This window comes from Streptococcus parasalivarius (genome assembly GCF_054785155.1).
Genome location: NZ_BAABOB010000002.1, coordinates 1 through 115,343 on the forward strand (window position 1 = coordinate 1; position 115,343 = coordinate 115,343).

105 protein-coding genes, 1 pseudogene and 1 other annotated feature are annotated in these 115,343 nt (G+C 38.9%); of the genes and pseudogenes, 85 read left to right on the forward strand and 21 right to left on the reverse strand.

All coding sequences use genetic code 11. The annotated features are described in order from the left end of the window. Positions 1–202: 202 nt before the first annotated feature. The gene (locus ACYVQ1_RS02245; RefSeq protein ID WP_461249678.1) at positions 203–1,015 is read right to left on the reverse strand and encodes an AraC family ligand binding domain-containing protein; all 813 of its coding nucleotides are present in this window, start codon (positions 1,013–1,015) and stop codon (positions 203–205) included. Positions 1,016–1,121: 106 nt separating this feature from the next. Between ACYVQ1_RS02245 and ACYVQ1_RS02250 the strand changes: the two genes are divergently transcribed. From ACYVQ1_RS02250 to ACYVQ1_RS02265, 4 genes are all read left to right on the forward strand, one after another. After that, a complete protein-coding gene (locus tag ACYVQ1_RS02250) occupies positions 1,122–2,534 on the forward strand; it encodes a PTS transporter subunit EIIC (RefSeq protein ID WP_461249679.1) in 1,413 nt (470 codons plus the stop codon). Positions 2,535–2,540: 6 nt separating this feature from the next. Beyond that, positions 2,541–4,004: a glycoside hydrolase family 32 protein gene (locus tag ACYVQ1_RS02255; RefSeq protein ID WP_461249680.1), complete on the forward strand. Its 1,464-nt coding sequence runs from the start codon at positions 2,541–2,543 to the stop codon at positions 4,002–4,004. An 8-nt stretch (positions 4,005–4,012) separates the two neighbouring features. Continuing rightward, positions 4,013–6,223 carry an alpha-galactosidase gene (locus tag ACYVQ1_RS02260; protein ID WP_461249681.1) on the forward strand — a complete coding sequence of 737 codons (2,211 nt, stop codon included), beginning with the start codon at positions 4,013–4,015 and terminating at the stop codon, positions 6,221–6,223. 234 nt (positions 6,224–6,457) lie between these two features. After that, complete coding sequence (locus tag ACYVQ1_RS02265) at positions 6,458–6,643, forward strand: DUF3272 family protein (protein WP_461249682.1); 186 nt, start codon at positions 6,458–6,460, stop codon at positions 6,641–6,643. On the opposite strand, the gene birA is transcribed toward ACYVQ1_RS02265, so the two are convergent. Further along, positions 6,630–7,568: a bifunctional biotin--[acetyl-CoA-carboxylase] ligase/biotin operon repressor BirA gene (birA, locus tag ACYVQ1_RS02270; RefSeq protein ID WP_461249683.1), complete on the reverse strand. Its 939-nt coding sequence runs from the start codon at positions 7,566–7,568 to the stop codon at positions 6,630–6,632. The two genes, ACYVQ1_RS02265 and birA, sit on opposite strands and share 14 nt — an antisense overlap. Positions 7,569–7,847: 279 nt before the next feature. Between birA and metK the strand changes: the two genes are divergently transcribed. From metK to ACYVQ1_RS02345, 15 genes are all read left to right on the forward strand, one after another. Then, positions 7,848–9,041 (forward strand): methionine adenosyltransferase, encoded by a 1,194-nt coding sequence (gene metK, locus ACYVQ1_RS02275; protein WP_045772072.1) that lies wholly within the window; start codon positions 7,848–7,850, stop codon positions 9,039–9,041. Between the two features lie 666 nt (positions 9,042–9,707). Then, positions 9,708–11,480: a hypothetical protein gene (locus ACYVQ1_RS02280; RefSeq protein ID WP_461249684.1), complete on the forward strand. Its 1,773-nt coding sequence runs from the start codon at positions 9,708–9,710 to the stop codon at positions 11,478–11,480. Further along, positions 11,477–12,391: a hypothetical protein gene (locus ACYVQ1_RS02285; RefSeq protein WP_461249685.1), complete on the forward strand. Its 915-nt coding sequence runs from the start codon at positions 11,477–11,479 to the stop codon at positions 12,389–12,391. The genes ACYVQ1_RS02280 and ACYVQ1_RS02285 overlap by 4 nt, the downstream gene beginning before the upstream one ends. Further along, complete coding sequence (locus tag ACYVQ1_RS02290; protein ID WP_461249686.1) at positions 12,388–14,214, forward strand: DUF2194 domain-containing protein; 1,827 nt, start codon at positions 12,388–12,390, stop codon at positions 14,212–14,214. The genes ACYVQ1_RS02285 and ACYVQ1_RS02290 overlap by 4 nt, the downstream gene beginning before the upstream one ends. Before the next feature lie 22 nt (positions 14,215–14,236). After that, the gene (pelF, locus tag ACYVQ1_RS02295; RefSeq protein ID WP_461249687.1) at positions 14,237–15,643 is read left to right on the forward strand and encodes a GT4 family glycosyltransferase PelF; all 1,407 of its coding nucleotides are present in this window, start codon (positions 14,237–14,239) and stop codon (positions 15,641–15,643) included. Then, positions 15,643–17,094: an exopolysaccharide Pel transporter PelG gene (gene pelG / locus ACYVQ1_RS02300; RefSeq protein WP_461249688.1), complete on the forward strand. Its 1,452-nt coding sequence runs from the start codon at positions 15,643–15,645 to the stop codon at positions 17,092–17,094. The genes pelF and pelG overlap by 1 nt, the downstream gene beginning before the upstream one ends. Then, complete coding sequence (locus ACYVQ1_RS02305; RefSeq protein WP_461249689.1) at positions 17,091–18,854, forward strand: CotH kinase family protein; 1,764 nt, start codon at positions 17,091–17,093, stop codon at positions 18,852–18,854. The genes pelG and ACYVQ1_RS02305 overlap by 4 nt, the downstream gene beginning before the upstream one ends. Further along, positions 18,844–19,572 (forward strand): polyphosphate polymerase domain-containing protein, encoded by a 729-nt coding sequence (locus ACYVQ1_RS02310; RefSeq protein WP_461249690.1) that lies wholly within the window; start codon positions 18,844–18,846, stop codon positions 19,570–19,572. Before ACYVQ1_RS02305 ends, ACYVQ1_RS02310 begins: the two co-directional genes overlap by 11 nt. 48 nt (positions 19,573–19,620) lie before the next feature. After that, complete coding sequence (locus tag ACYVQ1_RS02315) at positions 19,621–20,292, forward strand: DUF4956 domain-containing protein (RefSeq protein ID WP_461249691.1); 672 nt, start codon at positions 19,621–19,623, stop codon at positions 20,290–20,292. Continuing rightward, complete coding sequence (locus ACYVQ1_RS02320) at positions 20,285–21,706, forward strand: DUF4832 domain-containing protein (protein ID WP_461249692.1); 1,422 nt, start codon at positions 20,285–20,287, stop codon at positions 21,704–21,706. The genes ACYVQ1_RS02315 and ACYVQ1_RS02320 overlap by 8 nt, the downstream gene beginning before the upstream one ends. 14 nt (positions 21,707–21,720) lie before the next feature. Further along, positions 21,721–22,734: a UDP-glucose 4-epimerase GalE gene (gene galE / locus ACYVQ1_RS02325; RefSeq protein WP_021144269.1), complete on the forward strand. Its 1,014-nt coding sequence runs from the start codon at positions 21,721–21,723 to the stop codon at positions 22,732–22,734. A 191-nt stretch (positions 22,735–22,925) separates the two neighbouring features. Then, the gene (locus tag ACYVQ1_RS02330) at positions 22,926–23,162 is read left to right on the forward strand and encodes a DUF1146 family protein (protein ID WP_002890830.1); all 237 of its coding nucleotides are present in this window, start codon (positions 22,926–22,928) and stop codon (positions 23,160–23,162) included. A gap of 67 nt (positions 23,163–23,229) precedes the next feature. Then, the gene (murA, locus tag ACYVQ1_RS02335; protein ID WP_461249693.1) at positions 23,230–24,501 is read left to right on the forward strand and encodes a UDP-N-acetylglucosamine 1-carboxyvinyltransferase; all 1,272 of its coding nucleotides are present in this window, start codon (positions 23,230–23,232) and stop codon (positions 24,499–24,501) included. 1 nt (position 24,502) lies between these two features. Further along, positions 24,503–24,691: a DNA-directed RNA polymerase subunit beta gene (locus ACYVQ1_RS02340; RefSeq protein WP_003097027.1), complete on the forward strand. Its 189-nt coding sequence runs from the start codon at positions 24,503–24,505 to the stop codon at positions 24,689–24,691. Positions 24,692–24,752: 61 nt separating this feature from the next. Then, positions 24,753–25,634 carry a DNA/RNA non-specific endonuclease gene (locus tag ACYVQ1_RS02345; protein ID WP_461249694.1) on the forward strand — a complete coding sequence of 294 codons (882 nt, stop codon included), beginning with the start codon at positions 24,753–24,755 and terminating at the stop codon, positions 25,632–25,634. A gap of 77 nt (positions 25,635–25,711) precedes the next feature. Here the strand turns inward: ACYVQ1_RS02345 and ACYVQ1_RS02350 are convergent, their stop codons facing one another. The 8 genes from ACYVQ1_RS02350 to ACYVQ1_RS02385 form a co-directional block, all read right to left on the reverse strand. Next, the gene (locus tag ACYVQ1_RS02350) at positions 25,712–26,362 is read right to left on the reverse strand and encodes an amino acid ABC transporter permease (protein ID WP_037601175.1); all 651 of its coding nucleotides are present in this window, start codon (positions 26,360–26,362) and stop codon (positions 25,712–25,714) included. An 11-nt stretch (positions 26,363–26,373) separates the two neighbouring features. Continuing rightward, on the reverse strand, positions 26,374–27,072 hold the full coding sequence (locus tag ACYVQ1_RS02355; protein ID WP_461249695.1) for an amino acid ABC transporter permease: 699 nt from the start codon (positions 27,070–27,072) through the stop codon (positions 26,374–26,376). Between the two features lie 17 nt (positions 27,073–27,089). After that, on the reverse strand, positions 27,090–27,923 hold the full coding sequence (locus tag ACYVQ1_RS02360; protein ID WP_461249696.1) for a transporter substrate-binding domain-containing protein: 834 nt from the start codon (positions 27,921–27,923) through the stop codon (positions 27,090–27,092). A gap of 11 nt (positions 27,924–27,934) precedes the next feature. After that, a complete protein-coding gene (locus ACYVQ1_RS02365; RefSeq protein WP_060775856.1) occupies positions 27,935–28,702 on the reverse strand; it encodes an amino acid ABC transporter ATP-binding protein in 768 nt (255 codons plus the stop codon). Between the two features lie 187 nt (positions 28,703–28,889). Continuing rightward, a complete protein-coding gene (locus ACYVQ1_RS02370; RefSeq protein WP_037601175.1) occupies positions 28,890–29,540 on the reverse strand; it encodes an amino acid ABC transporter permease in 651 nt (216 codons plus the stop codon). 11 nt (positions 29,541–29,551) lie between these two features. After that, positions 29,552–30,250, reverse strand: coding sequence for an amino acid ABC transporter permease (locus tag ACYVQ1_RS02375; protein WP_461249695.1), 699 nt, complete (start codon positions 30,248–30,250; stop codon positions 29,552–29,554). 17 nt (positions 30,251–30,267) lie between these two features. Further along, positions 30,268–31,101, reverse strand: a complete 834-nt coding sequence (locus tag ACYVQ1_RS02380; RefSeq protein ID WP_461249697.1) for a transporter substrate-binding domain-containing protein — start codon at positions 31,099–31,101, stop codon at positions 30,268–30,270. Between the two features lie 9 nt (positions 31,102–31,110). Continuing rightward, positions 31,111–31,878, reverse strand: coding sequence for an amino acid ABC transporter ATP-binding protein (locus ACYVQ1_RS02385; protein WP_002885036.1), 768 nt, complete (start codon positions 31,876–31,878; stop codon positions 31,111–31,113). Between the two features lie 285 nt (positions 31,879–32,163). Here ACYVQ1_RS02385 and yycF point away from each other — a divergent pair, with 285 nt between their 5' ends. Genes yycF through ACYVQ1_RS02405 form a run of 4 tightly spaced genes read left to right on the forward strand, consistent with a single transcriptional unit; the run spans position 32,164 to position 35,441 of the window. Next, positions 32,164–32,871, forward strand: a complete 708-nt coding sequence (gene yycF / locus ACYVQ1_RS02390) for a response regulator YycF (RefSeq protein WP_002884978.1) — start codon at positions 32,164–32,166, stop codon at positions 32,869–32,871. Continuing rightward, positions 32,864–34,204: a cell wall metabolism sensor histidine kinase VicK gene (gene vicK / locus ACYVQ1_RS02395; protein WP_201061617.1), complete on the forward strand. Its 1,341-nt coding sequence runs from the start codon at positions 32,864–32,866 to the stop codon at positions 34,202–34,204. Before yycF ends, vicK begins: the two co-directional genes overlap by 8 nt. 5 nt (positions 34,205–34,209) lie before the next feature. Further along, positions 34,210–35,022 (forward strand): MBL fold metallo-hydrolase, encoded by an 813-nt coding sequence (locus tag ACYVQ1_RS02400; RefSeq protein WP_461249855.1) that lies wholly within the window; start codon positions 34,210–34,212, stop codon positions 35,020–35,022. Between the two features lie 59 nt (positions 35,023–35,081). Beyond that, positions 35,082–35,441 carry a YbaN family protein gene (locus ACYVQ1_RS02405; protein ID WP_037597735.1) on the forward strand — a complete coding sequence of 120 codons (360 nt, stop codon included), beginning with the start codon at positions 35,082–35,084 and terminating at the stop codon, positions 35,439–35,441. Between the two features lie 51 nt (positions 35,442–35,492). Here ACYVQ1_RS02405 and ACYVQ1_RS02410 read toward each other — a convergent pair whose 3' ends face one another. Further along, on the reverse strand, positions 35,493–36,707 hold the full coding sequence (locus ACYVQ1_RS02410; RefSeq protein WP_461249698.1) for an aminoacyltransferase: 1,215 nt from the start codon (positions 36,705–36,707) through the stop codon (positions 35,493–35,495). Between the two features lies 1 nt (position 36,708). Beyond that, entirely contained in the window at positions 36,709–37,518 is an 810-nt protein-coding gene (gene yidA, locus ACYVQ1_RS02415) for a sugar-phosphatase (RefSeq protein WP_461249699.1), read from the reverse strand. Between the two features lie 177 nt (positions 37,519–37,695). Here yidA and ACYVQ1_RS02420 point away from each other — a divergent pair, with 177 nt between their 5' ends. From ACYVQ1_RS02420 to ACYVQ1_RS02435, 4 genes are all read left to right on the forward strand, one after another. Then, on the forward strand, positions 37,696–38,562 hold the full coding sequence (locus tag ACYVQ1_RS02420; protein ID WP_461249700.1) for a GNAT family N-acetyltransferase: 867 nt from the start codon (positions 37,696–37,698) through the stop codon (positions 38,560–38,562). An 82-nt stretch (positions 38,563–38,644) separates the two neighbouring features. Next, positions 38,645–39,031 (forward strand): YwiB family protein, encoded by a 387-nt coding sequence (locus ACYVQ1_RS02425; RefSeq protein WP_002884910.1) that lies wholly within the window; start codon positions 38,645–38,647, stop codon positions 39,029–39,031. A 264-nt stretch (positions 39,032–39,295) separates the two neighbouring features. Then, on the forward strand, positions 39,296–41,980 hold the full coding sequence (locus tag ACYVQ1_RS02430; RefSeq protein ID WP_461249701.1) for a cation-translocating P-type ATPase: 2,685 nt from the start codon (positions 39,296–39,298) through the stop codon (positions 41,978–41,980). Between the two features lie 109 nt (positions 41,981–42,089). Continuing rightward, the gene (locus tag ACYVQ1_RS02435) at positions 42,090–42,836 is read left to right on the forward strand and encodes an NADPH-dependent oxidoreductase (protein ID WP_461249702.1); all 747 of its coding nucleotides are present in this window, start codon (positions 42,090–42,092) and stop codon (positions 42,834–42,836) included. 23 nt (positions 42,837–42,859) lie between these two features. Here the strand turns inward: ACYVQ1_RS02435 and ACYVQ1_RS02440 are convergent, their stop codons facing one another. Then, positions 42,860–43,717 carry a metallophosphoesterase gene (locus tag ACYVQ1_RS02440; protein ID WP_461249703.1) on the reverse strand — a complete coding sequence of 286 codons (858 nt, stop codon included), beginning with the start codon at positions 43,715–43,717 and terminating at the stop codon, positions 42,860–42,862. A gap of 93 nt (positions 43,718–43,810) precedes the next feature. On the opposite strand from ACYVQ1_RS02440, the gene queG reads away from it, so the two are divergent. From queG to ACYVQ1_RS02495, 11 genes are all read left to right on the forward strand, one after another. Next, positions 43,811–44,929: a tRNA epoxyqueuosine(34) reductase QueG gene (queG, locus tag ACYVQ1_RS02445; RefSeq protein ID WP_049554308.1), complete on the forward strand. Its 1,119-nt coding sequence runs from the start codon at positions 43,811–43,813 to the stop codon at positions 44,927–44,929. A 52-nt stretch (positions 44,930–44,981) separates the two neighbouring features. Next, a protein-coding gene (prfB, locus tag ACYVQ1_RS02450; RefSeq protein ID WP_096833329.1) for a peptide chain release factor 2 occupies positions 44,982–46,080 on the forward strand; the annotation gives its coding sequence in 2 pieces (ribosomal slippage) (positions 44,982–45,053 and positions 45,055–46,080; 1,098 coding nt in all). Between the two features lie 86 nt (positions 46,081–46,166). Then, complete coding sequence (gene ftsE / locus ACYVQ1_RS02455; RefSeq protein ID WP_013990672.1) at positions 46,167–46,859, forward strand: cell division ATP-binding protein FtsE; 693 nt, start codon at positions 46,167–46,169, stop codon at positions 46,857–46,859. Then, on the forward strand, positions 46,852–47,781 hold the full coding sequence (gene ftsX / locus ACYVQ1_RS02460; RefSeq protein ID WP_003092823.1) for a permease-like cell division protein FtsX: 930 nt from the start codon (positions 46,852–46,854) through the stop codon (positions 47,779–47,781). The genes ftsE and ftsX overlap by 8 nt, the downstream gene beginning before the upstream one ends. 154 nt (positions 47,782–47,935) lie before the next feature. Continuing rightward, the gene (locus ACYVQ1_RS02465; RefSeq protein ID WP_037597740.1) at positions 47,936–48,418 is read left to right on the forward strand and encodes an NUDIX hydrolase; all 483 of its coding nucleotides are present in this window, start codon (positions 47,936–47,938) and stop codon (positions 48,416–48,418) included. A 9-nt stretch (positions 48,419–48,427) separates the two neighbouring features. After that, the gene (locus ACYVQ1_RS02470) at positions 48,428–49,606 is read left to right on the forward strand and encodes an AI-2E family transporter (protein WP_156246682.1); all 1,179 of its coding nucleotides are present in this window, start codon (positions 48,428–48,430) and stop codon (positions 49,604–49,606) included. Next, the gene (locus ACYVQ1_RS02475; RefSeq protein ID WP_461249704.1) at positions 49,596–50,825 is read left to right on the forward strand and encodes a tetratricopeptide repeat protein; all 1,230 of its coding nucleotides are present in this window, start codon (positions 49,596–49,598) and stop codon (positions 50,823–50,825) included. Before ACYVQ1_RS02470 ends, ACYVQ1_RS02475 begins: the two co-directional genes overlap by 11 nt. Before the next feature lie 121 nt (positions 50,826–50,946). Next, complete coding sequence (gene lepB, locus ACYVQ1_RS02480) at positions 50,947–51,504, forward strand: signal peptidase I (protein WP_037597744.1); 558 nt, start codon at positions 50,947–50,949, stop codon at positions 51,502–51,504. Positions 51,505–51,661: 157 nt separating this feature from the next. Next, on the forward strand, positions 51,662–53,788 hold the full coding sequence (locus tag ACYVQ1_RS02485; protein ID WP_461249705.1) for an N-acetylmuramoyl-L-alanine amidase: 2,127 nt from the start codon (positions 51,662–51,664) through the stop codon (positions 53,786–53,788). Positions 53,789–53,868: 80 nt separating this feature from the next. After that, positions 53,869–55,092: a peptidase T gene (pepT, locus tag ACYVQ1_RS02490; protein ID WP_347111518.1), complete on the forward strand. Its 1,224-nt coding sequence runs from the start codon at positions 53,869–53,871 to the stop codon at positions 55,090–55,092. Positions 55,093–55,148: 56 nt separating this feature from the next. Continuing rightward, positions 55,149–55,649 (forward strand): EbsA family protein, encoded by a 501-nt coding sequence (locus tag ACYVQ1_RS02495; RefSeq protein ID WP_002890860.1) that lies wholly within the window; start codon positions 55,149–55,151, stop codon positions 55,647–55,649. Here the strand turns inward: ACYVQ1_RS02495 and ACYVQ1_RS02500 are convergent. Next, the gene (locus ACYVQ1_RS02500) at positions 55,633–55,833 is read right to left on the reverse strand and encodes a ferredoxin (RefSeq protein ID WP_461249706.1); all 201 of its coding nucleotides are present in this window, start codon (positions 55,831–55,833) and stop codon (positions 55,633–55,635) included. The two genes, ACYVQ1_RS02495 and ACYVQ1_RS02500, sit on opposite strands and share 17 nt — an antisense overlap. 45 nt (positions 55,834–55,878) lie before the next feature. Here ACYVQ1_RS02500 and ACYVQ1_RS02505 point away from each other — a divergent pair, with 45 nt between their 5' ends. The 6 genes from ACYVQ1_RS02505 to ACYVQ1_RS02530 all read left to right on the forward strand — a co-directional run bounded on the left by ACYVQ1_RS02505 (position 55,879) and on the right by ACYVQ1_RS02530 (position 59,093). Continuing rightward, complete coding sequence (locus ACYVQ1_RS02505) at positions 55,879–56,529, forward strand: SAG1386/EF1546 family surface-associated protein (protein ID WP_073685942.1); 651 nt, start codon at positions 55,879–55,881, stop codon at positions 56,527–56,529. A 21-nt stretch (positions 56,530–56,550) separates the two neighbouring features. After that, entirely contained in the window at positions 56,551–57,231 is a 681-nt protein-coding gene (gene cmk, locus ACYVQ1_RS02510) for a (d)CMP kinase (RefSeq protein ID WP_060775857.1), read from the forward strand. Positions 57,232–57,254: 23 nt separating this feature from the next. Then, positions 57,255–57,377: a sequence feature (ribosomal protein L20 leader region), on the forward strand. Positions 57,378–57,390: 13 nt separating this feature from the next. Further along, on the forward strand, positions 57,391–57,921 hold the full coding sequence (infC, locus tag ACYVQ1_RS02515) for a translation initiation factor IF-3 (protein ID WP_002885108.1): 531 nt from the start codon (positions 57,391–57,393) through the stop codon (positions 57,919–57,921). A 38-nt stretch (positions 57,922–57,959) separates the two neighbouring features. Then, on the forward strand, positions 57,960–58,160 hold the full coding sequence (gene rpmI, locus ACYVQ1_RS02520; RefSeq protein WP_002885093.1) for a 50S ribosomal protein L35: 201 nt from the start codon (positions 57,960–57,962) through the stop codon (positions 58,158–58,160). Positions 58,161–58,216: 56 nt separating this feature from the next. Further along, positions 58,217–58,576 carry a 50S ribosomal protein L20 gene (gene rplT, locus ACYVQ1_RS02525; RefSeq protein ID WP_002885090.1) on the forward strand — a complete coding sequence of 120 codons (360 nt, stop codon included), beginning with the start codon at positions 58,217–58,219 and terminating at the stop codon, positions 58,574–58,576. 43 nt (positions 58,577–58,619) lie between these two features. Beyond that, the gene (locus ACYVQ1_RS02530; protein WP_461249707.1) at positions 58,620–59,093 is read left to right on the forward strand and encodes a GNAT family N-acetyltransferase; all 474 of its coding nucleotides are present in this window, start codon (positions 58,620–58,622) and stop codon (positions 59,091–59,093) included. A gap of 76 nt (positions 59,094–59,169) precedes the next feature. Here the strand turns inward: ACYVQ1_RS02530 and ACYVQ1_RS02535 are convergent, their stop codons facing one another. After that, positions 59,170–59,355, reverse strand: coding sequence for a 4-oxalocrotonate tautomerase (locus ACYVQ1_RS02535; protein ID WP_002950885.1), 186 nt, complete (start codon positions 59,353–59,355; stop codon positions 59,170–59,172). Between the two features lie 228 nt (positions 59,356–59,583). Here ACYVQ1_RS02535 and pepV point away from each other — a divergent pair, with 228 nt between their 5' ends. The 28 genes and pseudogenes from pepV (at position 59,584) to ACYVQ1_RS02675 (ending at position 94,124) form a co-directional block, all read left to right on the forward strand. Beyond that, positions 59,584–60,990: a dipeptidase PepV gene (gene pepV, locus ACYVQ1_RS02540; protein WP_461249708.1), complete on the forward strand. Its 1,407-nt coding sequence runs from the start codon at positions 59,584–59,586 to the stop codon at positions 60,988–60,990. Positions 60,991–61,029: 39 nt separating this feature from the next. Beyond that, entirely contained in the window at positions 61,030–61,614 is a 585-nt protein-coding gene (locus ACYVQ1_RS02545; RefSeq protein WP_461249709.1) for a uracil-DNA glycosylase family protein, read from the forward strand. A gap of 374 nt (positions 61,615–61,988) precedes the next feature. After that, on the forward strand, positions 61,989–65,777 hold the full coding sequence (locus tag ACYVQ1_RS02550) for a GbpC/Spa domain-containing protein (RefSeq protein WP_461249710.1): 3,789 nt from the start codon (positions 61,989–61,991) through the stop codon (positions 65,775–65,777). A gap of 459 nt (positions 65,778–66,236) precedes the next feature. Next, positions 66,237–69,347 carry an LPXTG cell wall anchor domain-containing protein gene (locus tag ACYVQ1_RS02555; RefSeq protein WP_461249711.1) on the forward strand — a complete coding sequence of 1,037 codons (3,111 nt, stop codon included), beginning with the start codon at positions 66,237–66,239 and terminating at the stop codon, positions 69,345–69,347. A gap of 159 nt (positions 69,348–69,506) precedes the next feature. Then, positions 69,507–70,187, forward strand: coding sequence for a ribose-5-phosphate isomerase RpiA (gene rpiA, locus ACYVQ1_RS02560; protein ID WP_014634433.1), 681 nt, complete (start codon positions 69,507–69,509; stop codon positions 70,185–70,187). A 121-nt stretch (positions 70,188–70,308) separates the two neighbouring features. Continuing rightward, a complete protein-coding gene (locus ACYVQ1_RS02565) occupies positions 70,309–71,520 on the forward strand; it encodes a phosphopentomutase (protein WP_195436210.1) in 1,212 nt (403 codons plus the stop codon). Position 71,521: 1 nt separating this feature from the next. Continuing rightward, positions 71,522–72,067: a DUF1697 domain-containing protein gene (locus ACYVQ1_RS02570; protein ID WP_461249712.1), complete on the forward strand. Its 546-nt coding sequence runs from the start codon at positions 71,522–71,524 to the stop codon at positions 72,065–72,067. A gap of 18 nt (positions 72,068–72,085) precedes the next feature. Next, positions 72,086–72,895 carry a purine-nucleoside phosphorylase gene (locus ACYVQ1_RS02575; RefSeq protein ID WP_461249713.1) on the forward strand — a complete coding sequence of 270 codons (810 nt, stop codon included), beginning with the start codon at positions 72,086–72,088 and terminating at the stop codon, positions 72,893–72,895. Between the two features lie 13 nt (positions 72,896–72,908). Further along, positions 72,909–73,622 (forward strand): LemA family protein, encoded by a 714-nt coding sequence (locus ACYVQ1_RS02580; RefSeq protein ID WP_461249714.1) that lies wholly within the window; start codon positions 72,909–72,911, stop codon positions 73,620–73,622. Positions 73,623–73,804: 182 nt separating this feature from the next. After that, the gene (locus ACYVQ1_RS02585) at positions 73,805–75,052 is read left to right on the forward strand and encodes a chloride channel protein (protein WP_461249715.1); all 1,248 of its coding nucleotides are present in this window, start codon (positions 73,805–73,807) and stop codon (positions 75,050–75,052) included. Beyond that, complete coding sequence (locus ACYVQ1_RS02590) at positions 75,049–75,762, forward strand: type 1 glutamine amidotransferase (RefSeq protein ID WP_461249856.1); 714 nt, start codon at positions 75,049–75,051, stop codon at positions 75,760–75,762. Before ACYVQ1_RS02585 ends, ACYVQ1_RS02590 begins: the two co-directional genes overlap by 4 nt. 398 nt (positions 75,763–76,160) lie before the next feature. Then, on the forward strand, positions 76,161–76,871 hold the full coding sequence (deoD, locus tag ACYVQ1_RS02595; protein WP_014634439.1) for a purine-nucleoside phosphorylase: 711 nt from the start codon (positions 76,161–76,163) through the stop codon (positions 76,869–76,871). 340 nt (positions 76,872–77,211) lie between these two features. Beyond that, complete coding sequence (gene cpsA / locus ACYVQ1_RS02600) at positions 77,212–78,672, forward strand: LCP family glycopolymer transferase CpsA (RefSeq protein ID WP_461249716.1); 1,461 nt, start codon at positions 77,212–77,214, stop codon at positions 78,670–78,672. Continuing rightward, positions 78,673–79,404: a capsular polysaccharide biosynthesis protein Cps4B gene (gene cps4B / locus ACYVQ1_RS02605; protein ID WP_461249717.1), complete on the forward strand. Its 732-nt coding sequence runs from the start codon at positions 78,673–78,675 to the stop codon at positions 79,402–79,404. An 8-nt stretch (positions 79,405–79,412) separates the two neighbouring features. After that, positions 79,413–80,105: a capsular polysaccharide biosynthesis protein gene (locus tag ACYVQ1_RS02610; RefSeq protein ID WP_048790943.1), complete on the forward strand. Its 693-nt coding sequence runs from the start codon at positions 79,413–79,415 to the stop codon at positions 80,103–80,105. 9 nt (positions 80,106–80,114) lie between these two features. Next, positions 80,115–80,855, forward strand: a complete 741-nt coding sequence (locus ACYVQ1_RS02615) for a tyrosine-protein kinase (protein ID WP_014634441.1) — start codon at positions 80,115–80,117, stop codon at positions 80,853–80,855. A gap of 56 nt (positions 80,856–80,911) precedes the next feature. Next, positions 80,912–82,279: a sugar transferase gene (locus ACYVQ1_RS02620; protein WP_461249718.1), complete on the forward strand. Its 1,368-nt coding sequence runs from the start codon at positions 80,912–80,914 to the stop codon at positions 82,277–82,279. Between the two features lie 32 nt (positions 82,280–82,311). Continuing rightward, complete coding sequence (gene cps2T, locus ACYVQ1_RS02625; RefSeq protein ID WP_461249719.1) at positions 82,312–83,484, forward strand: beta 1-4 rhamnosyltransferase Cps2T; 1,173 nt, start codon at positions 82,312–82,314, stop codon at positions 83,482–83,484. 2 nt (positions 83,485–83,486) lie between these two features. After that, positions 83,487–84,635 (forward strand): glycosyltransferase family 4 protein, encoded by a 1,149-nt coding sequence (locus ACYVQ1_RS02630; protein ID WP_461249720.1) that lies wholly within the window; start codon positions 83,487–83,489, stop codon positions 84,633–84,635. 11 nt (positions 84,636–84,646) lie between these two features. Further along, positions 84,647–85,255, forward strand: a pseudogene (locus ACYVQ1_RS02635) (DUF1919 domain-containing protein). 54 nt (positions 85,256–85,309) lie between these two features. Beyond that, the gene (locus tag ACYVQ1_RS02640; protein WP_461249721.1) at positions 85,310–86,284 is read left to right on the forward strand and encodes a glycosyltransferase; all 975 of its coding nucleotides are present in this window, start codon (positions 85,310–85,312) and stop codon (positions 86,282–86,284) included. A 20-nt stretch (positions 86,285–86,304) separates the two neighbouring features. Beyond that, entirely contained in the window at positions 86,305–87,297 is a 993-nt protein-coding gene (locus ACYVQ1_RS02645; protein ID WP_461249722.1) for a glycosyltransferase family 2 protein, read from the forward strand. A 28-nt stretch (positions 87,298–87,325) separates the two neighbouring features. Further along, positions 87,326–88,492, forward strand: a complete 1,167-nt coding sequence (locus ACYVQ1_RS02650; protein ID WP_347095343.1) for a polymerase — start codon at positions 87,326–87,328, stop codon at positions 88,490–88,492. A 49-nt stretch (positions 88,493–88,541) separates the two neighbouring features. Beyond that, positions 88,542–89,957 carry a flippase gene (locus tag ACYVQ1_RS02655; protein WP_461249723.1) on the forward strand — a complete coding sequence of 472 codons (1,416 nt, stop codon included), beginning with the start codon at positions 88,542–88,544 and terminating at the stop codon, positions 89,955–89,957. 2 nt (positions 89,958–89,959) lie between these two features. Further along, on the forward strand, positions 89,960–90,958 hold the full coding sequence (locus ACYVQ1_RS02660; RefSeq protein WP_461249724.1) for an acyltransferase: 999 nt from the start codon (positions 89,960–89,962) through the stop codon (positions 90,956–90,958). 13 nt (positions 90,959–90,971) lie between these two features. Beyond that, positions 90,972–92,072 (forward strand): UDP-galactopyranose mutase, encoded by a 1,101-nt coding sequence (gene glf / locus ACYVQ1_RS02665; protein WP_038675955.1) that lies wholly within the window; start codon positions 90,972–90,974, stop codon positions 92,070–92,072. Beyond that, positions 92,069–93,061, forward strand: a complete 993-nt coding sequence (locus tag ACYVQ1_RS02670) for a stealth family protein (RefSeq protein WP_461249725.1) — start codon at positions 92,069–92,071, stop codon at positions 93,059–93,061. Before glf ends, ACYVQ1_RS02670 begins: the two co-directional genes overlap by 4 nt. Before the next feature lie 10 nt (positions 93,062–93,071). Further along, positions 93,072–94,124, forward strand: coding sequence for a galactofuranosyltransferase (locus ACYVQ1_RS02675; RefSeq protein WP_461249726.1), 1,053 nt, complete (start codon positions 93,072–93,074; stop codon positions 94,122–94,124). Positions 94,125–94,160: 36 nt separating this feature from the next. Here the strand turns inward: ACYVQ1_RS02675 and ACYVQ1_RS02680 are convergent, their stop codons facing one another. After that, positions 94,161–95,180 carry a phosphodiester glycosidase family protein gene (locus ACYVQ1_RS02680; RefSeq protein WP_461249727.1) on the reverse strand — a complete coding sequence of 340 codons (1,020 nt, stop codon included), beginning with the start codon at positions 95,178–95,180 and terminating at the stop codon, positions 94,161–94,163. A 145-nt stretch (positions 95,181–95,325) separates the two neighbouring features. On the opposite strand from ACYVQ1_RS02680, the gene ACYVQ1_RS02685 reads away from it, so the two are divergent. The 10 genes from ACYVQ1_RS02685 to ACYVQ1_RS02730 all read left to right on the forward strand — a co-directional run bounded on the left by ACYVQ1_RS02685 (position 95,326) and on the right by ACYVQ1_RS02730 (position 104,331). Next, positions 95,326–96,147, forward strand: coding sequence for a Cof-type HAD-IIB family hydrolase (locus tag ACYVQ1_RS02685; RefSeq protein WP_461249728.1), 822 nt, complete (start codon positions 95,326–95,328; stop codon positions 96,145–96,147). 17 nt (positions 96,148–96,164) lie between these two features. After that, on the forward strand, positions 96,165–96,767 hold the full coding sequence (locus ACYVQ1_RS02690; RefSeq protein ID WP_461249729.1) for a histidine phosphatase family protein: 603 nt from the start codon (positions 96,165–96,167) through the stop codon (positions 96,765–96,767). After that, a complete protein-coding gene (locus tag ACYVQ1_RS02695) occupies positions 96,764–97,372 on the forward strand; it encodes a histidine phosphatase family protein (protein ID WP_461249730.1) in 609 nt (202 codons plus the stop codon). The genes ACYVQ1_RS02690 and ACYVQ1_RS02695 overlap by 4 nt, the downstream gene beginning before the upstream one ends. Then, entirely contained in the window at positions 97,369–97,965 is a 597-nt protein-coding gene (locus tag ACYVQ1_RS02700; RefSeq protein WP_461249731.1) for a histidine phosphatase family protein, read from the forward strand. Before ACYVQ1_RS02695 ends, ACYVQ1_RS02700 begins: the two co-directional genes overlap by 4 nt. 77 nt (positions 97,966–98,042) lie before the next feature. After that, positions 98,043–99,179 carry an AI-2E family transporter gene (locus ACYVQ1_RS02705; RefSeq protein ID WP_461249732.1) on the forward strand — a complete coding sequence of 379 codons (1,137 nt, stop codon included), beginning with the start codon at positions 98,043–98,045 and terminating at the stop codon, positions 99,177–99,179. A 123-nt stretch (positions 99,180–99,302) separates the two neighbouring features. After that, positions 99,303–100,739: a glycoside hydrolase family 1 protein gene (locus ACYVQ1_RS02710; RefSeq protein WP_461249733.1), complete on the forward strand. Its 1,437-nt coding sequence runs from the start codon at positions 99,303–99,305 to the stop codon at positions 100,737–100,739. 246 nt (positions 100,740–100,985) lie between these two features. After that, positions 100,986–101,264 carry a phasin family protein gene (locus tag ACYVQ1_RS02715; RefSeq protein WP_013990645.1) on the forward strand — a complete coding sequence of 93 codons (279 nt, stop codon included), beginning with the start codon at positions 100,986–100,988 and terminating at the stop codon, positions 101,262–101,264. Positions 101,265–101,281: 17 nt separating this feature from the next. Continuing rightward, positions 101,282–102,859 carry an ABC1 kinase family protein gene (locus ACYVQ1_RS02720; RefSeq protein ID WP_461249734.1) on the forward strand — a complete coding sequence of 526 codons (1,578 nt, stop codon included), beginning with the start codon at positions 101,282–101,284 and terminating at the stop codon, positions 102,857–102,859. A 3-nt stretch (positions 102,860–102,862) separates the two neighbouring features. Further along, a complete protein-coding gene (locus ACYVQ1_RS02725) occupies positions 102,863–103,483 on the forward strand; it encodes an SGNH/GDSL hydrolase family protein (RefSeq protein ID WP_002890919.1) in 621 nt (206 codons plus the stop codon). Further along, the gene (locus ACYVQ1_RS02730) at positions 103,480–104,331 is read left to right on the forward strand and encodes a patatin-like phospholipase family protein (RefSeq protein WP_461249735.1); all 852 of its coding nucleotides are present in this window, start codon (positions 103,480–103,482) and stop codon (positions 104,329–104,331) included. Before ACYVQ1_RS02725 ends, ACYVQ1_RS02730 begins: the two co-directional genes overlap by 4 nt. 26 nt (positions 104,332–104,357) lie before the next feature. On the opposite strand, the gene ACYVQ1_RS02735 is transcribed toward ACYVQ1_RS02730, so the two are convergent. The 3 genes from ACYVQ1_RS02735 to ACYVQ1_RS02745 all read right to left on the reverse strand — a co-directional run bounded on the left by ACYVQ1_RS02735 (position 104,358) and on the right by ACYVQ1_RS02745 (position 108,663). Further along, on the reverse strand, positions 104,358–105,698 hold the full coding sequence (locus tag ACYVQ1_RS02735; RefSeq protein ID WP_461249736.1) for a D-alanyl-D-alanine carboxypeptidase family protein: 1,341 nt from the start codon (positions 105,696–105,698) through the stop codon (positions 104,358–104,360). Positions 105,699–105,890: 192 nt separating this feature from the next. Then, positions 105,891–107,237 carry a D-alanyl-D-alanine carboxypeptidase gene (locus ACYVQ1_RS02740; RefSeq protein WP_461249737.1) on the reverse strand — a complete coding sequence of 449 codons (1,347 nt, stop codon included), beginning with the start codon at positions 107,235–107,237 and terminating at the stop codon, positions 105,891–105,893. A 229-nt stretch (positions 107,238–107,466) separates the two neighbouring features. Then, positions 107,467–108,663 (reverse strand): cation diffusion facilitator family transporter, encoded by a 1,197-nt coding sequence (locus tag ACYVQ1_RS02745; RefSeq protein ID WP_183139662.1) that lies wholly within the window; start codon positions 108,661–108,663, stop codon positions 107,467–107,469. 213 nt (positions 108,664–108,876) lie between these two features. Between ACYVQ1_RS02745 and ACYVQ1_RS02750 the strand changes: the two genes are divergently transcribed. From ACYVQ1_RS02750 to ACYVQ1_RS02760, 3 genes are all read left to right on the forward strand, one after another. Next, positions 108,877–109,530, forward strand: a complete 654-nt coding sequence (locus ACYVQ1_RS02750) for a uracil-DNA glycosylase (RefSeq protein WP_461249738.1) — start codon at positions 108,877–108,879, stop codon at positions 109,528–109,530. Positions 109,531–109,549: 19 nt separating this feature from the next. Next, complete coding sequence (locus tag ACYVQ1_RS02755) at positions 109,550–110,818, forward strand: dihydroorotase (RefSeq protein WP_461249739.1); 1,269 nt, start codon at positions 109,550–109,552, stop codon at positions 110,816–110,818. 97 nt (positions 110,819–110,915) lie between these two features. Beyond that, positions 110,916–112,841, forward strand: a complete 1,926-nt coding sequence (locus tag ACYVQ1_RS02760) for a DUF2207 family protein (RefSeq protein WP_461249740.1) — start codon at positions 110,916–110,918, stop codon at positions 112,839–112,841. Between the two features lie 172 nt (positions 112,842–113,013). Here the strand turns inward: ACYVQ1_RS02760 and ACYVQ1_RS02765 are convergent, their stop codons facing one another. After that, entirely contained in the window at positions 113,014–114,303 is a 1,290-nt protein-coding gene (locus ACYVQ1_RS02765; RefSeq protein ID WP_461249741.1) for a hypothetical protein, read from the reverse strand. After that, a complete protein-coding gene (locus ACYVQ1_RS02770) occupies positions 114,293–115,141 on the reverse strand; it encodes an ATP-binding protein (RefSeq protein WP_461258402.1) in 849 nt (282 codons plus the stop codon). The genes ACYVQ1_RS02765 and ACYVQ1_RS02770 overlap by 11 nt, the downstream gene beginning before the upstream one ends. Positions 115,142–115,343: the final 202 nt, after the last annotated feature.

Consider the following 115,343-nt stretch of genomic DNA (forward strand, 5'->3'; position numbering starts at 1 on the left):
GCGTTGTTTTTGCGTACACTTTTTACACTGAACCTTAGTTCAAAAATAGACAAATTCCTTAGTTTGACTATGGAATTCGATCTATTTTTTATCAAATGCCTTGACATGCTTGACAAATGGTAGAAAAGGACTCAGTCCTGTACAATACAGAACTAAATCCTTTGCTTAAATTATTTGTCTAACTTTTTGGGGTCAGTATATATTAAGTCAACTTTTTCCTAAAATCCCCAGGACTCATGCCAAATTCGTGCTTGAAAAGTTTGGAAAAATTACCGCTATCTTCAAAACCGATTGAATAGGCGATATTTTTGATGGGGAGTTTGGTACTTCTGAGGAGTTCTTTGGCTTTACGAAGGCGAATATTGGTGAGGAAGGTTTTGGGAGCTTGCCCGATTTCCTGTACAAAGAGGCGATGGAGATAGGTGCGGTCGATAGCAAGGTGATTGGCGATGTCAGTTATACGGATATTGGTTTCGTAGTTATTGGTCATAAAGCTAATAGCTTTGGCAACGATGAGGTTGTGGGTAGCTTGGGTCACCTTTTTGTTTTGGGAAGGAAAGTCTAAATTGAGTTGGTTGAGGATCTCCAAAAGACAAGCATTGAGCATGATGTCATTATTTTCAGAAATTAGAGAAATTTCAATTAGCTTGTTCATGAGACTCTTGATGGGGTCATTATCAGAAAAGACAGGATTGTTGCTAGAAATGGCGGTATCTTTGAGGTAGTGTTGGGCTAAATCTCCACGAAAGCCAAACCAGTAGTAGGCCCAGGGATCTGTTTCGTGGGCCTGATATTGGATAGTAGCTTGTGGTGAGATAAAGAAAAAGTCTCCTGCCTTTAGGTTGTAAATCTTGCCTTGACAGGTAAAGGTACCTCTGCCCTTGTAGATATAATGCAACATATAACCACTTCGAACGGCAGGGCCATAACTGTGGGAGGGTTGGGTTTCTTCATAACCAACTGTATACACACTTAGATAGGGATTGGTATTGGTATTGTTAAATAAAAAATTCATAAAATCTTCCTACAAATCGACTGATCTTGTCTACATTTTACCATTTATTTTAACTAATTGAAAGAGTAAACTATAATTAAGTAAAACAAACAAGGAGGTTGTTCAGATGGCTCAATATCAAGACATCAGTGAACAAATTGAAAAATTAGTTGGTGGGCGTGACAATATTTCTCACGTGACACATTGTGCCACTCGCTTGCGTTTGGTCCTAAAGGATAATAAAAAAGCTGACATGGAAGGCTTGGAAAATATCCGTCTAGTTAAGGGGGTTTTCGTAGCGGGTGATCAGTTGCAGATGATCTTTGGCGCTGGTCTGGTCAATAATATCTATGACGAATTTTCAAGCTATATTGGTATTAATAGTGATAGTAAGATTGATGATGAGTCTAGTCAGGATCACCAGAATCCTTTGCAGCGTTTTATGAAGGCCTTGTCAGATGTCTTTATTGAAATTATGCCATGTATCTTGGCTGCAGCGCTTCTTATGGGATTGTCATCACTCTTAACGACCAAGGACCTCTTTGGGGCCAAGTCCATCGTTGAGCATATTCCTGGCCTAGCTGGTTTCAATCGTATTGTCAGCATTGCTTCATCAGGAATTTTTGCGCTCTTACCAATGATTGTAGCTTACTCAGCGACCAAACGTTTTGGAGGGCGTGCTTCCCTTGGTTTGGCTATTGGAGCTGTTATGATTCACCCAAACTTGTCAGATGCCTATGCAGTAGCAGGTGGAACAGCTCAAGCAGAAATTGCTAATGTCTTTGGCTTCAATGTTGAGCTAGTTGGCTTCCAAGGCGGGATTATCATTGCCCTTCTAATTGGTTACATCGTTGCCTTCCTAGATAAGAAATTTAACAAAATTTTGCCTGATATGCTTAAGTTTGTCTTATCTCCTATGTTGACCATTTTGATCTCGTCATTCTTGCTCTTTACCATTATTGGTCCAGTTGGTCGTTCTATGGGATTTGGATTGACAGAAGGTTTATTGTGGATGGTTGAACACTTGGGTATCTTTGGTTATATGATTTTTGGTGGAATCCAACAAATTATCGTTATTACGGGTCTTCACCATACCTTCGGGGCTATCGAGACTCAGTTGCTGCAAGATACAGGTCGTGATTTCCTCAATCCGCTCTTATCTGTTGCCATGATGGGGCAAGGTGGTGCAGTACTGGGGTATCTCTTCCTTAATCACAAGGACAATAACAAACGATCAATGGCCGTTTCAGCTTTCACTTCAACTCTATTCGGGATTTCTGAGCCTGCTCTCTTTGGTGTGACTGTCAAATACCGTTACCCATTGATTGCTGGCTGTATCGCAGGCGCTATTGCAAGTGGTTATGTTTACCTGTCTAAGTTGACCGCAGTTGGTTTTGGTGCGACAGCTATTCCTGGTTTCACTATCGTAGATGGGGCAAATCATGGCCATCTTAACTACATTATTGCTCACTTGATTGCCATTGTTACAGGTGCTGTTTTAACAGTCGTCTTTGCAAAATTCTGGAAAGAAAAGGATTAATATCACATGAAGAAATATCATCAATACCGTGATATTCCTTCTCAATTAACAGCATCATTGGCTGATTGTGTAGCAGTGTCGCCTTATCGTCAAAGCTTCCATGTGGAAGGGGACATGGGCTATGTTAACGATCCTAATGGTGTTTGTTTCTTTGATGGGAAATATCATCTCTTTCATCAATGGAGCCCTCTCACTTATAGCGAGGATAGCTGGTTTCAAGGCTGGTATCATTTGGTGTCATATGACATGATTACTTGGGAAGACGCAGGAGTGGGCTTGCAGACAGATACTATCTATGAAACCCATGGAGCTTACTCAGGATCAGCCATCGCTGACGGCGATGTTATGCGTATCTTTTATACTGGTAATACTCGTGATGCCAATAACGAGCGAATCCCTTATCAAGTTGTGGCGCTCATGGATAAGGCAGGTCATCTCTCTAAGGTGACACCACCAGCTATTATCGGTTACCCAGAAGGTTACACGGATCATTTCCGGGATCCAAAACTATGGAAGAAAGATGGTCATTATTATGCAGTTATTGGTGCCCAACGTCAAGACAATACTGGTACAAGTCTGGTCATGCACTCGCTTAATGGCTTTGACTGGTCTATTCTAGGTGAAGTGGGGACTCCTTACCAGGATTTTGGTTATATGTGGGAGTGTCCTAACTATTTTGAAATGGACGATAAGGGGATTCTCCTCTTTTCCCCTCAAGGACTAGCACCAGAGGGCAATAATTACCACAATATCTATCAGACGGGTTATGTGGTGGGGAATCACATAGATAAGGAAAATTTGCAGCTGACCGATCAGAAAAATTTTGTGGAGCTTGATCGAGGCTTTGATTTTTATGCAGCCCAGGTCATGCAGGCTGACGGTCGTACAATTCTCTTTTCTTGGATGGGGCTACCAGAAATTAACTACCCAACAGAAGACTATGCTTATTGTGGTTGCTTGACGATGCCACGTGAGCTTTTCTTAGATGGAGACAAGTTGATTCAAAAACCTTTGCCGGAATTGGACAATTATCGTAAAGAAATATTGTCTGAAAATATTAATGCTTCAGAGGGCAAGGTATTCATGACTGGTTTTAAAACTAATCTTCAGTTTTCAGTGACCAAGGCGGAAGAAAGAGGGCAAGTGGTGATTAAACTTGCAGCCAGTCAAGATGGTCGTTTGGGAACCAAATTGATCTTAGATTACGATAGAAAAGAGATTATTTTAGACCGTAGCCAGGCAGGTGCTCCTCTAGCAGAGGAGTATGGCAATCAGCGCGTGCTTTTGGAGGATTTGGGTCAGCAACTTGATTTGGATATTTATCTGGATCGCTCATCCCTAGAGATTTTTGTAAATGGTGGGCAGGAAGTAGCTTCAAGCCGTATCTTCCCAGGAGATGAGCAGGTCTATACAGTGATTGAAGGGGCAGATGCTGAACTCGACATGACAATCTATGAGTTGACGATTTAGGAGTTGATATGATTTATTTTGATGCCGATAAGAAGATTTTTCATCTGACCAACGGTCAGGTTTCCTATATTATTGGTGTGGAGGAAAAGGGACTTTTAGCCCAACTTTATTATGGTAAGGCTGTTTCAGGTTATCACGGTGGGCGTCACTACCCCCGCTTTGAGCGCTCTTTCTCCTTTAACTTTGAGGAGGACAAGAAACGTGTCTACTCTAGAGATACCCTTTTACAGGAAATCAGTAGTTTTGGTGGTGGTGATTTTCGGGTACCAAGCCTTGATATAGCAGGGGCGGATGGCTCTCATCAAACTGATTTTCGCTATGATTCTTACGAAATTTATAAAGGCAAGCCTGACTTGAGAGGGCTTCCTGCGACCTTTGCTTCAGAGGAAAATCTTGTTGAGACTTTGGACATCTGCCTTAAAGATAAGTATCGCCAGCTAGCTCTCCACCTACGTTACAGTATTTTTGATAAGCTATCTGTTATTACCCGTAGTCATATCGTGGTCAAGGAGAGCAGGGATGAGGTGGTTATTCACAAAATTTCTAGTCTTAGTCTGGATTTTCCAGCGGACAAATGGGAATCTATCCATCTACCAGGTGCTTGGGGTAATGAACGTCAATTGCAGAGGGACCCTCTCGTTCGAGGGATACATACCTTTGACAGTAAGCGTGGAACAAGTAGCCATCAGGAAAATCCCTTTGTTGCCTTGGTTAAGAATGATACGACTGAGAATCAGGGGCAGGCCTATGGTTTTGCCTTAGTCTACTCAGGTAATCACGAAGAAACACTCGAAGTAGACCAATACCAGCAAGTCCGCTTGACTATGGGAATTAATGGTTATGACTTTGCTTGGCATTTGCCTGCAGGAGAGTCTTTTACCACTCCTGAAGTTGTAATGGTTTATTCAGACCAAGGCCTTAACAGGATGTCCCAGATTTTCCGTACAGTAGTACATAAGCATTTGACACGAGGAACATGGAAGGATAAGGAACGTCCTATTCTTATCAATAACTGGGAAGCCACATATTTTGATTTTGATACAGATAGCATCAAAGGCTTGATGGATGAGGCCAGTCAACTGGGGATGGAGCTCTTTGTCCTTGATGATGGCTGGTTTGGACAGCGAGAAGACGACCAAACTTCTTTAGGAGATTGGTTTGTCAACGAGGACAAGCTACAGGGTGGCTTGCAGGCCCTAGCTACCTATGCTAAGAGTAAGAATTTAGACTTTGGTTTGTGGTTCGAACCTGAAATGATTTCACGGTCTAGTCAACTTTTTGAAGCTCACCCTGATTGGTACCTTCATCATCCAGGGTATGAGGCTGCGACCAGTCGTTCCCAATTTGTCCTAAACCTTAGTCGTGATGACGTCACCGATTATGTGATTGAAACCTTGTCAACGATTTTAAGGACAGTGGATATTTCCTATGTCAAGTGGGATATGAACCGTTATCTCAGTGACATTTATGCGACTGGAAATATTAGCAATCATGGCGAGGTAGCTCATCGATATGTATTAAATCTTTACCGGATTTTCGAGCATTTACTAAGAGTCTTTCCTCATATCCTCTTTGAGGGCTGTTCTGGTGGCGGTGGCCGTTTTGATATGGGCATACTCCACTACATGCCGCAAATTTGGACTAGTGACAATAGCGATGCTATTGCCCGCCTAAAAATTCAATACGGTACTAGCTTGGCATATCCAGTTTCCAGCATGGGCGCCCATGTGTCTGCTGTACCTAATCATCAAAATGTGCGTATAACCAGCATGGAGACTCGCTTTAATATTGCCATGACAGGAGCCTTTGGATATGAATTAGATCCAAGACAGTTAAGTTCAAAAGAAAAAGCAATCATTAAAGACCAAGTTGCCTTCTATAAGAAGAATCGTCAGCTCCTTCAGTATGGAACCTTTACACGATTGACTAGTCCTTTTGAGACCAATGCTTGTGCTTGGCAGTTGGTATCACAAGACAAAAATCAGGCTATGGTGATTTATACAACGGTCCTTAGTCATGCGGCTCCACCTCTACAAATTTTAAAAGTTAAGGGCTTAGAAGCAAGCAGTCTCTACTATTGCCAACAAACAGAGCAATGCTATTACGGAGACGAATTAGCTGAAGTGGGATTATATATCCACCCCATTTTTAACCAAAAAGACTTTGATAGCCGACGCATTGACTTTGTTAAGGTAGAAGATTTACCGAAGGAAAAATGACCGTAAATGGACAAACTATACTTTGCACCCCAAAAGTTAGACAGAAAAACCCTAACTTTGGGGTTAGTACATTCCAGTGGACCTTTTTAGGTCTAAGTCTAGTAATTAGATAGAGAGGCAACCCAGTATTATTTGTTTGATTGCTGAAGCTGATATTTGGAAGGTTTATCCTTGTAAAAATGAAAAGAGCCTAGACTGCTTGTCCTAGGCTCTATCTATTGATATAATAATCTTATGATTCAACAAATTTTGTTTATTACGCTTGAAACTATTTTTGAAACGGTTTGTTTTAATTACAGTTTACAGCACGGCTATTACTTTTTTACAGCCTTTTTTGGTTATTTATTGTTTCGTCGTTTTTGGACAACCTATGTTGTTTCACGAATTGCGCGTGCAGCCGACAAGTCTACCAAGAAGTAAGGCTCACTTCACCAGCACTCAGCCATTTTTCCTGACCATCATCAGTAAGAAGGAGAAGTTGGCCCTTGTCGCCAATTTCTTTAGCAACACCAGTATAAGTCTTTCCAGCTTGTTCAAAGGTCACTTGTTTGTCTAAAACGAGGGACCTTTCTTTATAGACTTTAACCAAATCACTAGTTGGAATGGTTAAAAAGAGCTTCCAAATTTCTGAAATAAGCTGGTTTCGTGTGATGCTTGGTTTTTCAGAAGTAAAAAGGCTAGTAGCTTTATTGGCTAACTCTTTAGGAAAATCACTGATTGAGAAGTTAAGCCCAACCCCGATAATGACATCTGTGATGCGACCAGATTCGATAGAACTAATGGCTTCGGTAAGGATACCAGCCATTTTTTTGTTGTTGAGGTAGATGTCATTAACCCATTTGATTTCTGTATTGATGCCGGTTAGACGCTGAATAGCTTTAACAATAGCTGCTGCCACCATCATGGTATAAGGTGGTAGGTCGGCAAAATGACAGTTTGGCTTTAAGTGGATACTCATGTAGATACCACCTTGTGAACTGGCAAAGAAGTGACGATCGAACCGTCCTTTAGCCGATTTTTGACTTGATGCCAGATAAAGTGCGGGCGTCGGATTATTCTTTTCCATGCCATGTTTAGCATCAAGTTGGGTAGAGTTAGAATCTGGATTAAAGTAGACTGGAATGTTAAGTTGTTTAGAAATGTCTTGAGGAAGAAGAATATCTCCCTTTTCTAAATAGTAGCCTTTCTTGCGGACACTCGTAATATCAATTCCTTGTTCTTGAAGTGTTTGAATTGCCTTCCAAATGGCTGTCCGTGAGACACCAAGGCTTTTAGCCAAGCTCTCTCCCGTCACAAAATCAGGACTCTTCGATAAGATTTCATAAACGTGTTCATAAGTTTTCATATCCTAAGTATAATACAAAAGATGGTAAAATGCTCACTATAAATTATTGATAAGGCTTGATAATAAATAACTATATGACTAGACTGAAAAAACATGATATAATGGACAGTAGTTATTAAGTCCCGATAAGGCAACGGTCATCCTAGAGTTGGCTGTTGGTTCTTTGTAACTTTTTAACGGCGTCTAACTCTATTAGGAGTATAGCGTTTTACCTATTAGGAGACGGTCAAATCTGTTCTATCTAATACTATTTTTCATATTAAAAGGGGGACATTTTATATGTCAGAACGTAAACTTTTCACGTCTGAATCAGTATCTGAGGGACATCCAGATAAAATTGCAGACCAAATTTCAGATGCCATTCTTGATGCGATTTTAGCAGAAGATCCAGACGCCCATGTAGCAGCAGAAACAGCTGTTTACACTGGTTCTGTCCATGTTTTCGGTGAGGTTTCTACAACAGCTTATGTGGACATTAACCGTGTGGTTCGTGATACTATCGCTGAAATTGGTTATAACAATGCAGAATACGGCTTTGCAGCAGAATCTGTTGGGGTTCACCCATCATTGATCGAACAATCTCCAGATATTGCTCAGGGTGTCAATGAAGCACTTGAGGTTCGTGGAACTGGTGACCAAGATCCACTAGATCTTATTGGAGCCGGTGACCAAGGTCTTATGTTTGGTTTCGCTATTGATGAAACTCCTGAATTTATGCCACTTCCAGTTAGCCTTTCGCATAAATTGGTTAAAAAATTGGCGGATTTGCGTAAATCAGGTGAGATTTCCTACCTTCGTCCAGATGCTAAATCTCAGGTTACCGTTGAGTATGATGAAAATGACCAACCGGTACGTGTTGATACAGTCGTTATCTCAACGCAACACGATCCTGAAGCAACTAACGATCAAATTCGTCAAGACGTCATTGAAAAAGTCATTAAAGCAGTTATTCCAGCCGAATACTTGGATGACGAGACAAAATTCTTTATCAACCCAACAGGTCGTTTTGTTATTGGAGGACCTCAAGGGGACTCTGGTTTGACTGGTCGTAAGATTATTGTTGATACTTATGGTGGTTACTCAAGACACGGTGGTGGTGCCTTCTCAGGTAAGGATGCCACTAAGGTTGACCGTTCAGCTTCATATGCCGCTCGCTATATTGCTAAAAACATCGTAGCTGCAGGTCTTGCTAAGAAAGCAGAAGTGCAATTGGCTTATGCTATTGGTGTTGCTAACCCAGTTTCTGTCCGTGTTGATACATTCGGAACGGCAACAGTTGCTGAAAGCAAACTTGAAGCTGCTGTCCGTGATCTCTTTGACTTGCGCCCAGCTGGTATCATTCAAATGCTTGATCTTAAACGTCCTATCTACCGTCAAACAGCGGCTTATGGTCACATGGGACGTACAGATGTCGATCTTCCATGGGAAAAATTGGATAAGGTAGATGCCCTCAAAGCAGCTGTAGAAGCTTAAAAATATTTAATATAACTTTCAATTTAATAATATCAAAGCAACAGAATTTAATTTTTTTGAATTCTGTTTTTTGTTTTGAAAATGAATAATATGAATTTTCTGACTTCAGACATATGTAAACCTGATGGATTGAGTGATTAAAGGGTAAAAACTACTAGCAAAAAATAAATTCTTTAGGTGAAAAACTTTGAAAGGAGTTGAAAAATAAGAATAAATTGCTATAATAAGAGAGACGATGTAAATATGAAACTAGAGTCATTTTAGATTGATAGAGTAAGAAAAAATACCTTTAAATAAGGTCTAACAGGTGTTAGATAATCTAAGGTAATCTGGTTAGTTTGTGATTTCTTGGGGAAGCTAATCAACATAACAAGATATTTAATCAGTCAATTTAATCTATTTTTAATAATATTAATTTTACTTAATGTTTATTTAGAATAATCTTGTTTTTTCTTATATTTTTTGAAATCTTTAAGAATCTTCAAAAGAGATTCTGATGAGAGTTAGGTTATCACTCATTGGGGAGGAAGACATAGCTTTCAAAGAGCTTTCTTAAGAAAGGCATTACATTGTGGTCTTAAGAGTATTGGGAAATACTTGAGACTAATGATTAGAATGGGTAGAGAGTGTAGTTAAGGGGACACTCTTAAAAGTGGGGAGAAGTTTATGAATATTTTGATACTTGGTAATACTGCTGGATTAACAGACGATTTCATTTTGAAAACGTTTCCTAATCAAGCGGTTTTTATTTTTGGTCATACAGGTGTAAAGAACTCTCGTAAGAATAAAATCACCGTTTATACCAAGTATTATGAGAACAACCAATTAGAAGACGTTTTTGATTTTCATGATTATGATCAAATCATCTATCTTTCGGAATATCTCAATTACGGACATGAAAGTTCAGGGGAGATTGAAAATCTCATCAGATTGTTAGAGTGTTTTAAAGATAGAAAAAACAAACGATTACTTTATATCACAGGTCCTATCCTTGAGGATGGGAAAAGAAGTTTACAGACGACAACAAAGGATACCTTATTATCCTGGACTAGAGAATTTGGGGTCAACCTTAAAGTTCTACACAGTCCCTTTCTTTATTCAGTTATTAATAAAGAAGATTATCTTTATAAACTGTTTGTACGTTTAGATGATCATGAGCAGGTGGAGTTGAAGGAGTCGTCACAAAGTCAGGCGACTTTTATTAGTCTATCTGACTTGGGAGATTTGCTTCACAAATTATGTGAGCGATGGAATGACACCTATGAAAGTATTATTATTCCAGATCCTTTCCAACTGACTTTTGGTGAGCTCTTGCAAGCTTTGGATAAATATTTCCATAACAAGCAGGTTCATTTCTTAGAGGAAAGAAGAATTAGGAAATATGATAACGATCCTGAAAAGCACCATGATTTGCGTGATCGATTCGCTTGGTTTATGCGTTATGCCTTGGTGCGTGACTTGCCAGATATTTACGAAGACTATCAAAAACAGCGAAAAGGGTCTCTGCGTGTTTCTAAGTTTCGCAATATCGTAGATAATATCGTTAAGCAAAAGAGGAACAAGAAGTTAGCCGGTGTTGTTGCTACTTTCTTAGTTTTTGAAGCTTTTAGATATATGACTCAGGGTCAGTTACAATTTCAACTAATTGACTTGCGCTTGCTCTTTGTTGTCTTGATTAGTACGGTTTTAGGTATGGGTTATGGCTTGTTCTCAGCAGTATTAGCGATTATCGGTTTAACAGTCAGTCAAATTTTGTCGGGAACTAGTTGGCAACTTCTTCTCTATAATACTGACCGTTGGGTTGCCTTTATTGCTTATATCTTCATCGCTGTAGTATGTGGTTTTGTCGAAATGAAGAAAAAAGATGACAAGCTCCAACTGGATAAACAGTTGGAAACCGTTAAGGAAGATTATCTTATTCTTAATCAATCCTATGACACATTGCTCCATGAGAATAAAGATCTTAAAAATACTTTATTGGCAAGTCAAGACGGTCTTGGTAAAGCCTATTTTTACTTTGTTAGTTTGGATCATGATAGTGCTGAGCAAGTGCTTAGAAAGACGCTTGATTTAGTTTCTGATATTTTGAAATCTCCTGTATCACTTTATGGAGGTGGGTCCATCCATTATGAGCTTCTTTTAGGAGATAACGATAAGAAGCAAGTGACATTGACAGATTTTAAAGAAATCAGCGATGCTTTTAGACAAGGACGTGTGTGGGCAAATAAATCCTTGCTTGAAAATCGCCCAGCTTATGCCATGGAAATTAAGACCATTGCTGGAGCGACCTTTATTATCTGGGTGGAGACTGTTCCATTTGAAGTCATGTCTACCAAGGTTCTAAACGAGCTTGAGGTCCTTGCAAAAATGAGTCATTCATTTATTGAAAAGGCAGAATTTATTGAAGAAGCTAGACATGAAGGGAGGGTTGCACAATGATTCCAGTCCTTTTTACTAGTAGCTTGACTGTTTGTTACCTCCTATCTATAGCGTTTGTTTATAGAATTGTTAGAAGTGCTAAAACAGATTTGTCTATTTTTTACTTGATCTTTCCTATTGCTTTGCCTTTCTTTGGTGCGGGTTTAATCCACATGATTTCCAAGCCAAATCCTGGTAGACACCGTCGCGGCCAAGAAGCTTCTGAGAGTAAGGTTAAAGACTTAACGATTGATTTTGGAAATATCGATATTTTTCAACGTCCTAAGAAATTGGCTGAAGAAGACATCGTACCTCTCGAAGAATCTCTTTATTTGAATAAAGCTAAGGAGGCTCGTCAACAATTGATGGGATTGGCTAATGACGACCCATCTCATTTTATGGATTTGCTCTATTTGGCTCGTTTAAATGAGGACAGTGAAATTGTCCATTATGCAACTACCTTTATTTCTGAAATTTCAAGTCAATATGATGAGAAGTTGAGCATCTTGGAGAAACGTTTCGAAGAGGGAACACCTGACTTAGATCTTTTAAGTGAGTATTGTGACTTTATGGAAGACTACCTTTCTAAGGGGCTTCTTAGTAAACAGATGGAAGGATTACTTCGCAAAGAGTATGAGGAGCGCCTCTTACAGAAGCTTAGTCATGGAACGACTGCTAAAGACTTAGTTAGAGTTATCCATAATGAATTGACACTTGGATTTTATGACTTGGCACAGAAACATCTGACACAGCTTTCTATCAAATCCAATGCTGATGATGTTTATTATTTGTATTTAGAATATTATTATCAAACGGGTCAATTTGCTGAATTTAAGAAGATGATTCGTGAAATGCAAGGGAAACAAGTTGTGTTATCTAAGGACAAGCAAGACCTCTTGAACTTCTGGCAAGGAAAAGAGGTGATGGCATGAAATTAGGTAAACAAAAGGGTATTCGTAAAGAAACTTTGTTGGGAGTTGGCATTATTTTATGTCTGGCCTTGGGACTTTTTGTCCAAAAACTAGGAGAATGGTATTCCACTAATGATAAGGAAGCCTATCTGACTGGTAAGGTGCCATCGACGGCATCAGTGGTTAAACATTTAGACAAGGACACACTGGTTCTTTATGATAGTGAAAACGATACGAGCCAAAGAGCTTGGAAACAGTTTGATCAAATTCTAAAAGATATGCGTATGGGAGCCAAGTTGGTCGATGTCGCTAAGCATGAGTCCTATTCGCTTTCAGATTATAAAAAAGTAGTCGTTCTTGTAACGGACCTTTCTCGCATGGAAGACCAGGTTCAGCCACTTATGGATTGGACTGAAAAAGGTGGACAAACACTTTTTGCTGTGACCATGGGCAAAGAGAGTAATCTTGATTCTATTGACCATAACCTGGGTGTAAGTTATTCAAACTATGAGATGGATGAAGTTAAGGAAATCTATGTGAATCCTGATTTCATGATTGGGGGGGGACGTAATTACACCATTGAAGAACCCTTTGAGTCAGCTCGAAAAGTCTCTCTTGAAGAAGATGCTAAAGTTTATGCGAAAACCACTGATGAATCACATACACCTTTGATTTGGGAAAAGGCTTATGGAAAAGGGAAGTTTGTCGTTGATAACCTTGGAATCTATGAGCGTAATGTCCGTGGTATTTATGCCGCTTCTTATAGCCTTTTGACTGAAGCGACAGTTTATCCGGTAATCAATGGCTCTACCTATTATATAGATGATTTCCCATCACCTGTTCCAGCTGGAGATGGTCGTTTCGTTAAACGTGATTACGACATGTCTGTGTCTGAATTTTATACCAATGTTTGGTGGCCAGACCTTCTTAAATTGCACGAAAAGTATGGTATCGTTCATACAGGTGTGGTCATTGAAAACTATGAGGCCCAGACAGATGGTAAAATTGTTCAACAAAATGATTTAGATCGTTTCAAATATTTTGGAAATTCGCTTTTGGCTAATGGTGGTGAGCTTGGTTATCATGGTTATAATCACCAACCTTTGAGTCCTTCATCTGTTAATTATGGTGAAAAGTATGCGAGCTACAAGACTTGGAAGGATAAGACTGCTATGAAGGCTAGTCTGTCTGAGTTGATTCGTTTTGTCAACCAACTCTTTCCTAAAGCGCAAAAATCAGTCTACGTTCCACCATCAAATATTCTTTCGAAAGAAGGACGAGAGGTAATCGTTAATGATTTCCCAGAAATCAAGGCTATCTCGAGTAACTATTTCCCAGGGGATTTCACTTATTCGCAAGAGTTTGAAGTGTCGCCTGATGGAATGATTGAAGAGCCACGTACTGTTTCTGGTGCGGTTTGGGATGATTTCTCACAGATGACGGTCTTTTCTGAAATAAATATGCACTATGTTAATAACCACTTCCTTCACCCTGATGATGTTCTTGATGTCGATCGTGGTGCAGAATTGGGTTGGGCAAAGATGTATAAGGCTTTGGACAAGGAAGTTAGTTGGGTCCACAATATGTCACCTTCGCTTAGAAATCTTACAGGTTCAGAATTAGCAGGTGCTGTTCAGCGTTACGGTATTTTGAAAGTTTCTCAAAAATATACCAAAGACGCCCTAAAAATTGATCTTGAGAATTTTCATGATCATGCTTACCTTATGGTTCGTTTAAATCAAAACGAGGTTAAGAAGGTAAAAAATGGTAAGGTTACGCATTTAACGGGTGACCTTTACCTATTGGAGGCTACGAATAAGTCAGTCACCATTACATTAAAATAAGGCAAAATAGGGGAAAATGCCGATGAAGATATGTTTAATTCTTGAAGGGTCCTATCCGTATGTTCACGGTGGTGTCTCTACTTGGATGCATCAATATATTACAGAAATGAAAGAGCATGAATTTGTTCTTTGGGTTGTGGGGGCAACGCATGAACAAAAGGGGGAGTTTGTTTATGAACTTCCTGAAAATGTCGTAGAAGTACACGAAGTCTTTTTGGACTATGTTGTGCCAGATAAAGAAGAAGGCATAGAGCCATATCAGTTTACAGATGAGGAAAAACAAGCGCTTAAGGATATGGTTTTTTGCCAACAACCTGATTGGAAAGTCTTGTTTAAACTGTTACAAGATGGTAAGGTCGTTCCTAACAATCTCTTGAGTAGTGAGGCCTTTTTTCAGGTCTTAAAGGATCTTTGTAGTGAGCGCTACACACAGCTATCTTTTTCAGATGTTTTTCACACTATCCGTTCTATGCTGTTTCCACTTTTAAATATTTTATCCTGTCCACCTCCTGAAGCAGATGTTTACCACTCAATCTCTACAGGTTATGGTGGTATTCTTGCAACTTTGGGAAGTTTGACCTATGACAAGCCTTTGTTCTTGACGGAACATGGGATTTATACGCGTGAACGTGAGGAAGAGTTGCTTCGTGCCAAGTGGGTTTTACCTACTATGCGAAATCAGTGGGTACGTTTCTTCTATATGTTGTCAGATGCGATTTATCAGAATGCTGATAAAATTACGAGTCTTTTTACTAAGGCCAAGGAAATTCAGATTGATATGGGGTGTGATCCTGCAAAATGTCTTGTTATTTCAAATGGTATCGACTACGATGCTTTTTCTCAGATTCCTTTGAAAGAACCTGACGGTTGGATTGATATTGGAGCTGTTGTTCGTTTGGCACCAATCAAAGATATTAAAACCATGTTGTATTCATTCTACGAATTGGCCCAGCAAGTTCCTAATGTTCGTCTGCATATCATGGGTGGTGTGGATGATCAAGATTATGCGGATGAATGTTATAGTTTGGCTGACAAGATGAATTTAGGAGATCAGCTCTTATTCACTGGTCGTGTTAATATTCGAGAATATATGAAGAAAATTGATTTTACACTTTTGACCAGCCTATCTGAAGGTCTGCCACTTTCTGTTTTAGAATCAATGGCGGCTAGTCGTCCTTGTGTAACGACAGATGTCGGGTGTTGTCGAGAGTTGCTAGAAGGTCGCGAGGACGATGATCTAGGCATTGCTGGATTTTGTGCGCCACCTACATGTACTGGACCTCTTGCAGAAGCCATGAAGAAGATGTCTCTTGATTCCGATAGACGTCTTAAAATGGGGGAGATTGCACGTAAGCGTGTTGAAGATATTTATCAATATCCGCAAATGATTGGTCAGTACCGACGCTTATATGAGGAGGTGGCTCTTTAATGGCAGGTATTGGATTTGAATTACGTAAAATTTATAACGAGGATAGTCTCTTCTCAAAACAAAAGGCCTACGCTTATGCCGGTATTGTTTATACAGGTCCTATGCTTTTGGGAATATTACTGACTGTTGGTGTTGTTGTTTTAACAATGGTAGCAGGTATCAGTGAAAATGAGCGAGATTATATTCTTTCGAACTTAACCTACGCTATTATCTTTTCACTTGTGATTACTAGTCTCTTTTCACTGGTGGTAACCCGTTTTGTTGCGGATATGCTCTATGAGAAGAAGTTTGAGGCCATTATTCCTTCCTTCTATGCATCAAGTTCCTTAATGCTTATTGTTGGGTCACCATTGTATGCCCTATACTTAGCCTTAGCTAGTCACAGTTTGGCAGAGGTAGCTATGGGAGTTTTACTCTTTGGAGAGCTCTGTCTGGTTTGGAACGTGATTACCTATTTGACAGCCATTAAGTCTTATAGAGAGATTATTAAAGGATTCTTTTTGGCAATTGGAGTAACTCTTGTTGCAGGTTTTCTTAGTATTTTTCTACATCAAAAAAATGGTATCTTCTTTAGTGTTTGTTTGGGTTATGCGGGTATGATGTTTTGGATGGTTCGCCTTATCCATGATTATTTTCCATCTAATCTCAAAATGTCCTTTGAGTTTTTGAAATGGTTTGATTATTTTTCTGACCTGGCAAAGACTGGGATATACATGCTAGTGGCTCTTTTTGCCCATATCATCATTAACTGGTTTGGGCCAATTAGTAAGAGCTTTGATGGATTTTTCCGTACGGCACCTGTTTACGACGTACCAGCCATGTTAGCCTACTTAACGACCTTGGTGTCAACGCTTAATTTTGTTATGTCTGTAGAGGTTTCCTTCTATCCACATTTCCGACGTTACTTTAGTCTCTACAATGAAGAGGGAAGCCTTTCGGATATCCAGGAAGCTGAAACCCATATGCTTGATGTCATGAGTAATGAGCTCAAGTATGTCTTTTGGAAACAACTGCTAGCGACTATTTTCATTATGTTCTTCGGAAGTGTGGCTCTTACTTACTTGCCGATTGGATTTAACAATCAAATGCAAGGTTACTTTTTGACACTTTGTCTAGCATATGGTTTATATGCCGTTGGTAATGTGAATATCTTACTTTTGATGTATTTTGCAGATTACAAGGGAGCTAAGAAGCTAGCTAAGCACTTTGCCATTCTGACAGTAGTTTTTAGTTTCATTTCTCAGTTTTTAGATCCTGCTTTCTTAGGCTATCCCTTCTTGATTTCTGCCTTAGTTCTTTTCATTGAAAGTGGCCAGGAAATTGATAAATACACTAGTGATCTTCAGTATCATTTCTTAGGAAGCCAAGCGATGGTATCTAAGAAAGACGTGGGCTATTTTGAAAAATGGACTGAGCGTTTAGAAAACATACAAAAGAGGTGGGGGAAATGAATAAAAAAAGTTTAGGAGCAGTTCTGTTGCTCTGTACAGTCTTTGGTATTACAGCATGCGGGACCAAGGAGCAAACAAAAAACGGTGTGACAACTAAAAAAGTAGATAAACAAGCGGCCACTGATATCTCTAATGTACACTTAAGAGACGAAAAAAGTCTCTATGATAAAGATCATACCAAGGTAACAACCATGTACCTGACTGTACGTCGAGGAGATGCTACAGAAAATCAAAATCACTCATGGTCTGAGGTCAACCAATATTCTGTTGAAGATTATCAAAAGATGGGTGTTAAACGATACCAAGTAGCAGGGCTCCTTCAAGTAGGTAACGAGGACGGTCCTGTCTCTGGTGAGTTGGGTTATGACCAAGACGTTCCAAATGCCAGTGTTCAGATTCGTGGGGAAAGTTCAAGTAAGAACGCCCAAAAGAACTATAAAATCAAGATTAAAAAGAACAAGGGCGAGTGGAACGGCCAACGTACCATTAACCTTAACAAACACCAGACTGAAGCCCTTCGCTTTAGAAATAAGTTGTCCTATGATTTAATGGAAGAAATTCCTCAACTCATGGGTGCTAGAACGAGTTTTGTTCACCTCTACGTTAAGGATGAAACCTCTGACAATCCATCAGGTAAATTTGAGGATTATGGTCTCTACACGCAAGTCGAACAGATTAACAAAAACTATCTGAAAGATCATGGTCTGGATGAAAATGCCAACCTTTATAAACCAAACTTCTTCGAATTCTTCCGCTATGAAGATACGATTGTTAAAGAAGAAGATCCTAAATTCGACAAGGATAAATTCGAGAAACTTTTGGAAATCAAAGGTAGCCATGATCACACCAAACTTATTGATTTTCTCACCAAGCTCAACGATCCATCGGTGAAGGTTGAAACCATCATGGACAAGTATGTAGATCCTGAGAATATCCAATATTGGATGGCCTTCCAGATGTTACTTGGTAACGATGATACACAGAGTCGTAACATGTATCTCTATAGCCCACAAAACTCAACCAAATGGTACATCATTCCTTGGGATAACGATAGTATCTTGATGAAGAATGAACGTCGTTTGGTAAGTAAGGACAGCGACCAAGCCAATAGCTGGGAAGTCGGTGTTAGCAACTATTGGGGGAACCAACTTTTCCAACGCTTGCTCAAATCAAAAGAGTTCCGCAAGGGACTAGATGAGAAGATGGATGAGCTACGTAAGACGATTACTGGTGATAAGATTACTTCTATGAGTAATGAATACGCAGCAGTCATTAGACCTTACTTAGCTAAGATGCCTGACCAAATGCATGCTAAGACAACTCCTGACAATTACGACAAGATTTTGGCAGATTTGCCAAATGAGTTGGAGAACAACTACAAGATTTATAAAACAAGTCTTGAAAAACCACAACCATTCTTTATCAATAAGCCGGAAGTGGCCAATAACAAATTGAAATTAAGTTGGGGTGCCTCTTACGATTTCAATAACAGCAAGTTGACTTACACTGTAGAATTAGCTAAAGACTATGAATTTAAAGACAAGGTCTTTGAAAAATCTGGCCTCAAGTCTCTAAGTGCTGAAACAGATACCTTACCTAAGGGTCAATACTTCGTGCGCGTGACTGCCACTAACGAAGCTGGTCAATCACAACGTGCCTTTGACTACTATATCAATAGTGACAACTCTAAACAATTTGGTATCATGAGCTTCTTTGTCCTCGAAGATGGAAAAATTGGGGTAGATGGTTATGAAGACTAAAGAGAAGCCCTTTCGCCATGAGTTGAAATACGTCATTGGTGAACCAGAAAAGGCTTTGCTGACTGAGCGTTTTAAACATTTAATTCAGTTGGATAAGCATGCAAAAAATGGTGGCTATACCATTCGTAGTCTGTACTTTGACGACTACTGGAATAGCGCCTATGCTGAAAAAGATGCGGGTATCCTAGTTCGAAAAAAATATAGGATTCGAATCTATAATTTCGGAACCAATAGTATCAAACTAGAACGTAAGAAAAAGGTAGATACCTATATTTTGAAAGAGGATGCGCCTTTAACCGTTGAGGAAGTCTATAAAATCATTGACGGGGACTATGACTTTCTCTTGAAGAGTCCTTATCCTTTATGTCAGGAATTTTACTATGAGTGCGTTAGTAATATGATGCGTCCGCGGACCATCGTTGACTATGAGCGAGAGCCGTGGGTCTATGATTTTGGGACAGTTCGCTTAACCTTTGACCAAAATGTCAGAGTAGCGGTTGGAAGTTTTGATATTTTTGATCCGGACTTACCAACAATTCCAGTTATTGATCCAGAAAAAATGGTTTTTGAAGTCAAGTATACAGAGTATCTGCCAAAGATTGTTCAAAGTGTCTTGCCCGGGAAAGCAGACATGATGGCTGTCTCTAAATACGTGTTGGCTTATGAAAAATCTCAGTATCTAAATGGTTTTGAATACTGGGAAGATGGGAATATATAAATAGGAAGAGGCTAAGTTTGGAAGAACTTAGTATAAAAAGGGGAGTTTATGAGTGTTCAAGACTTTATAAAAAAATCTATTCTGCAGTCTGATAACTATGCGACGCAATCACCGTTTCGTATTGTTATCGTCTTGCTACTTGCCTTGTTGATTGGAGCCTTTATCTATAAGGTTTACCAGCATTTCTTTACAGGCGTTATTTATTCACGCAGTTTTGCCATGACCTTGGTCGGTATGACCTTGCTTACGTCAATGGTAACACTGGCAATCAGTTCAAATATCGTTATCTCACTTGGTATGGTCGGTGCCCTTTCTATTGTCCGTTACCGTACCGCTGTTAAGGATCCTATGGATTTGCTCTACCTTTTCTGGGCAATTACCTCTGGGATTACCGTAGGGGCAGGCATGTATGTCCTAGCCGTTGTAACGTCTATCGTTATCCTACTGATGCTTATTGTCTTTAGCCGCTTGCAAGAGACCGGTAAAGTGTATATTGCGGTGGTTCACTATGAGGGTGACCATACTGGTGACAAAGTCGTTCAAGAACTTGGTCGTATCAAGCATTTTATCAAGTCTGAAACCATGCGAAAAGATAGTGTTGAGATAGCAATTGAAGTCTTTGTGAAAAATAACGACCTTACCTTCGTTGAAAATATCAAATCTATCGATGGTGTCAAAGACCTTACGCTAATCCAATACAACGGCGAGTACCATGGCTAGAAGACGTGAGCAGAAGAGTTGGAGTAGTCGAAAGAAGAAACTTTGGCTTGTCATCTGTCTAATCATCGTTACGAGTGGTCTTTATGTATTATTTGTGTATTTGAATACCAGAAATACAGGTACCAAATTTGAATATGCCCTCTCAGACAAGAGTTTTGGCAATCCGCTCATGGGCTATGTCCCTTCAGCGGAAGAAAAAACGGTGTCAGAGGATGTTCATCTTGTCTATGTTGATATTACATGGAAAGAATTGGAACCTAAAAAAGGCCACTATGACTGGGAAACGATTGAAGAAAGTAACCAGTTCAAACGATGGAAGAAAGAAGGCAAGCAGGTCGTCCTACGTTTCTTGTTAGATTACCCTGGCAAATCAAGTCATAAGGATATCCCTGATTGGTTGGGAAATGAAATTTCTGACCTTGGGGATGTTTATGACACATCCTACGGTAAGGGATTTTCACCCAATTACCAAAATAAACTGCTTAGAAAATACTATAAAGATGCTGTAACTGCGATGGGACAGCGTTGGGGCAATGATGAGTTTATTGCTTATATCGAGCTTGGTGGCCTGGGGCACTGGGGTGAGTGGCATGTTCACTCAAATGCTGGTATTCGTCAGCTTCCACGAAAAGAGGTTCGTAAGGACTACATTGCACCGTTTCAACCAGCTTTTCCTAAAGCAAAGCTTCTTATGAGAAGACCCTTTGATACAGGCTTGGAAGGTGAATTTGGAATCTACAATGATGTTTTCGGAGATAAATCAGCAACTAAAACTTGGCTAAATTGGATTCAAAATGGTGGATCATACGATCAAACACAAGAGAAAGCTGCCTTGAAAGCCATGCCTAATGCTTGGGAAAAGGCGCCAATCGGTGGTGAATTGACAAGTTCACAGTCTATGTCTAACCTACTTGGAAATAATCTAGCAGAGCTTCAAGAAGAGGCTAAAGTAGCGCATTTGACATTCTTAGGGCCAAAGGTTGCTGAAGATATTGGTGATGGGCAAGCTGCTTATAAGGAACTCTTGAAAAACATGGGCTACCGCCTCTGGGTATCAGGTTTGACAATCTCCAAAGGAGAAAGCAAGGTTGATATTACCCTTAATTTGGAAAATTCTGGGGTTGCCCCTTTATATGGGGATTGGCCTGTGGTATTATACTTGTGTAATGCTAATGGCAAGGTTCTTCAAGCCCAACAACTTGATTGTCGTTTGTCAGAATTGCTTCCAGATCAAACAACTGAACTTATGGCAAGCTTCGCCTATTCCAAAGATCAGAATTATCAGGTGAAGCTAGGAATTCTATCTCCAATGACACAAGAGCCTTCGGTTCATTTTGCCATGAAAGGTTTTGAAGGAGAAGTCATGCCCAAATTAGCAACGATTCAAAAGGATCAAAAAGGCACTGACAAGTAAGAAAGGAAAAATAAATGTCTATTTTAATTACAGGAGGAGCTGGCTATATCGGTAGCCACACAACCGTTGAACTCCTTAATGCAGGTTTCGATGTAGTCTTAGTTGACGACTTTTCAAATAGTTCGCCAGCAGTTCTTGAACGTTTGGAAAAGATTACTGGTAAAAAATTTCCATTTTATCAAGGTTCCATTTTAGATACTGATTTTTTGGATAAGGTTTTTACAAATGAAGATATTGAGTTAGTTATTCACTTTGCGGCCTTCAAGGCAGTGGGGGAATCTGTCCAAAAACCTTTAAAATATTATAAAAACAATATCAGTGGTACCATTACTCTTCTTGAAAAAATGAAAGAATATGATGTTAAAAACATCGTCTTCAGTTCAAGTGCAACAGTTTACGGTACCAATAATCCTTCTCCAATGACGGAAGATATGCCAACATCAGCTATCAACCCATACGGTTATACTAAGTTGATGATGGAACAAATTCTTACAGACGTAGCTGCTTCAGATCCGTCATGGTCAGTCACAAATCTTCGTTATTTCAATCCTATCGGTGCTCATGAAAGTGGTTTGATTGGGGAATTGCCAAACGGTATTCCAAACAACCTTATGCCATATATTACACAAGTAGCTATCGGTAAACTTCCTGAGCTTAACGTCTTTGGGGATGACTATCCAACTCCAGATGGTACAGGTGTACGTGACTACATTCACGTCCTTGACTTGGCCTCAGGTCACTTGGCTGCTGTCAAATATAATTTGAGTCATAAAGGTGCTGAGATTTTCAACTTGGGTACTGGACATGGTTATAGCGTATTGGATCTCGTTAAGACTTTCGAAGCTGAAAACAAGGTTGCTATTCCATACCGTATTCAAGGACGTCGTGCTGGTGATATTGCTACTTGCTATGCCTCTCCTGAAAAGGCCAAAGAAGTTCTTGGCTGGGAAGCTAAGAAGACCTTGAAAGAAATGGTTAGAGATTCTTGGCGTTGGCAAACGACTAACCCTAACGGTTATGAAGACTAAGTTGCATAACTCAAATTATAAGTCCCTAGAGAGTGTAAGATAAGCACTAGATTATTTTAAAGTATCCCTAATCTAGTAGCTTTAAAAATAAAGAGAAGAGGAGTGGAAGCAGTCACTAAATGATTACAGATTTATAACTGTCTCACCCTCTTTTTATGTTTTAGCTTAGCTTTCTATGGTATAATGAAATTATGACTATTATTAATCAATTCGTCACTTTGGCGAGTCACCTTGTATTTATAGGATTGAGCTACCATATGCTGATTAGCCTCTTTGATTGGGCAAAAATCATCAAAAATCCGATTGAAAATACTGGTAAATTGAAACTCTTTTTGCTCTTTATTAGTATTGCCTTAGGCTATCTTATCAGTTCCTTTATTCTGTCGGTTTTAGCTTTTGGACAGAATATGGCTAGCTCGATTTCTTAAATTAGTGATTTTAAAAGACTTTTGATATAATACAAAAAGATGAAAATGACCCTTGAAAGGAATCCCTATGGATAAAATTATTGTGCAGGGTGGCAACACTCGATTAAGTGGTGAGGTTGTCATTGAAGGTGCTAAAAACGCTGTCCTTCCCTTGTTGGCAGCGACTATCTTGGCTTCGGAAGGTCAAACAACCTTAACTAATGTTCCAATCTTGTCAGATGTTTACACGATGAATAATGTTGTTCGTGGTTTAGATATTGCTGTAGACTTTGACGAGGAAAACAATACCGTTGTCGTTGATGCTAGTGGAGAAATTCTTGATCAGGCGCCATATGAGTATGTGAGCAAGATGCGTGCGTCTATCGTAGTACTTGGACCAATTCTTGCCCGCAATGGCCACGCGAAGGTTTCAATGCCTGGAGGTTGTACGATTGGTAGCCGTCCGATTGACCTCCACCTCAAAGGTTTAGAAGCAATGGGTGCTAAAATTACCCAAGTTGGTGGTGACATCACTGCGTCAGCAGAAAAACTAAAAGGTGCAACTATTTATATGGACTTTCCATCTGTCGGTGCCACTCAAAACCTTATGATGGCAGCCACTTTGGCTGATGGAGTTACAACCATTGAAAATGCTGCGCGTGAACCAGAAATTGTAGACTTGGCCCTTCTTCTTAACGAGATGGGAGCAGACGTCAAAGGTGCTGGAACTGAAACACTCGTGATTAAAGGTGTTAAAGCTCTCCATGGTACTAAACATGCAGTTGTTCAGGACCGTATTGAAGCAGGTACCTTTATGGTAGCAGCGGCTATGACTTCTGGAGATGTCCTCATCAAAGATGCTATCTTGGAACATAACCGTCCTTTGATTTCAAAATTATTGGAAATGGGTGTTGATGTTAAGGAAGAAGAAGGCGGCATTCGTGTTAAATCTGATGTTTCTCAATTGAAACCAGTAACTGTTAAAACCCTACCTCACCCAGGTTTCCCAACTGACATGCAGGCTCAATTTACAGCACTTATGGCAGTGGTAAACGGTGAATCAACCATGATTGAGACAGTCTTTGAGAATCGCTTCCAACACTTGGAAGAAATGCGTCGTATGGGACTTCATTCAGAAATCCTTCGTGACACGGCTATGATTCACGGTGGTTTGCCACTTCAAGGTGCTCAAGTCATGTCTACTGACCTTCGAGCTTCGGCAGCACTTATTCTTACAGGAATGGTAGCTGAAGGAACAACGATTGTTGGTAAATTGACACACTTGGATCGTGGTTACTATCAATTCCATGAGAAACTAGCTAAACTAGGAGCAAATATTTCACGTGTAAGTGAGGCTTAGTATGGAAACTGGTAAAGGCTATGTTTTTCGTCAATTATTACTTGTTTTGAGTGTGTGTGTGATTGGCCTTGCTTTTCTAGCTATCGGTTTGATGATTGGCTATGCTGTTTTAGGAGAGGGCAAGGATCCGATAAGCATCTTAAAACCAGAAACTTGGCAGGCAATTGTTGCTAAATTTACAGGAAAATAAAAGGGAGTGGGAAGTAATCCCGCTCCTTTAGTCATGACATTCATATAAAAGAAAGAGAACAATGGCAAAAAGAAAGACATCTTTAACAAATAAACAGAAACGTCAGCTAGTCTCGTTACTAATAGCGGTCTTGATAGCGGTTCTAGGTTACATTGGGACGAGCAGTAAGCTCTCACCTAACAATCCAATCAAGCAGGTAGCCAGTCTAGTCTCGGGAAAATCCAATAACTCCGTCAAATCAAACGGCTCAACAAGTGGGAAGTCTACGCCACAAGAGCAGCTTGCTGAGACGGTGATGACCAGCTCCGTCAAGAGTCAACTAGGAAACACCATAGAATGGAATGGGGCAGGGGCTTATATTGTTAATGGAAATAAGACCAATCTTAATGCTAAGGTATCTAGCCAACCCTACGCTAATAACCAAGTTAAAACGGTTCAAGGACAAACGGTTCCTACAGTTGCGAATGCCTTGTTAAGTAAAGCGACCAGACAGTACAAAAATCGTCAAGAAACAGGGAATGGCTCAACTTCTTGGACACCAGCTGGATGGCATCAAGTTCACAATCTTTCAGGAGAGTATAGCCATGCCGTAGACCGAGGCCATTTGTTAGGTTATGCACTTGTAGGTGGTCTCAAAGGATTTGATGCTTCGACTTCAAACCCAGAAAATATTGCCGTTCAAACTGCTTGGGCTAACCAAGCTAATAGCGAAACTTCCACAGGCCAAAACTATTATGAAAGCCTGGTACGTAAAGCTCAGGATAAAAATAAACGTGTCCGTTACCGCGTTACCCTCATTTATGAAGGGGATAACCTGATTCCATCAGGATCACATCTTGAAGCCAAGTCAGCAGATGGCTCGCTTGAGTTCAATGTCTTCGTGCCAAATGTCCAACAGGGAATTACCCTAGATTATTATTCAGGGAAAGTAACGGTGAATTAATGAAACAAACGACTCCGGTTGGAGTCGTTTTTAGTATCTAGAAAAACAAAAACCCACCCGTAGGTGAGTTTTTTGTTTTATTCACTAGCTTGCTCCCATTGTTTAGAGAGGTAGCGAGAGTAGCTAGAAATAGCAAAGTTAACCACGAAATAAGCTAAAGCCACAATACCGTATAAGGTAAAGATTTGACTAGGCTCGTAGTAACCACCCATCAAAATTTGACTCTTACCAAACAATTCTTGTAAGGCGATAACAGAGTAAAGGAAAGAAGTATCCTTGATAACTGTTACGAATTGAGAAATGATAGATGGCAACATCTTACGAATAGCTTGTGGGAAGATGATGTAAATAAAGATTTGTCTGTTGTTAAACCCTTGAGACAAGCCGGCTTCCGTTTGGCCATGGTCGATAGAGTTCAGTCCCCCACGAATGATTTCCGCCAAGGCCGCTGAAGTGAAGACCGTGAAAGAGGTAATCCCTGCCGCCGTAGACTTAAGCTGGAAGACCAAGAAGATAATGAAAATCCAAAGCAAGTTAGGAACGTTACGAACGAACTCAACGTAGATAGAAGCCATCCAACGAAGAATAGGATTCTTTCCGTTACGCATAACCGCCAGAATAGTTCCGAACAAGGTAGACAGCACAATGATGAAGAAAGACAAGTAAAGGGTCGTCCACATCCCTTGTGCCAAGAATTTAAGGTTAGTAGCTGATAAAACTTCTGACATAGTGGACCTCCTTAGTAAGCTTTCTTATTCTCTTCTTCTTTACGACGTGCCCAAGTAGCTAGAGGGAAACACATGATAAAGTAGAGGAAGGCAGCTCCGGCAAAGGCCGGCACATAGTTAGTGGTATCATAAGCCCAAGCCTTAGCAGTGAACATGATATCAGCCCCAGAAATAATGGCAATTGTAGAAGTATTCTTAATCAAGTTAACCACTTGGTTGGTCAATGGCGGCAAGATAGTACGGACTGCTTGAGGCAAGATGATGATACGCATGGTATCAGCGTAGGTGAATCCTTGAGACAAAGCCGCTTCAGTTTGACCTTTAGGAACCGCCTCAATACCTGTACGAATAATTTCAGAGATATAGGCTCCTGTGTAGACCCCCACACAAAGGATGGCTGTCAATGAAATTGGAATCATGACATGGCCATCAGTCAAGATTGAAATCCCATAGAAGACGACCACAAATTGCACGAGCAAAGGGGTATTTTGGAAAATTTCGACATAAACACGTGAGAAACCACGAAGTACCTTGTTGTGAGTCGAACTCATAGCACCAAAGATGAGCCCAAGAAGAAGGGCAACAATCAAGGCACCAATCGAAATGCCAAGGGTATAGAAGAAACCTTTGGCAAATTGTCCAAAGTTAGCGAAGAAAGCAGCCCAACGTTCAAGAGCGAAAGGACTAGCCGTTTCAGTTAAAAGATACATAAATTCAGGACTCCTTTCTATTTATCTTCAGCCTTAGCCGGTTTCAAGTGATACTTATCGTAGAGCTTTTGAAGGCTACCATCTTTTTGCCATTTAGCCAACAAATCGTTGGTATAATCAATCAACTCTTGGTTAGACTTGCTTGAAGCGATACCGTATTCTTGTGTTTTGAAACCTTCTTTTAAGGTTTTAGTTTTCTTACTTTCATATCCAGAGAGAATAGATTTATCAACTGAGAAAGCATCTACACGGTGAGCGTAAAGAGAAACAGCCAATTCTGGGAAAGATCCGAGTTGGACATAATTGAACTTAAGGTTATTAGCTGAAGCGTACTCTTGCAAAGCAGCCTTAGTTGACGCCCCTTGAGAAACACCGATAGTCTTACCATTCAAATCTGAGATTTTGTTAATACCTGAATTCTTAAGAACCAAGAAACCGATTTGGTCATAGTAGTAAGGAGTTGAGATGGCGTAAGAAGCCTTACGTTCATCATTGATGGTATAAGTAGCGATAAGCAAGTCGATAGTTCCGTTATCCATAAGTGGTTCACGGGTTTGCGTCGTTACTGGGATGTAATTCACTTTAACTTTTAACTCATCAGCAATCTTCTTAGCAAGATCAACTTCCATACCTTCGTAGGTATTAGTCTTAGCAGAATAGTAACCAAAGTTAGGAACGTCTTGCTTCACACCGACATTGAGTGTCCCTCGCTTAACAATCTTTTGGACGGCTTTACTATCAAGAAGCTTACTAGTGTCTTCCGCCTTAGTCTTGTGACTCGTGATAAGAAAAATAGTGAGAACTGCCAAGCTTGCAACAGTTAGGTAACGTAAGATTTTTTTGAAAATCATAGGCAACCTCCTTAGGCATCCACTTGGACATTATCAGAGTTGTGATCGATAATCTTAGAAAGGAATTGAACCGCACGAGGTTCAGTTGGATTGTCAAAGAAACCATCCACATCCGTAGTGTCTACAAGAACTTGACCTTCAGCCATGAAAATGATACGGTCAGCCACACTGCGGGCGAAGCCCATTTCGTGGGTTACGACAACCATGTTCATGCCACCTTTGGCAAGCTTTTGCATAACTGCAAGCACGTCACCGATAGTCTCTGGGTCAAGAGCTGAAGTTGGTTCGTCAAAGAGCAAGAGCTCAGGATTCATGGCAAGACCACGGGCGATAGCGATACGTTGTTTTTGTCCACCAGAAAGCATGCCAGGGTATGAATCTTTCTTGTCCCACATGTTAACGTAGCGAAGGAATTTTTCAGCAGTCTTTTCAGCGTCTGCCTTACTGATTCCAAGAACCTTGATAGGTGCCAAGGTAACATTTTCAAGAACGGTTTTGTGCGGGTAGAGGTTAAAGTGTTGGAATACCATCCCTGCTTCCTTACGCAATTCTACCAACTCTTTGGCAGAAGCTTCCGTCACATTATGTCCGTTAACGATAAGCGTACCGTTATCAATGGATTCCAAGGCGTTGATTGTACGGATGAGGGTGGATTTCCCAGACCCAGAAGGTCCCAAGAGAACCACAACTTGTCCTTTTTCAATTTCTAGATTGATATCACGAAGTGCATGATAATCTCCGTAATATTTATTAACATTTTTAAATTCAATAAGTGCCATAAGAGCCTCCTATAATGGATTTACTTGTTAGCTTTTCTAACATATATTGAATTTTAGCATAAGTAAAGTCGAAAGTCAAAAAATTCCGAATATTCTTTCAAAACGTTCGGTTTTTACTAAATAATTAATCATTTTTTGATATAAATATGAGAAAAACAAAAACCCACCCGTAGGTGAGTTTTTTGTTTTATTCACTAGCTTGCTCCCATTGTTTAGAGAGGTAGCGAGAGTAGCTAGAAATAGCAAAGTTAACCACGAAATAAGCTAAAGCCACAATACCGTATAAGGTAAAGATTTGACTAGGCTCGTAGTAACCACCCATCAAAATTTGACTCTTACCAAACAATTCTTGTAAGGCGATAACAGAGTAAAGGAAAGAAGTATCCTTGATAACTGTTACGAATTGAGAAATGATAGATGGTAACATCTTACGAATAGCTTGTGGGAAGATGATGTAAATAAAGATTTGTCTGTTGTTAAACCCTTGAGACAAGCCGGCTTCCGTTTGGCCATGGTCGATAGAGTTCAGTCCCCCACGAATGATTTCCGCCAAGGCCGCTGAAGTGAAGACCGTGAAAGAGGTAATCCCTGCCGCCGTAGACTTAAGCTGGAAGACCAAGAAGATAATGAAAATCCAAAGCAAGTTAGGAACGTTACGAACGAACTCAACGTAGATAGAAGCCATCCAACGAAGAATAGGATTCTTTCCGTTACGCATAACCGCCAGAATAGTTCCGAACAAGGTAGACAGCACAATGATGAAGAAAGACAAGTAAAGGGTCGTCCACATCCCTTGTGCCAAGAATTTAAGGTTAGTAGCTGATAAAACTTCTGACATAGTGGACCTCCTTAGTAAGCTTTCTTATTCTCTTCTTCTTTACGACGTGCCCAAGTAGCTAGAGGGAAACACATGATAAAGTAGAGGAAGGCAGCTCCGGCAAAGGCCGGCACATAGTTAGTGGTATCATAAGCCCAAGCCTTAGCAGTGAACATGATATCAGCCCCAGAAATAATGGCAATTGTAGAAGTATTCTTAATCAAGTTAACCACTTGGTTGGTCAATGGCGGCAAGATAGTACGGACTGCTTGAGGCAAGATGATGATACGCATGGTATCAGCGTAGGTGAATCCTTGAGACAAAGCCGCTTCAGTTTGACCTTTAGGAACCGCCTCAATACCTGTACGAATAATTTCAGAGATATAGGCTCCTGTGTAGACCCCCACACAAAGGATGGCTGTCAATGAAATTGGAATCATGACATGGCCATCAGTCAAGATTGAAATCCCATAGAAGACGACCACAAATTGCACGAGCAAAGGGGTATTTTGGAAAATTTCGACATAAACACGTGAGAAACCACGAAGTACCTTGTTGTGAGTCGAACTCATAGCACCAAAGATGAGCCCAAGAAGAAGGGCAACAATCAAGGCACCAATCGAAATGCCAAGGGTATAGAAGAAACCTTTGGCAAATTGTCCAAAGTTAGCGAAGAAAGCAGCCCAACGTTCAAGAGCGAAAGGACTAGCCGTTTCAGTTAAAAGATACATAAATTCAGGACTCCTTTCTATTTATCTTCAGCCTTAGCCGGTTTCAAGTGATACTTATCGTAGAGCTTTTGAAGGCTACCATCTTTTTGCCATTTAGCCAACAAATCGTTGGTATAATCAATCAACTCTTGGTTAGACTTGCTTGAAGCAATACCGTATTCTTGTGTTTTGAAACCTTCATCAAGAATTTTGGTTTTATCACTTTCGTAACCTGATAGGATTGATTTATCACCAGCAAAGGCGTCAATACGGTATGCATAGAGTGATACGGCTAACTCAGGATAGGATCCGAGTTGGACATAATTGAACTTAAGGTTATTAGCTGAAGCGTACTCTTCAACAGCGGCTTTGGCAGATGATCCTTGAGACACTCCAATAGTTTTACCGTTAAGGTCAGAAAGTTTCTTATAGCCAGATTTGGTTTGAACGAGGAAACCGATTTGGTCATAGTAGTAAGGATTTGACATGGCATATGAAGCTTTACGCTCATCTGTAATAGTATAAGTAGCGATAAGCATGTCAATAGTCCCATTATCCATAAGGGCCTCACGTGTTTGAGGGGTAACCGCTGTAAAATTCACCTTAACCTTAAGTTCTTTGGCAATTCTCTTAGCGAGGTCAATTTCCATACCTTGATAGGTATTGGTTTTGGCTGAGTAGTAACCGAAGTTTGGGACATCCTGTTTGACACCAACATTTAGAGTCCCTTTTTTGACAATTTTTTGAATTGTAGCATTATTGAGTAGTTTACTGCTTTCATCAGCTTGACTACTTTTAGTGTTCCAGAGGAGAACTGCTACAAATGCTAAAGCAGAGATAGCTAAAATGCGACTAAGTTTTTTGATTAACATAAGCCCTCCTTAGGCATCCACTTGGACACGATCAGAGTTGTGGTCGATAATCTTAGAAAGGAATTGAACAGCACGAGGTTCAGTTGGATTGTCAAAGAAACCATCCACATCCGTAGTATCCACAAGAACCTGACCTTCAGCCATGAAAATGATACGGTCTGCCACACTGCGGGCAAAGCCCATTTCGTGGGTAACAACTACCATGTTCATGCCACCTTTGGCAAGGTTTTGCATAACCGCCAACACGTCACCGATAGTCTCTGGGTCAAGGGCTGACGTTGGCTCATCAAAGAGCAAGAGCTCAGGATTCATGGCAAGACCACGGGCAATAGCGATACGTTGTTTTTGTCCACCAGAAAGCATACCAGGGTATGAATCTTTCTTGTCCCACATGTTAACGTAGCGAAGGAATTTTTCAGCAGTCTTTTCAGCCTCTGCCTTACTGATTCCAAGAACCTTGATAGGGGCCAAGGTTACATTTTCAAGAACGGTTTTGTGAGGGTAGAGGTTAAAGTGCTGGAATACCATCCCTGCTTCCTTACGAAGCTCAACCAAGTCTTTGGCAGAAGCTTCCGTAACATTATGTCCGTTAACGATAAGCGTACCGTTATCAATTGATTCCAAGGCGTTGATTGTACGGATAAGGGTAGATTTCCCAGACCCAGAAGGTCCCAGGAGAACCACAACTTGTCCTTTTTCAATTTCTAGATTGATGTCACGAAGTGCATGATAATCTCCGTAGTATTTATTAACATTTTTAAATTCGATAAGTGCCATAAGAGCCTCCTAAAATTTTACATTAATATATGTAATAACAAGAGTGTATTTTACTATATATGTAGGAAAATGTCAAAAATGTTTGAAAATTCAATCATAAGGTTCGTCTTTTAACCGATTACATATAGCAAAGGTATCTCAAAAAACAAGTAAAGCTTGTATATTAGCTCAATATCTATAGTAGAAACTTGGTCCTTAACCTATTTTTTGGTATAATATGTTTGATACGTAAAGTTTTCTACTTTACAAAATTGAATGACTTAAGAAAACCGATGAGGTGTTTATATGAAAAAAATTCTTGTTGTTGATGATGAAAGACCAATTTCGGATATCATCAAGTTTAATCTGACTAAAGAGGGTTATGAAGTGGTTACGGCCTTTGATGGTCGTGAAGCATTGGAGCAGTTTGAAGCTGAAAAACCAGACTTGGTCATCCTGGACTTGATGCTGCCTGAACTAGATGGTTTAGAAGTCGCTAAGGAAATTCGAAAGACAAGTCATACACCAATTATCATGCTTTCAGCTAAGGATAGCGAGTTTGATAAGGTTATCGGGCTAGAAATTGGGGCAGATGACTATGTGACGAAACCATTTTCTAATCGTGAATTGTTGGCACGTATCAAAGCTCACTTGCGTCGTACAGAGACTATTGAAACAGCAGCAGAAGAAAGCTCTAACTCAGGCAAGCAGGAGATTTCAATTGGTGAGTTGATTATTGTTCCAGATGCATTTGTTGCTAAAAAACGTGGAAATGAAGTCGAACTCACACACCGTGAATTTGAGTTGCTTTTCCATTTGGCAACTCATATGGGACAAGTAATGACGCGTGAACATTTGCTTGAAACTGTTTGGGGTTATGACTATTTTGGTGATGTTCGTACGGTTGACGTAACCATTCGTCGTCTCCGTGAAAAAATTGAAGACACACCTAGTCGTCCTGAATATATTTTGACGCGTCGTGGTGTTGGTTATTATATGAAGAATTATGACTAGTATTGGCTTAAACATCACAAGCTTTGAACTAGCCTTACTCTTTACGCTCCTTTTTGTGGCTTTCTACTTTATTTTTCTTGCTTATCGTGATTATCGACGAGTCAAAAATATTCGAAAGTTGACCAAGAGAGTCAAGTCCCTAATGGCAGGTAACTATAATGAGGAGTTACGCTTAAAGGGTGATTCAGAGCTTTTAGAGCTAGCTGACAGCTTGAATGATTTATCGGACGTTTTTCGTTTGACGCATGAAAATCTAGCCCAGGAAAAAAACCGCTTATCATCAGTCCTCTCTTATATGAGTGATGGAGTCATTGCGACTAATCGACGTGGTCAAATTACCATGATTAATAGCACAGCTCAGCGTTTGTTGAATCTAGATTTTGAAACAGCGACACAGATGTCCATTTTAGATTTATTAGATGGCGAAAATCCCTATACTTATAATGAATTGTTATCTAAGACTCCTGAGATTCATTTGTCTCGTCGAGATGCCAACGATGAGTTTGTGACCCTACGCGTTAACTTTGCTCTTATTCGTAAAGAATCTGGTTTTATCTCAGGTCTAGTTGCCGTCCTTCACGATGCCACTGAGCAGGAAAAAGAAGAGCGGGAACGCCGACTCTTTGTATCAAACGTTAGTCATGAGTTGCGTACACCTTTGACTTCTGTAAAATCTTATCTGGAGGCACTTGATGATGGTGCACTTGACGAAGAGATTGCCCCTAACTTTATCAAAGTTTCTTTGGATGAGACCAATCGTATGATGCGAATGATTTCTGACCTCTTGGCACTGTCTCGTATTGACAATAAGAGTACCAACCTTGACGTTGAAATGACTAATTTCACGGCCTTCATGACCTATATATTGAATCGTTTCGATCAGATTAAGAGTCAAGAAACCAATACAGGTAAAACTTACGAAATTATTAGAGATTATCCGGTAAACTCGATTTGGGTGGAGATTGATACAGATAAGATGACCCAAGTAGTGGATAATATTCTTAATAATGCTATCAAGTATTCGCCTGATGGTGGTAAGATTACAGTGTCTATGAAGACAACTGATTCACAGTTGATTGTTTCTATTTCTGACCAAGGTTTGGGTATTCCTAAGAAAGATTTGCCGTTAATTTTTGACCGTTTTTATCGTGTTGATAAGGCTAGAAGTCGTGCTCAGGGTGGAACTGGTCTTGGCTTGTCCATTGCAAAAGAAATTATTAAACAACATAAGGGCTTTATTTGGGCTAAGAGTGAGTATGGTAAGGGTTCAACTTTTACAATTGTGCTTCCATATGACAAGGATGCCATGATGGTTGATGAATGGGAGATGTAGTAGAAATGGCCTCAGATTTAGGGTTTAAATATAGTATTTTGGCTTCAGGGTCAACTGGTAATTCCTTTTATTTGGAGACTCCAGAAAAGAAGATTCTTGTGGACGCTGGTTTGTCTGGTAAGAAAATCACAAGTTTGCTAGCTGAAGTTGATCGTGATCCGAGTGATCTGGATGCTATCTTAGTTACTCATGAACACAAGGATCACATCCATGGTGTAGGTGTTTTAGCTCGTAAATATGGCATGGATATCTACGCCAATGAGAAAACCTGGCAAATTATGGATAGTAAAAATATGCTTGGCAAGATTGATAATAGCCAGAAACATGTTTTTTCTCGTGACAAGCTCCTGACCTTTGGAGACATTGATATTGAGTCTTTTGGAGTTAGTCACGATGCTATTGATCCACAGTTCTATCGCTTTATGAAAGATGGAAAAAGTTTTGTCATGCTGACGGATACGGGTTATGTTTCTGATCGCATGGCAGGTATTATTGAGAATGCTGATGGCTATCTGATTGAGTCCAATCATGATATTGAAATCCTCAGAGCAGGTTCATATCCTTGGTCAACTAAGCAACGTATCCTCTCTGATCAAGGTCACTTGTGTAATGAAGATGGAGCGGATGCTATGATTCGCACCATAGGTAACAAAACTAAAAAGATCTACTTGGGTCACCTTTCTAAAGAAAATAATATCAAGGAGTTGGCCCACATGACGATGGAAAATCAGCTGGCACGTGCTGACTTTGGTGTTGGAACTGACTTCAAGGTTTATGATACCTCACCAGACACAGCGACACCACTGACAGATATTTAAAACATAGCAGAAGAGCTACACTAATGCGTTTAGTGCAGCTTTTTAAAAGGAATGTATTTATGAAAGTAATTTATCTCTCTCTAGGAATGTTGTCGTTAGGTTTGGGAATTCTTGGAATTCCGCTTCCAATCTTACCCACAACACCTTTTCTACTTTTAGCCATTGCTTGCTTTGCTAGAAGTTCTAAACGTTTTGAGAAATGGTTATATCATACGAAGCTATATCAAAGTTATGTAGCCGATTTTAGAGAAACCAAATCCATTGCCAAAGAACGAAAGAAAAAGATTATCATCCAAATCTATGTTTTGATGGGAATTTCAATCTTTTTTGCACCTATACTTTGGGTGAAAATCGGACTTTTTTGCTTGACAGTCTTCATCACCTATTATTTATTTAAGGTTATTCCTGATAAAGACTAAGATATCATCAAAAAATGAGACTTCCAAGATGGAGTCTCATTTTATATTTTATTAATGTTTGCTACGTAATTTCTTACGGAGTTTATAGGCAAAATTGGCTGGTCCGTAAAGAGGGCTAACTGGAAGGTTGAATTCTCCAATGAATTGTTCAATACGTGGGTTAAATTTGGACTTGAAATTATACAAGCCACCATCTAGTGAATTTTCTATTCCTCCCATGTTTTGCCATTCGGCACCACGCTCAAAAGCATGATTAGCTGTTTCATACCATGTCAGGATAGCTGGTTGATAACGACGGTAGTCTTCATCCATTCCTGCATAGATATTCTCAGACGTCTTGCCAAATTCGAGAACGAGTGTACCAGAGAGTGGGACCGTCTTATTTCCAGCATCAACTTTTTCTTGAAGAAAGTCAATTTCCTCTTTAAGTCTCTTGTGCTCTTGTTTATTGTTCTCGATTTTTCCTGGTTTAGTTTTTTCAGTGAACTTAGCTGCATCAGCAATGTTCTTTTCGAGTTGCTTATTGAGGTCTTTGAGACGAGCTGGTAAATCAAGAGTTGAGAGTGTAATGTAAGAAGATTCTGGGTAGGTAGTCAACAACTTTTCATAATAATCAATGCCACGAAGGTGGATGTTCTTACGGGCCTCAGTCTTCTTCATCAAAGATGCGAATTGTTCAAGAAGTTCAGTACCACCAAATTGGACTGAAATCCCCTTGTTTCGAGCAGTACGAACAGCCTGCTTGGTACTCTTAGAGAGTTGTTCCTCAGTGAAATCTTCCTTATGGATATTAGCCTGGAAGCGTGGTTGAATATTTTCAGCCATATCTTCAGTGAGGCCAGTCCATTCAACGCCAAGGGACTGGATATTTTTAGCAATAGCTAGTGTTTCTTCACGAATTTCAGCTTCTTGTGAAATCAAGTTTTTAGTCACAAAGAGGCTTGGATCAAATTTAACAAAGAGGGCACGCTTTGTTTTAGCATATTTCTTAAGTGAAGCCATGACAAAGGCAAGTAGTTCTTTATCCTTGTAATCCATGATAGGGCCTCGAGGAATATAAATCATAGAAAAACCTAGAGGAAGTGGCTGAATAAGGACACTAGCGACAGCAACGAGATTACCGTCCTGGTAGAAACCAAGGCGATCATTTCCCCAACTATCTTTGATTTTTGCCCATGAACTACTTTGCAATAAGTTCGTTTGAGGACTATCTATAACAAAGCGGTCGTGCTCAGAAGTACTGAGTCCAGTTTTATAGGTATACATATTAGTCTAGAACCCACTTTCTAATAGCGTAAGCGACACCAGATTCATCGTTTGATTTTGTGATGTGTTTCGCAATTTTCTTCATTTCTGGATTACCATTTTCCATAACAACAGGAGAGCCAACGACTTCAAGCATAGCACGGTCATTTTCTTCATCACCGATAGCCATCGTTTCTTCTTTAGAAAGACCGAGTTTCTCAGCAAGATGGGTTACAGCGATACCTTTGTTGGCTGTTTTCTTGAGAATTTCTAGGTAAAATGGTGTTGATTTTACAATAGTAAAGCGGTCATAAAATTCCTGTGGAAGTTTAGCAATAGCTGCATCAAGAATTTCAGGTTCGTCGATATACATGGCCTTAACAAATTCCTTGTCAGCTACCTCTTCAGGTGTACGATAGTAAATCGGCATATGAACAAGTGTAGACTCATGAACCGTGTAGCGGCCAATATTGCGATTACTTGTGTAGATACCATCTTTAGTAATGGCGTGAGAATGAACACCAAGCTTGTTAGCCAAAACCTCAATATCAAGGTAGTCTTCGTATGAGAGTGTCTCACGAATTAATTCATTACCAGTAGAAGTTTCTTGGACAAGCCCACCATTGAATGTGATAACATAATCTCCGTCTTGGTTGAGGTTAAGCTCTTCAAGAAGTGGAAGCACTCCTGGAATAGGGCGACCAGTCGCAATAACAACCTTTACACCAGCAGCTTTAGCATCTTGGATCGCTTGAAAGACTTCCGGTGTAACTTGACGTTGGCTATTTAGAAGCGTTCCATCAATATCAACAGCAATAAGTTTAATAGACATAATAATTACCTGTTTCGTTTAGTTAGTTTCCCTTCTATTTTACTAAAATTTAGGCGCTTTGTCATAGTTCTTCCTGAGAAAAGTATTATTGTCTCTTTAAAGAAGTAGATTAGGTAAGAATTGCCCAAATGCTTTTTAATTGGTAAAATAAGGTCAGACAAATAAAGGAGAGATAAAGTGATTCGAGCAACCAACCAATTGACGGAGCAAGAACGGAAGTCAGCAAAAGCAATGATTGCTAGCTGCCAAGCCCATGATCAGACCTTTCGAGAACCCTATCTCTCCAATATGCTTAATTTTAATCCCAATATGCCGGCCTTTTTCCTTTATTATCAAGAGGGAGAGTTGCTTGGCTTATTAACGGTTTATGCGGATGATGAGAACGTTGAAGTGAGTATCCTAGTGGAACCTAGTCATCGTCGTCAGGGGGTTGCTCGTGCTATGTATAGAAGCTTTGAAAAAGAATTGGTATCTTACCCTATTCGCTCAGTGACCTTTCAGACGGAGCGTGTTTTTCTCGATCATCATCCTGATTTGGCAAGTTATTGGGGTTTGGTTGAGGATGAAGAGACGGAAACCTGGCTAGGGCGAGATAGAACATCATATGCTCTGGATTCCCGTTCAGATGTCAAGGTGCTCTTAGCTGAACCTTCTTACCTAGATGAAATTGCCCAACTCCACCACCAAGCCTTTTCTGATGCAGAGGAAACACTTGAAGTAAGTCGCAGATACATTACAGAGGCCTTGGAGGATTCCGATAGCCTGCTTTACATCCTACTCAAAGAAGGTCAAGTGATTGGAGTTTGTACGGTTGATTTATCTGGGAATAGCAACTACCTTTATGGACTTGCCGTAGCAGAAGCCTATCGTGGCCAAGGCTATGGAAGCTATTTAGCAAAATCAGTCGTCAACCAACTTATTGCGCAAAATGACAAGTCCTTTCAAATTGCAGTGGAAGATAGCAATGTAGGTGCCAAACGCTTGTATGAAAAGATTGGCTTTGTCAAACAAACCCAGGTGGTTTACTTGAAGCAGAAAGGGTAAACGCAATGTTGAAACTCTCTTTGAGGTTAGAGTTGCTATCGTCTTAAGTAAAAAGTAGTTATAGAACAGAAAGGAGTAATCAATGGAAATTAAAATCAAAAACAAAATTAAAGTAGGCGATCAAACGGAAATTATCGAAGAAATCCACACTTGTGAGGTTATGGAAAAAGGAGATTATACCTATCTTGTTCACCATAATTCGGAGAAAGAAAAAGTGGTTATTAAGTTGAATCAGGATGAGCTAGTGATGACACGCTTTTCTAATCCTAAATCCATTATGCGTTTTTCTGCTAAAGTACCTGCCTTGGTCCACATTCCGACACCGCTTGGTACCCAGCATTTTCTGACAGACACTAGTTTATTTGCCCATGACCCAAATGGACAGACAGTTGATATTCATTATCAATTGAAACATCCAGAAACAGAAGACGTTTTTGCTGATTATGAATTAGAAGTTTCTTGGTTTTAATTTTTGAAAAAATAGAATCATTTTGCTTGAATAAAGAATAATTTATGATAAAATGTTTAGTACAAATAAGGGAGTAGCAGGTGACTGTAATCATGAGATTTGATTAACAGTTGCGATTATGTCGTCATTACGAAATTTTACATTTCCGGCATATTCTTAAACAGCGAGACTTGTTTTTTATTAAACAAGTCTCTTTTTGTATGATTTTTTATATGAAAAGAGTCTTGTTAGCCATTTTTCCCTATATAGAAGGAGGAGATTATTTTGTCTAAAGAACAAAATAAAGCCTTGTTTTACACACAAGGAGAGGAAGAAGTCCTAAAAAACTTGGACACTTCTGTTGATGGTTTGTCTACTGCACAAGCCAAGGAACGTTTAGATGCCTATGGCTATAACGAGTTGGATGAAGGTGAAAAACGCAGCCTCTTGTCAAAATTCATCGATCAGTTTAAAGATTTGATGATTATCATCTTGCTTGTCGCTGCCGCCCTTTCTGTTATTACAGAAGGTATGCATGGTTTGACGGATGCCTGCATTATTTTAGCCGTTGTTGTTTTGAATGCCGCCTTCGGTGTGTATCAAGAAGGACAAGCAGAAGCGGCTATTGAAGCCCTCAAAAACATGTCTAGTCCTATGGCTCGTGTGCGCCGTGATGGCCATGTCGTTGAAATTGATTCACGCGAATTGGTTCCTGGAGACATCGTCTTGCTTGAAGCAGGTGATGTTGTTCCTGCGGATATGCGCTTGCTCGAAGCTGCCTCACTTAAGATTGAAGAAGCAGCCCTTACAGGTGAATCCGTTCCAGTTGAAAAGGACGTTACCGAGACAGTTGACGCAGAGGCGGGTATCGGTGATCGTGTGAATATGGGTTACCAAAACTCTAACGTTACTTACGGTCGTGGTACAGGGGTTGTAACCAATACTGGTATGTATACTGAGGTCGGTAAGATTGCCGATATGCTGGCTAATGCAGACGAATCACAAACGCCATTGAAACAAAGCTTGGAGCAACTGTCTAAGACCTTGACCTATCTGATTGTCGCTATTGCCTTGGTGACATTCTTGGTTAGTGTCTTCATTCGTGGCGAACAGCCTCTTGAAGGCTTGATGGTTGCCGTTGCTCTAGCCGTTGCAGCCATTCCTGAAGGTTTGCCTGCCATTGTAACCATTCTTTTGTCACTTGGGACAACGACCCTTGCTAAACGCAATTCGATTGTTCGTAAATTGCCAGCCGTTGAAACCCTTGGTTCAACAGAAATTATCGCATCTGATAAGACTGGTACCTTAACCATGAACCAAATGACTGTTGAAAAAATCTATACAAACGGTCAATTGCAAAACGCTTCTACGGAACTTGGTGCTGATAATACGACCCTTCGTATTATGAACTTTGCCAATGATACTAAGGTAGACCCAGATGGTAAACTAATTGGGGACCCAACGGAAACAGCTCTTGTTCAATTTGGTTTGGACCACAATTTTGATGTGCGTGACGTCTTAAAATCAGAGCCTCGTGTGGCAGAATTGCCATTTGACTCCGACCGTAAACTCATGTCTACTATCCATAAAGAAGCGGATGGCACATACTTTGTAGCCGTCAAGGGTGCGCCTGACCAATTGCTCAAACGTGTAACTCAAATTGAAATCAATGGAGAGGTTCGTCCTATCACGGATGAAGACAAACAAGCTATCCTTGCGACTAATAAGGACTTGGCAAAACAAGCCCTTCGTGTCTTGATGATGGCTTATAAGACAACGAATGACATTCCTACCTTGGAATCTGCAGTTGTTGAGTCTGATTTGATTTTCTCAGGTTTGGTAGGTATGATTGACCCAGAACGTCCAGAAGCAGCAGAAGCTGTCCGTGTCGCTAAAGAAGCAGGGATCCGTCCAATCATGATTACAGGTGACCACCAAGATACAGCAGAAGCAATCGCTAAGCGTCTTGGTATCATCGACCCAAATGATACGGAAGATCATGTCTTTACTGGAGCTGAGCTTAATGAGCTTTCTGATGAAGAATTCCAAAAAGTCTTCAAACAGTACTCTGTCTATGCGCGTGTGTCTCCTGAACACAAGGTTCGTATCGTTAAGGCTTGGCAAAATGATGGCAAGGTTGTTGCCATGACAGGTGACGGAGTTAATGATGCGCCTTCACTTAAGACTGCTGATATTGGTATCGGTATGGGAATCACAGGTACAGAGGTTTCTAAGGGGGCTTCAGATATGGTTCTTGCCGATGATAACTTTGCGACAATTATTGTTGCCGTAGAAGAAGGGCGTAAGGTCTTCTCAAATATTCAAAAATCAATCCAGTACCTCTTGTCAGCCAACATGGCCGAAGTTTTCATTATCTTCTTTGCCACACTGTTTGGTTGGGATGTGCTTCAACCAGTACACCTTCTATGGATTAACCTAGTCACTGATACACTTCCAGCTATCGCACTTGGGGTTGAGCCAGCTGAACCAGGTATTATGACTCACAAACCTCGTGGTCGCCAATCAAACTTCTTTGATGGTGGTGTCTTCGGAGCGATTATGTATCAAGGTGTCTTCCAAACTATCCTTGTTCTTGCAGTATATGGTTGGGGCCTTGCCTTCCCAGAGCACCATACGCAAGCAGAAATTCATGCGGATGCCCTTACAATGGCCTTTGCCACACTTGGATTAATCCAGTTGCTCCATGCCTTTAACGTTAAATCAGTTTATCAATCAGTCTTTAAAGTTGGTCTCTTTAGAAACAAGACTTTCAACTGGGCAATTCCAGTAGCCTTCGTTCTTTTGATGGCAACTATCGTAGTTCCTGGATTTAATAACCTTTTCCATGTGTCACACCTTAGTCTGACACAATGGCTTGCGGTTATTGTAGGTTCCTTCTTGATTGTGGTATTGGTTGAATTAGTCAAAGCTATTCAACGTGCCCTTGGTAAGGATAAAGACGCTATTTAAAACATAAAGTCAGAGATAATGGTCTCTGGCTTTTTCTTATCACATCTTGAATTCAGGAGGAGTCTTGTTTATAATTAAAGAGAAATGATCACAAGTTAAGGAGAAGGCCATGAACGAGACCATTAAGACACAACTCAATCACCGCAGCATCCGTCAATTTAAACCTCTAGCTTTGACACAGGAAGAAGTTGACCTTCTGGTTGATGTTGCCAGACATACGGCAACTAGTAATTTTAGACAATCCTATTCGATTATCAGTATTACTGATCAAAAATTGAAGGAAGAAATTGCTGAAATTGCGAATCAGCCTTATATTCCAAATGCTGGTCATCTTTTTGTATTTGTTGTAGACCAAAGACGTAACACTCTGATTGCAGAGGCAAAGGGTGCTGAAGCCTTAGTGCAAGGTAGTCCCGAACGCTTTATCTCGGCCTTTTCAGATGCAATGATTGCTGCTCAAAATGTGGTAGTAGCTGCTGAGAGTTTAGGTATGGGAACAGTTTACCTTGGCAGTATCTTGAATGATAACGCTAAACTTTCAGAGCTTCTCAAACTGCCAAAGTATGTCTATCCAGCAGTAGGATTAGCAGTTGGTTGGCCAGATCAAGAACCGCAGCTTAAACCTCGTTTACCCCGTCACGTCATTCATATGGAAAATTATTATCGAGACTTAGAACATCCCTTAGAGGAGCTAAAAGATTACGACGCTGAAGTTCATGAGTATTATGACCTTCGTGATCTCAATAACAGAGTTGATGAATTTACAACACAGATTGCAAAGACAATGGATCAATCCGTTGCCAATCGTGCGAATACCTTGAAGGACCTTCAAAAGCAGGGATTTTTCACCGACTAAAAAACGACTCCTAAAGAGTCGTTCTACAAATCAAATAGTGTCATGGATGAAAGGAACTCATTTGCCAGTTCCTTTTTTTCATATTCTAAAAACTCCGACCGTTTCTTGACTAGGTTGTAACGTTTGGAGAGGTTCCATGTTCCAGTAGGATTGAGTTCAGGGTGATTGGAAACAAAGTCGATGGTTAAATCCCATTCTCGTCGGTATCCAAGAGGACGCGAGTGATAGGTTACGCCATCAATAGTTACCGTCCCATAACTGCGGTGGGCATGACCAAAAACAACATCTTTAACGCCATGCTTGGCGAAAATCTGGTGGAATTTTTCTGAGCCTAAGTAGGCATTAAAAGGTGCAAAACGTTGATGCGTCATGGTAAAGCGGCTGTGAGGAACAAAATGCATGGCAACTATAAGGTTACTAGTGTCTAACTCACTTAAGACATTATCTAGCCTTTTAAGACTAGTTTGACAGATATCCGGATCAGTCCCCAATCGTTTAAGTCGTCGGTCGAACCAAAGTTGTTTCTTACGTTTAAGTATCTTATCTAACGTTTCATCTGAATAGGAATAGTCATACCAACCATGAAAAGCCAATAATGTCTTACTACCTAAATTTATCACCTGAAAATCAAGATTATCAATAAGGTCATCTTCTAAATCAAGCATATCATGATTGCCTAAATTATAGGTGACCTTGACCTCCTTAGACAGTTTTCGTAGAAAGGGTTTTGTGTCGATAAAATAATGGTTAGAAATATCACCAGCGATATGGAGATGGCTAACCTCTTGATTTTTTAGGCACTTTATAAGAGTATCAATTTCATATGTTTCAAAGTGATTTATATCAATATGTAAATCACTCATTACTGCAAGTCTCGTCATAGGAACATTGTAACAAAAAGGTCGTGCCTTGTCTTTAAACGAAGATGGTGGAAAATACTTGCCCTTAGACTACAATTTCATTATGATAAGAATATGGATATCAAATTAGAAATACAAAAGATGGCCAAGGAGATTGGCATTTCAAAAATTGGTTTTACTACCGCCGATGATTTCGCCTATCTGGAAAAATCCCTTCGACTTGGTGTCGAAGAAGGGCGAACAACAGGTTTTGAACATAAAAATATTGAAGAGCGTATTTATCCTAAGTTGACCTTGGAATCAGCTAAAACCATCATTTCCATTGCAGTTGCCTATCCGCATAAGCTGCCACAACAACCCCAAAAAACAGAATATAAGCGTGGCAAAATCACTCCAAATTCATGGGGTCTAGATTATCACTATGTTTTGCAGGACAAACTAAAACGCTTGGCAGAAGGCATTGAAAAACTGACGGAAAACTTCGAATATAAAGGTATGGTGGACACTGGAGCTCTGGTCGATACAGCAGTGGCCAAGCGAGCTGGTATTGGCTTTATCGGAAAGAATGGACTAGTGATTTCGAAAGAATATGGGTCCTACATGTATCTCGGTGAGCTTATCACTAATCTAGAGATTGAACCAGACCAAGAAGTTGACTATGGTTGTGGGGATTGCCGTCGTTGTTTGGATGCCTGCCCGACATCTTGTCTCATTGGCGATGGGACCATGAATGCCCGTCGTTGCCTATCCTTCCAAACCCAAGATAAGGGGATGATGGATATGGAGTTTCGAAAGAAGATAAAGACTGTTATCTATGGTTGTGACATTTGTCAGATTTCCTGTCCATATAACAGAGGTATCGATAATCCACTGGCTTCGGACATTGATCCTGAGCTTGCCATGCCCGAATTACTTCCTTTTCTTGAGCTGACCAACAAATCCTTCAAGGAGAAATTTGGGATGATTGCCGGTTCATGGCGCGGGAAGAATATTCTTCAACGTAATGCTATTATTGCCTTGGCTAACCTACATGATCGCAATGCTATTGTCAAACTGATGGAGATAATTGATAAGAATAATAATCCCATCCATACAGCAACTGCCATTTGGGCTCTCGGTGAGATTGTTAAGAAACCCGATGAGGCTATGTTAGATTACATGAGGGAACTGTCACCTAAGGATGAAGAATCCCAAGCGGAGTGGGAGCTTGTGTGTGCAAAATGGCAAATTTAAGTGATTTATGCTAGAATTAAGCATAATACTATAAAATGGAGGAAACCTATCCATGGAAGTGGCAGAAATTCGCCAAAAAATCTCTGAAAATCAAGAGAAGCTCGTGAGCTTCGGGAGGTCTCTTTGACTTAGATCGTTTGGAAGAGGACATTGCGCTCCTCGAAAACCGAATGACTGAGCCAGACTTTTGGAATGATAATATTGCAGCTCAAAAGACCTCACAAGAGTTAAATGAGCTCAAAATGAAATACGAAACTTTCAACAATATGCAAGAACTCTCTGACGAGACAGAGCTTTATTTAGAAATGTTGGAAGAAGATGATAGTGTTCAAGAAGAGCTTGAAGAAACACTCGAAAAGCTTGATAAGATTATGACAAGTTACGAGATGACACTGCTCTTGTCTGAACCATATGACCATAACAATGCCATTCTGGAAATTCACCCAGGCTCTGGTGGTACAGAAGCTCAAGACTGGGCTGATATGTTACTCCGTATGTACCAACGTTATGGGAATGCCAAAGGTTTCAAGGTTGAGACTTTGGATTATCAGGCTGGTGATGAGGCTGGAATCAAATCTGTAACCCTTGCTTTTGAAGGACCTAATGCTTATGGTTTCCTCAAGTCAGAAATGGGTGTCCACCGTTTAGTTCGTATTTCACCATTTGACTCTGCCAAACGTCGTCATACCTCATTTACATCAGTGGAAGTCATGCCTGAATTGGATGATACCATTGAGGTTGAAATTCGTGATGATGATATCAAGATGGATACATTTCGTTCAGGTGGTGCTGGTGGTCAGAACGTCAACAAGGTTTCTACAGGTGTGCGTTTGACCCACATTCCAACAGGTATTGTTGTAGCTTCAACGGTCGACCGTACACAATACGGAAACCGCGACCGTGCGATGAAGATGCTTCAAGCTAAGCTCTATCAAATGGAGCAAGAAAAGAAAGCAGAAGAAGTGAATGCTTTGAAAGGTGATAAGAAAGAAATCACTTGGGGAAGCCAAATTCGCTCATACGTTTTCACGCCATATACCATGGTTAAAGATCACCGTACAGGCTATGAAGTTGCCCAGGTTGATAAGGTAATGGATGGGGATATTGAAGGCTTCATCGATGCCTACCTCAAGTGGCGTATGGAAGAATAGTAAAAATATACTATTTTTAAGTATTTAGATACTCTATCTCAATGAAAGGAAGGCTTCAGCTATTTTAGTAGTTGAATACTGACATTATGGCTCTTATTGAATTAAAAGATGTTACTAAGAAGTATGATAAGTCAACAACAGCCCTTAGACACATTGATTTGTCTGTTAACTCTGGGGAGTTTGTTTACTTAGTCGGCCCTTCTGGTGCTGGTAAATCAAGTTTAATTCGCTTGTTCTACCAAGAAGAAAAATTAACGAGTGGTTCTATGAAGGTTGGAGAGTTTGATTTAACTCGACTTCGTAAGAAAGATGTTCCACTCTTGAGACGTTCTATTGGAGTTGTTTTCCAGGATTATAAACTCCTTCCAAAGAAAACGGCTTTTGAAAACGTTGCATATGCCATGGAAGTTATTGGTGAGAAACCTCGTCATATCAAGAAACGGGTGACAGAGGTTCTCGAGTTGGTTGGTCTTAAACACAAGATGCGTTCATTCCCAAATCAATTGTCTGGTGGTGAGCAACAACGTGTCGCTATTGCGCGTGCTATCGTCAATAATCCAAAAGTGTTGATTGCGGATGAACCAACAGGGAACTTGGACCCAGAGATTTCATGGGAAATTATGCAAGTCCTTGAACGTATTAACTTGCAAGGGACTACCATTATAATGGCAACCCATAACTCAACTATCGTTAATAACCTTCGTCATCGTGTCGTAGCGATTGAAGAAGGACGTATTGTTCGTGATGAAGAGGAAGGAGAGTACGGTTACCATGATTAGACGCTTTTTCCGCCATTTAGGAGAATCGATTAAAAATCTCAAACGTAATCTATTGTCGACACTTACGGCAGTATTTTCGGTAATGATTGTTCTTTCACTTTTAGGTGTCTTTGGATCTGTTATCTTAAATACACAGAAATTGGCTTCAGATATTGAAAAGAATATTCAGGTCAATGTCTACTTGGATCCAGATTCATCAGATGCCTCGAAAACAGTCAAGGAACTTTCTGGACAGATTGTTGCTAATAAAGACTACCATAAGATTTATGATGCTTTGACCAAAATCAAAGGTGTAGATAAGGTTACTTTCTCTAGTAAAGAAGAACAAAAGAAACAACTGATTGAAACAATGGGTTCAAGTTTCGAGACAGCTACTGGAGATGCCAACCCTCTTTCAGATGTTTACATCGTCCAAACGAAATCACCAGATGATGTGAGTCGAGTTGCCAAGGAAGCAAAAGCCATTCAGGGTGTTGATAATGCTAACTTTGGTGGCTCAGATACTGAAATTCTGATGTCCACTATGAAACGTGTTCAATTTTGGGGAATCATTGCCACAGCACTCTTAACTATTGTGGCTGTCCTATTGATTTCAAATACCATCCGTATTACCATTATGTCACGTGCGACTGAAATTCAAATCATGCGTTTGGTAGGTGCTAAGAATTCATATATTCGTCGTCCCTACTTGATGGAAGGTGCTTGGATTGGAGCACTTGGTGCCATCATTCCTTCTGGGCTCATTTATCTTTTGTATCACATGGTTTACTCATCTTTGAATCCAGATTTTGTCAAAGGTGGTATTTCGATGTATGATCCAGAGTGGTTTGTCTATGCGGTTATCGGAACCCTCTTCGCAGTCGGTATTATTATCGGTTCGATTGGGTCACGTATGGCAATGCGCCGTTATTTGAAATACTAAGAGATTAAAGGAGAACTATTTTGGTTCTCTTTTTGTTTGTCCGGAGATTCATAAAAGCAGATTTTCAACTATATCTCAAAATCGTCTGCTCAAAGCCCAAATCCAATCCCATATTTGGTATAATATTTAAAAAACATTGGAAAAGAGATGCATTATGACAAAGTTAGCTACCATTTGTTATATTGACAATGGAAAGGAGCTTTTGCTCCTACATCGTAATAAAAAGCCTAATGATGTTCATGAAGGAAAGTGGATTTCTGTCGGGGGAAAACTAGAAGCTGGAGAGACACCAGATGAATGTGCTCGTCGTGAAATTCTCGAGGAAACACATTTTACAGTGACTGAGATGGATTTTAAAGGTATGATTACCTTCCCAGAATTTACCCCTGGTCATGATTGGTACACCTATGTCTTTAAGGTAACTGGTTTTGAAGGAGAACTCATCTCAGATGAGGAGTCTCGTGAAGGAACGCTTGAATGGGTACCATATGATGAGGTCTTATCTAAACCAACTTGGGAAGGTGACTATGAGATTTTTAAGTGGATCCTTGAAGATAGACCATTCTTCTCTGCAAAATTTAGCTACGATCGTAACCAGAACTTGGTAGATAAAACTGTAACATTTTATGATAAATAGGGAGGAACTATGAAGCGTAAAAAAACAGAAGATTTTTCAGAAACATGGTTTTTTAAGTGGATATTGAATAATCAGGCTGTCGTAGCCTTTTTCATCTTACTTTTGATTGGTTTGACGGTTTTGATTTTTACCAAGATTAGTCCCATTTTTTCACCCGTCATCCAGTTTATGACCATTATTATGTTGCCATTGGTTATTTCCATGCTCCTTTATTATTTAATAAAACCTTTGGTACTACTTGTAGAAAGAACGGGATTGAGTCGAACCATGTCTATCTTGGTCATATATGCTATCCTTGGCTTGCTCTTGGTTTGGGGGATTTCAACAGCTATTCCAAGCTTACAAAATCAAATTTTGATCTTGATACGAAATGCACCATCATATATTGCACGTGCCAATAGTGAAACGGAACGTTGGATTAATCTCCCTATTCTTTCTAACTTCCATGGTGATTTAGAGTCCATGCTTAGTGATTTCTCAGCTCGAATGGTCAATTATGCTGAGAACTTTTCTTCATCGGCTTTGACATGGGTTGGAACTTTTGCGAGCACAGTAGCAAGGGTGACAGTAGCTATCATTTTGGCACCTTTCATTCTCTTCTACCTTTTAAGAGATAGCCAAAAGATGAAACATAGCTTTGTCTCAGCCTTACCAACTCGCTTTCGTGAAACAACTGTTCGTATGCTTTCAGATATTAATAGTCAGCTCGAAGGGTATGTTCAAGGCCAGGTTACAGTCGCTATTGTTGTTGCCATCATGTTCTGTATTATGTTTAAGATTGTAGGTCTTCGATATGGTATGACTTTCGGTATTATGGCAGGTTTTCTAAACATGGTTCCTTATCTGGGAAGCTTTCTTGCTATGGTACCAGTTATAATCATGGGACTGGTGCAAGGACCCGCTATGTTGATCAAGGTCCTCATCATTTTCTTCATTGAGCAAACTATTGAGGGACGTTTTGTTTCTCCACTCGTTTTGGGGAATAAACTAAGTATTCACCCGATTACCATTATGTTCATTCTCTTGACAGCAGGTTCTCTTTACGGTGTTTGGGGCGTCTTATTGGGGATTCCAATTTATGCCTCTGTCAAGGTTGTTGTTAGAGAGATTTTTGATTGGTACCGTTCTGTAAGTAATCTTTATCAAGATGATTTAGAAAATGAAGGACAAAAAGACGATGTTAAATAGTGAAAAAATGGTTGCCTCTATTGGAAACCAAGATTTAGACCACGCAGACAAATATTTTAAAAAAGCTTTACGAGAGGATCCTGCAGAGGTTCTTGTTGAGTTGGGCCAATACTTAGAATCTATTGGTTTCTTACCACAGGCACAGGAAATTTATGAAAAAGTTCGCTTTGATTTTCCAGAGGTTAATGTCAATCTTGCACAAATTGCTGCCGAAGATGGTGATATTGAAGAGGCTTTTCTCTATTTGGATGCCATACCTGAAGACTCTGACGACTATTTGTCTGCTTTAATTGTAAAGGCTGACCTCTACCAAATGGAGGGCTTAACTGATGTGGCACGTGATAAGTTGTTGGAGGCAAGTCAATTATCAGATGACTCATTGATTATTTTTGGTTTGGCTGAGATGGAGTTTGAACTTGGAAATTTTGAACAAGCAATTCATTACTATGCTAAATTAGATAATCGTGACCTTCTTGCGATGACTGGCGTTTCTACTTATGAACGTATTGGTAAGTCTTATGCCAGTCTTGGAAAGTTTGAAGCTGCTCGTGAATTTTTGGAAAAAGCTATTGAAATTGAGTACGATGATACCGTTGCTTTTGAGTTAGCCACTTTGCTCTATGATCAAGAAGAGTATCAAAAAGCTAATTTTTACTTTAAGCAGATAGAAACCATGTCTGCTGACTTTGAAGGTTATGAGTATATTTACGCCTTGTCGTTACATGCAGAACATAAAACCGAAGAAGCTTTACGAATGGCACAACAAGGGATTTCAAAAAATGCCTTTGATGTTCAATTACTTTTGCTAGCGTCACAGTTATCCTACGAGTTGCATGACACTCAATCTGCTGAATCTTATTTGAAGCAAGCCTTGCCATTGGCTGAGGACCAAGACGAGATTATCTTACGATTAAGTACGCTCTATTTGGAAGAAGAACGTTACGAGGATCTAGTGGCTTTAGCCGATTATGAAGTTGATTCTGTTTTGGCTCGTTGGAACATTGCCAAGGCCTACCAAGCACTTGATGATGAAGAAGAAGCTTATCAAATCTATCAAGATTTGGCTAAAGATTTATCTGAAAATCCTGAATTCCTCCATGATTATGCATATATTTTGCGTGAATTTGGTTACAGGGATCAGGCGCGTACAACGGCTGAAAAATACCTTGCCTTAGTTCCAGATGATGTCAATATGCAAACATTTCTTGAGGACTATTAAGCTGTGAAACGTTTTAATCATTGGTTTTAAGAGAGGGAGAGATACATCGAGCTTGCTCACTCCCTCTTTTTTTATTTCTCTATTTATGTTATGATTTTATTAGAACCCATAAGGAGTGAGTATGGTTAAGAGAGATTTAATTCGAAATATTATCATAGCAGTTCTTGCCATTGTAGTGATTTTGTTGTTGAGAGCTTTTGTCTTCTCAACACACCGTGTGACTGAAGGTCAGGCTAATGACTATATTCATGCTGGTGACTATGTTACTTTCAATAAAAATGTTGAGCCTCAGAAAAAAGATTTTATTCTTTATACAGTTAATGGTAAAGAATACATTGGGCGTGTTATTGCTGATGAGGGTAAGAGCGTGACAGCTATGGATGATTTCCTTTATGTTAATGATAAGTCAGTTGACGAAGCCTATATTAGTAAGGGTAAATCAGCTTATTTGGCGACAGTTTCACCAGGGAATTTCTTCACTGATGATTTTTCCATTGCAACATTGACAGATAATAAACAAACTAAGATTGAAAAGGGGCAGTACCTTGTACTGAACGATAATCGTCGCAATACAGATGATAGTCGTAAGTTTGGTCTCATTGACAAAGATCAAATTAAAGGTGTTATCTCTTTCAGATTGTATCCTCTATCACGTTTTGGTTTCGTTGATGTCGATTAATATTTCAATACTACTAAAAAAGCTAGGAACTTTTGATAAGTTTCTAGCTTTTTTTGCGAATAAATTGGTGATGGTTCATATTATGACGTTATGATACTGATAGTTTCATCGTTTTAAAATGAATTAGCAGAAATTGTAAGTAGAGAAGGAAATTAAGATGCAATTAGGATTTCATTTTGGATTTAAGAAAAGTAAAGCTTATGGATTGTGCGGTGTCATGCTGACAATCTTATTTTTAGGAATGTCTGGTCATTCGGCGAAAGCCGATGAAATGTTGTCGCCAACTGATACATCTTCATCTTTGAAAGAAAGTACTGATAATCATGCGGCAAGCTACTCTGAAGTAGGAGTACCCGATGATTCAACGAGTCAAATGAATCTACAAAGTGAAGAGGTATTAGAGGAGAAGCAAACAAGTCTAGAAGATTCTTCAAAAATAGCTGTCATAACCAATAGTTCTGTGACCACAAGCTCTTATCAAGAGGCAGATGATACTAGCGAAATTGATCAGAATCAAAGTCATTTTCTTAGTGCCATTAAGCAAGGAGCCATGGATGGAGCCAAGGAAGGAATCCTTCCATCTATCACGGCAGCGCAAGCTATTCTAGAAAGTGGTTGGGGAAGCTCTGAACTTGCTAAGGCTCCCAACAATAATCTTTTTGGTATTAAAGGTTCAGAGGACTGGCATGGAGAAATAGTAACTGTACCTACACAGGAATATCTTAATGGTGACTATATCACAGTCAATGCTGCTTTTCGAAAATATGCCTCATGGAATGATAGCGTAGTAGACCATGCAAAATTTTTCACGAGTACCGAGTGGCGAAAAGACAATTACCGAAAAGTTGTGAATGAAACAGATTATCGCATTGCGGCTCAAGAACTGAAGAATGCAGGATATGCGACAGATCCAAGTTATCCCGGAAAACTTATCCGTTTGATCGAAGCCTATAAACTTTATGAATGGGATGCAATGTGTAATAATTCCATTTCTACCGTAGAAAATGAAGGAGTAGAGAGTCAATATCCCAAAGCTGACCTTGCTATCACTGGTCTCAACAATGCTATTGGTAGCTATGATCTTGTTATCTCAAAATTGATTGCGCCACGAGGTTTCAAAGAAGTCCTAGTTCCAACCTGGTCAGAAAAGAACGGTCAAGATGATATCATTTGGTACAAGGCATCCAAGCAAGCTAATGGAGACTATAAGGTAACTGTTCGTTCAAGCAACCATAAAGGTGATAGCGGCCTTTATAATTCTCATGTCTATTTGATTGACAATGATGGTAAATTCATTGGCCTAGGTGGCAAACAAGTGACACTTGATATCACTAAGACTCAAGGAACATTGACTATTACTAATAATGATAAAAATCGTGGAACTTTTGATGTTCTTATCACCAATCTGACGAATCCAAGCGGTATTTCAGGTGTGGTAATACCTGTTTGGTCTGAGCAAAATGGTCAGGATGATCTTGTTTGGCATAATGCTACAAAACAGGAGGATGGTTCCTACAAGGTGACTATTTCAGCCAGTCAGCACAAGTGGAATTCAGGCAAGTATATCGTTCATGGCTATATTGTTGATGCTTCTGGTAAGAATATCGGCTTTGGCGCTACGTCTGCTGATGTGGTAGCACCTAAGAAAATCGGTTCGGCATCAAGAGGAAACTACGATGTTTTAAATAAGGTTGTCTATCTAGATGCTGGCCATGGTGGCTATGATCCAGGAGCTTCGTACTTTGGTATTTCTGAAAAGAGCTTGACCTTGGCTATCAAAAGCCGTGTGAAAGCTAAACTAGAATCAGAAGGTTATCAAGTTGTGACTACACGTACCAGCGATACCTATGTTGATTTGACGGATCGCTCTCGTGCAGCTAATGCCTCTGAATCGGATATCTTCGTAAGTATCCACATCAATGCTTCAGGCAGTTCAGCAGCACAGGGAATCGAAACTTATTATTATCAACCTTATGCAGAATACCCATCACGCATTAATGCGACCTACCATGCTAATCCAACTCGTTTGAGCATGAGTGATACCTTGGCCAATGTCATCCAGTCTAGCCTGATTAATGCGACTGGCGCTAAGAACCAAGGTGTGAAACGTCAAACCTTTGCAGTCTTGCGTGAAACGACAGCGCCAGCAGTTCTCCTTGAACTTGGCTTCTTGTCAAATCCTCAAGAAGCCGCTCGCTTGAATACCTCTGCTTATCAAGAGACTTTAGCTAACGCAATTGTGGCAGGGATTAAGTCTTACTACGAAAAAGAAGCTAAAGTTTAAGTTATACGGTTAACCCATCAATATGATGGGTTTTTATGCTATAATTGAGGTAAATACTAAATACAACTAAAGGAGTGCTTATGGGCTACGATTTACTCTTAGAGCGTTTTTTACGTTACGTTAAAATCAATACACGTAGTGACGAAAATGCGACAAGAACACCAACAACACAAAGCCAGGTAGATTTTGCCTTGAAGGTTCTAAAACCAGAATTAGAAGAACTAGGTTTAAGTAACATCCATTATTTGGAAAGTAATGGTTACCTAGTGGCAACCCTTCCGGCTAACGATGACCAATTAACACGTAAGATTGGTTTCATCTCACATATGGATACTGCTGATTTTAATGCAGAAGGTGTGTCACCTCAAGTCATTGACTCTTATGATGGAGGTATCATACCCCTTGGAAGTTCAGGTTATAACCTAGATCCAGCAGATTTTCCAAATCTCAAGAATTATGTCGGTCAGACACTTATTACGACAAATGGCACCACTCTTCTTGGAGCTGATGATAAGTCTGGCATTGCAGAAATCATGACAGCCTTGGCTTATTTGAAGGCTCATCCTGAAATCAGACATTGTGAGATTCGTGTAGGCTTTGGTCCTGATGAAGAAATTGGAATTGGCGCAGATAAATTTGATGTCGATGATTTTGATGTTGATTTTGCCTATACAGTTGATGGTGGCCCATTGGGTGAATTACAGTATGAAACCTTCTCTGCTGCGGGAGCAGAACTTACCTTCCATGGACGTAATGTTCACCCTGGAACAGCAAAAGACCAAATGGTTAATGCCTTGCAGTTGGCAATTGATTTTCATAATCAGTTACCAGCAGAAGAACGCCCTGAGTTGACAGATGGCTATCAAGGTTTCAACCATCTTCAAACCATGACAGGCACTGTTGAAGAAGCAAAAGCATCTTATATCATCCGTGATTTTGAAACAGAGTCTTTTGAAAATCGTAAAGCAGCCTTCCAAAAGATTGCCGATGAAATGAATAAAACTTATGGTCAGACACGAGTTGATTTGGTACTCAAAGATCAATACTATAATATGCGTCAGGTTATTGAAAAAGATATGACGCCTGTTGAGTTGGCTAAAGGAGTTATGGAGGAATTGGATATTACGCCAGTTATTGAACCCATTCGTGGTGGAACAGATGGTTCAAAGATTTCATTTATGGGTATTCCAACTCCAAACCTTTTTGCTGGGGGCGAAAATATGCATGGTCGATATGAGTTTGTTTCCTTGCAGACAATGGAAAAAGCCGTAGATGTTATTCTTGGAATTGTCAGTAAACCTTAATAGAGCTTGCTAAATACTGATTTTATGGTAAAATTAGAAGTAATGGAGGTGCTGAGATGATTAAAATTTTCGGCAAGTATCGTTACCATTGGCAACCCGAATTATCTTGGCTAATCATCTACTGGTCTTTAGCCATCACGCCAATCTTTATTGCGGCGGCTCTTCTGTTCGAGTTGTACTCGGTGCCCTCACATATTTTGATGCTCTTCACTATTTTCGTTGCCTTGTTTGGTTTAGGATTCCATCGTTACTTTATTATTGAAGATCATGGGATTCTGCGTATTGTTTCTTTCAATATTTTTAAACCACGCAAAGTGAAAATTAGTGATATTGAAAAAGTCGAAGTTATTAAAACTGGCTTGAGCCTTATTTTTAAAAATGGTAAAAAACGTCAGTTTTATATGAGAAAGTGGCCAAAGAAATATTTCTTAGATGCTTTAGCGCTTCACCCTGATTTCAAAGGTGAGGTAGAGCTATTGGATCATATGACTAACTTTGATTACTTTGCCTTTTATGAGGAATCAAAAAAAGCCCTCAAGCTTAAACTTCGCAAATAAGGGCTTTAGTGGGACAAGACTTGACAGCAGTCAAAGTTTCAGGGGTGTTTTCAACAATAATTTGATTGAGTTGGTCGCTATCTCTGAACCGAACAATACCTTCGTCATCATAATCGAAGACGGGAGAGTAGGTTTGGCACAAACCACAAGCGATACATTTTTCTGGAATTAATGATACTTTCATAGTATTATTTTAAAATAGATTTATTGTTTTTACAAGGAGAATATCATGAGTAAAAAACCATGGGAAGATAAGGTTTCTGACGAAGAGTTGGAAGAAGTAGTTGACGCTGATTTTCTAGATGATGAAGATGAGTTTGAGGATTATGAAGAAGAAGAGGATGTCACTCCTTCTGATGAAAAACGCGAAAAAGGTGGCGGGTTCATTAATTCATCATTCTTGACAGTCTTGCTTGGATTATTCTTTGTTATTGTTGTATGTATTTTGTTCTTTGTTTTCTATACTTCAAATGTCGGTGGAAACAAAACTGCAGAATCTAAGGAATCATCTGGATTCTACTCATCATCAACTAGCAAAGTTGTTAAATCTTCATCTAGCGAGAAAGACTCAAACAAAGATGAGGAAAGTGAGAAATCTAATACAGAAAAATCTTCAAAAGAGAAATCATCTTCAACTAAAGCATCAAGCTCTTCTAAACATGTAGTAAAAGAAGATGCAACTGAGTCAGCTGAGACAACACCATCAAGCGCTACGGCAGCAGCAGATGGTTCATCAATTGTTGTTCAATCTGGTGAAGGTGCTGGTTCAATCGCCGCACGTGCAGGTATTTCTGTAGATGAATTGGAACGTCTTAACCCTGATCACATGACAAATGGTTACTGGTATGCTAACCCAGGTGACGTCGTTAACGTTCAATAATTTTTAAAGCAAAGGAACATCATGAAAGATATTAGAATTGCTATTGATGGTCCTGCGTCAAGTGGAAAAAGTACAGTAGCCAAGATTATTGCAAAAAATCTTGGCTATACTTATCTTGACACAGGTGCCATGTACCGATCTGCAACTTATTTGGCCTTGCAGAATGATTTAACTGAGGAAAATGTACCAGAAATTTTGGAGCAACTATCTCAACATCCGATTTCATTCGGAAAAGCAGCAGATGGTAGTCAGCAAGTTTATGTAGGTGATGTTGATATCACACACCCAATTCGTGATAACCAAGTTACAAATAATGTTTCTTGGGTCGCAGCTATTCCTGAAGTGCGTCAAGAACTCGTTGCGCAACAACAACGTATCGCTCAAGATGGGGCTATTATCATGGATGGTCGTGATATCGGGACCGTAGTTTTGCCTGATGCAGAACTCAAGATTTTCTTGATTGCTTCAGTTGATGAACGTGCGGAACGTCGTTATAAGGAAAATATCGAAAAAGGTATCCCTGCTGACCTTGAGACTCTAAAAAAAGAAATTGCTGAACGTGACTATAAAGATAGTCATCGTAAGGTGTCACCTCTTAAACCAGCGGAAGATGCCATCACTTTTGATACTACAGGTGTGTCTATTGATGGTGTTGTGGAATTTATTCAAGAAAAAGCAAAAAAAATTATTGACAAAGGATGACTCACTTGTTATACTATTAACAATGAGAAAAGCAGAAGTGAGAACTTCTCGCCTTGCGACTTAAGTTGTCTGGCCCAACATGTCAAATCCCTAAAGGGATATTATGTGTGCGGGCTTGTATATCAAGTCCGCTTTGTTTTTCTCTAAAAAAATAAAGAGGTGAAGATCATAGCTAAGAAAGATCTATTCATTAACGATGAAATTCGCGTTCGCGAAGTTCGTCTTGTTGGTCTTGATGGTGAACAATTGGGAATTAAACCATTGTCAGAAGCACAAGCTATTGCAGATGATGCAAATGTTGACTTGGTTCTCATCCAACCACAAGCTACGCCACCTGTTGCGAAGATTATGGACTACGGTAAGTTCAAATTTGAGTATCAAAAGAAACAAAAAGAACAACGTAAGAAACAAAGCGTTGTTACCGTTAAGGAAGTTCGTTTGAGTCCAGTTATTGATAAAGGTGACTTTGAAACTAAACTTCGTAATGGCCGTAAATTCCTTGAAAAAGGAAACAAGGTTAAAGTTTCTATCCGATTTAAAGGTCGTATGATTACTCACAAAGAAATCGGAGCTAAGGTCTTGGCGGAATTTGCTGAAAAAACGCAAGATATTGCGATTATTGAGCAAAGAGCGAAGATGGATGGACGTCAAATGTTCATGCAACTTGCACCAATTCCTGACAAAAAATAATTGTCAAACTAACACTATTTTAAGAGGAGAATTTTAAAATGCCAAAACAAAAAACACACCGCGCATCAGCTAAACGTTTCAAACGTACAGGTTCAGGTGGATTGAAACGCTTCCGTGCCTTCACATCTCACCGTTTCCACGGTAAAACTAAAAAACAACGTCGTCACCTTCGTAAAGCGTCAATGGTACATTCAGGTGACTTTAAACGTATCAAATCAATGCTTTCACAAATGCGTTAATTCGCTACAAGCATTACAAATTAACTAAACTAGAATTAATTCGGAGGAATATATAAATGGCTCGTGTTAAAGGTGGCGTTGTATCACGCAAACGTCGTAAACGTGTATTGAAACTTGCTAAAGGTTACTATGGTGCAAAACACATCTTGTTCCGTACTGCAAAAGAACAAGTAATGAACTCTTACTACTATGCATACCGTGACCGTCGTCAAAAGAAACGTGATTTCCGTAAACTTTGGATCACACGTATCAATGCGGCAGCTCGTTTGAACGGTTTGTCATACTCACAATTGATGCATGGTTTGAAATTGGCTGAAATCGAAGTTAACCGTAAAATGCTTGCTGATTTGGCAGTTAACGATGCAGCAGCTTTCACAGCTCTTGCAGATGCAGCTAAAGCAAAACTTGGTAAATAAGAATTAAGGTGGGTCTTACCCATCTTTTTTTGTGGAGGTAATCATGATTCGTTTAGCAAAATCTGAAGATATTCCAAGATTACAGGAGTTATTGGAGCAGATTCTTATTGTTCATCATCAAGCGCGCCCTGATGTTTTTAAGTCAAAAGGCAGTAAATTTACAGATGCAGAGTTAGAAGCAGTAATTAATGATTCAAAAAAACCTGTTTTTGTGTACGAGGATGACGAAGGGCGTATCTTGGGCCATCCTTTCTTAATGATTAAAGAAGAAACTGAAAATGATGGTCCACAAAAGGCTGTTAAGACTCTTTTTATTGATGATTTATGTGTTGATAAGGAAGCTCGAGGTCAAAAATTAGGAGAAAAGCTTTACCAATTTGCCTTGGACTATGCTAAGGAGCTAGATTGTTATAATTTGACACTTCACGTATGGAATGATAACGCAGATGCTCTACGTTTTTACGAACGTTTAGGTATGAAACCGAGATATACAGAAATGGAAACTATCCTAAAATAATGTGTTTTCATGAGATGAATTTTACTTATTTTTTATATCAAAAAAGCAGCCACAGATGTGACTGCTTTTTTGATGATTAGTTTTTCTTTTTCATTTCACCGTGTGGGTAGTAAGTCCCTTCTGGCATATCGTTAATGAAAACATGGATAGCTTCCTTAGGAGCTTTTGCAACACGTGATACAACCTCAGTAACTTCGCGAGCAAGTTCAATCTTTTGTTCTTCTGAACGACCTTCAAAGAGATCAATTTTTACAAATGGCATAATGCATCTCCTTAGTTTTGATAGTCCTATTATAGCATTTATTAAGAGAATATTCTAAAGTTTATGGAAATTCTTGAAATAATGCTAGACTAGGATTTATTTTTAAGTGGTAGGTGTCTTGTGATCTTAGAAAACAGTTTGCGTTTTAAATTTGGTATATTCAAAGAGATGAAAACTCTTTCTAAAAATGGTAAAATAGTGCTAACTAGAGACAGTAAGGAGTAAATTATGACAATTGATTTTCGTGCCGAAGTTGATAAGCGCAAAGATGCCTTGATGGAGGACCTTTTTGGTCTTTTGCGTATTAACTCAGAACGTGATGACAGTAAGGTTGATGATAAGCACCCATTTGGTCCTGGACCAGTAAAAGCTTTGGAACATTTTCTTGCTTTAGCTGAACGTGATGGTTATAAAATTCGTAATATTGATAATTATGCTGGTGACTTTGAATTTGGTCAAGGTGATGAAGTATTGGGTATCTTTGCACACTTGGATGTGGTTCCAGCTGGGAGTGGTTGGGATACAGATCCTTATGAACCTGTAATCAAAGATGGCAAACTTTATGCTCGTGGGTCATCAGATGATAAAGGCCCAACAATGGCTTGTTACTATGCCTTGAAAATTATCAAAGAACTCGAGCTTCCAGTATCTAAGCGTGTGCGTTTCATTGTTGGTACTGATGAAGAATCTGGTTGGGGCGATATGGATTATTACTTCGCTCATAATGGGTTGAAAGATCCTGATTTTGGTTTTTCTCCTGATGCAGAATTTCCAATTATCAATGGTGAAAAAGGTAATATTACAGCCTATCTCCATTTTGAAGGTCAAAATGATGGGGACTATAGTCTTGTGTCCTTTAATGGTGGTTTACGTGAAAATATGGTTCCTGAATCAGCAAGTGCAGATTTTACTGGGCCTATCACTTTGAAAGAACTCGAGGCCAAATTAAATGACTTTGTTGCTGACCAAGAGGTGACTGGTCAAGTGATTGAAGAAGCAGGTATTTTTCATGTGACTATTCATGGGAAATCAGCTCATGGTATGATGCCTCAAAATGGTATTAATGGAGCAACCTACTTGGCACTCTTCCTTAGCCAATTTGATTTCCAAGGTAATGCTAAAACGTATTTGGATTTAATTGCTGAAACACTTCATAAGGATTTCTTCGCTGAAAAGACAGGTCTTGCTTATACAGATCCTAAGATGGGTGAATTGACCATGAATGCTGGGGTGTTTCATTTCAATAAGGAATCAGCAGATAATACAATCGCTTTGAATTTCCGCTACCCTCAAGGTGTTGATGTCGACGGTATTAAGGCTGGTCTTGAAAAACTTGAAGGTCCTAAGGCTGTTAGTCTCTCAGAACATGGTCATGTGCCACACTATGTACCAGTTAATGATCCTATGGTAGAGACCCTTCTTTCAGTCTATGAGAAACAAACAGGGCTTAAAGGTCATGAACAAATTATTGGTGGTGGGACATTTGGACGTCTCCTTAAACGAGGTGTTGCCTATGGAGCTATGTTCCCTGGTTATGTCAACACTATGCACCAAGCGAATGAGTTTACTGAGGTTGAAGACTTGTACCGTGCAGCTGCCATTTATGCAGAAGCTATCTATGAGTTAATCAAATAAAAAGAGAGACAGTTTTGTCTCTTTTTTGGGGAGGAAAATATGGAAACACTCGATGAATTAACACAAGCAATCATGTTCGATGAACAAAATATAGCTTTTACGGAACAAGGTATAAAACCCTTGTTTTCCATTCCAAAAACGGCTCGGATTAATATCGTGGGACAAGCTCCTGGTATTCGTGCCCAAGAGTCCGGCCTTTACTGGAATGATCCTAGTGGTGATAATCTCAGGGATTGGATGGGGGTTTCACGCGAAGAATTCTATGAATCTGGTATGTTTGCTATTGTACCAATGGATTTTTATTTCCCAGGTCATGGTAAATCAGGTGATTTACCTCCTCGCAAGGGATTTGCAGATAAGTGGCATGAGAAAGTTCTTGCTTTAGCTCCTGATATCCAATTGACGATTTTAGTAGGTAATTATGCACAGCATTACTATTTACATCAAAAATCGTCAGCAAAATTAACAGATACAGTTAAGCATTACAAAGATTATCTTCCAGAGTTTTTCCCTCTCGTTCATTCTTCTCCTCGAAATAATATTTGGCAAGCAAAAAATCCATGGTTTATGGAAGAAGTAGTTCCAGATTTGAAGGCCTTGGTCAAAAAAATCTTAAGTCGATGATGTCTGATATCTGCACTTGGATTGTCATTAGGTATTGTTTCAAATCAATGAAGCAACTATCAGAACATACCCAAATATTGTAAAGATTTTGGCCCTTTGGGGCTTTTTTTGATGGTTTAATAAATTATTCAGGAAAAATAATTAATAAAAAATCTAATATAAGACTTATTTACAGCTACTTAATTCTAATTTTCAGAAGAAGTAACATATAAAATTAAGCTATCTATCCTTTTAAATTAAATAATCAATTAAACAATACTTATAAATTGAAAATTAGTGTAAAATTTTTGAGAAAATTAAGACAATTCTATTGACAGAAAATTTAAAAGTGTTAGACTTTAGGTGTTAAGAAAATATAGAAGGAAATTTGTGATATGGGAAGAAAAGATTCACAACGTTTTTCAATCAGAAAGTATAGCTTTGGGGCTGCTTCTGTTCTTTTGGGTACAACCATTCTTGCGATGGGTGCAACTGGTGTACATGCAGATGAGGTTTCAACTTCAGCTGTTACTGATACGCCACTTAGTGCTTCTGTGCTAACAGATTCTGCTGCCGATCCGGCAACAACTGTTGACCATTCAGAGAAGCAAGTTATTTCTGTCAAAGAAGAAGGAAATACCACTGTAACAACAAGTGTTGTAACAACTGATAGTCTTGAGGATGCTAAAGCTTCTGCGGTAAAAGAAGGGGTAGAAGTTGAAGAAACTGCACCTCAAACGCATACATCCCTAGAGGGGGCTATTGCTAACAATCAAGCTCAATCAAAAGAGATTAATACAGTTGTTTATGATTATCAGAAAGCAAAAGAAGACCACAAAAAAGATGTAGCTGAGTATGAAAAAGCTAAGGCTGAGTACGATGCTAAAGTGGCTGAAAAAGCAGCAGCTGATAAAGCAAACTCTGCTTCTAAAGCACAGTATGATACTGATCAAGCTGCTTATGAAAAAGGATTAGCTAAATATCAAGCTGATAAAAAAGCCTATGACGCAGCATTGGAAGAGTATAATACTCAAAAATTGACTTATGATTCTAAAGTAGCAGAAAAAGCAGCTGCTGATGCAGCTAATGCTAAGTCAGAAGCCGATTACAAGGTACAGTTGGCTGTTTATGAAACTGCTAAAAAGAACTATGAAGCTGCTATGGCTCAGTATACCAAAGACAAGGCAAAATATGATGCCGAGAAGGAAGCTTATGATGCTAAAGTAGCAGAAAAAGTTCGTACAGAAGTTGAAAACAAGGCTGCTCAAGAGCAGTATGAGAAAGATTTAGCTACTTATAATGCCGCTTACGAAAAATATCAAAGCGATTTGGCTGCCTACAAGACTGCTAAAGCAGCCTATGATGCTAAAGTAGCAGAAAAAGCAGCCGCTGATGCAGCTAATGCAAAAGCTAAATCTAAGTATGATGCAGAAATGGTCACATACAACGCAGCTTTGTCTGAATATAAGGCAAATAAGGCTCTGTATGATGCAGCTCTAGCTGAATACAACACGAAAAAAGCAGCCTATGATGTGAAAGTAGCTGAGAAAACGCAAGCAGAAATTACAGATAAGGCTGCTCAAGAGCAATATGAAAAAGATCTTACTGCATACAATACAGCTTATGAAAAATATCAAACTGATTTAGCGACTTATAATACAGCTAAAGCAGCCTACGATGCCAAAGTAGCAGAAAAAGCAGCAGCGAATAAGGCTAATGCAGAAGCTAAAGCCAAGTATGATGCAGAAATGGCTGTTTATAATGCAGCTAAAGCACAATACGATAAAGATTTACAAGAATACCAAGCTAAGAAAACTCAATACGACCAAGATAAAGCAGCCTATGATAAACTTGTTGCTATTAAAGCAGAAGAAGATACTGCTAAAGCTAAGTATGAAGTTGAGCTTGCCAAATACAATGTAGACCTAGAGCAATATGGCAAAGATTTTGCTACCTACCAAACAAAACTTGCTGAATATCAAACAGCTTTAGCACAATACAAAGATGCTAAAGAAGCCTATGATAAGTACATAAATGATAATGGTTTCCAAGATCTAAAAGATGTAGAAACTGTTCAAGATTTGACTTTCCAACGTGAAGGTGGAGCCATTCATACCATCAATGGTATCAGTGCTTATCTCACTCGTGATGCTCAATCTCGTTTGAATACAAGCAATGTACATCAGTATGATTCCAATAAATTGGAAGCTTCAGATATTGTAGCAACTAGTCCTTGGGCTAATAATGAGACTGAATACATTCAAGTTAAAGAAGGCGATAAATTTGTTGTTACTTATGATAACTTGAATCAGTCAAGCATGCGTGAAGATACGGATATGCATCCAATCAAGCGCGTGATTTACCGCTATGAGATTTTGAGTCTCCCATCAAATGACGGTAAAGGAATTGCAGCTGTTAGCTCGGATCCAACTGTAACACTAACAGTCGGTGCTTCAACAGACCAAAATAAACCCGTTAAAGTTGCTGTTGATATTGAATTCTATGATGGTAATGGCAATAAGTTTGATTTGACACAACACAATGCTATTGTAGCTTTGAACTCTCTCAACCACTGGACAGGTGCTTCTTATGTAGATAGTGGGGATAAACCTCGTGCTCTTACAGTAGAAGCCAAAGATAAAGATGGTAACACTGTTCGTGGAACTTGGGATCCGTATGCAGATGGTTCATCAATGAGCATTGAAAACAATGCGGTTCTTGTTAAAAATGGAACAGCTGACTTTGGTACTGCGGATGTCACTATCTCTGCTGAAAATCCGATTAAGATTGTGGCACAAAAAGCAACGTGGAATGGTAGTGAATTTACAGTCAGTGAAGATACTGTGATTGACGCAACTTCAGTCAATGTTTCAGGTGCTGGGAACGGTCACTCTATTGGAACAGATGAGTTCGCTCTAGATGGTAAAGATGATGTTATCGGTTCTTATACGATTGATCCAACTTCTGGACGTATCATCTTTACTCCTAAGAAAAAGTTTGAAAATGTGGAGCACCAAGAGTCTGCAAATGTTGGAAACAATAAATATATTCCAATTCCAAATTCAAGTGTTTCTTATGACTCTGCTACAAAAGAGGTAACATCATTTAAAGATAACCAATACATTGAACATGGATCAATCTTTAATGGTGAATCTTCAACGACTCTTGAAGGTTGGGACAATCCATCTTCTCCATACCTCTATTATGGTGGAGCAGGATTGAAGATGGCTGATGGTCACTTGGTATTTACGGCCAATGGAGCTAATGCTGCTGGTCAACCAACGGTTTACTGGTTTGCGATTAACTCAAATGTTGGTATTCCAAAAAATCCAGGTGAAGCGCCAAAAGAGCCAACGGCTCCTGAAGAACCAAAGGCACCAACCCCACCAACGATTACTTTGGAAGTTCTTCCAGCAGTACCAACAGAACCAACACCACCAACTGCCCCTACAGCACCAACAGAACCTAACTATACAGTAGTGACAGTTGATGCTGAGGAGCCAACAGCTCCAAAAGAGCCTAAGGCACCAACGCCACCAACTCCTACAGTAGTTGAAGTTCCTGCGGAACCAGGCAAACCAGAAGAGCCTAAAGCGCCAACACCACCGACAGAACCTAACTACACTGTGGTTACAGTTGATAGTGAGGAACCTAAGGCACCAACAGAGCCTAAGGCACCAACTCCACCAACTCCAGCATTAGTTGAAGTGCCAGCAGAGCCACGTAAGATTACGGCTCCAGTAGAACCTAAGGCACCAACCCCACCTACACCAGTAGTTGTAGAGGTACCTGGTGAGCCAAAGAAACCAACACCACCAACAGAGCCTAAAGCGCCAACACCACCAACTATGGTTACAGTTAATGTTCCTAATAAACCTGTTTCACCTAAAGAACTTGTAGCTCCTAAGGTGAAATGGCATAAAAATTATCTTGTTGAGCGAGTAACTCGTCCAGTGCCAACGCCACCAACAACTCCTCAAAAACCAAAAACTCCTGGAACACCTACAGGACCAAGTGTAACACCAACTTCTTCTGTGATTGCTAAGCAAGAAACAGAAAGAAATAATAGTGGACAATTGCCAGAAACAGGTGATTCTAACCCAAAATTAGCATCTGTAACTGGTGTAGGCTTGCTTACAATGGCACTTACAGGTCTATGGTCAGCTCGCAAACGTAAACATTAATAAGATAAAATAAAAGATTAGGTTGTTTTGTTATGCAAGACGTCTAGTCTTTTTTAGTTACTTATTGATAGATGTTTGTCTTTTAAAATAAGGTTGAATGTTAAAACTAATATAGAAAGATAAAGGAGAGAATCTAGGTAGATAGCTATCCGAAAGCTAAATATCACAATGAAAATCAAAATGAAAGCTTATTGTCGCTTGTTTTTCATGATTTTTTCAATAAAAAAACATTAAAGTGAATCATCCTGGATATTATAAAATTAAACCTTCTATTTACAACGAAAACACTATTTATTATAGGGTTTCACCTATCAAATACTTTGATATTAAAAAGTATTTGAATTTAAGAATCTAATCGAATTTAAAGGAATGGATATTTTTATGAGATATCTCAAATTGACATGGTCCTTTCTTTTGTTAGAATATGAACATAACTAAATATAGAAGGACGTAATTTAAATGGGGAAAAAGGAATTACAACGTTATTCACTCAGAAAGTCTAGCCTTGGTGCGACTTCTGTTCTTTTGGGGACTGCAGTTCTTGCAGTAGGAGCTTCAAATGCAAGCGCTGATGAAGTAGCAACAACTACAGATTCAGCAACACCAGCAGTTGAAGCAACAGATGCTGTTGAAGAAAGCGCTTCTGCCGTAGCAGATTCAACTGAAAAGAAAGTTGTTAACGTTACTGAAGAAGGCAACACAACTGTTACAACGAGTGAAGTAACAAATACAAGCTTAGAAGCTGCAAAAACAGCTGCAACTAACGAAGGGGTTGAGGTTAAGGAAGAACCTGCTCAAACCAAAGAAACTGTTGAAGCAGCTGCTGCAGATAATAAAGCACAAGCAGAGAAAATCAATACAGTCGTTTCAGATTATATAGCGGCTAAAGAACAATACAAGTCAGATAAAGCTGACTATGATAAAGCAAAAGCAAACTATGATGCCAAATTAGCTGAGAAAGCACTTGCTGATAAAACAAATGCTGAAGCTCAGGCTAAATATGATACTGAAAAAACAGCTTATGATAAAGCTTCAGAGCAATACCAAATTGCTAAGCAAGCTTATGACTCAGCTCTTTCAGAGTACAAGACTAAGAAAGTTACTTATGATGCTAAGGTAGCAGAAAAAGAAGCAGCTGATAAAGAAAATGCCTTGTCTGCAGCTAAATACCAAGCAGAATTGGCAACTTATAACCAAGCAAAAGCTGATTATGAAGCAGCTCTTGCACAGTACAATAGCGATAAAGCCAAATACAATGCTGAAAAAGCTAATTATGATAATAAAGTAGCTGAAAAAGTTGTTACTGAAAAACGTAACGCTGAAGCTGAAGCTAAATATCAAACTGAGCTAGCAGCATATAATGAAGCAAAAGCTAAATATGATGTAGAAAAAGCAGCATATGACAAGAATCTTGAACTTTATAACGCTAAGAAAACAGCTTATGAAGCAGATCTTGAAACAAAACAAGCTATTGAAAAATACAATGCTGATGCTAAAGCTAAATACGAAGCAGCCTTGGTTGTCTACAATGAGCAAAAAGCAAAATATGACCAAGAGTACCTTGAGTATCAAAATAAATTAGCTGTTTACCAAACAGCACTTAAACAATACCAAGATGCTAAAACGGCTTACGATAAATACATGAATGATCCTGTATATCGTAACCTTAAAGATGCTGAAGTTGTTCAAGAATTGACCTTCCAACGTGAAAACGATGCGACACACAAAGTTGAAGGTGTAAGCAACTACTTGACAAAAGAAGCACAAGAGCGTCTTAACACAAGTAATGTTTTCCAATATGATTCTAACAAGTTACAAGCATCTGACATTGTTTCAAACAGCCCTTGGACAAATACTGAAGACGAGTGGGTTCAAGTTAAAGAAGGTGACAAATTTGTTGTTACATATGATGGTTTGAACCAATCAAGCATGATTGTTGAGAATGAAGCATCAGCAATCAAACGTGTTGTTTACCGCTACGAAATTGTTAGCCTTCCATCAAATGACGGAAAAGGTATCGCGAAAATCAGTAAGGATCCAACAGTAACTATGACAGTTGGTGCATCAACTGATCAAGACAAACCAGTTAAAGTAGCAGTAGATGTTGAGTTTTACGATAAAGATGGTAAAATGTTCAACCTTAGTGAGCGTAATGCTATCGTAGCACTTAACTCACTAAACCACTGGAATGGTGCAGCTTATGTTGAAACATCTGAGCGCCCACGTCCACTTACAGTAGAAGCGAAAGACGTTAATGGTAATACTGTCCGCGGTACATATAATCCTTACGCAGATGGTTCTACTTTGGCAATCCAAAACGGTGAAGTTGTTACTAAATCTGGATACGCTGATTTCGGTGGCGCTACTGTTAACATTTCTGATGAGAACCCACTTAAGGTAGTTGTTCCTATCACTGACTGGAATGGTTCAGAATGGGTTGTCTCACGTGAAATTCCATCTGATGTAACAACTCTTAATGCTTCAGGTAGTGGTAATGGACACGCTCTTGGTAACCAAGATTATACATTTGGTGATAAAGATGATGTTATTGGTTCGTACAGCGTTTCTGCTGAAACTGGTTTAATTACATTCACACCTAAGAAAAAATACCAATCAACACGCCACCAAGAATATGTAAATATTGGTGATAACCAATTCATCGCTATTCCAAAATCATCAGTTACTTATGATGCTGTTACTAAAGAAGTAACGTCAGTCAATGATAACCAATACATTGACCATGGTGCAGTCTTTAATGGTGAGACAACGTCTGAATTGACAGGTTGGGATAACGCTGATTCACCTTACCTCTATTATGGAGGTGCAGGTATCAAGATGACAAATGGTCACTTGGTATTTACTGCTGAAGGTGCAAATGCTGATGGTGCACCAACAGTATATTGGTTCGCAATCAACTCTAATCTTGGTTTGCCTAAGAATCCAGGTGAAAAACCTGAAGAACCTAAGGCACCAACACCACCAACAGCACCGGTTAAACCAGTTATTAAAACAGTTGGTATCAATCCACAAGAACCAACACCACCAACACCACCAAAAGAGCCAGTGGCACCAACGCCACCAACTCCAGAGGTAGTTGAAGTACCTGGTAAACCACAAGAACCAACACCACCAACAGGTCCAACGGCACCAACGCCACCAACTCCAGAGGTAGTTGAAGTACCTGGTAAACCACAAGAACCAACACCACCAACAGGTCCAACGGCACCAACGCCACCAACACCAAAAGTAGTTGAAGTTCCTGCTAAACCAGTAGAACCTAAAACTCCTGAAAAACCAAGTGTTGTATGGCACAAGAACTATGTCGTTGAGAGAGAGTCTCACGTGGTACCACCAACACCACCGACTCCACCAACACCACCAACACCTGTTACTCCTCCAACTCCAGTGACACCGCCAACTACACCAACTCCAGATACTGAAGTTCCTGTAGTGCCTCAAGCTGAGTTGCCACAAACTGGTGAGCACACTAGCAATGCTGGATTTATTGGACTTCTTTCAATGATTTTTGCAGCCTTTGTAGGATTCTTCAAACGTCGTAAAGAAGATTAAGTGGTGCTATTAAATTAGTTCCCCATCAAAACTAGATTCTATTTAGAATCTAGTTTTTATTTTTGCTAGGTTTTACTCCCTCGTATCATTTCTATTTACTGTTGAAACATGTTATAATTATTTTGAACGACTATTATAGAAAGATGCAAGGAGACGAGCATGGAAGAACTTAAGAAAATCGCTGGCGTAACCGCTGCCAAATACGTTGAAGATGGAATGGTTGTTGGACTCGGTACAGGGTCAACAGCTTATTTCTTCGTGGAGGAAATTGGCCGTCGTATTAAGGAAGAAGGCCTTAGTGTTGTTGGAGTAACGACATCAAGTCAAACCACTAAACAAGCTGAAGGCTTAGGTATTCCTTTGAAGGCAGTGGATGATATTGACAGTATTGATGTTACTGTTGATGGCGCCGACGAAGTAGACCCTCAACTCAATGGGATTAAAGGTGGCGGTGGTGCCCTTCTGATGGAAAAAATCGTCGCTACACCTACGAAAGAATATATCTGGGTAGTTGATGAGTCAAAAATGGTTAATCAATTAGGTGCTTTCAAATTACCAGTTGAAGTGGTTCAATATGGTGCTGATCGTCTCTATCGTGTCTTTGAGTCGAAGGGCTATAAGCCATCATTCCGACTTACGGAGGAAGGTAATCGCTTTGTTACAGATATGAAGAACTATATCATCGATCTTGATTTAGGTAAGATTGAAAATCCAGTAGCCCTTGGTGAAGAACTAAAAGCTATGACAGGTGTTGTCGATCATGGATTGTTCAATGGTATGGTTAACAAAGTCATCGTTGCAGGAAAAGACGGTGTTAAGGTCGTTGAAGTCAAGGCCTAGTCCAATTTTGATTTCCCGTCACTTTTAATGAGGAAAACTAATTAATTTTTGTCAAACTATTAAATAATATAGAAAGGCAAGAGGTAATTTCGAAAAGATTTTATCTCTTTGTGGTGTTGTTATGTCCAAATTTAACCGAATGCATTTAGTCGTTCTTGATTCAGTAGGAATTGGTGCTGCTCCAGATGCCAATGACTTTGTCAATGCAGGTGTGCCAGATGGTGCTTCAGATACCCTTGGTCATATCTCTAAATCAGTAGGATTGAATGTGCCAAATATGGCTAAGCTTGGTCTAGGAAATATTCCTCGTGAAACACCTTTGAAAACAGTAGCAGCAGAGAGTAACCCAACTGGTTATGCAACAAAATTGCAGGAAGTTTCTCTTGGTAAGGATACGATGACTGGTCACTGGGAAATCATGGGTCTCAATATTACTGAACCTTTTGATACCTTCTGGAACGGATTCCCAGAAGAAATTCTCACTAAAATTGAGGAATTCTCAGGTCGTAAAGTCATTCGTGAAGCTAATAAACCATACTCAGGTACAGCTGTTATTGAAGACTTTGGACCTCGTCAAATGGAAACTGGTGAATTGATTATTTACACTTCAGCTGACCCAGTTCTTCAAATTGCTGCACACGAAGATATTATTCCATTGGATGAGTTGTATCGTATTTGTGAATATGCGCGTTCAATTACCCTTGAGCGTCCAGCTCTTCTAGGGCGTATCATTGCTCGTCCTTACGTTGGTGAGCCTGGAAACTTCACTCGTACATCTAATCGTCGAGATTTGGCTGTTTCACCATTTGCACCCACTGTTTTGGATAAATTGAATGAAGCTGGTATCGATACTTATGCCGTTGGTAAAATCAATGATATTTTCAACGGAGCTGGTATTAACCACGATATGGGACACAACAAATCAAATAGCCATGGTATTGATAATTTGATTAAAGCTATGACTTCTGAAGATTTCAAACATGGCTTCTCATTCACAAACTTAGTAGACTTCGATGCCCTTTATGGACACCGTCGTGATCCACATGGATATCGTGATTGTTTGCACGAATTTGACCAACGTTTGCCTGAAATCATTGCTGCCATGCGTGAAGATGATCTCTTGATGATTACAGCAGACCACGGAAATGATCCAACTTATGCAGGTACAGACCATACTCGTGAATATATTCCTTTCTTGGCTTATAGCCCATCATTCAAAGGAAATGGACTTATTCCAGTAGGTCATTTCTCTGACATCTCAGCAACTGTCGCTGAAAACTTTGGTGTAGATAAAGCCATGATTGGTGAAAGCTTCTTGGATAAACTTGTCTAAAATGAAGCGCTATGCATTTTTGGTTCGTGGAATAAACGTTGGTGGTCGTCACAAGGTAGTCATGGAAGAATTTTGTCATGAGTTAAAAGAACTTGGGATGTCAAATGTTTCTTCCTATATAAATAGTGGAAATTTTTTCTTCGATTCATCCTTGATAAAAGTGGAACTCCTCTTAGTTTTAGAGAGATTTCTTAATAAGACTTATCCATTTATTAAGGTGTTTTCTCTTTTTACTCTAGAAGATTACCAAAATGAAGTGGCATCTTTACCTAAGTGGTGGGAAGATGATTTCTATAGAAAAGATGTCCTCTTATATACTGAAAGACTTGATAAGAACGAAATGAGAAATGTTATTGAGTCTTTAGAGTTGGGAGATGAAATTATTCATCTTGGACAACTTGGAATCTACTGGGGTAAATTTGATAAATCAAGCTATAACCAAACGGCTTATCATAAGAAGCTATTGAAAGCACCTTTTTATCCTTATATAACCATTCGAAATGCAAGAACTTTTACAACAATTGGTCACTTTTTAAGAATGAAATAAAATTAAGGGAGAATTAACATGTCGCAACTTGAAAAAATTAGAGTTACTCAAGCATTTTTGGAAAGCAAAGGAATTGAAAAACCTGAGTTTGGTTTAATTTTGGGTTCTGGACTTGGTGAGTTGGCTGAAGAAGTTGAAGACGCAGTTGTCATTGACTATGCGGATATTCCAAACTGGGGACAATCAACGGTTGTCGGTCATGCTGGAAAACTTGTTTATGGAACTTTGTCTGGACGTAAGGTTTTAGCTCTTCAAGGACGTTTCCATTTTTATGAAGGAAATCCGCTTGAAGTAGTTACTTTCCCTGTACGTGTTATGAAAGCTCTTGGATGCGAAGGAGTTGTTGTAACCAATGCAGCTGGTGGTATCGGCTTTGGTCCAGGTACTTTGATGGCCATCACTGACCACATCAACATGACTGGTCAAAACCCATTGATTGGTGAAAACTTGGATGATTTTGGTCCTCGTTTCCCAGATATGTCTAAAGCGTATACCCCAGAATACCGTGAGACTGCACATCGAGTTGCTGACAAATTGGGCATTAAATTAGATGATGGTGTCTATATCGGTGTAACTGGTCCAACTTACGAAACTCCAGCTGAAATTCGTGCTTATAAGACTCTTGGTGCAGATGCTGTTGGGATGTCAACTGTCCCTGAAGTCATTGTTGCAGCACATTCTGGTTTGAAAGTTCTTGGTATTTCATGTATTACCAACTTTGCGGCTGGTTTCCAAGAAGAACTCAATCACGAAGAAGTTGTGGAAGTGACAGAACGTGTTAAAGGGGATTTCAAAGGCTTGCTGAAAGCTATTTTGGCTGAACTTTAAAAAGGAATAATTGATGTCAAACTTAATGAATAATCCATTATTTCGTATCATTCGTGGAGTTTTTATAATTGCTTTCCTAACCATGGTTTGGTTGGTTATATTTTCTGCTATAGATACAAGTGGTAGTGAGATAGATTATGAACCATTTGAAGGAGCATCTATCGTATTTGCAGTTTTAAGCTATATCATAATAGTGTTTCTATTTCAATATCATAAAGTTGTTAACTTAAAAGAGTCAATTAAATCATCATACAGTGCAATTGAAATTAAAGAGCAGTATGTGGAAAAATTGATTGTACAACTGCGAGAACTGACTGATAAGATTGTAGACCATGAGTTAAAAATGTCTGTTAGAAAAAATGTTTCAGAATTGTTAGAGGAAAAAAAGTCTGTCAACAATTTGACTAACGATGAAAACAAAGCTAATCATTCAGAATCTAAGCGGAAGTCTTACGGTGAGTCTGGCAATTTTTCTAAACATGAATACTCTACTAAACTAGAGGAAACGAAGAATAAAATTATAGAGGAAATCGAAAGAGATACAAATATTACAGCTGATCAAAGTATAAAGGATTTGATTGCTGAGATTAAAGAGTCAGAAGTACTTGTTGCTAATCAAAAATTATACTACAATGAAATGGTGTCGCAATATAATAAATCAATTTACAGTTTACCACTTGCTTTATTAAGAACAACTTTAGGACATTCAGAGATAAACTACTTATAACATAGAACAAAATTATTAAGACTAGAATATAGTTAAAAAGGTCAAAGAATGAAAGCTAGTTTTAGTTTTTCTAATTCAGCACGAGATTGCCTTACTATGAAATAAAAACAAAGAAGGGATTGACCCTACTCTAAAGACAGTAGGAAAAGTTGGTTAAAGCAATTTTAGCCATACTCTAATATATGGGTAATAAGGAGAGAAAGAGTTTGACTTGGCTCCCCAAGTCGATTAGGTTAAGTTTAGCTGTTTTGACAACCGGAATAGCTTCTGGTCTGATCGGTATTCTTTGCCACTATCTTTTAGATTTTATAAAATTTCTTACTTTTGGTAATGATACGACAGATCTCTTGTTACAATTTAATTCTGTAAGTGCTTATCGACGCTTCGTAGTTATAGTGGTAGCTGGTGTCTTAGCTAGTATCTTTTGGTATTTCCTTCAGCGTCGAGTGTCCCTTCTTTCCATTAGAAAGGCTAAGCAACTCGTTGGCAAGAAGAGTCCAAATTTTCTTGGCCAAAGTCTACATGCTTTGGTTCAGGTAGCAATCGTTGGAGCAGGTGCTTCAGTAGGCAAGGAAGCAGCTCCACGAGAATTAGGTGCCTTATGTGCTGGCAGTTTATCAAAAAAACTGGGTTTAGAAATTCCTGAAAGACAACTCATGATTGCATGTGGTGCAGGAGCAGGTTTAGCTGCGGTTTACCAAGTTCCCTTTGCCAGTACACTGTTTGTTTTGGAAACTTTGGGAGTTGCTTGCAAACTGAAAAACATTGGTATCATTCTTGTGACAACCTATTTGTCAGCTTATTGTGCTCGTCCAATTGTTGGTGGGAAAACTATATATTTAGTTGATAAAGTAAGCTTACATCCTACTAGTTTGATACAGATTCTTGTTTTGACGCTGTTTGTAACTCCGCTTGCTCTTATATTTAAAGTTTTAGCTAAAAAGGCGACTAAAAGTCGTATAACAGATAAACATATTCTCTGGACCATGCCCATCTCTTTTATAATATTAGGTGGTATTGTAGCTTTCTATCCTATAATCATGGGAAATGGTCAGGTTCTAGCACAATGGATGTTTTCTGGAGGTACTTCGGAATACCTTCCGATTTTGCTAGTAATCAAAGGGCTTATTGTGTGCTTGTTGCTATGGTCGGGTACTTATGGAGGGACACTGACGCCTTCGTTTACTTTAGGTGTCGGATCGGGTTTCTTATTAACAAGGTGTCTTGAGACTTTTGGTTTGTCCCTAAATCCTAATCTAGGAATGTTACTTGGTGCAACCATATTTTTAGTAACAACTTTGGATGCTCCTCTGACGGGAATAGCCTTAGTTCTAGGTTTTACTGGTCAAGGAGGGCTGGTATCAGTTCCTCTAATCTTAGCGGGTCTACTATCAAGGATAATTAATAATAGATGGAAGAAAAAACAATGAATATTCATTTTATCTTACACGAAACGTTTGAAGTTCCAGGAGCCTATTTAAAATGGGCTCAAGACCGTGGGCATAATATCACATCAACCAAGGTATATGAGGAAGAGGTCCTTCCTGAAACCGTTGAAGGTATTGATTTTCTAATTGTGATGGGTGGTCCTCAGTCACCGGATGAGGATCGTCAGACCTTTCCTTATTATGACCCAAACGCTGAGATTGCATTTATGCAAAAAGCAATTGCTGCTGATATCTATATTGTTGGTGTATGTTTGGGAGCTCAGCTTCTATCTGTAGCCTATGGTGGTAAGTATGAGCATAGTCCAGAACGCGAAATTGGCGTGTTTCCAATAACACTAACGGATGATGGATTAGCTGATGAGCATGTCAAAGGTTTTGGCACAACTCTCAATACTGGCCACTGGCATGGTGATATGCCTGGATTGACTGATAATGGAGTTGTTCTTGCTACTAGTCAAGGTTGTCCACGTCAAATTATTCGCTTTAGTCCTAAACACTATGCCTTCCAAGCACACCTAGAGTTTGATTCCCAAGCCATTGATTTGCTCATAGTTGCGGATGGCGAAGAACACTTGCGTAAGCAAAATAAGGAGTTACCTTTTGTTCAAACACCTGAACAATTGCGTACCAACGATTATTCAGAAATGAACAAGAAGTTATATGATTTTCTTGATTCATTGACTCAAGCTTAATCCACTTTTAAAAAAGTAATTATTTATAAACTATATAATATTAGAAAAATTATTTAAAAATAAAAATTAGGAATGGTAGATAGTGTGTTTAGGTTGCTCTTTTACCATCAAAAAAAGAAAGAACGGGTTAACTGTATTCACTAAATTGAATACGGGCGGAGAACGAAGTAAAAAGATAAACTGTCTAGCGTTTATAATGCGTCGTCAGTTTCCTAATTATTACTTTGTTCTCTGTCGCCTGTCCTGTATATAAAAAATGAAAGGAAGGGTAGTTCGGGTTTGAAACTGAACCCGGGCTAGAGGCTGTTTAAAAAAGATAAATCCTCCTAGATGCCAAGCATCTTTGTCGGATTTCCTATTTTTACTTTGCCTCTTTAACGCCCTTGGTATCTTATATTATGTCTATCCATATTGCTGCTAAGCAAGGTGAAATTGCTGATAAAATTCTCCTACCTGGAGATCCTTTACGTGCGAAATTCATTGCCGAGAATTTCCTCGAAGACGCTGTATGTTTCAATGAAGTTCGTAATATGTTTGGTTACACAGGAACATACAAAGGTGAACGTGTCTCAGTAATGGGAACTGGAATGGGGATGCCATCTATCTCTATCTATGCTCGTGAGCTTATTGTTGACTACGGGGTTAAAAAATTGATCCGTGTGGGAACTGCTGGTTCATTGAATGAGGATGTTCACGTTCGTGAGTTAGTTCTAGCGCAAGCGGCAGCGACAAACTCTAACATTATTCGTAACGATTGGCCACAATACGATTTCCCACAAATTGCAAGTTTCAATCTCTTAGATAAGGCTTACCACATTGCTAAAGAGCTTGGTATGACTACACATGTTGGTAATGTCTTGTCTTCTGACGTCTTCTATTCGAACTATGGTGAAAAGAACATCGAGCTTGGTAAATGGGGTGTGAAAGCTGTAGAAATGGAAGCAGCAGCACTTTACTACCTTGCAGCTCAACACCAAGTAGATGCTCTTGCCATCATGACTATTTCTGATAGTTTGGTTAATCCAGATGAGGACACAACAGCTGAGGAACGTCAAAATACTTTCACTGACATGATGAAAGTTGGTCTTGAAACACTAATTGCAGACTAGTTTGTAAAAGGACGCCATTTGGTCGTCCTTTTGTGTTGTAGCTAATATCTGTTCGAAGTGACAATAGGTTAAAATTTTTCAAACTACTAGAAAAAAATAAAAATATTTGGAAGAAAGATGTTTTTAAGGAATAAGTAAATATCCGACAATTTAAAAAATAACCGCTAAAAATGTGAAAAACAACTTACAAAACAATAAAAAATGATAGAAATTAAATGCTTGATATCATAATGAAAAACGGTTTCTTCTTTTTTAAAAAGAATGACAATTGAAATGAAGTTATAGTAATGTTATAATGATAATGGGAAATGTCTAATTTTAATTTTTAGGAGCAATTTATATGAGTTCGCGTACGAATCGTAAGCAAAAACGTACGAGTAATAGATCGTGGGGGATGGTCAACGTTGGGTTGACCATTCTGTATGCTATTTTAGCATTGATCTTATTATTCACCATGTTCAATTATAATTTCCTATCCTTTAGGTTTTTGAACATCATTATCACCATTGGTTTGTTGGTAGTTCTTGCTATTAGCATCTTCCTTCAGAAGACTAAGAAATCACCACTAGTGACAACGGTTGTATTGGTTATCTTCTCGCTAGTTTCTCTGGTTGGTATTTTTGGTTTTAAACAAATGATTGACATCACTAACCGTATGAATCAGACGGCAGCATTTTCTGAAGTAGAAATGAGCATCGTGGTTCCTAAGGAAAGTGACATCAAAGATGTGAGCCAGCTTACTAGCGTACAGGCACCTACTAAGGTTGATAAGAACAATATCGAGACCTTGATGTCAGCTCTCAAAAAAGATAAAAAAGTTGATGTTAAAGTTGATGATGTTGCCTCATATCAAGAAGCTTATGATAATCTTAAGTCTGGCAAATCTAAAGCTATGGTCTTGAGTGGCTCTTATGCTAGCCTATTAGAGTCTGTCGATAGTAATTATGCTTCAAATCTAAAAACAATTTATACTTATAAAATTAAAAAGAAGAATAGCAACTCTGCAAAACAAGTAGATTCAAAAGTCTTCAATATTTATATTAGTGGTATTGATACCTACGGTTCGATTTCAACAGTGTCACGTTCAGATGTCAATATCATTATGACAGTAAACATGAATACACATAAGATTCTCTTGACGACTACTCCACGTGATGCATACGTTAAGATTCCTGGTGGTGGGGCAGACCAGTATGATAAATTAACCCACGCAGGTATTTATGGCGTTGAAACATCTGAACAAACTCTGGAAAATCTTTATGGTATTAAGATTGATTACTATGCCCGAATTAACTTCACATCTTTCCTTAAGTTGATTGACCAACTTGGTGGTGTGACAGTCCATAATGATCAAGCTTTCACAAGTCTTCATGGGAAGTTTGATTTCCCAGTTGGAGATATCCAAATGAATTCAGAGCAAGCACTTGGATTTGTTCGTGAACGCTATAGTTTAGATGGCGGAGATAATGACCGTGGTAAAAACCAGGAGAAGGTTATTTCTGCGATTGTAAACAAGTTGGCTTCTCTAAAATCTGTATCAAACTTTACTTCAATCGTTAATAATCTCCAAGACTCTGTTCAGACAAATATGTCTTTGGATACCATTAATGCTTTGGCTAATACACAACTTGATTCAGGCTCTAAATTTACAGTAACGTCTCAAGCAGTTACTGGTACTGGTTCTACTGGTCAATTGACCTCTTATGCTATGCCAAATTCTAGTCTTTACATGATGAAACTAGATGATTCGAGTGTGTCAAGTGCCTCTCAAGCTATCAAAAATCTGATGGAGGAAAAATAAGTGATTGACGTTCACTCACATATTGTTTTTGATGTTGATGATGGTCCTAAAACTTTAGAAGAAAGTTTAGACCTCATTGGTGAAAGCTACGCCCAAGGGGTACGTAAGATTGTTTCAACATCTCACCGTCGTAAGGGAATGTTTGAAACTCCAGAGGATAAAATTTTTGCCAACTTTTCTAAGGTAAAAGCAGAAGCAGAAGTACTTTATCCAGACTTAACTATTTATTATGGTGGTGAACTTTATTACACCTCAGACATTGTGGAGAAACTTGAAAAGAATCTTATTCCGCGTATGCACAACACTCATTTTGCTTTGATTGAGTTTAGTGCTCGCACATCTTGGAAAGAAATTCATAGTGGGCTTAGTAATGTTTTGCGAGCGGGGGTAACGCCTATTGTTGCTCATATTGAGCGCTATGATGCCCTCGAAGAAAATGCTGACCGTGTTCGAGAAATCATCAACATGGGGTGCTATACTCAAGTTAATAGCTCTCATGTTCTAAAACCAAAGCTCTTTGGAGATAAAGATAAAGTAAGAAAAAAACGTGTTCGTTATTTCTTGGAGAAAAATTTGGTTCATATGGTTGCTAGTGACATGCATAATCTTGGTCCAAGACCACCATTTATGAAAGATGCTTACGCTATTATCGAAAAGACTTACGGAACGAGACGTGCTCGTAATCTTTTTATCGAAAATCCACAAACACTACTTGAAAATCAATATATATAGGAGAAACTATGACTCAGGAAAACACGAAGCGTGTTGAAATCGATGTACTTGCACTATTGCAAAAACTTTGGACTAAAAAAGTATTTATTTTATTTACAGCCTTTTATGTTGCTGTCTTTGCCTTCTTAGGAACTTACTTCCTCATTCAGCCAACATATACATCGTCTACACGTATTTATGTGGTTAATCAAGCTAATGATGGCAAAAACCTTTCTGCCCAAGACTTGCAGGCCGGTACATTTTTGACAAAAGACTACAAAGAAATTATTACATCAAACGATGTCTTGTCAGAAGTTATCAAAGATGAAAAATTGAATATGACAGAAGCAGAACTTGCTAAAATGATTTCAGTTAATATTCCTACTGATACTCGTCTTATTTCAATTTCTGTTAATGCTAAAACTGGTCAAGATGCGCAAACACTTGCCAATAAGGTTCGTGAAGTTGCTTCAGAAAAAATCAAGAACGTGACAAAAGTTGAAGATGTCACAACACTTGAAGAAGCTAAATTGCCAGAGTCACCATCTTCACCAAATATCAAACGTAATGTGCTTCTTGGAGCAGTGCTTGGAGGATTCCTTGCAGTGGTTGGTGTATTGGTACGTGAAATCCTAGATGATCGTATTCGCCGTCCAGAAGATGTGGAAGATGCCCTTGGAATGACACTTCTTGGAATTGTCCCTGATACAGATAAAATTTAAGGAGAAGAAATGCCTCTATTAAAGTTAGTAAAATCTAAAGTAAACTTTGCCAAACAAACAGAAGAGTATTACAATGCCATTCGCACAAATATTCAATTTTCTGGTGCTCAGATGAAAGTGATTGCGGTTAGCTCTGTTGAAGCTGGTGAAGGAAAATCAACGACATCTGTTAACTTGGCGATTTCATTTGCTAGTGTTGGGCTCCGAACACTTCTCATTGATGCGGATACTCGTAACTCTGTTTTGTCAGGTACATTTAAATCAAATGAGCCTTATAAAGGCCTTTCAAATTTCCTTTCTGGAAATGCTGATTTAAATGAAACGATTTGCCAAACTGATATTTCTGGTTTAGATGTCATTGCATCTGGTCCTGTACCACCTAATCCAACAAGTCTTTTGCAAAATGACAATTTTAGACATTTGATGGAAGTTGCTCGTAGTCGTTATGATTATGTCATCATCGATACACCACCAATTGGTTTGGTTATTGATGCAGTTATTATTGCCCATCAGGCTGATGCTAGTCTTTTGGTTACAGCAGCAGGAAAAATTAAACGTCGTTTCGTAACTAAGGCGGTCGAACAATTGGAACAAAGTGGTTCTCAGTTCTTAGGTGTCGTCCTTAATAAAGTTGACATGACAGTTGATAAATATGGATCATATGGTTCTTACGGATCATATGGTGAGTACGGGAAAAAATCAGACCAAAAAGAAGGTCATTCAAGAGCACATCGTCGTAGAAAAGGATAGCATTAATGGGGATGATGCGGCTCCTTATACCTTAACAGATTAAAAAGGGGTTTAGAGTGAAAGAAAAACAAGAAATTCGTCGCATTGAAATTGGTATTATACAGTTGGTTGTTGTTGTTTTCGCAGCCATGGTAGCTAGTAAAATACCATATACAGAGATTACCCAAGGAAGCATTGTCCTTTTAGGTGTCGTACATGTAGTGTCTTACTATATCAGTAGTTATTATGAAAATCTTAAGTATAGAGGCTACTTGGATGAACTCATTGCAACTGTCAAATATTGTTTCATATTTGCTCTAATTGCAACATTCCTCTCATTTTTTGCAGATGGAAGTTTTTCAATCTCACGCCGCGGACTTCTTTACGTCACCCTAATTTCAGGTGTTCTCTTATACTTTACAAATACAGTTCTTAAGTATTTTCGCTCATCTATTTATACACGTCGTAAAAGTAACAAGAATATTCTCTTGATTTCTGATCAGGCACGTCTTGAAAATGTTTTGTCTCGTATGAAAGACAATATGGATGGTAGGATTACAGCAGTTTGTGTCTTGGATAATCCTTATTTCACTGATCCATTTATCAAGAGTGTTAAACCTGAAAATTTGATTGAATATGCGACACACTCAGTAGTAGACCAAGTTTTGATTAATCTGCCAAGTGAGCAGTACAAGATTTGGGATTATGCGTCACCATTTGAACTTATGGGAATCCCAGTATCCATTAATTTGAATGCCCTTGAATTTATGAGTCAGGGTGAAAAACGTATCCAACAATTAGGTCCTTTCAAAGTTGTTACGTTTTCTACGCATTTTTATAGCTATGGAGATATCTTGGCGAAACGCTTCCTCGATATCTGTGGAGCTATAGTTGGTTTGGTGCTCTGCGGTATTGTTGGAATCTTCCTTTATCCTCTTATTCGTAAAGATGGAGGACCAGCTATTTTTGCTCAAGATCGTGTGGGAGAAAATGGACGTATCTTCAAGTTTTATAAATTCCGTTCTATGCGTGTTGATGCAGAAGAAATCAAGAAGAATTTGATGGCACAGAATCAAATGTCTGGTGGTATGTTTAAGATGGACAATGATCCACGTATTACCAAAATTGGACATTTCATTCGTAAAACGAGTCTTGATGAACTTCCACAATTTTGGAATGTTCTAAAAGGTGATATGAGCTTGGTAGGAACACGTCCACCAACATTGGATGAGTACGAATCTTATACACCGGAACAAAAACGTCGCCTCAGCTTTAAACCAGGTATTACTGGTCTTTGGCAAGTAAGCGGTCGAAGTGAAATTACTGATTTTGATGAAGTTGTAAAACTAGACGTTGCTTATATGGACGGATGGACAATCTGGCGCGATATCAAAATATTATTGAAAACAATTAAAGTAGTAGTAATGAAGGATGGAGCAAAGTGATGGCTTTCTCCATTTCTTTTAATGGTGATTAAATGACAAAAACAGTTTATATCGTTGGTTCTAAGGGAATTCCAGCAAAATATGGTGGATTTGAGACCTTTGTTGAGAAGTTGACAGAGTTCCAACAAGACAAAGATATCCAATATTATGTAGCTTGTATGCGTGAAAATTCTGCTAAATCAGGAATTACAGCAGATACTTTCGAACATAACGGTGCTAAATGCTACAATATTGACGTCCCAAATATCGGGCCTGCACGTGCCATCGCTTATGACATCGCAGCTCTTAATAAGGCCATTGAGATTGCTAAGGAAAATAATGACCAAGCACCTATTTTTTATGTTTTGGCCTGCCGAATTGGTCCATTTATCTCAGGTATTAAAAAGAAAATCAAGGCTATCGGTGGTACCCTTATGGTTAACCCGGATGGTCATGAATGGCTTCGTGCAAAGTGGAGTCTTCCGGTTCGTAAGTATTGGAAAATTTCAGAGCAACTCATGGTTAAACATGCTGATCTCTTGATTTGTGATAGTAAAAACATTGAATCTTATATTCAAAAGGATTATGCGAAGTATCGTCCTCAAACAACCTATATTGCCTATGGAACTGATACAACTAAATCTCGATTGACTAAGGTTGATGATAAGGTACGCACATGGTACTTCGAAAAGGGGGTTATTGAAAACAATTATTATCTTGTTGTAGGACGTTTTGTGCCTGAAAATAACTATGAGGCTATGATTCGTGGTTTTATGGCATCTAACTCTGACAAGGACTTTGTTCTCATTACCAATGTTGAAGAAAACAAATTTTACGACAAGTTGCGTCAGGAAACTGGTTTTGACAAGGATCCTCGTGTGAAGTTTGTCGGAACTGTTTATGACCAAGAATTGCTCAAGTACATTCGTGAGAATGCCTTTGCTTATTTCCATGGTCATGAGGTAGGTGGAACCAATCCATCACTTCTTGAGGCACTTGAGTCAACTAAACTCAATCTCTTGTTGGATGTTGGCTTTAACCGTGAAGTCGGTGAAGATGGTGCTCTCTATTGGAAAAAAGACCAATTGGCAAGTGTCATTAATCAAGCTGAACAATTGGATGAACAAGCTATCGCAGACCTCAATCAAAAATCAAGTAAACGTATCGAAGAAGCCTTTACTTGGGAAAAAATTGTTATAGACTACGAGAAAGTATTTAAAGGATAGAAATGCAGAAAATTTTATATCTTCACGCTGGTGCCGAAATGTATGGTGCTGATAAGGTTTTGTTGGAGCTTATTAAAGGATTGGATAAAGAAGCCTTTGAGGCTCATGTCATCTTGCCCAACGATGGCGTCTTAGTGGGTGCATTGGAAAAGGTTGGTGCTAAGGTGAAAGTTATCGATTATCCAATCTTGCGCCGGAAGTATTTTAATCCTAAGGGAATTCTTGAGTATTTTGGCTCTTATAATCGTTATTCAAAGCAAATTGCTAAATATGCTAAGGAAAATGGCATTACTCTTATTCACAATAATACGACTGCGGTACTTGAGGGAATTTATCTCAAACGTAAGTTGAAACTTCCTTTGATTTGGCATGTTCACGAGATTATCGTCAAACCAAAAGCAATCTCTGATTTCATCAACTTTTTGATGGGACGTTATGCTGATACGATTGTGACAGTTTCAAATGCTGTGGCCAACCACGTCAAGCAGTCTCGCTTTGTAAAAAATGACCAAGTTCAAGTCATCTATAATGGTGTTGATAATGCCGTCTATCATGAAATGGATGCTAGTACAGTCCGTGATCAGTTTGGTATCTCACAGGATGCTTTGGTTATCGGAATGGTTGGTCGAGTGAATGCATGGAAAGGTCAAGGCGACTTCTTAGAAGCCGTGACTCCAATCTTAAAAGCTAATCCAAAAGCAGTAGCCTTTCTGGCAGGTAGTGCTTTTGAAGGTGAAGAATGGCGAGTTGATGAGTTGGAAAAGGCTATATCAGACTCACCATTAGCTGGACAAATCAAACGTATCGATTATTATAGCAAGACGACAGAGCTCTATAATATGTTTGATATCTTTGTCTTGCCAAGTACCAATCCAGATCCTCTACCAACTGTAGTTTTCGAATCAATGGCTTGTGGCAAACCTGTAGTCGGCTACCGTCATGGTGGTGTCTGTGAAATGGTTAAAGAAGGCGAAAACGGCCTTCTTGCCACACCAAATCAGCCTGCAGAATTGTCTAAGGCCATCCAAGAATTAGCTGATAACACTGAGAAGAGAGAGCAATTTGGCAAGGCCTCTGTCAAACGCCAAAAAGAACTCTTTTCACTACAAAGTTATATTCGTAATTTCTCAGAACTATATAAGAAGTACTAAGAAGTACTTTTATGAACAGCGAAACACTAAAAAATAAAGTAAAACCAATCGTTTATCCAATTATTTATTTTATTCCTAGACGAAGACTTAAGAATAAAAATTTTACTATCATTTGTGATAATTGTTGGGCTGGAAAAGTCTATTAGGAATTGGGCTTGCCTTATCAAACTCCATTTGTAGGGATGTTTGTCTTCTCTCCTGATTACATAAAGATGCTCAAGAATTTAAAATACTATTTGAGTGGTAATATCCCTTTGACATTTGTTAAGGAATCGAAATACATCAAAGACTTTGATAATGCCTATCCTCTAGCACTTCTTGATGATATTGAACTTCACTTCCTGCATTATGCAGATGAGGAAGAAGCAACTCAAAAATGGAACCGTCGTTTAGAAAGAATTCATTGGAATAATTTGTATTTCAAGTTCAATGATAATGATGCTTGTACTTACGAGCTGATGAAAGAGTTTGAAGAACTTACATATAAGAGTAAGGTGATTTTCTCTTCGAAGAATCACAGTGATCTACCTTCATTGGTCCATTTTAAATCAGCTGAGAAGCAAGGACATGTTGGGATTGATTTGAAAACTTACCACCGCTATTTTAATGCTGTTACCTAGTTGAATAAGGGTGGTGAAGATTTAACATAAAATAAAAAATTAGGTGAAGAATCCATGAAACCACTTTTAACTGTTGTCATTCCAGTTTATAATGTCGAAAAATATTTAAAACGTTGTATTGAGAGTATCCTTATTCAAGAGTGGAAGAACTATGACATCTTACTTGTAGATGATGGAAGTACTGATAATTCTCCTCAAATTTGTGATGACTATGCTGAAGCGTATGACTTTATCTCAGTTATTCATAAGGAGAATGGTGGACTATCTGCAGCCCGTAACACTGGTATTTCAAATGCTAAGGGAGAATATGTTTATTTCCCTGATTCAGATGATTGGATTGAACCAGATACCTTTATAGCGTTAGCAGAAGTGGTGGAATCCCAGAAGTTTGATATTATCTCTTTTAATCGCGAGTTCGTGAAAGGTGAAGAAGATGCTATAGTTTCGGATTCATTAGTGACTCAAGTTTTTGAGGGTAAAGATGCTTTTGTGCAGATGCTTAAGCATAGTTATATTACTGGTTTCGCTAATGACAAAATTTATAGAAAGTCTTTATTTACTGATAATGACATCCATTTTCCAGTTGGCAAGTATTATGAGGACCTTGGTACCAATTACAAACTCTTTCTTGTTGCTAAGAAGGTCTATGCGACAAATCAAAAGTATTATCACTATCTAATCGATAATCCTGATTCTATTACTCAGTCATGGAATGAGAAGAAATTTAGCGATATGTTTGGATTCTACAAAGAACTTTTCTATTCTGACTTTGTTCGTTCACAATTAAATAAAGATGAATTACAAATGTCTCAACTTTATTATGTAAACGGATTGGTTCATATACTAGCAAGTTTGTATAAATCTAAATTAGATAAAGAATATATTGATATTACTGATGAAGTGAAACAAGAATTGCTTAAAAATAGAGTTTCTCTTTCTCAAATGAAAGACCAACCAAATAAGTTAAAATATGTACTGTTTAGACTTAAAGTTTTAAAACTAGCCTTCAGTATTCAAAACGTTTTCTGATATTATTTTAGGAGTCTAAATTGAAATACTCTGTTATTATTCCAGTTTATAATGTTGAGAAATATATTCACCGTTGTTTAAAAAGTATTATTTCTCAGAACTATGATGACTTGGAAATTATAGTGGTAGACAATGGGTCTACGGATAGTAGTGGCAGTGTTTGCGATACTTATGCTAACGATTACTCAAATATCTCAGTCTATCATATTGAGAACCACGGTGTTGGTTCGGCACGTAATTTTGGCTTGTCCAAAGCCAGGGGAGAGTTTATCTACTTCGTTGATAGTGATGATTATCTTGTTGGTAATCTCTTTGCTGATTTTGCTGATAAGCTAGTGTTAGATTTGGATTTGGCTGTTTTTAGTTATTACAATTCTTTTGAGGAAGATTTAACTGAGAAGCAGCGTACTGAAAAGTCACTTCCATTTAAAGGGAATTACGAAAAGGATGGTTTTATCAAGATATTTAAAGAACTATTCCTATCGGATATGCTTTACACAGTTTGGAATAAGATATATCGCAGAGAATTTCTTCTTGAAAATAACCTTTCTTTTGAGCAGTATGAGTTAGGTGAAGATGTTCGTTTTAATCTTGATATTTATCGTAAAGTCAACAAGATTTATCTTTCTCAAGATTCCTACTACGTTTATGTCATTGGTAGAAAAGGTTCCGCCATGTCGGGTTATAACCCCAAACGTCTTCAGTATCAACTTCAAGAATTGAAGATGGTTGATGATCTACTTTCTGACTGGAATTTGGATAGTTCAGAGCTTGTTAATACTGTAAAAGCAAGAATACTGATGAGTAACATCTACAATATAACGAAACAGAACTTATCTGTAAATAGAAAAGTTAAGCTCGTTAAAGATACATGTGAAAGACAAGAGATAGAGGATTTTATAAAGAATGATTCTTCTGCATTGAATCCACTCATAAAACTGTTGTTGAAATGTCGAATGTATGTTGTTCTGATTTATCTTAAAAAAATACAGATGTTATTACAACATTTATAAGAATAATTGAAAGGTATGGAAAGTACTTGTGAATAGCAGTCGCTTTATCTCAGAGAAAATCTATTTATTTACTCTTTTTATTTGGGTATTATTTGCATCTCTGGTAACTACAACTTATTTTGTAAGGGTGGATGGTTTTTTGTCACTCTATCGTATCTTGCTATATTTTACAATAGTTATGATTACGATAAAGGAACTCATTAATCTTCCTGATACCATAAATTATTTCAGATACCACTTGAAGGAATTAATAATTTTCCTATTATTTACCTTGACCATGTTAATTGTGTCAAAAAATCGAGATGGTCTTCCTGATATTAATGTTTTGCTGTTGGTTTTTTCAGCTAGGGATATAGAGTTCAAGAAGTTATTAGGGACTTTCTCCTTCGCCACCTTTTTAGTGCTGTTTGTAACTATTCTAGCTAGTAAGATGGGCATTATTTCTAATATGTTGATGAGTGCTGATAGTGGTTATCGTTATAGTTTAGGATTTAACTATGTTTCCTTTGCTTCTCAACGTATGTTTTTTGCCCTATGTAGCTATCTTATGTTTAGAGGGAAGAAGGTTACTTATATAGAGTTGTTAGCTCTACTATTTGCTACGTTTTATATGTACCAACAGACCTCAACCTCAAGTCCACTTTATCTAAGTCTCTTGATTTTGACTTATGCTTTAATTAGTCTTAAGGTCTTTAAATTTGATTTCATAGATAGAAATGTTATAACAGCAAATCTTGCCAAATATGGTTTTATTATAGCATTGGCTATAATCCTCTATTTCTGTTTCTATTCAACTGGTGATTTATTCCATCTTGTTGACCAATTTACACATAATCGTCTAAGACTTAGTGTTCAAGGATTCCGAAACTTCGGAGTTTCCTTATTAGGTCGACCAATTTCATTTACAACCATGGACATCTTCGGTAATTTTTCAAGCAACTATAACTTTATTGATAGCTCGTTTGTGCAGTTACTCGTAATTGATGGATTGGCTGTTAGTGCATTTATGTTATTTGCTTTAACACGTGTCATGAATTATTTTGTGACTAATCGAAAAGATATTGTCCTTGCTTGCTTAGGTGTTATGATTATTCATGGCATGTTTGATCCGCAAATGCTTGTTCTTCGTTACTCACCTCTTATCTTATTGATTAGTCGACTCTTTGTGATGAAGACTGATAAAGATTTTTTGTAATTGAAACAGAGGTATATCATTTAGAAAGTCTAAACAGAGTCATATACATATGAAAGTTTTAAAAAATTACGCCTACAATCTTTCCTATCAATTACTGGTCATTGTTTTACCAATCATTACGACACCTTATGTTACTAGGATTTTTAGTTCAAAGGATTTAGGTACTTATGGTTACTTTAATTCGATTGTGACCTACTTTATTCTTTTGGCAACTTTAGGTGTTGCTAACTATGGTACTAAAGAGATTTCTGGACATCGAAAGGATATTCGTAAAAATTTCTGGGGTATTTATACCCTCCAATTGATTGCGACTATTTTGTCTCTTGTCTTGTATACATCATTATGTTTGTTCTTTCCTGGTATGCAAAATATGGTGGCTTATATCTTAGGATTAAGCTTGATATCGAAAGGAATGGATATTTCTTGGTTATTCCAAGGTTTGGAGGATTTTCGTCGTATTACCGCAAGGAATACAACGGTAAAGGTTTTAGGAGTTATTTCTATCTTCCTATTTGTGAAAACACCTGGTGATTTGTATCTCTATGTTTTCCTATTGACCTTCTTTGAATTGCTTGGGCAATTAAGTATGTGGTTACCAGCGAGACCTTACATTGGAGAACCACAATTTGATTTATCCTATGCTAAGAAACATCTTAAACCTGTTATTTTGCTGTTTCTCCCTCAGGTTGCCATTTCACTATACGTGACTTTGGATCGTACAATGTTGGGTGCCTTGTCATCGACAAATGATGTAGGGATTTATGATCAGGCTTTGAAAATAATTAATATTTTGTTGACGTTGGTGACTTCATTGGGAAGTGTAATGCTTCCAAGGGTATCTGGTCTTTTGTCTAGTGGAGACTATAAGGCTGTTAACAAGATGCATGAATTCTCTTTCTTGATTTATAATCTCGTCATTTTCCCAATTATTTCTGGTCTCTTGGTTGTCAATAAAGACTTTGTTAGTTTTTTCCTAGGAAAGGACTTCCAAGTAGTTAATATTGCCATTGCCATCATGGTCTTTAGGATGTTCTTTATTGGTTGGACAAATATTATGGGAATCCAGATTTTGATTCCACACAATAAACATCGTGAGTTTATGCTCTCTACGACTATTCCGGCTGTTGTCAGTGTTGGACTTAATCTCTTGTTAATTCCTCCATTTGGCTTTGTTGGGGCCTCAATTGTATCAGTTCTAACAGAGGCTTTGGTATGGTTCATTCAATTGTACTTCAGCCTTCCTTACCTCAAGGAAGTACCGATTCTTGAGTCTATGGCAAAAATTTTATGCGCATCTGCTATGATGTATGGCTTGTTGCTAAGTGCAAAACCATTCTTGCATTTTCCACCTACTTTAAATGTTCTTGTGTATGCAGTGCTTGGTGGCCTCATTTACCTTCTTGCTATTCTAGTTTTGAAAGTGGTAGATGTTAAAGAATTAAAAGAAATAATAGGAAAAAATTAGGAATGAAGAAAACACGGAATATAAACTTAGACTTGATAAAAGTAATTGCTTGTATAGGAGTTGTTTTGCTTCATACTACGATGCCAGGGTTTAAGGAAACAGGGCGATGGAATTACTCATCTTATTTATATTATCTAGGTACTTATTCAATTCCCTTGTTTTTTATGGTAAATGGTTATTTATTATTGGGTAAGAGCAAGATAACATATCCCTATATACTACATAAAATAAAATGGGTTCTAATAACAGTGTCTTCATGGACCGTTATCATTTGGTTTCTTAAAAGAGACTTCACAATTAATCCAATTAAAAAAATTTTGGCTTCTTTGATACAAAAGGGTTATTTCTTCCAATTTTGGTTTTTCGGCTCACTAATACTTATTTATTTATGCTTGCCGATATTGAAGAAGTATTTACATTCAAAAAGAAGTTATTTATACTTTCTATCTGTATTAACAATTATTGGTTTGATTTTTGAATTGATAAATTTTTTGCTTCAAATGCCAGTGCAAATTTATGTTATACAGACGTTTAGATTATGGACTTGGTTCTTTTACTACATTTTAGGTGGTTTTGTAGCACAATTCAATATAGATAATTTAAAATCAATCTTTAAGGGATGGATGAAAATAGTTAGCATACTTTTGTTATTGATTTCACCGATAGTATTATTTTTCATAGCAAAAACTACTTATCATAATCTTTTTGCTGAATATTTTTATGACAATCTTTTGGTAAAAGTAATTAGTTTAGGACTATTTCTTACCTTATTGACGCTAACCATTGATGCTTCTAAACATAGAATGATCTACTTGTTATCAGTCCAAACGATGGGGGTATTTATTATACATACCTATGTTATGCAAATATGGCAAAAGTTGATAGGGTTTAACATAGTAGGTGCACACTTATTTTTCCCTGTTTTCACATTAGTGATTAGTTTTCTAATAAGTATGATATTAATGAAAATCCCTTATATCAATCGAATAGTTAAATTATAAAAAGGAGTTTATAATGTACGATTATCTTATCGTTGGTGCTGGTTTGTCTGGAGCAATCTTCGCACATGAAGCTACAAAACGTGGCAAAAAAGTAAAAGTGATTGACAAGCGTGATCACATCGGTGGCAATATTTACTGTGAAGATGTTGAAGGTATCAACGTTCACAAGTATGGTGCTCATATTTTCCATACCTCAAATAAAAAAGTTTGGGATTATGTCAACCAATTTGCTGAGTTTAATAACTATATCAACTCACCAATTGCTAACTACAAGGGCAGTCTTTACAACCTTCCATTTAACATGAATACATTTTATGCTATGTGGGGCACTAAGACTCCGCAAGAAGTTAAGGACAAGATAGCTGAGCAAACGGCTGATATGAAAGATGTTGAGCCTAAAAACTTGGAAGAACAAGCTATCAAGTTGATTGGTCCAGATATCTACGAAAAGTTGATCAAGGGATACACTGAAAAACAATGGGGACGTTCTGCCACAGACCTTCCACCATTTATCATCAAACGTCTCCCTGTTCGTCTGACTTTTGATAACAACTACTTTAATGACCGTTATCAAGGGATTCCAATTGGTGGTTACAACGTCATCATTGAAAACATGCTTGGTGATGTAGAAGTAGAGCTTGGAGTTGACTTCTTTGCCAATCGTGAAGAGCTTGAAGCTTCAGCTGAAAAAGTTGTCTTTACAGGAATGATTGACCAGTACTTTGATTATAAACATGGTGAGTTGGAGTATCGCAGTCTTCGTTTTGAACACGAAGTCTTGGATGAAGAAAATCATCAAGGAAATGCCGTGGTCAACTACACAGAGCGTGAGATTCCTTATACTCGTATCATTGAGCATAAGCACTTTGAGTATGGTACACAACCTAAGACAGTTATTACACGTGAATACCCAGCTGATTGGAAACGTGGAGATGAACCATACTACCCAATCAATGATGAAAAGAACAATGCCATGTTTGCTAAGTACCAAGAAGAAGCTGAGAAAAATGACAAGGTTATCTTCTGTGGTCGTCTTGCAGATTATAAATACTACGACATGCACGTGGTCATTGAGCGTGCCTTGGAAGTCGTTGAGAAAGAATTTACTAAATGACACAAGAAAAGATTGATATCGTTGTTCTCTGGGTGGATGGTAGTGACCCAGAGTTTATCCGTGAGAAGCAAGCTGTGATTGGTCAAGTTGCAGATTTGGACCAAGAAATTGATGGAGAGCAACGTTATCGTGATTATGGAATTTTTAATTACTGGTTTCGAATGATTGAAAAGCATGCTCCTTGGGTAAATCATGTTTACTTAGTCACCAATGGACAAAAACCTGAATGGTTGAACTTGGAGCATCCAAAACTTAAATTGGTAACTCATAAGGAATTTATTCCTAAAGAGTATTTACCTACTTACAATTCAGCAGCAATTGAGCTTAATCTCCATCGTATCGAAGGCTTGTCGGAAAACTATCTCTATTTCAATGATGATATGTACTTGATTGGAGACAGTCGGCCTTCTGATTTTTATAAAAATGGTCAACCTAAACTTTTAGCTGTATATGATGCTTTGGTTCCTTGGTCACCATTTACGAATACTTATCACAATAATGTTGAATTGATCTATCGTCATTTTCCTAATAAGAAGGCTTTGAAATCTTCACCTTGGAAATTCTTTAATTACCGTTATGGGTCCTTGATTTTGAAAAACCTGTTACTCTTGCCATGGGGACCTACGGGATATGTAAACCAGCATTTACCTGTTCCGATGAAAAAGAGTACCTTAGCACATTTGTGGGAAATTGAGGGAGCAACATTAGATAAAACGTCACGAAATAAAATTAGAGATTATGGAGTAGACGTCAATCAATACATCTGTCAGCATTGGCAAATTGAAAGTAATCAGTTTTATCCTATGTCAAAGAATTTTGGAGAGTCGATAGATCTAAATCAAGTTGATAGGTTAGAGAGTATCTTTAAAGATAAACATAAAAAACTGCTTTGTGTGAATGATGATATTGACTTTAAAGAGGAGAATATCATTCGTTTTAAGGAAATCTTGAAAGAACGCTATCCTGAAAAATCAGCTTTTGAAAAATGAGAAATAAGAGATGAAATACTATTTAAAAGAAGAATTTTTACACGATAACAACGTTAAAAATGCGGGTAATAAGGCACGTAATGATGTTGAAGAAATTGTAACGAGAGAGGGCTATCAAGCCTTGGTTCTTTCAGTTGATAATTGGTACGAGATGAGCACACTTAAAGCACAACTTCATAAGTCGAAGGCTTTTGGTCAGGCTTTAGATCAATTGCAACAGGGAGATGAATTACTGATTCAATTTCCAATGCTTCATCATAGCTTTTTCACAACGTATCACGTAAAAAAAGCGCAGAAAAAAGGCGTAAAAGTTCATTTTATTATCCACGATTTAGAAGCACTTCGTTATGTCAAAGTTGAGAATTTCCCTTTGAAGCACAAGATTCGTATCCAAATTCAAGAATCAGGTCTTCTTGGTGCAGCTGATGGGATCATCGCCCACAACCCGGTTATGAAATCTGTCTTGGTGGATAAAGGAATTGCGGCAGATAAGATTGTCAGCCTTGGCATTTTCGACTATTTGATTCCAAATTTCCAAGAGAAGAGTGGCCAAACAAAAGACCAGCCGATGATTGTGGCGGGTAATTTGGCCCAGGAAAAAGCTGGTTATCTCTATGCTCTTCCTGCACAACCTGCCTATAATCTCTATGGTGTTGGTTTTGATGAGAGTAGAGCTTTAGAGAATGAAACTTACTTTGGCTCCTTCCTACCGGATGAGCTTCCTGCAGCCCTTGAGGGTGGTTTTGGACTTGTCTGGGATGGGGATAGTGTGGAAACCTGTAGTGGTGTTTTTGGCGAGTACCTTCGCTACAACAACTCTCACAAGGCGTCGCTTTATCTAGCATCGGGCTTCCCGCTGGTGGTGTGGAAACAGTCAGCCTTGTCTCACTTTGTGTTTGAGAAGGGCTGTGGGATTGCAGTAGAGTCTCTTCATGACTTGAAGGAGACAATAGACAACCTTTCAGATGCTGATTACCAAGACTTGGTGGACAATGCCAAGAGTGTTGGTCAGAAAATCCGAGATGGTCACTACCTACTTACTGCATTGAACAATTTAAAATAAGATAAAAAATCCTCATTTTAGTGAGGATTTTTTGCATTATTTGGAGACTTCAAACTGGTATTGGGTTCCTGGAACTTTTCCATTTGAATAGATTGCTTCAATATAGTCGTCATAAGTGATTGACTTGGATTTACCTGCTTTTACGAGCTCTGGATCACGCCATATATTTGGATCAGTAGCATTGCTATCTCGCTTGGTGAGGTAGAGGTACTCAATATAAGTTCTATTGTCGACAAAGGCACCAGCAACCTTTTCCTTACCATTATCAGATCGCGTGTACATACGAGTCGTTCCACCACCATCTAGTAGGAAGGCAAGGCGAATATTCGAGTAGCCTATATTTTTTAAAAGCTTATAGACGTCTTCGTGATTCAAGCCCTTATTGAGGGAGTTGTGGCCATAGGTTTGGATAATACGGATAATACCATCATAGGTCTCTACGTAAATGGAACGAGCATTTGGTTGGTCAGGATCACCTTTTTCCCAGGTTTTATCTACTTTTTTATCTTTAATGAGAATACCAAAGGCACCTGTATCCCAACCGTTGCTTCCCATGTGGGTAAACATTTTAGCTGTGTCGATATTTGGATAGGTTCCGGCAGTGATATTATTTTGATCATCTCCATATAGAAGTCCTGTTTTGCCCAATTCGATTTCCTTTTGAGCGAAAGGACGATCTAGCCCTTCGTAAGACCAAAAACCAGAGTTAATAAGAGCAAGAGCTTCTCGTCGCTTGGCTTCGTACTTAATACTTTGCTCTGTAAGTTCAGGATTATTATCTTCGGTTCTTCCTTTTTGTAGGACATATTTTCCGTCTTTCTTGAAGGAGAGAATCTGCATGTCTACATTTTTAATATTGCCTTTTTCAAGTAAGACAGACTGATCTAAGAGTTCTTTATTCTTTATGGTAAAGTTCAATCCATCCTTATTTGATGGCATGGAAAGTTTCTTAATATCTCGATTATTGAAATAGATGGTGAGGTAGAGCAGTCCACCAACTATGGCACCTATCATTAGAAGAGAAAATAGTATTCTTAAAATATTCTTCAATTTCATACTATCATTATAAACAATCTAAGCTGATAAAACAATCCTAAGACCATTAAATATCCAAGAATAGTATCAGTTTTTCCTAGTATGGCACTGGTAAGCGTTTTCCAAAAGGGTTATAATAGGGATAAGTTAGTCAAGGAGGTGCTTTATGACCATTAAGGTGATTGCATCAGATATGGATGGAACATTTTTAGACGATAAAGGGAGCTATGATAAGGAGCGTTTTAGTCAGATTTTGGATGCCATGGCTGCGCGTGATATGCACTTTGTCGTTGCATCAGGTAATAGTATGAGTCGCCTTAAACCTATGTTTGCGGAGAATTTTGACCGCCTGCATTTTGTAGCCGAAAATGGTGGTCAGGTGGTTAGCTATGGCAAGCTTCTGTGTCAGGAGTTTATGGCATCAAATGATGTTGAAAACTTGCTAAGCTATTTTAATTATGATTTGTTAGATAAAACGACTATATTTAATGGGGCTAAATCTGCTTACATGCTATCAGGAACGAAACTACATTTTGGTAAAGAGATGATAATAGAAGAAGAGCAAGCCGCTATGGAAGCATCCATTCACCGTTTGAATGGGCTGGAGGATTTAGATGATGATTTCATCAAAATTACCATGTTGCTGAGTCCTGAAGAGGCTAATCAGGTTTCACAAGCCTTTAATCGTGATTTTGATGGTAATCTTGTCGCTGTTCCAAGCGGTTTTGGTGCTATTGACTTCATTCAAAAAGGCATGCACAAGGCTTGGGGGCTTAAGCAGCTTCTTAACCATTGGGACTTGAATGAGGCAAATGTTATGGCTTTTGGTGATGGTGACAATGATATTGAGCTCCTGCGTATGGCTAGTCATTCTTATGCGATGGAAAATGCCAGCCCTGCTCTTTTGCAAGTGGCAGACCAAGTAGCACCGCATCATAAGGATCAAGGTGTCTTGACTGTCTTAGAAGATTATTTAGGTTTATATTAAAAAAGGGTGGTAAAGTAATGAAATTATATTTAATGCGACATGGTGAGACATTATTTAATACACAAAAGCGTGTTCAGGGATGGTGTGACTCTCCCCTAACTGAAAATGGAATCTGTCAGGCAGAACAAGCTAAGCAGTACTTTGCGAAGAAAGGTATTTCTTTTGATGCTGTCTATTCATCTACGCAAGAGAGAGCAACTGACACGGCAAAGATTGTGGCGCCTGAGTACACTGTAACCCAGCTCAAGGGAATTAAAGAAATGAATTTTGGGTCTTTTGAAGCTCAACCAGAGCATCTCCTACCCAAACATCGTCCAGGTTCACGATCCTTTGAAGATCTCTTGGTCCCATATGGTGGCGAAGATATTCGCAAGGTTGGACAGAGGGTTTTAAAGACTGTATTAGAGAAAGCAGAAGAACACGCTAAAGATGGTGCTGAGAATCTTCTATTTGTCAGTCATGGGGCGGCTTTATGGGGATTAATCATTACCATGGACTTAGCCTTTCCTGAAGGAGTGCGTTTTGGGAATTGTAATATTTGTGTATATGATTATAACCAAGGACAATTGGAGCTTCTTCAGGTGATTGATCCGATTTCTGGTTTAGAGGTAACATTATGAAAGAATTTTATTTAATGAGGCATGGGCAAACACGATTTAATGTTCAGCATAGGCTTCAGGGGGTCTGCGATGCCCCTTTGACGGAAGTCGGGATTGAACAGGCTAAAAAGGCTGGTCAATATTTAGCCAAGCAAGAGCCAATTTTTGATTATGTCTTTACGTCAACCTCTGAGAGAGCTAGCGATACTCTAGAAATTGTGACAGGACGAACAGACTATGAAAGACTAAAAGGGCTTAAGGGACAGGATTTTGGTGCTTTTGAAGGGCAGCCAGAGTATCTTACTCCTAAAACCTTACCTGATGGACAAGGCTTTGGTGATTACTTTGTTCAATTTGGTGGTGAGAGTACGAGCCAAGTCCGGGATCGTATGGAGTTGACGATTAGGGCCATCATGGAGAGTGTGGCCGATGGTTCTAAGTCCTTGCTAGTTAGTCATGGTCCATCTATTTTGCAATTCTGTAGACGTGTTTTAGATCTTGTTCCAGATATCCATGGTCTTAAAAATTGTTGTATTTTACACTTTACTTATGACCAAGGTCAATTTGAACTGGTCTCAGTTTATAATCCAGTAGAAGAAGAGTATATTTATGGAGGTGAAGAATGACACGATTCTATTTAATGCGACATGGACAAACACTTTTTAACACACTCAATCGAATTCAAGGTTGGTGTGATTCCCCTTTGACTGAAAAAGGTCAGGACCAAGCTCGTCAGGTGCGTGCCTATTTTGAAAAACATGGTTTGACTTTTGGTCAGTATTATTGCACGACTACTGAAAGAGCTTCTGATACGCTTGAATTGGCTACTGGGCGTACTGATTATAAACGTGTTAAGGGACTTAAAGAGATGCACTTCGGTATCTTTGAGGGGCAACCGGAGTATCTTCATCCTAAAATTCAAATTCAGGGGCATTTTGGAGACCACTATGCCCAGTTTGGTGGGGAAAGTCAAGATCAGTTTGTAGAACGAGTGGTAAATGGTGCAAGAGAGATAGTGGATAAACATCCTAACCAATCTATTTTGGCTGTCAGTCACGCAGGAGCCTTGATGACTTTTCTTCATGCTGTGGAGCCGGAGCGTGCCTTTCAGTCTTGTCCAGGCAATTGCGCCATCTTAGTCTTTGATTACGATGGATCGAACTTTCACTTTGTCAAACTGATTGATCCTTTAACGGATCAAGAGTTCGTGGAATTTTAGTAGCTTTCATGATCAAAGATAGTAAGAAACCCTTTCTTAGTGTATAATGGAAGGGTATTTTAAATTATGGAGTGCCTATGAAATTTACAAAAAATCAGTTCATTTGGTTGGCTGTCCTCTTTTTCAGCTGTTTCTTGATCTATACTTACTGGGAAACAGTTGTTTCAATTTGTAACACCATTTACGTTGCCAGTCAGCCCTTCCTGGTTGGAGCAGGGATTGCCTTTGTGGTAAATATCCTGATGTCTTTTTATGAGAAGCTGCTGGTCAAGTTTATTCCATTTGGTTTTATCGCTAAAATCAAGCGTCCTATTGCTCTGCTCTTGGCTTTTGCGACCATCGGCTTGGTCTTTACTTGGGTAGTATTCACTGTCCTTCCTGATTTGATTGACAGTATCAATACCTTGATTAGTCAAGATCGCTCAGCTATTAATAATTTGATTAATTGGTTGCTTAAGAACAAATCTTTGCAGAAGGTCATCCAAGACCTGGGTGGTGTGACACAGGTTAGAGAGCTAATCAATAGCTACAGTGCACAGTTGCTTCAACAAATCATGAATGGTTTGACGAATTTCTTGACTTCCTTGACTAGCCTACCGTCAACTTTGATTAATCTTTTTATCAGTATTGTCTTTTCTTGCTATGTCTTGGCTGGAAAGGAGAAACTTGGTAATCAGGTTAATCGCTTAGTAGATGTCTATTTAGGGCGTTATGGTAAGACTTTCCACTATGTGGTAGCTATTCTCGATAATCGTTTCCGCAATTTCTTTGTCTATCAGTCGATTGAAGCCTGCATTTTGGGGACCTTATGTTATATTGGGATGCGTATCTTTAATTTTCCTTACGCTGCGACTATTTCTATCCTGATTGGTTTTTCAGCAATGATACCAGTTGTGGGTGCCTATATTGGTGTTACTATTGGTACCATTTTGATTATGACTCATTCCGTGGCCTTGGCACTTTTATTTGTCGCCTACGTGGTTATTTTGCAACAGTTTGAAGGGAATCTCATCTATCCTTATGTGGTTGGTGGTTCTACCGGACTTCCAGGAATTTGGGTTATCTTCGCCATTACCATAGGATCTGCTTTAGGGGGGATTCTGGGTATGCTCGTTTCCGTTCCAGTAGCCGCAACCCTTTATCAGATTGTTAAAGATAATGTTGTTAAACGCGAAGAAGCCAAAGCAGCAAATGCTCTTGAAAGTAATGACTAATTCAAACAGACTTCGGTCTGTTTTTTTCGTGCTATAGTATCAGATTTCAATAATATAGTATAAGTGTAATCGTTTTCTAAGTGTTATACTATGAGTAAATTGAACAATGCAAGGAGATAAAAGATGACATATACATTTCCAAAAGATTTTCTCTGGGGTGGTGCAACAGCTGCCAACCAGTTTGAGGGTGCTTACAACCTAGATGGCAAAGGGTTGTCCGTACAGGATGTAACGCCAAAAGGCGGAGTTCCCTTTGAACCCGGGGCCTTGAATCCTTTGATTACTGACCAACCAACACCAGATAATCTAAAACTAGAAGGTATAGATTTCTATCACCGTTATAAAGAAGACATAGCACTTTTTGCAGAAATGGGCTTTAAGGTCTTCCGCATGTCAATTGCATGGACTCGTATCTTTCCAAATGGTGATGATGCCGAGCCAAATGAAGCAGGTCTAGCCTTCTACGATAAGGTTTTTGATGAATTGGCCAAGTATGGCATCGAACCGCTTGTAACCTTGTCCCACTATGAAACACCACTCAACTTGGCGCGTGAGTACAATGGATGGACTAATCGTAAATTAATTGGTTTTTATGAGAATTATGTTCGTACAGTCTTCACACGTTATAAAGATAAGGTCAAATATTGGTTGACCTTTAATGAAGTGAACTCTGTTTTACACGCACCGTTCATGTCAGGTGGGATTGCAACTCCGATGGAAGAGCTCTCTAAACAGGATCTTTACCAAGCAGTTCACCATGAGTTAGTCGCTTCGGCTTCAGCAACCAAGATTGGTCATGAAATCAACCCTGACTTTAAGATTGGTTGTATGGTTCTTGCCATGCCAGCTTATGGAATGACGGCTAATCCTTTGGATCAGTTGGCTGTTCACGAGTTTGAAAATCAAAACTATCTCTTCTCAGATATCCATGCGCGTGGGAAATATCCAAACTATATTAAACGCTATTTCAAAGAGAATGGTATTGAAATACAATTTACTCCTGGTGATGAAGAAATCTTGAAGAATACCGTTGATTTTATTTCATTCTCATATTATATGTCTGTGGCAACAGCACACAATCCGCAAGACTATAAGGTTGGAAAAGGCAACATCTTAGGTGGTGTCGAAAATCCCTACCTTGAAAAATCTGAATGGGGTTGGGCTATTGATCCAATCGGTCTTCGACTAGTTTTGAATGACTTTTATGATCGATATCAGTTGCCATTGTTTATCGTCGAAAATGGTCTAGGTGCCAAGGATGTTCTCGTTGACAGTCCTGATGGTCCAACAGTTGAAGATGATTATCGTATTGATTACCTTCAAAAACACTTGATTCAAGTTGGCGAAGCTCTTCAAGACGGTGTAGAACTTTGGGGCTATACGACATGGGGGCCAATTGATTTGGTATCAGCTTCAACGGCTGAACTCAGTAAACGTTATGGCTTCATCTACGTTGATCGCAATGATGATGGTAGTGGTAGCTTGGCTCGTTATAAGAAAAAATCATTTGTTTGGTATAAGTCTGTTATCGAAAGTAATGGTGAAGCCCTTTACAAATAGAATATGGCTAAGAATCTCAAAAATATTCGAGATTCTTTTTTAGTATTAAAGTACAACTTTGATATATCTGGATTACTGTTGCCATGAGTAAAAATAGAGTATTTTAATACAAATTAACTTTGTTTATGTTATTCCACATATTTTCTGAAAAAGTGGTAGAATAAAAGTGTGAAAGCGTTCTTATATTTTCCGAAGAAGTAGCGAGTCTATCTCTTTGCTTTTCCTACTTAGATGGAGGTAACGATAATGAATGATTTGAAAAAAGTTCTCTTAGCTGGAATCGGGTTGACTGCTATGACAGTTGATAAGGCCGATAGCTTTGTCAAAGAGTTGGTTGAAAAGGGGCGTTTGACTGTTGAAGAAGGTAAGGAACTGGAACAAGAGCTCAAACGTCAAAGTAAGGAAGAAGCTCAAGAATTTTTAGCGAAACTTGATGCTAAGAAGTCTTCAGTTGAGTATGCGACTAAGGATGATGTGAAACGTCTTGAAGAAAAACTTGACGCTTTGCTCAGTCAAAATAAATAAAATGTAAGGAGTCTAAAATGGCAAGTAAACGATTGAGACATGTGTTGAAGGTTTTCTCGTCAGTTGGTCTCCTTTCTTATCGTGAAAAGCATCTTCCTCAAGACCAACAGACAACACCTGTCAAGCTACGCCAAGCCTTTGAGCAATTAGGACCTAGTTTTGTTAAAATTGGTCAAATCCTATCCACGCGCTCTGACCTTTTGCCAGAAAACTATATCAAAGAATTATCAAAGCTCCAGTGCTCAGTTCCTCCCTTGAATAGAGAGGAAGTCATGACTGCTATTAAGCGAGAATTATCTAATGAGCTTTCTGACAGTTTCCTTGATTTCTCGGAAGAGCCCTTGGCTTCTGGTTCTGTCGCTCAGACTCATAGAGCTAGATTATTGTCTGGTCAGGAAGTGATTGTAAAAATCCAGAGACCTGGTATTGATGAGGTTGTTAAGGAAGATATTCAGCTTCTCATTAAGCTTGCACGGCATATACCAAAGCATTTTATCCCCATGGTCGATGTTCAGGAAGTTTTGGAAAATCTGCGTGAAACCTTAATCAAGGAGCTAGATTTCAGGAATGAAGCAGAGGCCATGAAGTGCTTTAAGGCCAATAACAGGGCTGTTGCTTGTCTAGGTGTCCCCGAGGTCTATGATACCTTCACGACACCTCATCTCATAGTTGAAGAATATATCAATGGGATTCCGCTTAATCACTACAGCCAACTGATTGAGGCTGGCTATGACTTAGAAGATGTGGGTAAGAAACTTATGCTGTCATTTATCAAGCAAGTCTTCAAAGATGGCTATTTTCATGGTGACCCCCATCCTGGAAATCTGTTGGTACGTGATGGCAAGATTTATTTCATTGATTTTGGAATTATGGGTGAGTTGGAAGTGGGGATGCGTGCGTCCTTAAATGACATCCTGTACAGTTTTACCGCACAAGATGTTGATGGTATGACCAAGGCCATCTTGTCCGTTACACAATTTGATAATGGTCTTAATCGTGCAGTCCTAAGTCAAGATGTAGAGCAAATGTTAGGTCGTTATTCTGGTATTGACTTGGGAAGTCTCTCTATAACAGATTTGCTACAGGATTTGCTGGCTATTTTCCAGAAAAATCATCTTAAAGCCTCCTCTCAAATTACCATTTTGGAGAAGGCTTCACTTCAAATTGAGGGGATTTTCCGAGAGTTAGCACCAAATATGGATCTTATGACCCTGGCCAAGGATTACTTCCTAGAAAATATGGGACCTGACATGCTTAAGCAGGCCCTGAATAAAGAGAGTATCTTGATTGAACTCTTTTATCTGATTCGCAATGGGAAGAACATTCCACGTCGTCTGCATCAGCTCTTGGAGCAAATTTTAAACGGACGAATTGTGGTGAACCATGATTTTATTAACTTTTCGGGTCGAATTAAAGTTTTTGAGAAAGTATTAAATAATCTGGTTTTAGCCTTATTGACATTGGGATTTCTACTTTCCGGTGCCCTTTTGGCTAATAAAACAGGTTTTGAAAATCTTGCCTGGCTATTTCTTGGACTTGGAACTTTTCTAGCTTTAATCACAGTAGTGCGTATAATATTTAAGAAAAAAGGATAAAGTATGATTGAAACAACTAGGCCTGAGCTTGTGGCCTATCAAGAAGAGCGTTTAGCCAAATTTGTGAATGAAAATCAAAAGTTAGACAAAGGCCAAATCGTTTTTGCAGGGGACTCCATCACGGAGTTTTTTGCATTGAAAAAATATTTGGGTCGAGAGTTTCCCCTTGTTAACCGTGGGATTGCAGGAACAGACTCGGTTTGGCTTTTAGAACACCTTAAAGAGCAGGTCTTAGATTTGGAACCAAGTAAATTGGTGCTCTTGATTGGCATTAACGATATCGGAAGAGGTTACCCTATTCGAGATATTGTCACTCGTATTTCCGATATTATCATGACAGTTCGTCAGGAATCCCTCTTTACTGAGGTCTATTTGCTGAGTGTCTTTCCAGTTAGTGAAGAATCACAGTATGCTTCTAAGGTTAAGATTCGAAATAATACGACTGTACGTGAGCTAAATCAACAATTAGCTGTCCTCCCCGGTGTGACCTATGTCGATCTTTTTGATTACCTTACTGATGACATGGGACAGTTAAATGACAACTATACAACGGATGGTTTGCACTTGAGTCCACAAGGTTATCAAGTCCTTGCGGAACCAATCATAAAGGAGATTTTAGAATGAAAGTTGGCTTAGTCCTCGAAGGCGGGGGGATGCGTGGCTTATATACGGCTGGTGTATTAGATGCCTTTTTAGAAGCTGGAATTAAGGTGGATGGCGTTGTTTCAGTATCGGCTGGAGCACTTTTTGGTGTTAATTACCTTTCTAACCAGCCCCAAAGAGCCCTTCGCTACAACAAGCGTTTTATGGGAGACCGTCGCTATATGAGTTTCTGGTCATGGCTGACAACAGGTAACTTCGTTAATAAGGAATTCTCCTATTATAAGGTTCCCATGGAGTTGGACGTTTTTGATCAGGAGGCCTTTGCTGATTCAGGTGTTCCCTTCTATGTGGTCACTACAGATATTGAGACCGGAAAACCAGACTATATCAAGATTGACCATGTCTTTGAGCAAATGGAAGCCCTTCGAGCAAGTTCCGCCCTACCTCTGGTTTCTGAAATTGTCGAGTACAAGGGTAAACGCTACATGGATGGTGGTCTGTCTGATAGTCTCCCTATTGATTTTATGGAAAATTTGGGTTTTGACAAACTCATTGTAGTTTTGACACGTCCTAAGGGCTACCGTAAACATCCATCTAAAACGAGTAAGCGAATCTACAAGCTCTTTTACCACAAGTATCCTGAATTTGTCCAAGTGTCTTCAAATCGCCACATCCACTACAATAAGAGTATTGAAAAGATAGAGGCTTTGGAAAAAACTGGAAATCTTTATGCTATCCGTCCAGAACACGCACTTGAAGTTAGTCGTTTGGAGAAGGATCCTGAAAAGTTTGAAGCCATTTATCAAGAAGGATTGGATCAAATGCGTAATGATATGTCTAATCTCAAAACATTTCTTGGAGACAACTAAAAACGTGCTCGGTTGAGCACGTTCTTTTAGTTATTCATTTGTCGAGCTTGGTGGCGTTCTCTGTTTTTTTGACGACGTTTTTTCTCATTGATAAAAATCAAGTAGATTACGTAAAGTGGTAATAGGAGGAAGCAGAACAGGGCAAAGTGTTTCGTAAAGTTATGCTTATTACTTGTTTGTTTGTCCTTCTGACCGCCTGAAAAGAGGAAGAAGCCAGTTTCAGTTGCCTTGACAGTACTTGCTTTAATCTTAGGTGAGACTATTTTTAAGCCATTATCTACAAGGACATAATCATCTTTGACACTGATCTTAGGTTCTTGTCCTTTTTTGACTGTAGCATAAACATCCTTTTGGACATCGTATTTTTTACCACCAATCTTTTGTTTACCCTTGCTTAGGACCTTCTTGTAGGAATAGTCTTTAAACATCTTCTCAATGAGGGAGTTACCGAAAGCATGGCGAATTTTTTCACTACTTTCATCTTCCCAATTTCCAACACCGAGGATGACCGAAATGACACGCTGATTGCCACGTTTACATGTAGAGATGTAGTTGTAATCTCCTCGTGGACTTGAGCCTGTTTTTAAGCCATCAACACCTTTGAGACCGTAATCAGCACCAGGCAAGGAGTAGTTGTAATTTTCAAAGGTTTCCTCGTATGGTGTTCCTTTTTTGACAGTTACTGTCTGTTGGCTAGTGTATTTAAGGATTTCAGGGTGATGTTTGATAAGGTTATAGGCCATGATAGACAAATCACGGGCTGTCGTCTGGTTAGAATGGTTATTGTCATAACGTTTAGGTGTGTAGTACCCTTTGTAGGATGCTGCACCAGCTCCAGAGGCATTGTACCATTTGGTATTTGTCATTCCGAGCTCTTTAGACTTTTCGTTCATGCGATCAATCCATTTGTCAGGATCGTTGTCACTGAGATAGTTGGCAAGCATGACTGTAGCAACATTCGAAGATGGCACAGCTGTCATAGTGATCAGTTCCGAAACCGTGTACTTAACTCCAGAAACAATCTTGTTATTTGAAATTTCGTAGATATTAGCAATAGCCTCATCAGTAGGCTTGGCTGTAATCACGGTGTCTTCTTTGATTTCCCCTTTTGATAGTGCATCAAAAACCAAGTAGAGGGACATGGCCTTACTCATAGAAGCAGGGTCGCGGACTTCATCGATATTATCTTGCCAAAGGATAACACCAGTATTGGCATCAATCAAAAGTGATGACTTAGGTCTGTATGTCTCGGTGGCTTCCTTGTAGCCCGCTTTTTGTGCAATATCTACGAGTTGGTCAGCAGACGACAGACTGGGAGCTAAAGCCATACTAGCTACCAGGAAGAGTCCAAATAATTTCTTTTTCACAAATAATCTCCTTAGTAACAACGTTTAGACGCTCTTTTAAAAGGCATCCTTTAATCTATTTTTGTTATATGTCTCCTAATAAAATGTCATATCGTACCATTATAGCATAGTTTTTGGTGATTTTATCAGTATTCTTGGGGTGATTTCCTTTAATAGAGGATAAAAAAAAACGTGTCATGGACACGCTTTCTTTTATTTATTGATTTGTCTTGCTTGACGACGTTCTTTAACTTTTTGACGACGTCCTTTTTCATTAAGGTAAATCAAGTAGAGGAGTCCAACTGGGACAAGACATAGCAACCAGAAATAAACTGGGAGTTGGCTCTTATCTGTTGTTTTAGTAGCCTTTTTATCTTTCTGGTTACTTCCAAAATCGAACCATCCCTTAACTTTAGTTGCCTTAACAGAAGTAGCTTTGATATTAGGTGACACTGTCTTCAGACCATTATCAATGACAATGTGATCATCTTTAACAGAGATTTTAGGGTCTTTACCTTTTTTAACGGTGGCATAGACGTCTTTTTCGACATTGTATTTTTTACCGTCGATTTCTTGTTCACCCTTGCTAAGAACTTTCTTGTAAGAGAAGTCTTTGTACATCTTCTCAACGAGAGCATTACCAAAGGTATGACGAATCTCTTCACCTGTTTGGTCAGACCAATCACCAGAACCCATGATGACAGCAATCATACGTTGATCACCACGCTTGATGGTATCAATATAGTTGAAAGCACCTTCTGGACTAGAGCCTGTCTTCAACCCATCAACCCCATCAATTCCGTATTTAGCACCTGGAATAGAGTAGTTGTAGGTTTCAAAGGTTTCCTCGTAAGGTGTTCCCTTTTTAACTGTGACGACAGGTTTGCTAGTGTACTTGAGAATGTCAGGGTATTTCTTGATGAAGTTATAGGTCATAATGGCCAAATCACGCGCAGTCGTTTGATTGCTCTGATTATTATCATAACGTTGAGGGGTGTAGTAACCTTTAAAGGCTACAGCAGCTGCACCTGAGGCGTTAAACCATTTGGTGTTGGTCATCCCTAGTTCTTTGGACTTTTCATTCATCATGTCTAGCCATTTATCAGGATCATTATTAGTCAAGTAGTTGGCTAGCATTACAGTGGTAACGTTAGAGGAAGGCACGGCCGTCATAGTGATGAGTTCTGAAACGGTATAATCAACACCCGCAACAATCTTGTTGTTTGAAATTTCGTAAATATCGGCAATAGCTTGGTCGGTTGGAGTAGCTGTGATGACAGTATCTTCAGAAATCTCTCCTTTAGACATAGCTTCAAAGACCAAATAAAGTGTCATTGCCTTAGACATAGAAGCAGGGTCACGCACCTCATCAGCATTTTCTTCCCAGAGGACATCTCCGGTATTTCCATCGATTAAGAGGGTTGATTTTGGGCGATAGGCCTCAGTGGCTTCAGTATAACCAGCAGCGCGTGTGATATCCATCAATTCGTCTGCACTAGACAAACTCGGTGCTAGGGCTAGACAAGCTGCTAAAAGGACGGCAACAATTTTCTTTTTCACAATGTGTCTCCTTTAATATCTATGGGGTTCTGTAGCTGGCAGAACCTATTTTTATCTATTAATATCATTTGCCTGTCAAAACCCTAAATTCGGTAGTGACAAACACTTTCATTATAACATATAAACGTTAGAGTTTTCCTAACATTTAGTATTTTAATGTAATTTTTAGAATCGATTGAAGTTACACAAAATCTATTTGAAAGCAGAAAAAAACGAGCTTGCTTGCTCGTTACTTTTCATCTTTTATCCTTGTGACTTGGTGGTAAATCATGAACCAGGTTTCATTTCGACGCCAGATACTAGTGTGGAAATTTCCTCCCAACTCATAACTAATTAATTTCGTTTTTTGACTAACAGATGTCATCTTGAAGCTGTCAAAATTATTGAGAAGTGGTTGGTGATTGGCAATGACTTCTTCACGATTGTGGTGGTGACCATTTTCATCGATTAAGTAGAAGTCTGGTGCCAAGAGATTTTCATAGTCAGGAATTTTTGACAGAATAATCTTTTCATTGCGAGAGAGTTTGTGAAGGACATTGCCATAAATTTCATCTTCGGGAATAGCAGCTGGTTCTACATGGACATCAGTGTCATAGACAGAGAAACGCTTGCTGAGAACCTCTTCAATTTGTTCAGTAATGGCATGACTCTCGTAAACAGAGAGGTCAGGATTCATTTCAACCACAATATCAAGATAGACGTTGCTACCATAAGAACGGCCACGCTGCTTCTTAACCTTAGTGACTTTTGGAATCTCAAGAATCGCTTTCTCATAGGCTTTGAGGTTTCTCTCATCGAAACCGTCTGACAAACTAAAGGTTGCTTCCATGAAGATATCATAGGCTGTCTTTAGAATGAATGAGGTAATGATAATGGCTGTAATATAGTCAATAATCGTGAGGTTGAAGGATGCTGCAACAATGGCGATTGACGTTCCAATAGAAGTTACGGCATCGGAGAGATTATCCTTAGCGGCCGCAATCAAAGCGCTAGATTTCAGCTTTTTGGCAAGTCCTTTATTGTATAAGTAAACGCCACACATGACGATAGCAGAAAGAACTCCGACGGTTGCACCAAGGGGATCGACTACAGTTTCCTCTCTTAGAAAAATCTTTCGGACTGTTTGAATTAGGACTTGGAAGCCTACCACGAACATGATAAAGGAAGTGACTAGGCTTGATAAGTCTTCAATCTTCCAATGACCAAACCTATGATCTGCATCAGCAGGTTGACTAGCTAGGTGCAATCCAATGAGTAGGGCCACGTTCCCTAAAATATCTGACAAGTTATTGAAACCATCGGCAATCAAAGAGCTAGAATTTAAAAAGTGTCCAGCTAGAAGTTTTGCAATGGTAAGAAGAAGGTAGGCAGCGATGCTGACAATGGGACCTCGTCTGGCTGCTCTTAAATTTTCATACGTAGTCATAGGGTTACCTTTTCTGTTAAAATACAAGTTTAAATTATAGCATAAAACTATAACGAGTTAAAGGTTGTAAGCCCTTTAAACTTGTGGAGTAATGAATTTTTAAAACTTGATAGAAAATGCTTCGTAATCATGGTGCTTTTTCAGTATTTTCCGAATATTACCTACAAATTATGGTATAATTTAGGGTGTAAAACAATCTAAAAAGAGGTTTTTATGGAACATTCGACATGGCACAAGCTTCTGAAAGAGGAACTGCCTGACCATTATTTTTCAAAGATAAATCAGTTTATGGACCAGGTTTATAGCCAGGGGACGGTTTATCCGCCGCGTGACAAGGTTTTTAATGCCTTGTTGGAGACTCCGTTTGAAGAAGTGCGGGTGGTAATCCTTGGTCAGGACCCTTATCATGGGCCTCATCAAGCACAGGGACTTTCCTTCTCGGTACCTGATAGCCTTCCAGCTCCCCCGTCTTTGAAAAATATTCTCAAGGAATTAGAGGAAGATTTAGGTCCTAGATCCTTTCATGATTTAACGTCATGGGCCGAGCAGGGGGTGCTTTTGCTTAATGCCTGTCTAACAGTTCCAGCAGGTCAAGCAAATGGGCATGCTGGTCAGGTTTGGGAACCTTTTACAGATGCTGTGATTAAGGTCCTCAATCAAAAGGATACTCCTGTTGTCTTTATACTTTGGGGTGGCTATGCTCGTAAGAAGAAGGCACTAGTGACTAATCCTAAACATGCCATTATTGAGAGTGCCCATCCGAGTCCCTTGTCGGCCTATCGTGGTTTTTTTGGCAGCAAGCCATTTTCAAAAGCCAATGCCTACCTTGTATCTCAAGGCCAATCCCCAATTGATTGGTTGAAGTAAAATAGAAAGTTGGAAGATTATGTTACTGATTAAAAATGGTCGTGTTGTAGACCCTAAGTCTGGTTTGGATACGCAAGCTGATGTTCTTGTTGATGGTAAAAAAGTCATTAAAATTGCTGAAAATATCGAAGCTGGAGATGCTCAAGTCATCGATGCGACTGGTCTTGTGGTTGCTCCTGGCTTGGTGGATATCCATGTTCACTTCCGTGAGCCAGGTCAAACTCATAAGGAAGACATTCATACTGGTGCCTTGGCAGCGGCTGCGGGTGGTTTTACAACGGTTGTAATGATGGCTAACACTAATCCAACGATTTCAGATAAGGAAACCTTGGAGGAGGTCTTGACTTCGGCAGCTAAGGAAAATATCCATGTTAAGTCTGTTGCGACTATTACAAAGAATTTTGATGGTGAAAACCTCACTGATTTCAAGGGTTTGCTTGAAGCTGGTGCTGTCGGATTCTCAGATGATGGTATTCCATTGACCAATGCTGGTATTGTCAAAAAAGCCATGGAGCTAGCTAAGGAGAATAATACCTTTATCAGCCTTCACGAGGAAGATCCTGATCTAAATGGTATTCTCGGTTTCAATGAAAATATTGCTAAAAAAGAATTCCATATTTGTGGGGCAACTGGCGTAGCTGAGTACAGTATGATTGCACGTGATGCCATGATTGCTTATGATACACAAGCACATGTTCATATTCAACACTTGTCAAAAGCTGAATCTGTAAAAGTCGTTGAGTTTGCTCAAAAACTTGGAGCGCAAGTCACTGCTGAAGTAGCACCCCAACATTTCTCTAAGACTGAAGACCTTTTGCTTTCAAAAGGTGCTAATGCTAAGATGAACCCACCACTTCGTTTGGAATCTGACCGTCAGGCCGTTATCGAAGGATTGAAATCTGGAGTCATTTCAGTCATTGCTACAGACCACGCGCCACACCATGCCGATGAAAAGAATGTCGCTGATGTGACTAAAGCACCATCAGGAATGACTGGTCTTGAAACATCTCTATCTCTTGGATTGACCTACTTGGTTGAAGCAGGTCACTTAAGCTTGACTGAGCTCTTGAAGGTAATGACTAGCAACCCATCTGATCTTTATGGCTTCGATGCTGGTTATTTGGCTGAAAATGGACCAGCAGACCTTGTTATCTTTGCAGATAAGGAAAAACGTCAAGTTACAGCAGACTTTAAGTCTAAAGCAGCCAATTCACCATTTGTAGGCGAAGAGCTTACTGGAAGTGTTAAATACACTATCTGTGATGGTGAAATTGTCTATCAAGCTTGAGTTTTCGCCCCTTCTTATTTGAGAAACTGAAAGAAATTGTTCTGGTTTTGTCCAATGCTATTTCTTTTGGTTTTAGGGCTAGCAGTAAGGAGAGATTATGAAAAAATTTTTGATTTGGCTTGGTTGTTTAATAGCTTTTATAGTCCCCGTAATTTCTGTTAAAGCTGATGACGTTAGTTACCGTATCCCCTCATACAAAGGACATCTAAGTATTTCGGATAATAGTAGTGCAACATTTACGCAGGAAATTACTTATGATTTTGAAAGTGATTACCATGGGCAGTATGTCACATTAGGTCGTGCAAAGCCAGTTCCAGATGGTTTTTACATTGCTGGTAATCCAACGGTAACAGCGACAGTAAATGGCCAAACCAAACCCTATGTCGAGGTTGTAGCATCAGAATTATCAGATGGAACTAAGCTGAAAGTTTACAATCAAGGACATAGAGGTGATAAAGTTGTTCTTAAGGTTACTTGGCAAATTAATCGTATTTTAAATCTTTATTCTGATGTTGCTGTCCTCAATTGGTTTCCGATTTCCGATTGGGATAAGTCAATTGGTCATGTTGATTTTACTGTTGATGGTTTAGATTCCAATAAGGGTGAGCTTTATGCTCATGCAGGATTCTTTCAAAAAAATCCTCAGGTTCAAAGGACGGATGAAGGCTATAATATTCAGTTTGATAATTTTCCTGCAAAGGGAAAACTCGAACTTCATGCTTATTGGCCTATGACAGCAAGTCTAAAATCTAAAAATTCCACTAACATCATCGATAGTTCAGCTAAAGATAAATTCCTAAAACAGGAAAATGATATTGTGAGAAATAGAAAGATTTATCACATAATTTTCTATGGTCTTTTTCCAGGACTTCTCCTCGTCTTGTTTGTTATAGCAATCGTTTTATATAGTTCAGTCTTGAGAAGCACGAGACCACCACGTTTCCCAAAGGATAGTAGACTTTATGACATTCCTCAAAATCTAGCTCCTCTTGTTCTTGCTCAGAACGTCTACAACCAACGATTTGACATTAGTGGTCTGAATAGTGTGACTTACCCAATATCCTTTAACCATATGGTTCAAGCGACTATACTGGATCTTATAGATAGAGGAAACTTATCCTTTAGTCAATCAACGGAAGAGCCAATTCTTGAATTTGTTAAAAGGGATGGTTTAGCTGGTTTTGAATTAGCTTTTATTGAGATGCTTTTTGATGGTCAAACTCAAGTCAAAGAGAAAGATATGTTCTCACGATACTATATTAACGAAGATGAAATTGAGAGTCAGTATAAAAAAGCTAAAAATAGTACGGAAAGAGATAAGCTTCGCTCTATAGGTAGAAATATTAGAAGTCTGTTTTTGGATGATGCTACAAGGGTTACCCAGGGTGTCGAAAGGCAAGAAAAGCAACTCGGACTACCAAGCCTATATAGGCAACTTACTTCTTCAGAAACTCATTTATCTTCAGTGGCGAACAACATATTTGTATTCCTCTACATACTTATTGCGATTGGTTTCTTCCTTCTCTCAATTGGTTTCTCCTCTAATTTATCCTTGTTATATTTACTCTTTTTCTTCCCAGTTATTACCATGCATCTTATTTATCGTTTTCAAATTAATGGGCGGGCAAACGGATGCCTTGTTCCAAAAAACTCAGATATTTATTATCAATGGCATAGTTTTAACAACATGATTAAGAGTATTGGGCAGTTTAATCAAGCGGAATTACAATCCATTGTTTTATGGAATCGTATTCTAGTTTATGCGACACTTTATGGAGAGGCCAAGAAAGTCAGTGATGTTCTGAAACGTTACAACATTCACCTTAGCAATCCATCTTTAGACGCTTTTACTTATTCACCTGTATCTTTTGCAATGCTATACAATTCAACTGCATTGCAAAACTATGTTTCTGCTTCAGATACCGTAAGTAACTTCTCTATTAACTCAAGTAGTGGTAGTGGAGGCTTTAGTGGCGGTGGCTTCTCTGGGGGCGGAGGAGGCGGTGGCGGCGGTGCCTTCTAACCCCCACCTATCCATCGTAGAATATTAGCAGAAAACGTCACTCAGGTTTGTAAACTGGGTGTCCTTGTTTAGCACGAGGATTATCTGGTTTACCTCCTCTCATTTCAAGATATTTTAGTAAGAAGATATATGAGGTTGCAAAAAAAGAGCCATTGGCTCTTTTTCTTATCGTTTAATAACCAGGTTCAAAGATTTCAATAATTTGAGTCAGATAACCTGCATGTAAACCGATACGATAGTCAACATTTGGCAAACTCTTTACTAAATCATTCAGTTCTTTATCTTTGCTAACCTTATCAGCCAAAACTGGTAATTCAATAACAAGGAGTTGTGAGTGATCTAGTTGAAGGTAACTACTGTTGACCTTGACATCAGGACGAAGTAGTTTAAATATCGCTCTATCCGAAGCTTGGAGCAGTTGATATAAATCGAGGTCAGATAAAGGAATCTCACCAAACTGAGGACTAATATTAATGGAAATATCTACATGTGACGCTCTCATTTCCAAAATACGATTTGAAAGAAAACTAGATATTATTGGATTGCTAAGCCTATCCAAGTTTTCTTGAGTCTCTGGATTACCAATGTTAGCATTGTCCGTTTTATAAATCTCAAGTAGACTAGTAGCTTTGGCAGTATCTTCATTTTCCAAGGCAAGAGAAACCTCCTTGAGATTTTTCTTGAATAAGTCGAAGGACGTTTGCTTTTGCATAATAATCTGGATAAAGGATTTGCTATAGTTAGTCATAGTACCCAACAATTTATGACGTTCTTTGTTCAGTCTATCGATAGATTGTTGGTGGACAGCCTGGTTCCAATTGTAAAAATCCCATAGTAGTAGGGCAATATAGAGAACTAAGATAACAGAACTATTAGGACTGACCTTGAAAACTATTTCAAATAAATTTTTAGGGTCATTTGCTGTTGGAAGAATACTGTTAAGACCATGGATAACAGTAAAGAAGACATAATAGACAGCTAGGAAGGCAGTGCTTCGCAACCAGTTACGTCTCGCCCAAGCTTCGTCAAGACTACTCATCTGATTTAGGTCTACGGCGAAGATTTTAAGCATTAGGTAAATGATTAATGGTGCTAAGATGTAGGTCAAGATATGTAAGTTAGTGTTGAGGGTAATATCACCTTTGATATGTAAGACGTGAGGGATAATGACAATTGAAAGTAGTCGTGTTGCCATATCAAAAAGGATAGTTGGATAAAAAGCGTAAAGCAATCGATGATAGAAAGAACGCTCTTTCACAAGGGCCAAATCGGCAACAAGGAAGAAAAGCGGGTCCACAACGATTTTTACGAGACTAAAATAGGACGCTGCAGCTACATAGGACAAAAATAGAAGTAAAAGGTGTCCTCGTAGTGGCTTAATCTTAGACATAGTCTGGTAGAGGTACCAAATAGAAATGAAACTAACGGCCTGTAAGAGGGGATTGATAATATTAGTAATCATTGTAACCTCCTTTAGTCATGTCAATTTCAATTTGTAAGCGATAAATCCCAGCACGTGTATTTGAAACAATGTTAACGTTTGGATAAGTAGATAGAATAGTATTGACGCGTTTTAGTTCAGGATCAGAGAAATCAGATGTAATAGCTGAATCTTCTTTAGTGCTTGAACTTTCAACGACAAAGTGTTGACTATCCTCATCCTTAAAATAAGCATAGCTAAGGTATTTCTGTTCACTATCTTGTGCTTGGTCAATGACATGATCCAAGATAGTTGATAGGACATATACCCAGTCTAAAGGATAAATAGGATAGACGGTAATAGGTTCTGGGACCTCCATACTAACCCAAACATCCATTACTTTTGCCTTTAGAAATTTAGCTTCAAAGAGTACCTGTAAATCTGGCAGTTTAATATTTTCTAGTTTGTCTCGATAAAAATGATCAATCTTCTTATCGAGCGGATTCGGTGTCAGTAAGTAGTCAATTAACTCCTGAGCTTCCTCATTTTGCTGAAAACGGATGATATCGTAGAGGTTTTCAGCTTCGTCTTTGATGAAGAGCTCTTGGCTAGTCTTTTTCTGGTACCAGGTATTGATGTTCTGACTTGATTTTTGAAGAAGGTGAGAATGTTCCTCTTGGGCTGCTTGTGTTTGAGCATTGAGGTCTTTTCTATAGAGATTAACCTGCTTAGATAGAATCAGAGCCGTAATGATAAGAAAGGTAATGGTAAAGTGAATGTCTGTTGAAACGAGTTCAGAAGCAAAGTAAATAAAGGCTAAGCTACAAAGAGCGACAGACGTTGACCTGTACCATGGTCTTGCTTTATCAATTTGCATCATTCGAGAGTAGTCCACCTGAAGAAGGGCACTTTGTGCAAACCAAAGTAAAAAAGCAAGAAAGAGAATAAAGGGACCAGCATAATAGTAATCTAGGACAGAAGGAAAAAAGATTGGAATAATCAGGAAAATGACCAATCTTACCGTTAAGGCAAAGGTGAAAGGTATGAAGAAAGTCTCCAAAATGGTATGTCTTAGATTTTTG

Coding starts and splice junctions, on each gene's coding strand:
- ACYVQ1_RS02245 (WP_461249678.1), bottom strand. CDS start 1,015: ATGAATTTTTTATTTAACAATACCAATACCAATCCCTATCTAAGTGTG.
- ACYVQ1_RS02250 (WP_461249679.1), top strand. CDS start 1,122: ATGGCTCAATATCAAGACATCAGTGAACAAATTGAAAAATTAGTTGGT.
- ACYVQ1_RS02255 (WP_461249680.1), top strand. CDS start 2,541: ATGAAGAAATATCATCAATACCGTGATATTCCTTCTCAATTAACAGCA.
- ACYVQ1_RS02260 (WP_461249681.1), top strand. CDS start 4,013: ATGATTTATTTTGATGCCGATAAGAAGATTTTTCATCTGACCAACGGT.
- ACYVQ1_RS02265 (WP_461249682.1), top strand. CDS start 6,458: ATGATTCAACAAATTTTGTTTATTACGCTTGAAACTATTTTTGAAACG.
- birA (WP_461249683.1), bottom strand. CDS start 7,568: ATGAAAACTTATGAACACGTTTATGAAATCTTATCGAAGAGTCCTGAT.
- metK (WP_045772072.1), top strand. CDS start 7,848: ATGTCAGAACGTAAACTTTTCACGTCTGAATCAGTATCTGAGGGACAT.
- ACYVQ1_RS02280 (WP_461249684.1), top strand. CDS start 9,708: ATGAATATTTTGATACTTGGTAATACTGCTGGATTAACAGACGATTTC.
- ACYVQ1_RS02285 (WP_461249685.1), top strand. CDS start 11,477: ATGATTCCAGTCCTTTTTACTAGTAGCTTGACTGTTTGTTACCTCCTA.
- ACYVQ1_RS02290 (WP_461249686.1), top strand. CDS start 12,388: ATGAAATTAGGTAAACAAAAGGGTATTCGTAAAGAAACTTTGTTGGGA.
- pelF (WP_461249687.1), top strand. CDS start 14,237: ATGAAGATATGTTTAATTCTTGAAGGGTCCTATCCGTATGTTCACGGT.
- pelG (WP_461249688.1), top strand. CDS start 15,643: ATGGCAGGTATTGGATTTGAATTACGTAAAATTTATAACGAGGATAGT.
- ACYVQ1_RS02305 (WP_461249689.1), top strand. CDS start 17,091: ATGAATAAAAAAAGTTTAGGAGCAGTTCTGTTGCTCTGTACAGTCTTT.
- ACYVQ1_RS02310 (WP_461249690.1), top strand. CDS start 18,844: ATGAAGACTAAAGAGAAGCCCTTTCGCCATGAGTTGAAATACGTCATT.
- ACYVQ1_RS02315 (WP_461249691.1), top strand. CDS start 19,621: ATGAGTGTTCAAGACTTTATAAAAAAATCTATTCTGCAGTCTGATAAC.
- ACYVQ1_RS02320 (WP_461249692.1), top strand. CDS start 20,285: ATGGCTAGAAGACGTGAGCAGAAGAGTTGGAGTAGTCGAAAGAAGAAA.
- galE (WP_021144269.1), top strand. CDS start 21,721: ATGTCTATTTTAATTACAGGAGGAGCTGGCTATATCGGTAGCCACACA.
- ACYVQ1_RS02330 (WP_002890830.1), top strand. CDS start 22,926: ATGACTATTATTAATCAATTCGTCACTTTGGCGAGTCACCTTGTATTT.
- murA (WP_461249693.1), top strand. CDS start 23,230: ATGGATAAAATTATTGTGCAGGGTGGCAACACTCGATTAAGTGGTGAG.
- ACYVQ1_RS02340 (WP_003097027.1), top strand. CDS start 24,503: ATGGAAACTGGTAAAGGCTATGTTTTTCGTCAATTATTACTTGTTTTG.
- ACYVQ1_RS02345 (WP_461249694.1), top strand. CDS start 24,753: ATGGCAAAAAGAAAGACATCTTTAACAAATAAACAGAAACGTCAGCTA.
- ACYVQ1_RS02350 (WP_037601175.1), bottom strand. CDS start 26,362: ATGTCAGAAGTTTTATCAGCTACTAACCTTAAATTCTTGGCACAAGGG.
- ACYVQ1_RS02355 (WP_461249695.1), bottom strand. CDS start 27,072: ATGTATCTTTTAACTGAAACGGCTAGTCCTTTCGCTCTTGAACGTTGG.
- ACYVQ1_RS02360 (WP_461249696.1), bottom strand. CDS start 27,923: ATGATTTTCAAAAAAATCTTACGTTACCTAACTGTTGCAAGCTTGGCA.
- ACYVQ1_RS02365 (WP_060775856.1), bottom strand. CDS start 28,702: ATGGCACTTATTGAATTTAAAAATGTTAATAAATATTACGGAGATTAT.
- ACYVQ1_RS02370 (WP_037601175.1), bottom strand. CDS start 29,540: ATGTCAGAAGTTTTATCAGCTACTAACCTTAAATTCTTGGCACAAGGG.
- ACYVQ1_RS02375 (WP_461249695.1), bottom strand. CDS start 30,250: ATGTATCTTTTAACTGAAACGGCTAGTCCTTTCGCTCTTGAACGTTGG.
- ACYVQ1_RS02380 (WP_461249697.1), bottom strand. CDS start 31,101: ATGTTAATCAAAAAACTTAGTCGCATTTTAGCTATCTCTGCTTTAGCA.
- ACYVQ1_RS02385 (WP_002885036.1), bottom strand. CDS start 31,878: ATGGCACTTATCGAATTTAAAAATGTTAATAAATACTACGGAGATTAT.
- yycF (WP_002884978.1), top strand. CDS start 32,164: ATGAAAAAAATTCTTGTTGTTGATGATGAAAGACCAATTTCGGATATC.
- vicK (WP_201061617.1), top strand. CDS start 32,864: ATGACTAGTATTGGCTTAAACATCACAAGCTTTGAACTAGCCTTACTC.
- ACYVQ1_RS02400 (WP_461249855.1), top strand. CDS start 34,210: ATGGCCTCAGATTTAGGGTTTAAATATAGTATTTTGGCTTCAGGGTCA.
- ACYVQ1_RS02405 (WP_037597735.1), top strand. CDS start 35,082: ATGAAAGTAATTTATCTCTCTCTAGGAATGTTGTCGTTAGGTTTGGGA.
- ACYVQ1_RS02410 (WP_461249698.1), bottom strand. CDS start 36,707: ATGTATACCTATAAAACTGGACTCAGTACTTCTGAGCACGACCGCTTT.
- yidA (WP_461249699.1), bottom strand. CDS start 37,518: ATGTCTATTAAACTTATTGCTGTTGATATTGATGGAACGCTTCTAAAT.
- ACYVQ1_RS02425 (WP_002884910.1), top strand. CDS start 38,645: ATGGAAATTAAAATCAAAAACAAAATTAAAGTAGGCGATCAAACGGAA.
- ACYVQ1_RS02435 (WP_461249702.1), top strand. CDS start 42,090: ATGAACGAGACCATTAAGACACAACTCAATCACCGCAGCATCCGTCAA.
- ACYVQ1_RS02440 (WP_461249703.1), bottom strand. CDS start 43,717: ATGACGAGACTTGCAGTAATGAGTGATTTACATATTGATATAAATCAC.
- queG (WP_049554308.1), top strand. CDS start 43,811: ATGGATATCAAATTAGAAATACAAAAGATGGCCAAGGAGATTGGCATT.
- ftsE (WP_013990672.1), top strand. CDS start 46,167: ATGGCTCTTATTGAATTAAAAGATGTTACTAAGAAGTATGATAAGTCA.
- ftsX (WP_003092823.1), top strand. CDS start 46,852: ATGATTAGACGCTTTTTCCGCCATTTAGGAGAATCGATTAAAAATCTC.
- ACYVQ1_RS02465 (WP_037597740.1), top strand. CDS start 47,936: ATGACAAAGTTAGCTACCATTTGTTATATTGACAATGGAAAGGAGCTT.
- ACYVQ1_RS02470 (WP_156246682.1), top strand. CDS start 48,428: ATGAAGCGTAAAAAAACAGAAGATTTTTCAGAAACATGGTTTTTTAAG.
- ACYVQ1_RS02475 (WP_461249704.1), top strand. CDS start 49,596: ATGTTAAATAGTGAAAAAATGGTTGCCTCTATTGGAAACCAAGATTTA.
- lepB (WP_037597744.1), top strand. CDS start 50,947: ATGGTTAAGAGAGATTTAATTCGAAATATTATCATAGCAGTTCTTGCC.
- ACYVQ1_RS02485 (WP_461249705.1), top strand. CDS start 51,662: ATGCAATTAGGATTTCATTTTGGATTTAAGAAAAGTAAAGCTTATGGA.
- pepT (WP_347111518.1), top strand. CDS start 53,869: ATGGGCTACGATTTACTCTTAGAGCGTTTTTTACGTTACGTTAAAATC.
- ACYVQ1_RS02495 (WP_002890860.1), top strand. CDS start 55,149: ATGATTAAAATTTTCGGCAAGTATCGTTACCATTGGCAACCCGAATTA.
- ACYVQ1_RS02500 (WP_461249706.1), bottom strand. CDS start 55,833: ATGAAAGTATCATTAATTCCAGAAAAATGTATCGCTTGTGGTTTGTGC.
- ACYVQ1_RS02505 (WP_073685942.1), top strand. CDS start 55,879: ATGAGTAAAAAACCATGGGAAGATAAGGTTTCTGACGAAGAGTTGGAA.
- cmk (WP_060775857.1), top strand. CDS start 56,551: ATGAAAGATATTAGAATTGCTATTGATGGTCCTGCGTCAAGTGGAAAA.
- rpmI (WP_002885093.1), top strand. CDS start 57,960: ATGCCAAAACAAAAAACACACCGCGCATCAGCTAAACGTTTCAAACGT.
- rplT (WP_002885090.1), top strand. CDS start 58,217: ATGGCTCGTGTTAAAGGTGGCGTTGTATCACGCAAACGTCGTAAACGT.
- ACYVQ1_RS02530 (WP_461249707.1), top strand. CDS start 58,620: ATGATTCGTTTAGCAAAATCTGAAGATATTCCAAGATTACAGGAGTTA.
- ACYVQ1_RS02535 (WP_002950885.1), bottom strand. CDS start 59,355: ATGCCATTTGTAAAAATTGATCTCTTTGAAGGTCGTTCAGAAGAACAA.
- pepV (WP_461249708.1), top strand. CDS start 59,584: ATGACAATTGATTTTCGTGCCGAAGTTGATAAGCGCAAAGATGCCTTG.
- ACYVQ1_RS02545 (WP_461249709.1), top strand. CDS start 61,030: ATGGAAACACTCGATGAATTAACACAAGCAATCATGTTCGATGAACAA.
- ACYVQ1_RS02550 (WP_461249710.1), top strand. CDS start 61,989: ATGGGAAGAAAAGATTCACAACGTTTTTCAATCAGAAAGTATAGCTTT.
- ACYVQ1_RS02555 (WP_461249711.1), top strand. CDS start 66,237: ATGGGGAAAAAGGAATTACAACGTTATTCACTCAGAAAGTCTAGCCTT.
- rpiA (WP_014634433.1), top strand. CDS start 69,507: ATGGAAGAACTTAAGAAAATCGCTGGCGTAACCGCTGCCAAATACGTT.
- ACYVQ1_RS02565 (WP_195436210.1), top strand. CDS start 70,309: ATGTCCAAATTTAACCGAATGCATTTAGTCGTTCTTGATTCAGTAGGA.
- ACYVQ1_RS02570 (WP_461249712.1), top strand. CDS start 71,522: ATGAAGCGCTATGCATTTTTGGTTCGTGGAATAAACGTTGGTGGTCGT.
- ACYVQ1_RS02575 (WP_461249713.1), top strand. CDS start 72,086: ATGTCGCAACTTGAAAAAATTAGAGTTACTCAAGCATTTTTGGAAAGC.
- ACYVQ1_RS02580 (WP_461249714.1), top strand. CDS start 72,909: ATGTCAAACTTAATGAATAATCCATTATTTCGTATCATTCGTGGAGTT.
- ACYVQ1_RS02585 (WP_461249715.1), top strand. CDS start 73,805: ATGGGTAATAAGGAGAGAAAGAGTTTGACTTGGCTCCCCAAGTCGATT.
- ACYVQ1_RS02590 (WP_461249856.1), top strand. CDS start 75,049: ATGAATATTCATTTTATCTTACACGAAACGTTTGAAGTTCCAGGAGCC.
- deoD (WP_014634439.1), top strand. CDS start 76,161: ATGTCTATCCATATTGCTGCTAAGCAAGGTGAAATTGCTGATAAAATT.
- cpsA (WP_461249716.1), top strand. CDS start 77,212: ATGAGTTCGCGTACGAATCGTAAGCAAAAACGTACGAGTAATAGATCG.
- ACYVQ1_RS02610 (WP_048790943.1), top strand. CDS start 79,413: ATGACTCAGGAAAACACGAAGCGTGTTGAAATCGATGTACTTGCACTA.
- ACYVQ1_RS02615 (WP_014634441.1), top strand. CDS start 80,115: ATGCCTCTATTAAAGTTAGTAAAATCTAAAGTAAACTTTGCCAAACAA.
- cps2T (WP_461249719.1), top strand. CDS start 82,312: ATGACAAAAACAGTTTATATCGTTGGTTCTAAGGGAATTCCAGCAAAA.
- ACYVQ1_RS02630 (WP_461249720.1), top strand. CDS start 83,487: ATGCAGAAAATTTTATATCTTCACGCTGGTGCCGAAATGTATGGTGCT.
- ACYVQ1_RS02640 (WP_461249721.1), top strand. CDS start 85,310: ATGAAACCACTTTTAACTGTTGTCATTCCAGTTTATAATGTCGAAAAA.
- ACYVQ1_RS02655 (WP_461249723.1), top strand. CDS start 88,542: ATGAAAGTTTTAAAAAATTACGCCTACAATCTTTCCTATCAATTACTG.
- ACYVQ1_RS02660 (WP_461249724.1), top strand. CDS start 89,960: ATGAAGAAAACACGGAATATAAACTTAGACTTGATAAAAGTAATTGCT.
- glf (WP_038675955.1), top strand. CDS start 90,972: ATGTACGATTATCTTATCGTTGGTGCTGGTTTGTCTGGAGCAATCTTC.
- ACYVQ1_RS02670 (WP_461249725.1), top strand. CDS start 92,069: ATGACACAAGAAAAGATTGATATCGTTGTTCTCTGGGTGGATGGTAGT.
- ACYVQ1_RS02675 (WP_461249726.1), top strand. CDS start 93,072: ATGAAATACTATTTAAAAGAAGAATTTTTACACGATAACAACGTTAAA.
- ACYVQ1_RS02680 (WP_461249727.1), bottom strand. CDS start 95,180: ATGAAATTGAAGAATATTTTAAGAATACTATTTTCTCTTCTAATGATA.
- ACYVQ1_RS02685 (WP_461249728.1), top strand. CDS start 95,326: ATGACCATTAAGGTGATTGCATCAGATATGGATGGAACATTTTTAGAC.
- ACYVQ1_RS02690 (WP_461249729.1), top strand. CDS start 96,165: ATGAAATTATATTTAATGCGACATGGTGAGACATTATTTAATACACAA.
- ACYVQ1_RS02695 (WP_461249730.1), top strand. CDS start 96,764: ATGAAAGAATTTTATTTAATGAGGCATGGGCAAACACGATTTAATGTT.
- ACYVQ1_RS02700 (WP_461249731.1), top strand. CDS start 97,369: ATGACACGATTCTATTTAATGCGACATGGACAAACACTTTTTAACACA.
- ACYVQ1_RS02705 (WP_461249732.1), top strand. CDS start 98,043: ATGAAATTTACAAAAAATCAGTTCATTTGGTTGGCTGTCCTCTTTTTC.
- ACYVQ1_RS02710 (WP_461249733.1), top strand. CDS start 99,303: ATGACATATACATTTCCAAAAGATTTTCTCTGGGGTGGTGCAACAGCT.
- ACYVQ1_RS02715 (WP_013990645.1), top strand. CDS start 100,986: ATGAATGATTTGAAAAAAGTTCTCTTAGCTGGAATCGGGTTGACTGCT.
- ACYVQ1_RS02720 (WP_461249734.1), top strand. CDS start 101,282: ATGGCAAGTAAACGATTGAGACATGTGTTGAAGGTTTTCTCGTCAGTT.
- ACYVQ1_RS02725 (WP_002890919.1), top strand. CDS start 102,863: ATGATTGAAACAACTAGGCCTGAGCTTGTGGCCTATCAAGAAGAGCGT.
- ACYVQ1_RS02730 (WP_461249735.1), top strand. CDS start 103,480: ATGAAAGTTGGCTTAGTCCTCGAAGGCGGGGGGATGCGTGGCTTATAT.
- ACYVQ1_RS02745 (WP_183139662.1), bottom strand. CDS start 108,663: ATGACTACGTATGAAAATTTAAGAGCAGCCAGACGAGGTCCCATTGTC.
- ACYVQ1_RS02750 (WP_461249738.1), top strand. CDS start 108,877: ATGGAACATTCGACATGGCACAAGCTTCTGAAAGAGGAACTGCCTGAC.
- ACYVQ1_RS02755 (WP_461249739.1), top strand. CDS start 109,550: ATGTTACTGATTAAAAATGGTCGTGTTGTAGACCCTAAGTCTGGTTTG.
- ACYVQ1_RS02760 (WP_461249740.1), top strand. CDS start 110,916: ATGAAAAAATTTTTGATTTGGCTTGGTTGTTTAATAGCTTTTATAGTC.
- ACYVQ1_RS02765 (WP_461249741.1), bottom strand. CDS start 114,303: ATGATTACTAATATTATCAATCCCCTCTTACAGGCCGTTAGTTTCATT.
- ACYVQ1_RS02770 (WP_461258402.1), bottom strand. CDS start 115,141: ATGATGCAAATTGATAAAGCAAGACCATGGTACAGGTCAACGTCTGTC.